The organism is Citrobacter sp. Cb041 (assembly GCF_030336655.1).
Lineage (GTDB): Bacteria > Pseudomonadota > Gammaproteobacteria > Enterobacterales > Enterobacteriaceae > Citrobacter > Citrobacter braakii.
Map to the genome: position 1 here is coordinate 1 of NZ_JAOWDD010000036.1, position 115,343 is coordinate 115,343.

At 51.6% G+C, this 115,343-nt stretch carries 106 protein-coding genes, 1 rRNA gene, 3 pseudogenes and 1 other annotated feature (1 of these 111 running past the window's edge); of the genes and pseudogenes, 66 read left to right on the top strand and 44 right to left on the bottom strand.

The window, feature by feature from the left end:
• Positions 1 to 10: 10 nt before the first annotated feature.
• A 16S ribosomal RNA gene (locus OGV52_RS08745) occupies positions 11 to 1,552 on the bottom strand.
• A 454-nt stretch (positions 1,553 to 2,006) separates the two neighbouring features.
• On the opposite strand from OGV52_RS08745, the gene OGV52_RS08750 reads away from it, so the two are divergent.
• Complete coding sequence (locus OGV52_RS08750) at positions 2,007 to 2,711, top strand: FadR/GntR family transcriptional regulator (protein WP_016157828.1); 705 nt, start codon at positions 2,007 to 2,009, stop codon at positions 2,709 to 2,711.
• 1 nt (position 2,712) lies between these two features.
• Complete coding sequence (mdtD, locus tag OGV52_RS08755) at positions 2,713 to 4,140, top strand: multidrug transporter subunit MdtD (RefSeq protein WP_287108383.1); 1,428 nt, start codon at positions 2,713 to 2,715, stop codon at positions 4,138 to 4,140.
• Here the strand turns inward: mdtD and rbsR are convergent.
• From rbsR to kup, 7 genes are all read right to left on the bottom strand, one after another.
• The gene (gene rbsR / locus OGV52_RS08760; RefSeq protein WP_016155093.1) at positions 4,106 to 5,098 is read right to left on the bottom strand and encodes a ribose operon transcriptional repressor RbsR; all 993 of its coding nucleotides are present in this window, start codon (positions 5,096 to 5,098) and stop codon (positions 4,106 to 4,108) included. The genes mdtD and rbsR overlap by 35 nt on opposite strands.
• Positions 5,099 to 5,101: 3 nt before the next feature.
• Positions 5,102 to 6,031: a ribokinase gene (rbsK, locus tag OGV52_RS08765; protein ID WP_287108384.1), complete on the bottom strand. Its 930-nt coding sequence runs from the start codon at positions 6,029 to 6,031 to the stop codon at positions 5,102 to 5,104.
• A 141-nt stretch (positions 6,032 to 6,172) separates the two neighbouring features.
• Positions 6,173 to 7,063 carry a ribose ABC transporter substrate-binding protein RbsB gene (rbsB, locus tag OGV52_RS08770; protein ID WP_016155091.1) on the bottom strand — a complete coding sequence of 297 codons (891 nt, stop codon included), beginning with the start codon at positions 7,061 to 7,063 and terminating at the stop codon, positions 6,173 to 6,175.
• Positions 7,064 to 7,087: 24 nt separating this feature from the next.
• The gene (gene rbsC, locus OGV52_RS08775) at positions 7,088 to 8,053 is read right to left on the bottom strand and encodes a ribose ABC transporter permease (protein WP_003023762.1); all 966 of its coding nucleotides are present in this window, start codon (positions 8,051 to 8,053) and stop codon (positions 7,088 to 7,090) included.
• A gap of 5 nt (positions 8,054 to 8,058) precedes the next feature.
• Complete coding sequence (rbsA, locus tag OGV52_RS08780) at positions 8,059 to 9,564, bottom strand: ribose ABC transporter ATP-binding protein RbsA (RefSeq protein WP_181221009.1); 1,506 nt, start codon at positions 9,562 to 9,564, stop codon at positions 8,059 to 8,061.
• A gap of 7 nt (positions 9,565 to 9,571) precedes the next feature.
• Complete coding sequence (rbsD, locus tag OGV52_RS08785; RefSeq protein WP_016155090.1) at positions 9,572 to 9,991, bottom strand: D-ribose pyranase; 420 nt, start codon at positions 9,989 to 9,991, stop codon at positions 9,572 to 9,574.
• A gap of 192 nt (positions 9,992 to 10,183) precedes the next feature.
• Entirely contained in the window at positions 10,184 to 12,052 is a 1,869-nt protein-coding gene (gene kup, locus OGV52_RS08790; RefSeq protein ID WP_003023768.1) for a low affinity potassium transporter Kup, read from the bottom strand.
• A 330-nt stretch (positions 12,053 to 12,382) separates the two neighbouring features.
• On the opposite strand from kup, the gene ravA reads away from it, so the two are divergent.
• Both ravA and viaA read left to right on the top strand, forming a co-directional pair.
• Positions 12,383 to 13,879, top strand: coding sequence for an ATPase RavA (gene ravA, locus OGV52_RS08795; RefSeq protein ID WP_104651924.1), 1,497 nt, complete (start codon positions 12,383 to 12,385; stop codon positions 13,877 to 13,879).
• Positions 13,873 to 15,324, top strand: coding sequence for an ATPase RavA stimulator ViaA (viaA, locus tag OGV52_RS08800; RefSeq protein ID WP_287108385.1), 1,452 nt, complete (start codon positions 13,873 to 13,875; stop codon positions 15,322 to 15,324). Before ravA ends, viaA begins: the two co-directional genes overlap by 7 nt.
• Before the next feature lie 3 nt (positions 15,325 to 15,327).
• Here viaA and asnA read toward each other — a convergent pair whose 3' ends face one another.
• A complete protein-coding gene (gene asnA, locus OGV52_RS08805) occupies positions 15,328 to 16,320 on the bottom strand; it encodes an aspartate--ammonia ligase (protein WP_016155087.1) in 993 nt (330 codons plus the stop codon).
• A 151-nt stretch (positions 16,321 to 16,471) separates the two neighbouring features.
• Here asnA and asnC point away from each other — a divergent pair, with 151 nt between their 5' ends.
• From asnC to OGV52_RS08925, 24 genes and pseudogenes are all read left to right on the top strand, one after another.
• Positions 16,472 to 16,930, top strand: coding sequence for a transcriptional regulator AsnC (asnC, locus tag OGV52_RS08810; RefSeq protein WP_003023780.1), 459 nt, complete (start codon positions 16,472 to 16,474; stop codon positions 16,928 to 16,930).
• A gap of 88 nt (positions 16,931 to 17,018) precedes the next feature.
• Positions 17,019 to 17,468 (top strand): FMN-binding protein MioC, encoded by a 450-nt coding sequence (gene mioC / locus OGV52_RS08815; protein ID WP_016155086.1) that lies wholly within the window; start codon positions 17,019 to 17,021, stop codon positions 17,466 to 17,468.
• Between the two features lie 372 nt (positions 17,469 to 17,840).
• Positions 17,841 to 19,730: a tRNA uridine-5-carboxymethylaminomethyl(34) synthesis enzyme MnmG gene (gene mnmG, locus OGV52_RS08820; protein ID WP_016155085.1), complete on the top strand. Its 1,890-nt coding sequence runs from the start codon at positions 17,841 to 17,843 to the stop codon at positions 19,728 to 19,730.
• 103 nt (positions 19,731 to 19,833) lie between these two features.
• Positions 19,834 to 20,457: a 16S rRNA (guanine(527)-N(7))-methyltransferase RsmG gene (rsmG, locus tag OGV52_RS08825; protein WP_016155084.1), complete on the top strand. Its 624-nt coding sequence runs from the start codon at positions 19,834 to 19,836 to the stop codon at positions 20,455 to 20,457.
• Between the two features lie 614 nt (positions 20,458 to 21,071).
• Entirely contained in the window at positions 21,072 to 21,452 is a 381-nt protein-coding gene (atpI, locus tag OGV52_RS08830) for a F0F1 ATP synthase subunit I (protein WP_049282856.1), read from the top strand.
• Positions 21,453 to 21,459: 7 nt separating this feature from the next.
• A complete protein-coding gene (atpB, locus tag OGV52_RS08835; RefSeq protein ID WP_003023792.1) occupies positions 21,460 to 22,275 on the top strand; it encodes a F0F1 ATP synthase subunit A in 816 nt (271 codons plus the stop codon).
• 46 nt (positions 22,276 to 22,321) lie between these two features.
• Positions 22,322 to 22,561, top strand: a complete 240-nt coding sequence (atpE, locus tag OGV52_RS08840; RefSeq protein WP_003023794.1) for a F0F1 ATP synthase subunit C — start codon at positions 22,322 to 22,324, stop codon at positions 22,559 to 22,561.
• Between the two features lie 59 nt (positions 22,562 to 22,620).
• On the top strand, positions 22,621 to 23,091 hold the full coding sequence (atpF, locus tag OGV52_RS08845; protein ID WP_003827022.1) for a F0F1 ATP synthase subunit B: 471 nt from the start codon (positions 22,621 to 22,623) through the stop codon (positions 23,089 to 23,091).
• Between the two features lie 14 nt (positions 23,092 to 23,105).
• The gene (gene atpH / locus OGV52_RS08850) at positions 23,106 to 23,639 is read left to right on the top strand and encodes a F0F1 ATP synthase subunit delta (RefSeq protein ID WP_006687767.1); all 534 of its coding nucleotides are present in this window, start codon (positions 23,106 to 23,108) and stop codon (positions 23,637 to 23,639) included.
• 12 nt (positions 23,640 to 23,651) lie between these two features.
• Positions 23,652 to 25,193 (top strand): F0F1 ATP synthase subunit alpha, encoded by a 1,542-nt coding sequence (atpA, locus tag OGV52_RS08855; RefSeq protein ID WP_003023802.1) that lies wholly within the window; start codon positions 23,652 to 23,654, stop codon positions 25,191 to 25,193.
• A gap of 50 nt (positions 25,194 to 25,243) precedes the next feature.
• Entirely contained in the window at positions 25,244 to 26,107 is an 864-nt protein-coding gene (gene atpG / locus OGV52_RS08860) for a F0F1 ATP synthase subunit gamma (protein ID WP_016155083.1), read from the top strand.
• Between the two features lie 26 nt (positions 26,108 to 26,133).
• Positions 26,134 to 27,516, top strand: coding sequence for a F0F1 ATP synthase subunit beta (gene atpD / locus OGV52_RS08865; RefSeq protein WP_003023806.1), 1,383 nt, complete (start codon positions 26,134 to 26,136; stop codon positions 27,514 to 27,516).
• A 20-nt stretch (positions 27,517 to 27,536) separates the two neighbouring features.
• Positions 27,537 to 27,956, top strand: coding sequence for a F0F1 ATP synthase subunit epsilon (locus tag OGV52_RS08870; RefSeq protein ID WP_003023809.1), 420 nt, complete (start codon positions 27,537 to 27,539; stop codon positions 27,954 to 27,956).
• Between the two features lie 673 nt (positions 27,957 to 28,629).
• On the top strand, positions 28,630 to 30,000 hold the full coding sequence (glmU, locus tag OGV52_RS08875; protein WP_019077996.1) for a bifunctional UDP-N-acetylglucosamine diphosphorylase/glucosamine-1-phosphate N-acetyltransferase GlmU: 1,371 nt from the start codon (positions 28,630 to 28,632) through the stop codon (positions 29,998 to 30,000).
• 235 nt (positions 30,001 to 30,235) lie between these two features.
• Positions 30,236 to 32,065 carry a glutamine--fructose-6-phosphate transaminase (isomerizing) gene (glmS, locus tag OGV52_RS08880; protein ID WP_049282853.1) on the top strand — a complete coding sequence of 610 codons (1,830 nt, stop codon included), beginning with the start codon at positions 30,236 to 30,238 and terminating at the stop codon, positions 32,063 to 32,065.
• A 333-nt stretch (positions 32,066 to 32,398) separates the two neighbouring features.
• Positions 32,399 to 33,439, top strand: coding sequence for a phosphate ABC transporter substrate-binding protein PstS (pstS, locus tag OGV52_RS08885; RefSeq protein ID WP_016155079.1), 1,041 nt, complete (start codon positions 32,399 to 32,401; stop codon positions 33,437 to 33,439).
• 192 nt (positions 33,440 to 33,631) lie between these two features.
• A complete protein-coding gene (gene pstC, locus OGV52_RS08890; RefSeq protein WP_016155078.1) occupies positions 33,632 to 34,591 on the top strand; it encodes a phosphate ABC transporter permease PstC in 960 nt (319 codons plus the stop codon).
• Positions 34,591 to 35,481 (top strand): phosphate ABC transporter permease PstA, encoded by an 891-nt coding sequence (pstA, locus tag OGV52_RS08895; protein WP_016155077.1) that lies wholly within the window; start codon positions 34,591 to 34,593, stop codon positions 35,479 to 35,481. The genes pstC and pstA overlap by 1 nt, the downstream gene beginning before the upstream one ends.
• Before the next feature lie 106 nt (positions 35,482 to 35,587).
• Positions 35,588 to 36,361, top strand: a complete 774-nt coding sequence (gene pstB / locus OGV52_RS08900; RefSeq protein WP_003023821.1) for a phosphate ABC transporter ATP-binding protein PstB — start codon at positions 35,588 to 35,590, stop codon at positions 36,359 to 36,361.
• A 14-nt stretch (positions 36,362 to 36,375) separates the two neighbouring features.
• Positions 36,376 to 37,101, top strand: coding sequence for a phosphate signaling complex protein PhoU (gene phoU / locus OGV52_RS08905; protein WP_047498806.1), 726 nt, complete (start codon positions 36,376 to 36,378; stop codon positions 37,099 to 37,101).
• A gap of 63 nt (positions 37,102 to 37,164) precedes the next feature.
• Positions 37,165 to 37,298, top strand: a pseudogene (locus OGV52_RS08910) (VRR-NUC domain-containing protein); the annotation flags it as partial.
• 44 nt (positions 37,299 to 37,342) lie between these two features.
• Positions 37,343 to 37,565, top strand: a pseudogene (locus OGV52_RS08915) (AraC family transcriptional regulator); the annotation flags it as partial.
• Positions 37,566 to 37,709: 144 nt separating this feature from the next.
• A complete protein-coding gene (locus OGV52_RS08920) occupies positions 37,710 to 38,327 on the top strand; it encodes an oligogalacturonate-specific porin KdgM family protein (RefSeq protein ID WP_249415043.1) in 618 nt (205 codons plus the stop codon).
• A gap of 113 nt (positions 38,328 to 38,440) precedes the next feature.
• Positions 38,441 to 40,525: a metallophosphoesterase family protein gene (locus OGV52_RS08925; protein ID WP_287108388.1), complete on the top strand. Its 2,085-nt coding sequence runs from the start codon at positions 38,441 to 38,443 to the stop codon at positions 40,523 to 40,525.
• Here OGV52_RS08925 and OGV52_RS08930 read toward each other — a convergent pair.
• Positions 40,522 to 40,830, bottom strand: a pseudogene (locus OGV52_RS08930) (hypothetical protein); the annotation flags it as partial. The gene OGV52_RS08925 and the pseudogene OGV52_RS08930 sit on opposite strands and share 4 nt — an antisense overlap.
• A 221-nt stretch (positions 40,831 to 41,051) precedes the next feature.
• Between OGV52_RS08930 and OGV52_RS08935 the strand changes: the two are divergent.
• Positions 41,052 to 41,960 carry a chitinase gene (locus OGV52_RS08935; protein ID WP_049040614.1) on the top strand — a complete coding sequence of 303 codons (909 nt, stop codon included), beginning with the start codon at positions 41,052 to 41,054 and terminating at the stop codon, positions 41,958 to 41,960.
• Between the two features lie 87 nt (positions 41,961 to 42,047).
• Here OGV52_RS08935 and yieH read toward each other — a convergent pair whose 3' ends face one another.
• On the bottom strand, positions 42,048 to 42,713 hold the full coding sequence (gene yieH / locus OGV52_RS08940) for a 6-phosphogluconate phosphatase (RefSeq protein WP_016155076.1): 666 nt from the start codon (positions 42,711 to 42,713) through the stop codon (positions 42,048 to 42,050).
• A gap of 167 nt (positions 42,714 to 42,880) precedes the next feature.
• Here yieH and adeP point away from each other — a divergent pair, with 167 nt between their 5' ends.
• A complete protein-coding gene (adeP, locus tag OGV52_RS08945; protein ID WP_016155075.1) occupies positions 42,881 to 44,218 on the top strand; it encodes an adenine permease AdeP in 1,338 nt (445 codons plus the stop codon).
• 115 nt (positions 44,219 to 44,333) lie between these two features.
• Here adeP and OGV52_RS08950 read toward each other — a convergent pair whose 3' ends face one another.
• The 10 genes from OGV52_RS08950 to OGV52_RS23550 all read right to left on the bottom strand — a co-directional run bounded on the left by OGV52_RS08950 (position 44,334) and on the right by OGV52_RS23550 (position 52,406).
• Positions 44,334 to 44,900 carry an NADPH-dependent FMN reductase gene (locus OGV52_RS08950; RefSeq protein WP_003827046.1) on the bottom strand — a complete coding sequence of 189 codons (567 nt, stop codon included), beginning with the start codon at positions 44,898 to 44,900 and terminating at the stop codon, positions 44,334 to 44,336.
• 30 nt (positions 44,901 to 44,930) lie between these two features.
• Positions 44,931 to 45,677, bottom strand: coding sequence for a 4'-phosphopantetheinyl transferase family protein (locus OGV52_RS08955; protein ID WP_016157819.1), 747 nt, complete (start codon positions 45,675 to 45,677; stop codon positions 44,931 to 44,933).
• A 166-nt stretch (positions 45,678 to 45,843) separates the two neighbouring features.
• Positions 45,844 to 46,803, bottom strand: coding sequence for an HTH-type transcriptional regulator YidZ (gene yidZ, locus OGV52_RS08960; protein WP_016155073.1), 960 nt, complete (start codon positions 46,801 to 46,803; stop codon positions 45,844 to 45,846).
• The gene (locus OGV52_RS08965) at positions 46,772 to 47,953 is read right to left on the bottom strand and encodes an MFS transporter (RefSeq protein ID WP_019078000.1); all 1,182 of its coding nucleotides are present in this window, start codon (positions 47,951 to 47,953) and stop codon (positions 46,772 to 46,774) included. The genes yidZ and OGV52_RS08965 overlap by 32 nt, the downstream gene beginning before the upstream one ends.
• A gap of 180 nt (positions 47,954 to 48,133) precedes the next feature.
• Complete coding sequence (gene mnmE / locus OGV52_RS08970) at positions 48,134 to 49,498, bottom strand: tRNA uridine-5-carboxymethylaminomethyl(34) synthesis GTPase MnmE (protein ID WP_016155071.1); 1,365 nt, start codon at positions 49,496 to 49,498, stop codon at positions 48,134 to 48,136.
• A 136-nt stretch (positions 49,499 to 49,634) separates the two neighbouring features.
• A complete protein-coding gene (yidC, locus tag OGV52_RS08975; RefSeq protein WP_003023844.1) occupies positions 49,635 to 51,281 on the bottom strand; it encodes a membrane protein insertase YidC in 1,647 nt (548 codons plus the stop codon).
• Between the two features lie 2 nt (positions 51,282 to 51,283).
• Positions 51,284 to 51,541 carry a membrane protein insertion efficiency factor YidD gene (yidD, locus tag OGV52_RS08980; RefSeq protein WP_003023846.1) on the bottom strand — a complete coding sequence of 86 codons (258 nt, stop codon included), beginning with the start codon at positions 51,539 to 51,541 and terminating at the stop codon, positions 51,284 to 51,286.
• The gene (rnpA, locus tag OGV52_RS08985; RefSeq protein ID WP_003844432.1) at positions 51,505 to 51,864 is read right to left on the bottom strand and encodes a ribonuclease P protein component; all 360 of its coding nucleotides are present in this window, start codon (positions 51,862 to 51,864) and stop codon (positions 51,505 to 51,507) included. Before rnpA ends, yidD begins: the two co-directional genes overlap by 37 nt.
• A gap of 17 nt (positions 51,865 to 51,881) precedes the next feature.
• Positions 51,882 to 52,022, bottom strand: coding sequence for a 50S ribosomal protein L34 (rpmH, locus tag OGV52_RS08990; protein WP_003023858.1), 141 nt, complete (start codon positions 52,020 to 52,022; stop codon positions 51,882 to 51,884).
• A gap of 228 nt (positions 52,023 to 52,250) precedes the next feature.
• A complete protein-coding gene (locus OGV52_RS23550) occupies positions 52,251 to 52,406 on the bottom strand; it encodes a hypothetical protein (RefSeq protein WP_418135004.1) in 156 nt (51 codons plus the stop codon).
• 222 nt (positions 52,407 to 52,628) lie between these two features.
• Between OGV52_RS23550 and dnaA the strand changes: the two genes are divergently transcribed.
• The 5 genes from dnaA (at position 52,629) to yidA (ending at position 59,596) form a co-directional block, all read left to right on the top strand.
• Positions 52,629 to 54,032, top strand: coding sequence for a chromosomal replication initiator protein DnaA (dnaA, locus tag OGV52_RS08995; protein WP_047498800.1), 1,404 nt, complete (start codon positions 52,629 to 52,631; stop codon positions 54,030 to 54,032).
• A 4-nt stretch (positions 54,033 to 54,036) separates the two neighbouring features.
• Positions 54,037 to 55,137 (top strand): DNA polymerase III subunit beta, encoded by a 1,101-nt coding sequence (gene dnaN / locus OGV52_RS09000; protein ID WP_016155068.1) that lies wholly within the window; start codon positions 54,037 to 54,039, stop codon positions 55,135 to 55,137.
• Positions 55,137 to 56,210, top strand: coding sequence for a DNA replication/repair protein RecF (recF, locus tag OGV52_RS09005; protein WP_016155067.1), 1,074 nt, complete (start codon positions 55,137 to 55,139; stop codon positions 56,208 to 56,210). Before dnaN ends, recF begins: the two co-directional genes overlap by 1 nt.
• A 28-nt stretch (positions 56,211 to 56,238) precedes the next feature.
• The gene (gene gyrB, locus OGV52_RS09010; RefSeq protein WP_047498797.1) at positions 56,239 to 58,653 is read left to right on the top strand and encodes a DNA topoisomerase (ATP-hydrolyzing) subunit B; all 2,415 of its coding nucleotides are present in this window, start codon (positions 56,239 to 56,241) and stop codon (positions 58,651 to 58,653) included.
• Between the two features lie 130 nt (positions 58,654 to 58,783).
• A complete protein-coding gene (gene yidA / locus OGV52_RS09015) occupies positions 58,784 to 59,596 on the top strand; it encodes a sugar-phosphatase (RefSeq protein ID WP_016155065.1) in 813 nt (270 codons plus the stop codon).
• 4 nt (positions 59,597 to 59,600) lie between these two features.
• On the opposite strand, the gene cbrA is transcribed toward yidA, so the two are convergent.
• Entirely contained in the window at positions 59,601 to 60,719 is a 1,119-nt protein-coding gene (gene cbrA, locus OGV52_RS09020; RefSeq protein ID WP_259688946.1) for a colicin M resistance lipid reductase CbrA, read from the bottom strand.
• 99 nt (positions 60,720 to 60,818) lie between these two features.
• Here cbrA and OGV52_RS09025 point away from each other — a divergent pair, with 99 nt between their 5' ends.
• Entirely contained in the window at positions 60,819 to 62,045 is a 1,227-nt protein-coding gene (locus OGV52_RS09025; protein ID WP_095715322.1) for a YidR family protein, read from the top strand.
• Position 62,046: 1 nt separating this feature from the next.
• On the opposite strand, the gene OGV52_RS09030 is transcribed toward OGV52_RS09025, so the two are convergent.
• Entirely contained in the window at positions 62,047 to 62,379 is a 333-nt protein-coding gene (locus OGV52_RS09030; protein WP_162489540.1) for a YceK/YidQ family lipoprotein, read from the bottom strand.
• A gap of 240 nt (positions 62,380 to 62,619) precedes the next feature.
• Positions 62,620 to 62,692, top strand: a sequence feature (ROSE (Repression Of Heat Shock gene Expression) occurs in the 5'-region of heat shock genes and acts as an RNA thermometer to modulate expression.).
• On the opposite strand from OGV52_RS09030, the gene ibpA reads away from it, so the two are divergent.
• The gene (gene ibpA, locus OGV52_RS09035) at positions 62,686 to 63,099 is read left to right on the top strand and encodes a small heat shock chaperone IbpA (RefSeq protein WP_003023882.1); all 414 of its coding nucleotides are present in this window, start codon (positions 62,686 to 62,688) and stop codon (positions 63,097 to 63,099) included. Its footprint overlaps the feature before it by 7 nt.
• A 92-nt stretch (positions 63,100 to 63,191) precedes the next feature.
• Complete coding sequence (gene ibpB, locus OGV52_RS09040; RefSeq protein WP_003827096.1) at positions 63,192 to 63,620, top strand: small heat shock chaperone IbpB; 429 nt, start codon at positions 63,192 to 63,194, stop codon at positions 63,618 to 63,620.
• Here ibpB and OGV52_RS09045 read toward each other — a convergent pair.
• Entirely contained in the window at positions 63,609 to 63,860 is a 252-nt protein-coding gene (locus OGV52_RS09045) for a hypothetical protein (RefSeq protein WP_131382568.1), read from the bottom strand. The genes ibpB and OGV52_RS09045 overlap by 12 nt on opposite strands.
• Before the next feature lie 41 nt (positions 63,861 to 63,901).
• On the opposite strand from OGV52_RS09045, the gene OGV52_RS09050 reads away from it, so the two are divergent.
• A complete protein-coding gene (locus OGV52_RS09050) occupies positions 63,902 to 65,563 on the top strand; it encodes a putative transporter (protein ID WP_046276202.1) in 1,662 nt (553 codons plus the stop codon).
• Here OGV52_RS09050 and OGV52_RS09055 read toward each other — a convergent pair whose 3' ends face one another.
• Positions 65,564 to 66,280 (bottom strand): GntR family transcriptional regulator, encoded by a 717-nt coding sequence (locus tag OGV52_RS09055; protein ID WP_153689869.1) that lies wholly within the window; start codon positions 66,278 to 66,280, stop codon positions 65,564 to 65,566.
• A gap of 223 nt (positions 66,281 to 66,503) precedes the next feature.
• On the opposite strand from OGV52_RS09055, the gene OGV52_RS09060 reads away from it, so the two are divergent.
• Both OGV52_RS09060 and OGV52_RS09065 read left to right on the top strand, forming a co-directional pair.
• Positions 66,504 to 68,123 (top strand): alpha-glucoside-specific PTS transporter subunit IIBC, encoded by a 1,620-nt coding sequence (locus OGV52_RS09060; protein ID WP_259688944.1) that lies wholly within the window; start codon positions 66,504 to 66,506, stop codon positions 68,121 to 68,123.
• A complete protein-coding gene (locus OGV52_RS09065) occupies positions 68,120 to 69,442 on the top strand; it encodes a 6-phospho-alpha-glucosidase (protein WP_019078008.1) in 1,323 nt (440 codons plus the stop codon). Before OGV52_RS09060 ends, OGV52_RS09065 begins: the two co-directional genes overlap by 4 nt.
• Here OGV52_RS09065 and OGV52_RS09070 read toward each other — a convergent pair.
• Positions 69,439 to 70,332, bottom strand: a complete 894-nt coding sequence (locus OGV52_RS09070; RefSeq protein ID WP_047498785.1) for an AraC family transcriptional regulator — start codon at positions 70,330 to 70,332, stop codon at positions 69,439 to 69,441. The two genes, OGV52_RS09065 and OGV52_RS09070, sit on opposite strands and share 4 nt — an antisense overlap.
• Before the next feature lie 167 nt (positions 70,333 to 70,499).
• Between OGV52_RS09070 and OGV52_RS09075 the strand changes: the two genes are divergently transcribed.
• The 5 genes from OGV52_RS09075 to OGV52_RS09095 all read left to right on the top strand — a co-directional run bounded on the left by OGV52_RS09075 (position 70,500) and on the right by OGV52_RS09095 (position 75,612).
• A complete protein-coding gene (locus OGV52_RS09075) occupies positions 70,500 to 72,215 on the top strand; it encodes a solute:sodium symporter family transporter (protein WP_287108391.1) in 1,716 nt (571 codons plus the stop codon).
• Positions 72,212 to 73,705 carry a sulfatase-like hydrolase/transferase gene (locus OGV52_RS09080; protein ID WP_287108392.1) on the top strand — a complete coding sequence of 498 codons (1,494 nt, stop codon included), beginning with the start codon at positions 72,212 to 72,214 and terminating at the stop codon, positions 73,703 to 73,705. Before OGV52_RS09075 ends, OGV52_RS09080 begins: the two co-directional genes overlap by 4 nt.
• A gap of 98 nt (positions 73,706 to 73,803) precedes the next feature.
• Complete coding sequence (locus OGV52_RS09085; protein ID WP_016157812.1) at positions 73,804 to 74,151, top strand: YidH family protein; 348 nt, start codon at positions 73,804 to 73,806, stop codon at positions 74,149 to 74,151.
• Positions 74,141 to 74,503 (top strand): DUF202 domain-containing protein, encoded by a 363-nt coding sequence (locus tag OGV52_RS09090; RefSeq protein WP_016155058.1) that lies wholly within the window; start codon positions 74,141 to 74,143, stop codon positions 74,501 to 74,503. The genes OGV52_RS09085 and OGV52_RS09090 overlap by 11 nt, the downstream gene beginning before the upstream one ends.
• Positions 74,500 to 75,612 (top strand): anaerobic sulfatase maturase, encoded by a 1,113-nt coding sequence (locus OGV52_RS09095; RefSeq protein WP_287108393.1) that lies wholly within the window; start codon positions 74,500 to 74,502, stop codon positions 75,610 to 75,612. The genes OGV52_RS09090 and OGV52_RS09095 overlap by 4 nt, the downstream gene beginning before the upstream one ends.
• Positions 75,613 to 75,624: 12 nt before the next feature.
• Here OGV52_RS09095 and dsdA read toward each other — a convergent pair whose 3' ends face one another.
• Together dsdA and dsdX are read right to left on the bottom strand one after the other, a co-directional pair.
• Positions 75,625 to 76,947 carry a D-serine ammonia-lyase gene (dsdA, locus tag OGV52_RS09100; RefSeq protein WP_049282843.1) on the bottom strand — a complete coding sequence of 441 codons (1,323 nt, stop codon included), beginning with the start codon at positions 76,945 to 76,947 and terminating at the stop codon, positions 75,625 to 75,627.
• A gap of 17 nt (positions 76,948 to 76,964) precedes the next feature.
• Positions 76,965 to 78,302, bottom strand: coding sequence for a D-serine transporter DsdX (dsdX, locus tag OGV52_RS09105; protein WP_016157809.1), 1,338 nt, complete (start codon positions 78,300 to 78,302; stop codon positions 76,965 to 76,967).
• A 229-nt stretch (positions 78,303 to 78,531) separates the two neighbouring features.
• On the opposite strand from dsdX, the gene dsdC reads away from it, so the two are divergent.
• Both dsdC and OGV52_RS09115 read left to right on the top strand, forming a co-directional pair.
• Complete coding sequence (dsdC, locus tag OGV52_RS09110; protein ID WP_016155054.1) at positions 78,532 to 79,458, top strand: DNA-binding transcriptional regulator DsdC; 927 nt, start codon at positions 78,532 to 78,534, stop codon at positions 79,456 to 79,458.
• 78 nt (positions 79,459 to 79,536) lie between these two features.
• Positions 79,537 to 80,619 carry a cellulase family glycosylhydrolase gene (locus OGV52_RS09115; protein WP_279263665.1) on the top strand — a complete coding sequence of 361 codons (1,083 nt, stop codon included), beginning with the start codon at positions 79,537 to 79,539 and terminating at the stop codon, positions 80,617 to 80,619.
• Here OGV52_RS09115 and emrD read toward each other — a convergent pair.
• The 3 genes from emrD to tisB form a co-directional block, all read right to left on the bottom strand.
• On the bottom strand, positions 80,546 to 81,730 hold the full coding sequence (gene emrD / locus OGV52_RS09120; RefSeq protein ID WP_047498775.1) for a multidrug efflux MFS transporter EmrD: 1,185 nt from the start codon (positions 81,728 to 81,730) through the stop codon (positions 80,546 to 80,548). The genes OGV52_RS09115 and emrD overlap by 74 nt on opposite strands.
• Positions 81,731 to 81,923: 193 nt before the next feature.
• Positions 81,924 to 82,757 (bottom strand): EamA family transporter, encoded by an 834-nt coding sequence (locus OGV52_RS09125; RefSeq protein WP_016157806.1) that lies wholly within the window; start codon positions 82,755 to 82,757, stop codon positions 81,924 to 81,926.
• Between the two features lie 123 nt (positions 82,758 to 82,880).
• Complete coding sequence (tisB, locus tag OGV52_RS09130; RefSeq protein WP_003023909.1) at positions 82,881 to 82,970, bottom strand: type I toxin-antitoxin system toxin TisB; 90 nt, start codon at positions 82,968 to 82,970, stop codon at positions 82,881 to 82,883.
• A 522-nt stretch (positions 82,971 to 83,492) separates the two neighbouring features.
• On the opposite strand from tisB, the gene ivbL reads away from it, so the two are divergent.
• The 3 genes from ivbL to ilvN all read left to right on the top strand — a co-directional run bounded on the left by ivbL (position 83,493) and on the right by ilvN (position 85,681).
• The gene (gene ivbL, locus OGV52_RS09135; RefSeq protein WP_003827118.1) at positions 83,493 to 83,591 is read left to right on the top strand and encodes an ilvB operon leader peptide IvbL; all 99 of its coding nucleotides are present in this window, start codon (positions 83,493 to 83,495) and stop codon (positions 83,589 to 83,591) included.
• A gap of 107 nt (positions 83,592 to 83,698) precedes the next feature.
• A complete protein-coding gene (ilvB, locus tag OGV52_RS09140; protein ID WP_016155049.1) occupies positions 83,699 to 85,387 on the top strand; it encodes an acetolactate synthase large subunit in 1,689 nt (562 codons plus the stop codon).
• A gap of 3 nt (positions 85,388 to 85,390) precedes the next feature.
• On the top strand, positions 85,391 to 85,681 hold the full coding sequence (gene ilvN / locus OGV52_RS09145; RefSeq protein WP_287108395.1) for an acetolactate synthase small subunit: 291 nt from the start codon (positions 85,391 to 85,393) through the stop codon (positions 85,679 to 85,681).
• Position 85,682: 1 nt separating this feature from the next.
• Here ilvN and OGV52_RS09150 read toward each other — a convergent pair whose 3' ends face one another.
• Positions 85,683 to 86,468 carry a DeoR family transcriptional regulator gene (locus tag OGV52_RS09150; protein WP_047415709.1) on the bottom strand — a complete coding sequence of 262 codons (786 nt, stop codon included), beginning with the start codon at positions 86,466 to 86,468 and terminating at the stop codon, positions 85,683 to 85,685.
• 325 nt (positions 86,469 to 86,793) lie between these two features.
• Here OGV52_RS09150 and rbsK (OGV52_RS09155) point away from each other — a divergent pair, with 325 nt between their 5' ends.
• The 9 genes from rbsK (OGV52_RS09155) to nepI all read left to right on the top strand — a co-directional run bounded on the left by rbsK (OGV52_RS09155) (position 86,794) and on the right by nepI (position 97,197).
• A complete protein-coding gene (gene rbsK, locus OGV52_RS09155; protein ID WP_003827124.1) occupies positions 86,794 to 87,714 on the top strand; it encodes a ribokinase in 921 nt (306 codons plus the stop codon).
• Between the two features lie 27 nt (positions 87,715 to 87,741).
• A complete protein-coding gene (fucP, locus tag OGV52_RS09160; protein ID WP_003023919.1) occupies positions 87,742 to 89,058 on the top strand; it encodes an L-fucose:H+ symporter permease in 1,317 nt (438 codons plus the stop codon).
• 11 nt (positions 89,059 to 89,069) lie between these two features.
• Positions 89,070 to 90,083 carry an aldose 1-epimerase family protein gene (locus tag OGV52_RS09165; RefSeq protein ID WP_016157804.1) on the top strand — a complete coding sequence of 338 codons (1,014 nt, stop codon included), beginning with the start codon at positions 89,070 to 89,072 and terminating at the stop codon, positions 90,081 to 90,083.
• 195 nt (positions 90,084 to 90,278) lie between these two features.
• Positions 90,279 to 90,872: a response regulator transcription factor UhpA gene (gene uhpA / locus OGV52_RS09170; RefSeq protein ID WP_016155044.1), complete on the top strand. Its 594-nt coding sequence runs from the start codon at positions 90,279 to 90,281 to the stop codon at positions 90,870 to 90,872.
• Positions 90,869 to 92,371 (top strand): signal transduction histidine-protein kinase/phosphatase UhpB, encoded by a 1,503-nt coding sequence (gene uhpB / locus OGV52_RS09175; RefSeq protein ID WP_287108396.1) that lies wholly within the window; start codon positions 90,869 to 90,871, stop codon positions 92,369 to 92,371. The genes uhpA and uhpB overlap by 4 nt, the downstream gene beginning before the upstream one ends.
• A gap of 9 nt (positions 92,372 to 92,380) precedes the next feature.
• On the top strand, positions 92,381 to 93,709 hold the full coding sequence (locus OGV52_RS09180; RefSeq protein ID WP_181221022.1) for an MFS transporter: 1,329 nt from the start codon (positions 92,381 to 92,383) through the stop codon (positions 93,707 to 93,709).
• A 142-nt stretch (positions 93,710 to 93,851) separates the two neighbouring features.
• Complete coding sequence (uhpT, locus tag OGV52_RS09185) at positions 93,852 to 95,243, top strand: hexose-6-phosphate:phosphate antiporter UhpT (RefSeq protein ID WP_003023929.1); 1,392 nt, start codon at positions 93,852 to 93,854, stop codon at positions 95,241 to 95,243.
• Positions 95,244 to 95,391: 148 nt separating this feature from the next.
• On the top strand, positions 95,392 to 95,844 hold the full coding sequence (locus OGV52_RS09190; protein WP_016157801.1) for a DUF1198 family protein: 453 nt from the start codon (positions 95,392 to 95,394) through the stop codon (positions 95,842 to 95,844).
• A 168-nt stretch (positions 95,845 to 96,012) separates the two neighbouring features.
• Positions 96,013 to 97,197 carry a purine ribonucleoside efflux pump NepI gene (nepI, locus tag OGV52_RS09195; RefSeq protein WP_016155040.1) on the top strand — a complete coding sequence of 395 codons (1,185 nt, stop codon included), beginning with the start codon at positions 96,013 to 96,015 and terminating at the stop codon, positions 97,195 to 97,197.
• A 55-nt stretch (positions 97,198 to 97,252) separates the two neighbouring features.
• Here the strand turns inward: nepI and gmuD are convergent, their stop codons facing one another.
• Both gmuD and OGV52_RS09205 read right to left on the bottom strand, forming a co-directional pair.
• On the bottom strand, positions 97,253 to 98,635 hold the full coding sequence (gmuD, locus tag OGV52_RS09200; protein ID WP_200080324.1) for a 6-phospho-beta-glucosidase GmuD: 1,383 nt from the start codon (positions 98,633 to 98,635) through the stop codon (positions 97,253 to 97,255).
• 92 nt (positions 98,636 to 98,727) lie between these two features.
• Complete coding sequence (locus OGV52_RS09205; protein ID WP_019078023.1) at positions 98,728 to 99,021, bottom strand: YicS family protein; 294 nt, start codon at positions 99,019 to 99,021, stop codon at positions 98,728 to 98,730.
• A gap of 130 nt (positions 99,022 to 99,151) precedes the next feature.
• Between OGV52_RS09205 and OGV52_RS09210 the strand changes: the two genes are divergently transcribed.
• Together OGV52_RS09210 and nlpA are read left to right on the top strand one after the other, a co-directional pair.
• On the top strand, positions 99,152 to 99,568 hold the full coding sequence (locus OGV52_RS09210; RefSeq protein ID WP_016155037.1) for a GNAT family N-acetyltransferase: 417 nt from the start codon (positions 99,152 to 99,154) through the stop codon (positions 99,566 to 99,568).
• 171 nt (positions 99,569 to 99,739) lie between these two features.
• Positions 99,740 to 100,558 (top strand): lipoprotein NlpA, encoded by an 819-nt coding sequence (nlpA, locus tag OGV52_RS09215; protein ID WP_016157795.1) that lies wholly within the window; start codon positions 99,740 to 99,742, stop codon positions 100,556 to 100,558.
• Positions 100,559 to 100,586: 28 nt separating this feature from the next.
• Here nlpA and OGV52_RS09220 read toward each other — a convergent pair whose 3' ends face one another.
• From OGV52_RS09220 to OGV52_RS09230, 3 genes are all read right to left on the bottom strand, one after another.
• The gene (locus tag OGV52_RS09220; protein ID WP_153689879.1) at positions 100,587 to 101,489 is read right to left on the bottom strand and encodes a carboxylate/amino acid/amine transporter; all 903 of its coding nucleotides are present in this window, start codon (positions 101,487 to 101,489) and stop codon (positions 100,587 to 100,589) included.
• Between the two features lie 119 nt (positions 101,490 to 101,608).
• Positions 101,609 to 101,914 carry a putative quinol monooxygenase gene (locus OGV52_RS09225; RefSeq protein ID WP_047415729.1) on the bottom strand — a complete coding sequence of 102 codons (306 nt, stop codon included), beginning with the start codon at positions 101,912 to 101,914 and terminating at the stop codon, positions 101,609 to 101,611.
• 1 nt (position 101,915) lies between these two features.
• Positions 101,916 to 102,923 carry a zinc-binding alcohol dehydrogenase family protein gene (locus OGV52_RS09230; protein ID WP_016155033.1) on the bottom strand — a complete coding sequence of 336 codons (1,008 nt, stop codon included), beginning with the start codon at positions 102,921 to 102,923 and terminating at the stop codon, positions 101,916 to 101,918.
• Positions 102,924 to 103,033: 110 nt separating this feature from the next.
• Here OGV52_RS09230 and OGV52_RS09235 point away from each other — a divergent pair, with 110 nt between their 5' ends.
• Positions 103,034 to 103,939 (top strand): LysR family transcriptional regulator, encoded by a 906-nt coding sequence (locus OGV52_RS09235; protein ID WP_287108400.1) that lies wholly within the window; start codon positions 103,034 to 103,036, stop codon positions 103,937 to 103,939.
• A 355-nt stretch (positions 103,940 to 104,294) separates the two neighbouring features.
• Positions 104,295 to 105,131: a helix-turn-helix domain-containing protein gene (locus OGV52_RS09240; RefSeq protein WP_046275320.1), complete on the top strand. Its 837-nt coding sequence runs from the start codon at positions 104,295 to 104,297 to the stop codon at positions 105,129 to 105,131.
• Positions 105,132 to 105,191: 60 nt separating this feature from the next.
• Here OGV52_RS09240 and OGV52_RS09245 read toward each other — a convergent pair whose 3' ends face one another.
• The 4 genes from OGV52_RS09245 to OGV52_RS09260 are packed head-to-tail and all read right to left on the bottom strand — an operon-like array spanning position 105,192 to position 109,950.
• Positions 105,192 to 106,139 (bottom strand): fimbrial protein, encoded by a 948-nt coding sequence (locus OGV52_RS09245; protein ID WP_287108401.1) that lies wholly within the window; start codon positions 106,137 to 106,139, stop codon positions 105,192 to 105,194.
• A complete protein-coding gene (locus OGV52_RS09250) occupies positions 106,130 to 108,592 on the bottom strand; it encodes a fimbria/pilus outer membrane usher protein (RefSeq protein ID WP_287108402.1) in 2,463 nt (820 codons plus the stop codon). The genes OGV52_RS09245 and OGV52_RS09250 overlap by 10 nt, the downstream gene beginning before the upstream one ends.
• 20 nt (positions 108,593 to 108,612) lie before the next feature.
• Positions 108,613 to 109,320, bottom strand: a complete 708-nt coding sequence (locus tag OGV52_RS09255; protein WP_131347215.1) for a fimbrial biogenesis chaperone — start codon at positions 109,318 to 109,320, stop codon at positions 108,613 to 108,615.
• A gap of 51 nt (positions 109,321 to 109,371) precedes the next feature.
• Positions 109,372 to 109,950 carry a fimbrial protein gene (locus tag OGV52_RS09260; RefSeq protein ID WP_131347214.1) on the bottom strand — a complete coding sequence of 193 codons (579 nt, stop codon included), beginning with the start codon at positions 109,948 to 109,950 and terminating at the stop codon, positions 109,372 to 109,374.
• A gap of 481 nt (positions 109,951 to 110,431) precedes the next feature.
• On the opposite strand from OGV52_RS09260, the gene OGV52_RS09265 reads away from it, so the two are divergent.
• Positions 110,432 to 111,094 carry a LuxR C-terminal-related transcriptional regulator gene (locus OGV52_RS09265; RefSeq protein ID WP_047498727.1) on the top strand — a complete coding sequence of 221 codons (663 nt, stop codon included), beginning with the start codon at positions 110,432 to 110,434 and terminating at the stop codon, positions 111,092 to 111,094.
• Positions 111,095 to 111,156: 62 nt separating this feature from the next.
• On the opposite strand, the gene OGV52_RS09270 is transcribed toward OGV52_RS09265, so the two are convergent.
• From OGV52_RS09270 to OGV52_RS09280, 3 genes are all read right to left on the bottom strand, one after another.
• The gene (locus OGV52_RS09270; protein WP_047498724.1) at positions 111,157 to 112,653 is read right to left on the bottom strand and encodes a C69 family dipeptidase; all 1,497 of its coding nucleotides are present in this window, start codon (positions 112,651 to 112,653) and stop codon (positions 111,157 to 111,159) included.
• A 343-nt stretch (positions 112,654 to 112,996) separates the two neighbouring features.
• The gene (locus tag OGV52_RS09275; RefSeq protein ID WP_016155024.1) at positions 112,997 to 113,461 is read right to left on the bottom strand and encodes a hypothetical protein; all 465 of its coding nucleotides are present in this window, start codon (positions 113,459 to 113,461) and stop codon (positions 112,997 to 112,999) included.
• A complete protein-coding gene (locus tag OGV52_RS09280; protein ID WP_287108404.1) occupies positions 113,458 to 114,231 on the bottom strand; it encodes a winged helix-turn-helix domain-containing protein in 774 nt (257 codons plus the stop codon). Before OGV52_RS09280 ends, OGV52_RS09275 begins: the two co-directional genes overlap by 4 nt.
• A gap of 577 nt (positions 114,232 to 114,808) precedes the next feature.
• On the opposite strand from OGV52_RS09280, the gene OGV52_RS09285 reads away from it, so the two are divergent.
• Positions 114,809 to 115,343 carry the 5' portion of a helix-turn-helix transcriptional regulator gene (locus OGV52_RS09285; protein WP_016155022.1) on the top strand. Its footprint extends 83 nt past the window's final position, so 535 of the gene's 618 nt are visible here — the first part of the coding sequence; its start codon is at positions 114,809 to 114,811; the stop codon falls past the right edge of the window.

Consider the following 115,343-nt stretch of genomic DNA (forward strand, 5'->3'; position numbering starts at 1 on the left):
TTCTTTAAGGTAAGGAGGTGATCCAACCGCAGGTTCCCCTACGGTTACCTTGTTACGACTTCACCCCAGTCATGAATCACAAAGTGGTAAGCGCCCTCCCGAAGGTTAAGCTACCTACTTCTTTTGCAACCCACTCCCATGGTGTGACGGGCGGTGTGTACAAGGCCCGGGAACGTATTCACCGTGGCATTCTGATCCACGATTACTAGCGATTCCGACTTCATGGAGTCGAGTTGCAGACTCCAATCCGGACTACGACATACTTTATGAGGTCCGCTTGCTCTCGCGAGGTCGCTTCTCTTTGTATATGCCATTGTAGCACGTGTGTAGCCCTACTCGTAAGGGCCATGATGACTTGACGTCATCCCCACCTTCCTCCAGTTTATCACTGGCAGTCTCCTTTGAGTTCCCGGCCGAACCGCTGGCAACAAAGGATAAGGGTTGCGCTCGTTGCGGGACTTAACCCAACATTTCACAACACGAGCTGACGACAGCCATGCAGCACCTGTCTCAGAGTTCCCGAAGGCACGTTCGCATCTCTGCAAACTTCTCTGGATGTCAAGAGTAGGTAAGGTTCTTCGCGTTGCATCGAATTAAACCACATGCTCCACCGCTTGTGCGGGCCCCCGTCAATTCATTTGAGTTTTAACCTTGCGGCCGTACTCCCCAGGCGGTCGACTTAACGCGTTAGCTCCGGAAGCCACGCCTCAAGGGCACAACCTCCAAGTCGACATCGTTTACGGCGTGGACTACCAGGGTATCTAATCCTGTTTGCTCCCCACGCTTTCGCACCTGAGCGTCAGTCTTTGTCCAGGGGGCCGCCTTCGCCACCGGTATTCCTCCAGATCTCTACGCATTTCACCGCTACACCTGGAATTCTACCCCCCTCTACAAGACTCTAGCCTGCCAGTTTCGGATGCAGTTCCCAGGTTGAGCCCGGGGATTTCACATCCGACTTGACAGACCGCCTGCGTGCGCTTTACGCCCAGTAATTCCGATTAACGCTTGCACCCTCCGTATTACCGCGGCTGCTGGCACGGAGTTAGCCGGTGCTTCTTCTGCGAGTAACGTCAATCACTGCGGTTATTAACCACAATGCCTTCCTCCTCGCTGAAAGTACTTTACAACCCGAAGGCCTTCTTCATACACGCGGCATGGCTGCATCAGGCTTGCGCCCATTGTGCAATATTCCCCACTGCTGCCTCCCGTAGGAGTCTGGACCGTGTCTCAGTTCCAGTGTGGCTGGTCATCCTCTCAGACCAGCTAGGGATCGTCGCCTAGGTGAGCCGTTACCCCACCTACTAGCTAATCCCATCTGGGCACATCCGATGGCAAGAGGCCCGAAGGTCCCCCTCTTTGGTCTTGCGACGTTATGCGGTATTAGCTACCGTTTCCAGTAGTTATCCCCCTCCATCGGGCAGTTTCCCAGACATTACTCACCCGTCCGCCACTCGTCACCCAAGGAGCAAGCTCCTCTGTGCTACCGTTCGACTTGCATGTGTTAGGCCTGCCGCCAGCGTTCAATCTGAGCCATGATCAAACTCTTCAATTTAAGTTTGATGCTCGTGAATTAAACTTCGTAATGAATTACGTGTTCACTCAGAGACTTGGTATTCATTTTTCGTCTTGCGACGTTAAGAATCCGTATCTTCGAGTGCCCACACAGATTGTCTGATAAATTGTTAAAGAGCAGTGCCGCTTCGCTTTTTCTCAGCGGCGCGGGGTGTGCATATTACGCCATCCCGCTACAGAGTCAAGCGTTTATTTTCGCTCTTCTCCGCTGACCCGGCGGTTTGTAATCCGTTGTTCCGTGTCAGTGGAGGCGCATTATAGGGAGTTATTTCAGGCTGACAAGGGGAAATTTAAAATAACTTTCCGAGTGCGTGTTTTTTCAGCAAAACCACCATTAACATGCCATAAAATAAGCAAATTGCCGTTTTTGCAGCCGCAATAACACTTCCAGGTGGCATACTAATGAATAAGAAATAAAGTAAGGAAAACCATTCATGCCGTTAAATGCCCAACAGCTAGCCGCACAGAAAAACCTGTCCTACGTTCTGGCCGAAAAGCTGGCTCAGCGAATATTAAAAGGTGAATACGCACCGGGCGCTATATTGCCTGGCGAAATAGAGCTGGGCGATCAGTTTGGCGTGAGTCGTACCGCGGTAAGAGAAGCGGTAAAGACGTTAACGGCAAAAGGTATGGTATTACCGCGCCCGCGTATTGGTACACGCGTCATGCCGCAGGCAAACTGGAACTTCCTCGACCAGGAGCTGCTCACCTGGTGGATGACAGAAGATAATTTCTCTCAGGTCATTAAACATTTTCTGGTGATGCGTATCAGCCTGGAGCCTCAGGCGTGTTTACTGGCGGCGACTATAGGTACGGCAGAACAGAAAGCGCATCTCAACACGCTGATGGAAGAAATGGTCGAGCTGAAAAGAAACTTCAGACGCGAGCGTTGGATTGAGGTTGATATCGCCTGGCATGAACACATCTATGAAATGAGTGCGAACCCGTTCCTTATCTCCTTCGCATCACTCTTCCATTCCGTTTACCAGACCTACTTTACCTCTATTACCTATAACGACGTGGTCAAGCTGGATTTACACCAGGCCATTGTCGACGCGATAGATGAGAGCGATGGCGATCGCGCCTTCGCTGCCTGTCAGGCATTGCTGATAGCACCGAACGTGCTACCGGATAAATAATATGTCAGAAAAGAAATCACGCAGTATGGCCGGGCTACCGTGGATAGCAGCCATGGCCTTTTTTATGCAGGCACTAGACGCCACGATCCTCAATACCGCCTTACCCGCAATAGCACACAGCCTTAACCGCTCTCCGCTCGCCATGCAGTCGGCCATTATCAGCTACACCCTAACGGTCGCGATGCTGATCCCGGTGAGTGGATGGCTGGCAGACAGGTTCGGTACCCGGCGCGTCTTTATGATAGCTGTTAGCCTGTTTACGCTGGGTTCGCTGGCCTGTGCGCTGTCCAGCTCCCTAAGCGAACTGGTGATTTTCCGCGTCATTCAGGGCATTGGCGGCGCCATGATGATGCCCGTTGCCCGTCTGGCATTATTACGTGCTTACCCCCGCAGCGAACTGCTTCCCGTGCTTAACTTCGTAACCATGCCTGGACTTGTGGGGCCGATTTTAGGTCCAGTATTGGGCGGTGTACTGGTCACGTGGGCCAGTTGGCACTGGATCTTCCTGATTAATATTCCAATTGGGGTTGCCGGTATCTTCTATGCCCGCAAATATATGCCGAACTTCACCACGCCGCGCCGCGGTTTTGATATGACCGGTTTCTTTCTGTTTGGTTTGAGCCTGGTGTTGTTTTCCTGCGGGGTAGAGCTGTTCGGTGAGAAGCTTGTCGAGACCTGGATAGCGCTCAGCATTATTCTTGCCAGTATTCTGTTACTGCTCGCCTACATTCGCCACGCGCGTCGTCACCCAACGCCGCTAATATCGCTTCCTATATTTAAGACCCGAACTTTTTCCGTCGGGATCGCCGGAAACCTTGCCACTCGTCTGGGTACAGGGTGCGTGCCCTTCTTAATGCCGCTGATGTTGCAGGTAGGCTTTGGATACCCGGCGCTGATAGCTGGTTGCATGATGGCGCCAACGGCGCTGGGATCAATACTGGCGAAATCAATGGTGACGCAGGTGCTGCGCCGGCTCGGCTACAGAACCACACTGGTGGGTGTTACGGTATTTATCGGCCTGATGATTGCGCAGTTCGCATTGCAATCTCCCGCCATGCCGGTCTGGATGTTGATCCTGCCGTTGTTCATTTTGGGTATGGCGATGTCCACCCAGTTTACCTCCATGAATACCATCACTCTGGCGGACCTGACCGATGAAAACGCCAGCAGCGGCAACAGTGTGCTGGCCGTTACTCAGCAGTTATCAATCAGTTTAGGGGTCGCCATCAGCGCTGCCGTTCTGCGTATCTATGAAGGTATGGAAGGAACCAATACGGTCGAGCAGTTCCACTACACCTTTATGACGATGGGCGCTATCACGGTAGTGTCTGCGCTGATGTTCATGCTGCTAAAAGCAAAAGATGGACGTAACCTGATTAAAGAGCGACATAATCCTAAACCGACCCCCGCTCCATCAAAACAGGAGTAAGTTGCAGGCGCTGTTGCTGTAATGCGGGCTGCGCCATCCGGTGGATTAATACATCGATGGCTAGTTCGCCCAGTTCATCTTTTGGTTGATGGATGGTCGTCAGCGGCGGCGTCATATAGCGCGCCAGCTCGATATCATCATAACCCACCACCGCCATATCCTGCGGAATGCGCAATCCCGATTGGTACAGAGCCTGATACGCGCCAACCGCCATGGCATCATTGCCGGTAAAAACGGCCTGCGGTCGCTGTTTATGCGACAGCAACGTTTGCATAGCTTCAAAGCCGCCGCCGAACTCAAAGTCACCGGTAATCTCGTAACCTTCCGGGACCGGCAACCCCGCCCGCTTCATTGCCGCCCGATATCCTTCCAGACGTAAACGCGCCGGAGTTTTATCCAGCGGCCCGGTGATGCAGGCAATGCGCGTAAAACCTTTTTCGATAAGATGTTGAGTGGCTAAATCCCCGCCCAACAGGGAGTTATCCTGGATCAGATCGCTTTCACCATCAAAAGGCGACCAGTCCATCATGACGGTCGGTATAGAAGGATAGCGTTGCATGATCTCCCTGGAAGGTTGATGTGTTTCCGTGCAGAGCAGCAGCAAGCCGTCCACCCGTTTTTGCATTAACGTTTCCAGATTACGGTTCATGCGCTGTTCATCACCTTCAGTGTTGCACAGCACCAGGCTGTAGCCGCGTTCAAAACAACTACGTTCAACGCCGCGCACCAGCTCAGAATAAAAGGGGTTGGTACTGGCAGTGATTAACATGCCAATAGTGTGGGTCTGGTTTAACTTGAGACTACGCGCCAGCGCTGAGGGCGCGTAGTTAAGCTCTTTAATCGCCGCTTCAACTTTGTCAGTGACAGACTCACTGACAAAGCGATCTTTATTAATGACGTGAGAAACCGTCGACGTGGAAACCCCCGCCAGGCGGGCGACGTCCTTCATTGTAGCCAAGCGTTACCTCTGTTGACTTAAAAACGCTTCTATTTCTTCGCGCCATGGAACGGAAGGCTGTGCACCCTTACGGGTGACCGCAATCGCCGCAGCGGCATGTGCAAATCGGATAGCTTCAGGCAGCGGAGTCTCTTCCAGTAACGCTGTAATTAACGCGCCGTTAAAGGTATCCCCAGCGGCGATGGTATCAACAGCGTCCACTTTAAACCCAGGCACACGCTGACCTTCACCATTTACGCTGGCCCACACCCCGCGACTGCCTAAGGTAATCAGTACAGTATGGATCCCCTTCGCGTGCAATGCCTGCGCAGCTTTGGCCGCGTCTTCATCGTTTTCAACCCGGATCCCCGTGAGCTTTTCAGCCTCGGTTTCATTCGGGGTAATAATATCCACCAGCGCCAGCAGTTCGTCAGAAAGTTCACGTGCCGGGGCCGGGTTAAGGGCTACCGTGGTCTTATTTTGATGTGCAATCTTTGCCGCAGCCAGTACGCTTTCGATCGGCGACTCTAACTGCATCAGTAAGGCAGACGCCTTGGCAATACGCTCATGCTGAGCTTCCACCAGCGCAGGCGAAAGTGCCGCGTTCGCACCAGCATGAATGCCGATGACGTTCTCACCTTCACCATTCACAAAAATCAACGCCACACCGGTCGATTCCCCAGAAATTACGCTAATCGGCGCAATATCGATATTATCTTTGGCTAACTGTTTACGAACACTTTCGCCAATATCATCATCACCCGTACAGGCAATAAATGCGATATTCGCGCCACTACGCCCCGCAGCAACAGCCTGATTCGCGCCTTTACCACCAAATGCGACCTGATAATGGTTACCGGTTACGGTTTCACCAGGTGTCGGGAAAGCGTTAAGGTTGAGGATGTGATCGGCATTGATACTGCCAAGAACAACGAGGTTGCCTGCGGTTTTCATATTTGGTGTTCCAAGTCAAAGTGCGCCACCGGATTAGGGTGGCGCGTGCCCTGCTTTTCTTTTTACGCCTTCATCCCCAAAACCCGATACGGGGATGGCGTCTTTATGTCTCCATCAGGCCGCGAGCGACCTGAATCGGTATTACTGCTTGATGACCAGCTTCAGGTCAACCGGATATTTAGCCTGAACCTTCTCGCCTTTCAGGACTTTATCCGCAGTCTCAACGCCTTTCGCGCCGATCTGATCCGGCAGCTGAGCAATGGTCGCAGCCAGTTTGCCATCATTTACTGCTTTTTCGCCATCTGGAGTACCGTCAAATCCAACCACCATCACATCAGATTTACCCGCAGTTTGCAGTGCGCGCAGCGCACCCAACGCCATTTCATCGTTCTGGGCAAATACGGCCTGCACGTCAGGATGCGCGGTAAGCAGGTTCTGCATGACGTTCAGACCTTTGGTGCGGTCGAAGTCGGCCGGCTGGCTGGCCAGTACGTTAAATTTGTGTGCCGCAACAGCCTGCTGGAAACCTTCGCCACGCTCACGCGCCGCTGAAGTACCGGCAATACCCTGCAGTTCGATAACTTTCGCGCCTTCACCCGCTTTCTTCGCGATGTAATCGCCCGCAATCTTACCGCCCAGCACGTTATCAGATGCAATATGGCTTACTACTTCGCCTTTGGACGCAACGCGGTCAAGGGTGATAACCGGAATTTTCGCCTGGTTAGCCATCTTCACAGCGTTACCAACAGCATCGGAGTCCGTCGGGTTAATCAGCAGAATTTTAGTTCCACGAACTGTTAAATCCTGAACGTTAGCCAGCTCTTTCGCCGGGTTGTTCTGTGAGTCCAGAATCACCAGGTTGTAGCCCAGCTTATCGGCCTCTTTTTGCGCCCCATCCTTCAAAGAAACAAAGAACGGGTTGTTGAGGGTGGAGACCACCAGCGCAATGGTATCTTTCGCCATCGCATTCGCGCTCACGGTGGCGCTCAGCGCAACAGCAGAAATCAGGGTAGCCAGTTTTTTCATGTTCATATTTAAGATGTCCTGTAATCGTTGTTACTGCTTTTTGTTGTCTACCAGTACCGCCAGCAAAATCACCACCGCTTTGACGATCATCTGGTAATAGGAGGATACACCTAACAAATTCAAACCATTATTGAGGAAACCAAGAATCAATGCGCCGATCAGCGTCCCAACAATACGTCCTTTACCGCCCGCCAGGCTGGTACCACCTAACACCACCGCGGCGATAGCATCCAGCTCATAGCCAGTACCTGCCGTCGGTTGCGCAGAGGAGAGGCGCGCTACTTCAATGATGCCCGCCAGCGATGCCAGCAGACCACACAGGGAGTAAACGATAATTTTGATTTTACTTACGCTGATACCGGACAGGCGCGTTGCCGCTTCGTTACCGCCCAGCGCATAGATATAACGACCCAGACGAGTGTGGTGCAGCATGTACCACGCCGCGAGGAAGACAATCCCCATAATCCACACAGGCGTAGGGACGCCTAACGGACGACCAATACCAAACCAGCCAAACAGATCGGCATTGTCAGTAAACCCGGTATTAACCGGACTGCCGTTGGTGTATACCATGGTCACACCACGCAGCAGCAGCATCATCACCAGGGTCGCGATAAACGCCTGTACCCGGCCTTTCGCGACAATCACCCCGGTTACCGCGCCAATAGCAGCACCGAGCGCCAGGGCCGCAGCGACAGCCACCAGCGCATTGACTTCAATCCCTACAATGGAAGCCGCAACCGCACCGGTAAGCGCCAGCAAAGAACCGACAGACAGATCGATCCCCGACGTCAGGATAACCAGCGTCATGCCAACGGCCATGATGGCGTTCACCGACGTTTGCTGGAGGATGTTGAACAGGTTATTAACGGTAAAAAAGTTAGGGCTCATGGTGGAAACAATCGCGATCAGCACTAACAGAGCGATGAGCGACTTTTGCTCCAGAAGCCATGCTTTAGTGAAATAACGGCGACCAGAAACAGCCTGGGTAGTCATCTTTTTTACTCCTGATTCACGCGATTAAGCTTGCCCACAGCGGCAGCCATTAATACTTCCTGAGTGGCCTGCTCGCGAGTGAACTCACCGCCGAGATGCCCTTCATGCATAACGATAATTCGATCGCTCATGCCCAATACTTCTGGCATCTCAGAGGAGACCAGAATGATGCTCAGCCCATCGGCCTTAAACTGGTTGATAAGCTGATAGATTTCTTTTTTAGCCCCAACGTCAACGCCGCGCGTTGGTTCATCGAGGATCAGGACTTTTGGTCGGGTCATCAGACCGCGCGCAATCGCCACTTTCTGCTGATTACCGCCAGAAAGCAGACCGATAGCCTGTTCCATCGATGGCGTTTTAACATTGAACAGACGAATAAAATCACCTACCGCCTGCTGCTCGTCTTTATGTTTAAGGCTTCCACCAGCGCGACTGAAATAACGCAGCGCGGTTAGTGACATGTTCTCTTTCACCGACATGCCCAGCACTAAACCATCGCGTTTACGGTCTTCAGAAATATAGACGATGCCGTTAGCCAACCCATCCTGCGGCGAACGGGTGACCACTTCATGGCCATCAAGCGTGACGTAACCGCTGGTGCGCGGCAATGCGCCGTACAACACTTTCATCAGCTCGGTACGTCCGGCCCCCATCAGCCCCGATACGCCAAGGATCTCGCCTTTACGTAGCGTGAATGAAACATCGTTTACGCCAGGGCCGCACAGGTTATCGACCTTCAGGCGAATATCACCCGGCGCTTTTTCCAGGCGCGGGTATTGTTCTTCCAGCTTACGTCCCACCATCATTTCAATCAGCGAGTCTTCGGTCAGCGAGGCGACTTCACGCTCGGCAATAAACTGCCCGTCGCGAAAAACGGTCACGTCGTCACAAATCTCGAAGATCTCTTTCATGCGGTGAGAAATATAGACAATGCCGCGTCCCTGGGATTTCAGTTCGCGAATAACGCGGAACAGGGATTCGGTTTCGGTATCGGTGAGCGCATCCGTCGGTTCATCCATAATGATGACCTTCGATTCAAAGCTCAGCACTTTGGCAATTTCAACCATCTGCTGATCGCCAATCGACAGTTCACCGACCAGTCTGTCGCTTTTAAAGCGCAGATTCAGTTTGGCAAGCAGCAGATCGGCTTCGGCGTACATCTTCTTCCAGTCAATTTTGCCAAAGCGATTAACGAACTCACGGCCAAGAAAAATGTTCTCGGCGATAGTGAGTTGCGGGATCAAATTCAGCTCCTGGTGGATGATACCGATTCCGGCTTCCTGGGAGGATTTAGGGCCGTTAAAGGTGGTCTCTTTTCCCAACCACAATAAAGAACCGGCATCACGGGTATAGATCCCGGTCAGCACTTTCATCATGGTGGATTTGCCCGCGCCGTTTTCGCCCACCAGCGCCATTACGCGGCCTGGGTAGACATTCAGCGCGGCGCCGGATAGCGCTTTTACGCCCGGGAACGCTTTATCGATCCCTTTGAGTTGCAGTAATGCGTTCATGATGGCCTCAGAACGTGACGCCAGCACAGAGAATGATATTCGCATACGGAGAACACTCTCCGCTGCGAATTACCGCCTGACTGTCTGCGGTTTGTTTTTTGAATTGTTCATGCGTGGTGTAACGAATTTCTATGGTGTTTCCCTGGTGTTGTTGCAGTTGCTCAATGTGGCTGAGCAACGTTTCGTGGAGTTGCGGATTATGTTGTTTAATTTCCGTCGCGAGAATGGCCGCCTCGACCTGCATTTCACGTGTCACCACATCCAGTACCTGCATAAAAGAAGGTACGCCCTGGGTTAATGCCATATCGATACGCGTTGTGCTATTCGGGATGGGTAAACCTGCATCACACACCACCAGCGTATCGGTATGCCCCAGACGGGAGATCACCGATGAAATTTCAGAGTTGAGTACCGTGCCTTTCTTCATTTTCTTTCCCCACTAGCGAAACGTTTCGCTGAAGATAAGTGTAGAGCGAAGAGTGGAGATAAAACCACCGCGAAGTTACGAAAATGTGATCGCCATCGAAACGTTTCGCAAGGATTATCATTCGATGAAATGAAAACTGGGAGGGACAAAACAAAACGCCCCCTTTCGCGATGAAAGAGGGCGTCGATGAGATTAAATCTCGACCTGAGTACCGAGCTCAATAACCCGGTTAGGTGGGATTTCAAACTGGTCCGGGGCGCGCAGCGCATTGCGTTGTAGTAGCAGATACAGCTTGCCGCGCAGACGCAGATACCATGGTCGTTTGCCAACAATCAACGACTCATGCGACATGAAGAACGAGGTTTCCATCATCCGACAGCTTAAGCCTTCCAGACCGCAGCGATGGAACACTTCTTCAACGTTCGGCGTTTCGCGCCAACCGTAGCTGGCCACCACGCGCCAGAAGGTGGGCGATAACTGCTCAATCTGCACCCTACGCACATTGTGAACATATGGCGCATCTTCCGTGCGCAGCGTCAGCAGAATAACGCGTTCATGCAGGACCTTGTTATGTTTGAGGTTATGCAGTAGCGCAAACGGGATGACGTTCAATGCACGAGACATGTACACCGCCGTTCCCGGCACGCGTACCGGTGGTGATTTCTCCAGAGAGGCAATCATCGCCTCCAGAGAGTTGCCGTGCTCATGCATGCGACGCAGCAGACGGAAACGCTCGCTTTTCCAGGTAGTCATGATGGTGAACATCACCAGACCCAGCGTCAGAGGCAGCCAACCGCCGGAAATCAGTTTATCGAGGTTCGCGGAGAACAGCGGAACATCGACGCACAAGAACGCCACCAGGATCAGGAAGACGAAGTATTTATTCCAGTGCCAGTTTTTGCGCGCCACGGTGGTCGACAGAATTGAGGTCAGCACCATTGTCCCCGTCACCGCAATCCCGTACGCCGCAGCCAGATTGCTGGAGTGTTCAAAGCTCACAATCACAATAACCACTGCAAAATAGAGCATCCAGTTAACGAAAGGAATGTAGATCTGGCCCGACTCCATTTCCGAGGTATGGATGATACGCATCGGCGATAAATACCCCAGACGCACGGCCTGACGCGTCAGTGAGAAGACGCCGGAGATAACCGCCTGTGAAGCGATAACCGTTGCCAGCGCGGCGAGGATCAGGAGCGGTATCAACGCCCAGTCCGGCGCCAGCAGGAAGAACGGGTTTTTAATCGCTTCAGGATGCTTTAACAGCAACGCCCCCTGACCAAAATAGTTCAGTACCAGCGAAGGCAATACCACGGAGAACCATGCCAGGCGAATCGGCAACTTACCGAAGTGGCCCATATCCGCATACAGCGCTTCAACACCGGTAATCGACAACACCACCGCACCCAGCGCAATAAAGGACAACGTTTTGAATTCGAGGAAGAAATGCACCGCCCAATACGGATTGAGCGCCTGCAGCACTTCCGGATTGCCAATAATACTGCGCACGCCTAACACTGCCAGCGTCAGGAACCACAACAGCATAATCGGCGCAAACAGCTTACCGACCATGCCGGTACCGTGTTTTTGAATCAAAAACAGCAGGGTCAGTACGATTATCGAGAGCGGAACAATCCAGGTATCCAGTTGCGGGGCAATGATCTCCAGACCTTCAATCGCCGACATCACCGAGATAGCAGGCGTTATCACCACTTCTCCATAGAAGAAGCTGCCGCCAATCAACCCCATAATCACCAGCATGGAGGTTGTTCGTGCTGAAGTATTACGCCCGGCCAATGACATCAGCGTCAGGATCCCGCCTTCTCCGGCGTTATCCGCGCGCATGACAAACGTCAGGTATTTAATGGAGACAACAAAGATCAGCAGCCAGAAAATCAGCGAGAGAAAGCCAAATACGGCGTCACGTTCAACGCCAAAACCAAACTGGCCGGACAAACATTCACGAAGCGTATAAAGTGGGCTGGTACCAATATCACCGTAGACAACCCCAATGGCCGCAAGGGTAATCGCAGACAATGATTGTTTATTATCAGTGCTCATAGACTCGTCTTTCGTTTATACACATCATCTTTCAAGCCACCTCCGCGTGGGCTGCATTCGTTATTCCCCCCATCCCAGAAGAAAACTCCATTGCCGCCTTGGTGCAGCTTGATTGATTTGGTGTATATATAAGAAATGTGTGCGTCGTCCCTTGGCCCACAAAAAGGCGCACAGTATGCACGATTAATCGCAAAATCGTACCCCTAAATGAGACCAGATTAATCTGGCTCAAAGAAAAATAAGCGCACCTTCAGTCTATTACTGCACTGGTGTGAAGCATCTATACTCGCTGTTTATGCAGTACATTTGGCGAAAGGACGCCACTTCATTATGGCTCACCCACATTTATTAGCGGAAAGAATTTCCCGTCTGAGCAATGCGCTGGAAAAGGGACTTTATGAACGTAGCCACGCCATTCGTCTGTGTCTGCTGGCTGCGCTTAGCGGCGAGAGCGTTTTCTTATTAGGTCCTCCCGGGATCGCGAAAAGCTTAATTGCCCGCAGACTGAAATTTGCCTTTCAAAATGCTCGCGCCTTCGAATATCTGATGACGCGCTTCTCTACGCCGGAAGAGGTTTTCGGCCCGCTGTCCATTCAGGCGTTAAAAGACGAAGGTCGCTATGAACGCTTAACGGCAGGCTATCTCCCTGAAGCTGAAATCGTCTTTCTCGATGAAATCTGGAAGGCGGGACCGGCGATTCTTAACACCCTGCTGACTGCCATCAACGAACGCCACTTCCGCAACGGCGCGCATGAAGAGAAAATCCCGATGCGCCTGCTGGTGGCAGCCTCCAACGAACTGCCTGAAGCAGACAGCAGCCTGGAAGCGCTGTACGACCGTATGCTGATTCGTCTGTGGCTGGATAAAGTCCAGGACAAGGCCAACTTCCGCTCGATGCTGTTAAGTCAGCAGGATGAAAGCGACAATCCGGTCCCGGTATCGTTACAGGTAACGGATGAAGAGTATTACCAGTGGCAAAAGGACATTGGCGCCATCACGCTTCCCGATCGCGTGTTTGAGCTTATTTTCATGCTGCGCCAGCAGTTGGACACGCTACCGAATGCCCCCTACGTGTCCGATCGTCGCTGGAAAAAAGCCATTCGCTTGCTCCAGGCCAGCGCCTTCTTTAGCGGACGTGATGCGGTAGTTCCCATCGACCTGATCCTGCTGAAAGATTGCCTGTGGTACGACGCACAAAGTCTGAATCTGATGCAGCAGCAGCTGGAAATATTGATGACCGGACACGCATGGCAACAGCAAGCCATGCTGACCCGTCTGGGCAGTATTGTGCAGCGCCGCATTCAGCTCCAGCAGCAGCAAAGCGATAAAACAGCATTCACCGTGATCCGTCAGGGCGGCATGTTCAGCCGTCGTCCTCATTATGATTTACCGCCGGAGGCCACGTCTTCCGTCGTGACATTACTACTGCAAAAACCCTTAAAGCTGCATGATATGGAAGTAATCCATATTGCTTTCGAACGTAGCGCGCTGGAACTGTGGTTAACCAAAGGCGGTGAGATCCGCGGAAAATTAAACGGCATCGGTTTTGCCCAGACGCTGAACATGGAAGTGGATAGCGCGCAGCACCTGGTTGTACGCGACGTCAGCTTACAAGGCTCTCGCCTGGCATTGCCCGGAACATCACAAGAGAGTATGCCCGCTGAAATAAAACAGGAGCTTGAAGCGCTCGATAACGAGTGGCATCAGCAGCACAGCGCATTTAGCGAGCAACAAAAATGTCTGTTTATTCATAGCGACTGGTTAGGCCGCATTGAGGCCAGTCTGCAGGATGTCGGGGCACAAATCCGCCAGGCGCAACAATGCTGACCCTTGATACACTCAACATCATGCTGGCAGTCAGTGAAGAAGCGATGATCGAAGAGATGATCGTCGCCCTACTGGCTTCTCCGAAGATGGTGGTATTTTTTAACAAATTCCCTCGCCTTAAAAAAGCGATCACTGACGATATTCCCCGCTGGCGTGAATCTTTGCGTAGCCGCCTCAAAGATACCCATGTACCGCCGGAGTTAGCGGAAGAAGTCATATGCTATCAACAAAGCCAGCTCCTCTCTCATGCGCAGTTTATCGTCCAGCTACCGCAAATATTGTCGCTATTGCACCACCTCCATTCGCCATGGGCCGGACAAGCGCAGCAGTTGGTCAATGACAACAGCGCGTTTACGCCTGCCCTACATACGCTTTTTCTCCAGCGCTGGCGCCTGAGCCTGGTGGTGCAAACCACAACGCTGAATCAGCAACTGCTGGAAGAAGAGCGCGAGCATTTGCTCAGTGAAGTACAGGAACGGATGACCCTCAGCGGGCAACTGGAACCCGTACTGGCAGAAAATGACAACGCCGCAGGCCGGTTGTGGGATATGAGCACAGGTCAAATCAAGCGCGGTGATTATCAGTTGATGGTGAAATATGGCGAATTCCTGACGCAACAACCTGAACTCCAGCGTCTGGCTGAGCAGTTAGGCCGTTCCAGAGAAGCGAAATCCGTACCGCGAAAAGATGCGCCAATGGAAACTTTCCGTACCCTGGTGCGCGAACCGGCAACCGTCCCGGAGCAAGTAGATGGCATCCAGCAAAGCGACGATATCCTGCGCCTGCTGCCGCCGGAACTGGCCACGCTGGGCATTACCGAACTGGAATACGAGTTCTACCGACGACTGGTGGAAAAGCAGCTGTTGACCTATCGCCTGCACGGCGAAGCATGGCGTGAGAAAGTCACGGAACGCCCTGTGGTGCATCAGGATTTTGACGAGCAACCGCGCGGACCGTTTATCGTCTGCGTTGATACTTCGGGATCGATGGGCGGCTTTAATGAGCAGTGTGCGAAAGCCTTTTGCCTGGCGCTAATGCGCGTCGCCCTTGCCGATAACCGACGCTGTTTCATCATGCTGTTTTCAACAGAAGTAGTGCGCTATGAGCTATCCGGCCCGGAGGGCATCGAACAGGCGATCCGTTTTTTAAGTCAGCGCTTTCGCGGTGGTACCGATATTGCCAGCTGTTTTCGCGCCATTACTGAGCGCATGCAGGGTCGGGAATGGTTTGATGCTGATGCGGTGGTGATCTCAGATTTTATCGCTCAGCGATTACCCGATGAGGTTGTCAGCAAAGTGGGGGAATTACAGCGGGTGCACCAGCACCGTTTTCACGCGGTGGCGATGTCAGCACATGGTAAACCCGGTATCATGCGCATTTTCGATCATATCTGGCGCTTTGATACCGGGATGCGAAGCCGCCTGCTCAGACGCTGGCGGCGTTAATTCTTACAACAGAGAGGCGACGCTTTCACGTACCTGTGCCGGCCATACGCCACACTGAACCTGACCAATGTGTGGTAATTGCAGCAACAGCATGGTCAGACGCGACTGCCCAATTCCTCCACCAATCGTCTGTGGCATTTCACCGCGCAGCAGCGCCTGGTGCCATTCCAGACTCAGACGATCTTCATCTCCGGTCAGAGACAGCTGATGTTTCAGAGCGTCAGCATCCACACGGATCCCCATAGAAGACAGCTCAAACGCATCCTCCAGTACCGGGTTCCAGACCAAAATATCACCGTTCAGACCGGCGTGACCCAGCTCGGATGCTGAACTCCAGTCATCATAATCCGGCGCACGTACATCATGGCGGTGACCGTCGCTGAGCTTGCCGCCGATCCCCACCAGGAATACCGCGCCCAGCTCTTTAGCGATCGCACGTTCACGACCTTTTGCGTCAAGACCAGGATAACGAGATAACAGTTCCTGGCTATGAACAAAGTGGATCTGCTCTGGCAGGAACGGTGCCAGACCAAACTCTTTGCTCACCGCAGCTTCGGTAGCCTTAATTCCCGCCCAGATAGCCTCTACCGTGCTTTTCAGAGTGGAGAATTGACGCTCGCCATCGCCCATCACGCGCTCCCAGTCCCACTGGTCAACATACACTGAGTGCAGCGGGGAAAGGCGATCTTCATCAGGACGCAGGGCCTTCATATGCGTGTACAGCCCTTCGCCTGCGCTAAAGTCGTGTTGTCCTAATGTTTGACGCTTCCACTTCGCCAGTGAATGAACCACTTCGAATTGAGCGTCTGGCAATGCTTTAACCTTCACCTGCACCGCTTTTTCACAGCCCGACAAGTTATCTTGCGTGCCATCTCCTACGCGGCTGAGGATCGGAGCCTGAACTTCGATCAGACCTAAACGCTCTTCCAGCTGACGAGAAAAATGAGATTTTACGAAGCTAATTTGACGTTGTTTGGCAATGTAAGCGGTTTTCATTATGTGTACTCCTGTGTCCTGTTGCCTATGATTAAGCAACAGAATGTAGGTAATATTCAATAATCAACAAACAAAAAGCCGTCTTCGATTTTGATTCGTTAAAATTAACGTCTAAAATAGAGGGAATCATTAATCTACATAAGAAAAACCTATGGAAAATTATCAGATCGACAATCTGGACCGCGGCATTCTTGACGCCCTGATGGAAAATGCCCGAACGGCCTATGCCGAATTGGCCAAACAGTTCGGCGTTAGCCCGGGGACAATTCACGTTCGCGTAGAGAAGATGAAGCAGGCCGGGATTATTACCGGCGCGCGGATTGATGTTAGTCCCAAACAGTTAGGCTATGACGTCGGTTGCTTTATCGGCATCATCCTGAAAAGTGCGAAAGACTATCCGTCAGCGTTGGCCAGACTGGAAAGCCTCGATGAGGTGACCGAAGCGTATTACACCACCGGGCACTACAGCATCTTTATAAAGGTGATGTGCAAGTCGATCGACGCGTTACAGCAGGTACTTATCAACAAGATCCAAACAATTGATGAAATTCAGTCCACGGAGACCCTGATCGTCCTGCAAAACCCGATCATGCGTACCATCAAGCCATGATCGCTTTTTTTAATCCCCTATTTTTCCACAGGTAGATCCCAGCTCGCTCACAGCGTACAATACGCCCTCTTTATAAAGGTGGGCGATCATGGCAGAAATCACTCTTATCAGCGGCAGCACGCTTGGCAGTGCGGAATATGTAGCAGAGCATCTGGCTGAAAAACTGGACGACGCGGGTTTTTCCAGCGAAATACTGCATGGGCCAATGCTTGAAGAGGTCCCGACTGATGGGATCTGGCTGATTATTAGCTCCACGCACGGTGCGGGAGACATTCCTGACAACCTGCAGCCTTTATATGATGCCTTATGCGAGCAAAAACCGGACCTTTCACAAGTGCACTTTGGTGCAATCGGGATCGGCAGTCGTGAATATGACACCTTTTGCGGCGCAATCGACAAGCTGGAAGCCGAACTGAAAGCCTGCGGGGCAAAACAGATCGGCGAAACGCTCAGGATCAACGTACTGGAACATGAAATTCCGGAAGATCCGGCTGAAATTTGGCTGGGATCCTGGCATCCATTGCTCAGAGATTTGTAAAGATCGTACTTTTTTATGTGGATAACTCTGGTTAAAAGCTTGGATCAACCGGTAGTTATCCCAAGAACAACCGTTGTTCAGTTTTTGAGTTGTGTATAACCCTTCATTCTGCTCCCAGCTTATACGGGCCAGGATCACCGATCATTCACAGCTAATGATCCTCAACAACCTGTTGATCTTATTCAAAGGATCGCCCTTATCCACAGAAAGTTGCGATCCTAATAAGAGATCACAATAAAACAGATCTCTAAATAAAAAGATCTTCTTTTTAATACCCAGGATCCCAGGGCTTTCTCGATCGACTAAAGTTGAGTAGAATCCACGGCCCGGGCTTCAATCCACTTTCACACCGCGTTATGCGAGGCAATTACCATGTTTTATCAGGATCCTTTTGACGTCATCATCATTGGCGGGGGTCATGCAGGCACCGAGGCCGCAATGGCCGCGGCGCGAATGGGTCAACAGACTCTGCTTTTGACACACAATATCGACACTCTGGGACAGATGAGCTGCAACCCGGCGATCGGCGGTATTGGGAAGGGACACCTGGTAAAAGAAGTGGATGCGCTTGGTGGGTTGATGGCAAAAGCGATCGACCATGCAGGTATCCAGTTTAGGATACTAAACGCCAGCAAAGGGCCAGCCGTTCGTGCTACCCGAGCTCAGGCCGACCGTGTGCTCTATCGCCAGGCTGTACGCACCGCACTCGAGAATCAACCCAATCTGATGATCTTCCAACAGGCGGTTGAAGATCTGATTGTTGAAAACGATCGTGTTGTGGGTGCAGTGACCCAAATGGGACTGAAGTTCCGTGCCAAAGCGGTTGTGTTAACCGTAGGGACTTTTCTTGACGGCAAAATTCATATTGGTCTGGACAACTACAGCGGCGGCCGTGCTGGCGATCCGCCGTCTATCCCGCTGTCACGCCGTCTGCGTGAACTGCCGTTACGCGTCAGCCGCCTGAAAACCGGTACGCCGCCGCGTATCGATGCACGCACTATTGATTTCAGCGTGCTCGGCCAGCAAAACAGCGATAACCCGATGCCGGTCTTCTCATTCCTGGGCGATGCTTCTCAACATCCGCGTCAGATGCCGTGTTACATCACGCATACCAATGAGAGAACCCATGACGTGATCCGCAATAACCTCGATCGTAGCCCGATGTATGCAGGCGTGATCGAAGGTATCGGTCCGCGCTACTGCCCGTCGATCGAAGACAAAGTGATGCGCTTTGCCGATCGTAATCAGCATCAGATCTTCCTCGAACCGGAAGGACTCACGTCTAACGAAATTTATCCGAATGGTATCTCCACCAGCTTGCCGTTCGATGTGCAGATGCAAATTGTCCGCTCCATGCAGGGAATGGAAAATGCCAGAATCGTCCGTCCTGGCTACGCGATTGAGTATGATTTCTTCGATCCGCGCGACCTGAAACCCACTCTGGAAAGCAAATTCATCCAGGGTCTGTTCTTTGCGGGCCAGATTAACGGTACTACCGGTTACGAAGAAGCTGCCGCGCAAGGGATGCTGGCGGGTCTGAACGCCGCACGCTTGTCTGCTGAGAAAGACGGCTGGGCTCCGCGTCGCGATCAGGCTTATCTTGGTGTACTGGTGGACGATCTGTGTACGCTTGGCACCAAAGAACCGTACCGTATGTTCACCTCACGCGCAGAATACCGTTTGATGCTGCGCGAAGATAACGCCGACCTGCGTCTGACCGAAATTGGTCGTGAACTGGGTCTGGTGGACGACGAGCGCTGGGCTCGTTTCAACGAGAAGCTGGAGCGTATCGAACAGGAACGTCAGCGTCTTAAATCAACCTGGGTAAATCCGTTAGCGGAATCTGCAGCAGAAGTGAATGCTCACCTGGCTACGCCTTTGTCACGTGAAGCCAGCGGTGAAGATCTTCTGCGCCGCCCGGATATGACCTATGCTCAGTTGACCTCTTTATCTGCGTTCGCACCAGCGCTCGACGATGCTCAGGCCGCGGAACAGGTTGAGATTCAGGTGAAATACGAAGGGTATATCGCCCGTCAGCAGGAAGAAATCGAAAGACAACAGCGTAATGAGAACACCCTGTTGCCTGCAACGCTGGATTATCGTCAGGTCTCAGGCTTGTCGAATGAAGTTATCGCCAAGCTGAACGATCACAAACCGGTATCAATCGGCCAGGCATCGCGTATTTCTGGCGTAACGCCTGCCGCCATTTCCATTCTGCTGGTATGGCTGAAGAAACAAGGTATGCTGCGCCGCAGCGCTTGATAACACTATTTTGGCGGCGGGCGCTTCGCCTGCCCGCCCTACAAATTTGTAGTCCCGATAAGCTATAGCGCATCGGGAAATTGATTATGAACAGGTAACGACCGTGCTCAACAAACTCTCTCGTCTGCTGGCTGATGCTGGTATTTCTCTTACCGATCACCAGAAAAATCAGCTGATTGCGTATGTCGATATGCTGCACAAATGGAACAAAGCGTACAACTTGACGTCGGTACGGGATCCCAACGAAATGCTGGTGCGCCATATTCTGGACAGTATTGTCGTCGCGCCGTATCTGAAGGGGGAGCGTTTTATCGACGTGGGTACGGGACCGGGCCTGCCGGGTATTCCTCTCTCTATCGTGCGCCCAGAAGCGCATTTCACACTGCTGGATAGTCTGGGAAAACGCGTCCGTTTCTTGCGTCAGGTGCAGCATGAGCTTGCGCTTACTAACATCACTCCTGTGCAAAGTCGCGTTGAAGAATTCCCTTCAGAGCCGCCGTTCGATGGGGTCATTAGCCGTGCGTTCGCGTCACTTACTGATATGGTGAGTTGGTGCCATCATTTGCCTGGCCTGGATGGGCGTTTTTATGCGCTAAAAGGGCAGTTGCCAGAAGACGAAATTGCCTCGTTGCCTGCAGAATTCAGCGTCGAGTCGGTCGAAAAATTACGCGTTCCGCAACTGGATGGTGAACGTCATCTGGTGGTTATTAAGCCAAACAAAATTTAATTTTTATCAAAAAAAATAGAAAAAAAACGGCTATTCAGGTGTTAAAAGTCATAGGGAATAGTGTGGTTAAATGTCGTTACAATTCACTAGCGCCTTACGGTTTTGCATCATAACTATAACGTACCGTTTTTTGTTAAAAGCGAAACAAGTCAACTGTGAAAATATCAGTCTGCTAAAAATAGAACGTAAGAACCACCCGTTATGTTAATTTTTTATTATAAATGTCAATGCGTGGTTTTTTTGTTGTTAGCTGTTGTTTTTGAAATAGTGGCTATTTTTACGCTTAAATATCAAAAAGATGAAAAGGCATCATTTGCCACGTAAATAAATTATGCGAAGGTGAATATGTTCAATATGTGATCTGGTGCACGCTTTGCCGCCAGTATTTACGCGGCATTTGCAGTTTTGCATGATCGTTCACAGTTTGCTTAAAAGTGATAAATGTGGGGTAGCGAAAAATATTTAAACATTTATTCACTTTTTAGCTACTTATTGTTTGAAATCACGAATGCGCACCGTATAATTTGACCGCTTTTTGATGCTTGACTCTAAGCCATAAAGAACGTTTTATACGACACGCGGCATACCTCGAAGGGAGCAGGAGTAAAAACGTGATGTCTATGTCGCTCTTGAGTCGAAACGTTGCTCGTAAGCTTTTGCTCACACAGTTTCTGGCGGTAATAGCAAGTGGATTGCTGTTTAGCCTCAAAGACCCTTTCTGGGGCATCTCCGCATTGTGCGGTGGATTGGCAGTGTTACTGCCTAATATGTTGTTTATGATATTTGCCTGGCGTCACCAGGCGCATACACCAGCTAAAGGCCGAGTAGCCTGGACGTTCGCCTTCGGCGAAGCCTTCAAGGTGTTAGCTATGCTGGTTTTGCTGGTGGTGGCGTTGGCTGTTTTGAAAGCGGTATTCATGCCGCTGATCGTTACGTGGGTTTTGGTGCTGGTGGTTCAGATACTGGCGCCGGCTGTAATTAACAACAAAGGGTAAAGGCATCATGGCTTCAGAAAATATGACGCCGCAGGATTACATAGGACACCATCTGAATAACCTTCAGTTGGACCTACGTACATTCTCGCTGGTGGATCCGCACAACCCCCCAGCCACCTTCTGGACGCTCAATATTGACTCCATTTTCTTCTCGGTGGTTCTGGGTCTGTTGTTCCTGCTTATGTTCCGTAGCGTAGCTAAAAAGGCGACCAGCGGCGTACCAGGTAAATTTCAGACCGCGATTGAGCTGGTAATCGGCTTTGTGCATGGTAGCGTGAAAGACATGTACCATGGCAAAAGCAAGCTGATTGCTCCGCTGGCCCTGACGATTTTCGTCTGGGTATTCCTGATGAACTTGATGGATTTGCTGCCTATCGACCTGCTGCCGTACATCGGTGAGCATATCTTTGGCCTGCCGGCTCTGCGTGTAGTTCCGTCTGCTGACGTGAACATCACCCTGTCGATGGCGCTGGGCGTATTTATCCTCATTCTGTTCTACAGCATCAAAATGAAAGGCATCGGCGGCTTCGCGAAAGAGTTGACGCTGCAGCCGTTCAATCACTGGGCGTTCATCCCTGTCAACTTAATCCTTGAAGGGGTAAGCCTGCTGTCCAAACCAATTTCTCTTGGTCTGCGACTGTTCGGCAACATGTATGCCGGTGAGCTGATTTTCATTCTGATTGCTGGTCTGTTGCCGTGGTGGTCACAGTGGATCCTGAATGTGCCATGGGCCATTTTCCACATACTGATTATCACGCTGCAAGCCTTCATATTTATGGTTCTGACGATTGTCTATCTGTCGATGGCATCTGAAGAGCATTAATTTACCAACACTACTACGTTTTAACTGAAACAAACTGGAGACTGTCATGGAAAACCTGAATATGGATCTGCTGTACATTGCTGCCGCTGTGATGATGGGTCTGGCGGCAATCGGTGCTGCGATCGGTATCGGCATCCTCGGGGGTAAATTCCTGGAAGGCGCAGCGCGTCAACCGGATCTGATTCCTCTGCTGCGTACTCAGTTCTTTATCGTTATGGGTCTGGTGGATGCAATCCCAATGATCGCTGTAGGTCTGGGTCTGTACGTGATGTTTGCTGTCGCGTAGTAAGCGTTGCTTGAATTAAGAGCAATATCAGAACGTTAACTAGATAGAGGCATTGTGCTGTGAATCTTAACGCAACAATCCTCGGCCAGGCCATCGCGTTTGTCCTGTTCGTTCTGTTCTGCATGAAGTACGTATGGCCGCCTTTAATGGCTGCCATCGAAAAACGTCAAAAAGAAATTGCTGACGGCCTTGCTTCTGCAGAACGAGCACATAAGGATCTTGACCTTGCAAAGGCCAGCGCGACCGACCAGCTGAAAAAAGCGAAGGCGGAAGCTCAGGTAATCATCGAGCAGGCGAACAAACGCCGTGCTCAGATCCTGGACGAAGCTAAAACTGAAGCAGAGCAGGAACGTACTAAAATCGTGGCACAGGCGCAGGCGGAAATTGACGCCGAGCGTAAACGTGCTCGCGAAGAACTGCGTAAGCAAGTTGCTATCCTGGCTGTTGCTGGCGCCGAGAAGATCATCGAACGTTCCGTGGATGAAGCTGCTAATAGCGACATCGTGGACAAACTTGTCGCTGAACTGTAAGGAGGGAGGGGCTGATGTCTGAATTTATTACGGTAGCTCGCCCCTACGCCAAAGCAGCTTTTGACTTTGCCGTTGAGCACCAAAGCGTTGACCGTTGGCAGGATATGCTGACGTTTGCCGCTGAGGTGACGAAAAACGAACAAATGGCAGAGCTTCTCTCTGGCGCGCTGGCGCCGGAAACGCTCGCTGAGTCGTTTATCGCCGTGTGCGGTGAGCAGTTGGACGAAAGCGGCCAAAACCTGATTAGGGTAATGGCTGAAAATAACCGTCTGAATGCGCTCCCGGATGTTCTTGAGCAGTTTATTCATCTGCGTGCAGCCAGTGAGGCTATCTCTGAGGTAGAAGTCACTTCTGCCAATGCACTGAGTGATGAACAGCTTACGAAGATTAGTGCAGCGATGGAAAAACGTCTGTCACGCAAAGTTAAGCTGAATTGCAAAATCGATAAGTCTGTAATGGCAGGCGTAATCATCCGAGCGGGTGATATGGTCATTGATGGCAGCGTACGCGGCCGTCTTGAGCGCCTTGCAGACGTCTTGCAGTCTTAAGGGGACTGGAGCATGCAACTGAATTCCACCGAAATCAGCGAACTGATCAAGCAGCGCATTGCTCAGTTCAATGTTGTGAGCGAAGCTCACAACGAAGGTACTATTGTTTCTGTAAGTGACGGTGTTATCCGCATTCACGGCCTGGCCGATTGTATGCAGGGTGAGATGATTTCCCTGCCGGGTAACCGTTACGCTATCGCACTGAACCTGGAGCGCGACTCCGTAGGTGCCGTTGTGATGGGTCCATACGCTGACCTCGCCGAAGGCATGAAGGTTAAGTGTACGGGTCGTATTCTGGAAGTTCCGGTTGGCCGTGGCCTGCTGGGTCGTGTGGTGAACACTCTGGGTTCCCCAATTGACGGTAAAGGTCCGGTTGATAACGATGGCTTCTCGCCAATCGAAGTTATCGCACCAGGCGTAATCGAACGTCAGTCCGTCGACCAGCCAGTACAGACAGGTTATAAATCTGTTGATGCCATGATCCCAATCGGTCGTGGCCAGCGTGAGCTGATCATCGGTGACCGTCAGACAGGTAAAACTGCGATGGCAATCGATGCCATCATCAACCAGCGTGATTCCGGTATCAAATGTGTGTACGTGGCTATCGGCCAGAAAGCGTCCACCATTTCTAACGTGGTTCGTAAACTGGAAGAACACGGCGCACTGTCCAACACCATCGTTGTTGTGGCGACCGCGTCTGAATCTGCTGCTCTGCAATACCTGGCACCATATGCTGGTTGCGCAATGGGCGAATACTTCCGTGACCGCGGTGAAGACGCGCTGATCGTTTACGATGACCTGTCTAAACAGGCTGTTGCTTACCGTCAGGTTTCCCTGCTGCTCCGTCGTCCACCAGGACGTGAAGCATTCCCGGGCGACGTATTTTACCTCCACTCCCGTCTGCTGGAGCGCGCATCCCGCGTAAACGCGGAATACGTTGAGAAGTTCACCAATGGTGAAGTTAAAGGTAAAACCGGCTCCCTGACCGCTCTGCCGATTATCGAAACCCAGGCGGGTGACGTTTCTGCGTTCGTTCCGACCAACGTAATTTCCATTACAGATGGTCAGATCTTCCTGGAAACCAACCTGTTCAACTCCGGTATTCGTCCGGCAGTTAACCCGGGTATCTCCGTATCTCGTGTAGGTGGCGCAGCGCAGACCAAGATCATCAAGAAACTGTCCGGTGGTATTCGTACCGCACTGGCGCAGTATCGTGAACTGGCAGCGTTTTCTCAGTTCGCTTCCGACCTGGATGAAGCTACTCGTAAGCAGCTGAGCCACGGTCAGAAAGTAACTGAACTGCTGAAGCAGAAACAGTATGCCCCAATGTCTGTAGCACAGCAGGGTGTGGTGCTGTTTGCGGCTGAACGCGGTTACCTCGAAGATGTGGAACTGGCGAAAATCGGTAGCTTTGAAGCCGCTCTGCTGGCTTACGTTGACCGTGACCACGCTCCGCTGATGCAAGAGATCAACCAGTCCGGTGGCTATAACGATGAAATCGAAGGCAAGCTGAAAGCTATCCTCGATTCCTTCAAGGCAACCCAGTCCTGGTAACGTCTGGCGGTCTGCTTTAGGGCGGACCGCAAGGCATTGAGGAGAAGCTCATGGCCGGCGCAAAAGAGATACGTAGTAAGATCGCAAGCGTCCAGAACACGCAGAAGATCACTAAAGCGATGGAGATGGTCGCCGCTTCCAAAATGCGTAAATCGCAGGATCGCATGGCGGCCAGCCGTCCTTATGCAGAGACCATGCGCAAAGTGATTGGTCACCTTGCGAATGGTAATCTGGAATATAAGCACCCTTACCTGGAAGAACGCGACGTTAAGCGCGTGGGCTACCTGGTGGTGTCGACCGACCGTGGTCTGTGCGGTGGCTTGAACATTAACCTGTTCAAAAAGCTGCTGGCGGATATGAAAGCATGGTCCGATAAAGGCGTTCAGTGCGATATCGCAATGATCGGCTCTAAGGGCGTGTCTTTCTTTAACTCCGTTGGCGGTAATGTGATTGCTCAGGTAACCGGTATGGGGGATAACCCTTCCCTGTCCGAACTGATCGGTCCGGTTAAAGTGATGCTGCAGGCCTACGATGAAGGTCGTCTGGACAGACTGTACGTTGTCAGCAACAAATTTATTAACACCATGTCTCAGACGCCAACCATCACCCAACTGCTGCCTCTGCCGGCATCAGATGATGATGAATTGAAGCGTAAATCCTGGGATTACCTGTATGAGCCAGACCCGAAAGCGCTGCTGGATACCCTGCTGCGTCGTTATGTCGAGTCTCAGGTTTATCAGGGCGTGGTAGAAAACCTGGCCAGCGAGCAGGCCGCACGTATGGTGGCGATGAAAGCCGCGACCGACAATGGCGGCAGCCTGATTAAAGAGCTGCAGTTGGTATACAACAAAGCTCGTCAGGCCAGCATTACTCAGGAACTCACCGAAATCGTCGGTGGTGCATCCGCGGTATAACCAGGTTAATTCGTAGAGGATTCAAGATGGCTACTGGAAAAATTGTCCAGGTAATCGGCGCCGTGGTTGACGTCGAATTCCCTCAGGATGCCGTACCGCGCGTGTACGATGCTCTTGAGGTTATGAATGGTAAAGAGAGCCTGGTGCTGGAAGTTCAGCAGCAGCTCGGCGGCGGTATCGTACGTACCATCGCCATGGGTTCTTCCGACGGTCTGCGTCGTGGTCTGGAAGTTAAAGATCTCGAGCACCCGATCGAAGTCCCGGTAGGTAAAGCAACTCTGGGTCGTATCATGAACGTCCTGGGTCACCCGATCGACATGAAAGGCGATATCGGTGAAGAAGAGCGTTGGGCTATCCACCGCGCGGCACCTTCCTATGAAGAGCTGTCCAGCTCTCAGGAACTGCTGGAAACCGGCATTAAAGTTATCGACCTGATGTGTCCGTTCGCTAAGGGCGGTAAAGTTGGTCTGTTCGGTGGTGCGGGTGTAGGTAAAACCGTAAACATGATGGAGCTGATCCGTAACATCGCGATCGAACACTCCGGTTACTCCGTGTTTGCGGGCGTGGGTGAACGTACTCGTGAGGGTAACGACTTCTACCACGAAATGACCGACTCCAACGTTCTGGACAAAGTATCCCTGGTATATGGCCAGATGAACGAGCCGCCGGGAAACCGTCTGCGCGTTGCTCTGACCGGTCTGACCATGGCTGAGAAGTTCCGTGACGAAGGTCGTGACGTTCTGCTGTTCGTTGATAACATCTATCGTTACACCCTGGCCGGTACAGAAGTATCCGCACTGCTGGGTCGTATGCCATCAGCGGTAGGCTACCAGCCGACCCTGGCGGAAGAGATGGGTGTTCTTCAGGAACGTATCACCTCTACCAAAACCGGTTCTATCACCTCCGTTCAGGCGGTATACGTACCTGCGGATGACTTGACTGACCCATCCCCAGCAACCACCTTTGCTCACTTAGATGCAACCGTGGTACTGAGCCGTCAGATCGCATCTCTGGGTATCTACCCGGCAGTTGACCCGCTGGACTCCACCAGCCGTCAGCTGGATCCGCTGGTTGTTGGTCAGGAACACTACGACACCGCGCGTGGCGTACAGTCTCTGCTGCAGCGTTATCAGGAACTGAAAGACATCATCGCCATCCTGGGTATGGATGAACTGTCTGAAGAAGACAAACTGGTGGTAGCACGCGCACGTAAAATTCAGCGCTTCCTGTCCCAGCCGTTCTTCGTTGCGGAAGTATTCACCGGTTCTCCGGGTAAATACGTATCCCTGAAAGACACCATCCGTGGCTTTAAAGGCATCATGGAAGGCGAATACGACCACCTGCCAGAGCAGGCGTTCTACATGGTTGGTTCTATCGACGAAGCCGTGGAAAAAGCCAAAAAACTTTAACGCCTTAATCGGAGGGTGATATGGCAATGACTTACCACCTGGACGTCGTCAGCGCAGAGCAGCAAATGTTCTCTGGTCTGGTCGAAAAAATCCAGGTAACGGGTAGTGAAGGTGAACTGGGTATTTTCCCGGGTCACGCACCGCTGCTCACCGCCATTAAGCCTGGTATGATCCGCATCGTTAAACAGTTCGGTCATGAAGAGTTTATCTATCTGTCTGGCGGCATTCTCGAAGTGCAGCCTGGCAGCGTGACCGTTCTGGCTGATACCGCGATTCGCGGACAGGATCTCGATGAAGCGAGAGCCCTGGAAGCGAAGCGTAAGGCTGAAGAGCACATTAAGAGCTCTCATGGTGACGTGGATTACGCTCAGGCATCTGCGGAACTGGCCAAAGCGATCGCGAAACTGCGCGTTATCGAGTTGACCAAAAAAGCGATGTAACACCGGCTTGAAAAGCACAAAAGCCAGTCTGGTTGCCAGGCTGGCTTTTTTTATGGTTTTGTTTCAGTGAAAGTGGAACTAAAAAGCTGTTTTATTATTTTGTGATTTGTGTCACAAAAATATTGATCGGTTAAAAAATGAGGCGTAGACTCTTTTTTGTGTGATGTGTGTCACATAATTAACTCAGATAAAAACAGGATACCAACATGAAACTGATTAATAAAATCATCGCCCTTTTCAGCAGCATGGAAGTTTAGTCTTCCCAACCTGCTCTGTGGCGCGATGCTTCATACGGTTATCAGCACGCGCCAGCTGTTATTAAATCCCCCTCCTCCGCTTTATCGTTTGTCCTCTTCCCTTTTAAAACTCTATTTTCCCTGTCTGTTTTTTCTGCTTCTCGCTGAATCACATTAATAAAATTATACTTTTCTTTTGTAACTCTTTATTCATGCAGTAAAAAAATAGCAAAAACATTAACCTAAGGCTTTAATAAGAGCAGCCTCCTGGTTTTTGGGAGACAAAAGACGCCGAAATAGACGAAAATAGAGAGTTATCAGAGGGGAAATTTCCCCGATTGAACGTTTTATCTTCGGTCCATTTCACGATGAAAAAAATGTAGTATTTTCAATGTGAAACGGTATAAATTCGTTCTCAAATTACAGTCAGGACGTGTATGTTGAATAATGCTATGAGCGTCGTGATCCTTGCCGCAGGCAAAGGCACGCGTATGTATTCCGATCTCCCTAAAGTGCTGCATACCCTCGCAGGAAAGCCGATGGTTCAGCATGTCATTGATGCCGCTAATGAATTAGGTGCGACTCACGTACATCTGGTCTACGGGCACGGTGGTGATTTGCTTAAGCAGACGCTGAAAGATGGCAATCTAAACTGGATTCTGCAGGCAGAGCAGTTGGGGACCGGCCATGCAATGCAGCAGGCAGCGCCATTCTTTGGTGATGACGAAGACATTTTAATGCTCTATGGCGATGTGCCGCTGATCTCTACCGATACCTTACGTAGCCTGCGTGATGCTAAACCGCAGGGCGGCATCGGCCTGTTAACGGTAAAACTGGATGATCCATCCGGCTATGGGCGTATTACGCGTGAGAACGGTAACGTCACCGGTATCGTCGAGCATAAAGATGCAACTGACGAGCAGCGCCAAATCCAGGAAATCAACACCGGTATTCTGATTGCCAATGGCGCTGATATGAAGCGCTGGCTGTCCAAACTCACCAATAACAATGCGCAGGGTGAATACTACATCACCGATATCATTGCTATGGCGTATCAGGAAGGACGCGAAATTGCTGCGGTACATCCGGCACGTATTAGCGAAACGGAAGGGGTGAATAACCGTCTTCAGTTATCCCGTCTGGAGCGTGTTTATCAGTCTGAGCAAGCAGAGAAACTGTTGCTGGCGGGCGTGATGCTGCGCGATCCTGCACGTTTTGATCTTCGCGGTACGCTTATTCACGGGCGCGATGTTGAAATTGATACTAACGTTATCATTGAAGGTAACGTAACCGTTGGTGATCGCGTCAAGATTGGTGCTGGCTGTATCATCAAAAACAGCGTGATTGGTGAAGGTTGTGAGCTTAGCCCATACAGTGTGGTGGAAGATGCCCATCTGGAAGCCGCTTGCACCATCGGCCCATTCGCGCGTCTGCGCCCGGGTGCTGAGCTGCAGGAAGGCGCGCACGTGGGTAACTTCGTCGAAATGAAAAAAGCGCGTCTGGGTAAAGGTTCTAAAGCTGGTCATCTGACCTATCTGGGCGATGCGGAAATTGGCGATAACGTGAATATCGGCGCGGGTACGATTACCTGCAACTACGATGGTGCCAATAAGTTTAAAACCATTATTGGTGATGATGTGTTTGTGGGTTCTGATACCCAGTTGGTGGCGCCTGTCACCGTGGGTAAAGGTGCCACCATCGCTGCTGGCACTACCGTAACGCGTAATGTCGCCGATAACGAACTGGTATTAAGCCGTGTACCTCAGGTCCATAAACAGGGCTGGCAGCGTCCGGTGAAGAAGAAGTAATTTTTTGCCGGATGGCGGCTTTGCCTTATCCGTCCTACGTGCGGTGACGTTCTGTAGGCCTGATAAGCGTAAGCGCCATCAGGCAGACAAGAGATGAGGGGATAACATAATCCTCCGCTCAACAAGCAGTACCATAAAAATAACCCCACTCTCTACAAGGCTCGGGGCGCCCGGAAAGGGCAAATACAGGTCAGCGACAACGACAGGCAAATGCCTAAATTTGGAATCAAAAAATATGTGTGGAATTGTTGGCGCTATCGCGCAGCGTGATGTAGCTGAAATCCTTCTCGAAGGTTTACGTCGTCTGGAATATCGTGGTTATGACTCTGCTGGTCTGGCCGTTGTCGATGCTGAAGGCAACATGACCCGTCTGCGTCGTCTGGGTAAAGTGCAGATGCTGACTGCTGCTGCGGAAGAACATCCGCTGCATGGTGGTACAGGTATCGCTCATACCCGTTGGGCGACACACGGTGAACCTTCAGAAGCGAACGCGCATCCCCATGTTTCTGAACACATTATTGTGGTGCATAACGGCATCATTGAAAACCATGAACCTCTGCGTGAACTACTGAAAACCCGTGGTTACACCTTTGTTTCTGAAACCGACACCGAAGTGATTGCTCACCTGGTGCATTGGGAACTGGAACAGGGTGGTACGCTGCGTGAAGCCGTACTGCGTACTATTCCACAGTTGCGCGGTGCCTATGGCACGGTGATCATGGATACCCGTAACCCGGAAACGCTGCTGGCGGCCCGTTCAGGTAGCCCGCTGGTGATTGGTCTGGGGATGGGGGAAAACTTTATCGCTTCCGATCAGCTGGCGCTGTTGCCGGTAACCCGTCGCTTTATCTTCCTGGAAGAAGGTGACATCGCGGAGGTGACCCGTCGTTCAGTCTCTATTTTTGACAAGTCTGGCGCACAAGTGAAGCGTCAGGATATCGAATCGAATCTGCAGTATGACGCGGGCGAAAAAGGTATTTATCGCCACTACATGCAGAAAGAGATCTACGAACAGCCGAACGCAATTAAAAATACGCTGACCGGGCGCATTAGTCACGGTGAAGTGGATTTAAGCGAGCTGGGTTCACGTGCCAACGAGTTGCTGTCTCAGGTTGAGCATATCCAGATTATCGCCTGCGGTACGTCCTACAACTCCGGCATGGTGTCCCGCTACTGGTTTGAATCGCTGGCTGGTATTCCTTGTGATGTCGAAATCGCTTCCGAGTTCCGCTATCGCAAATCCGCCGTGCGTCGTAACAGTCTGATGATTACCCTTTCCCAGTCCGGTGAAACGGCGGATACCCTGGCGGGTCTGCGCTTATCTAAAGAGCTGGGCTATCTGGGCTCGCTGGCTATTTGTAACGTACCGGGATCTTCTCTGGTGCGCGAATCCGACCTGGCGATGATGACCAATGCCGGTACCGAAATCGGTGTGGCCTCGACGAAAGCATTTACTACCCAACTGACCGTTCTGCTGATGCTGGTGGCGAAACTGTCTCGTCTGAAAGGCCTGGATGCGTCTATCGAGCAGGAGATCGTTCACGGTCTGCAGGCACTGCCGAGCCGTATTGAGCAGATGCTGTCTCAGGACAAACGCATTGCCGCTCTGGCGGAAGGTTTCTCAGACAAACACCATGCGCTGTTCCTGGGCCGTGGCGATCAGTACCCGATTGCGCTGGAAGGCGCGCTGAAGCTGAAAGAGATCTCTTATATTCACGCTGAAGCTTATGCTGCAGGCGAACTGAAACACGGTCCGCTGGCGCTGATTGATGCCGATATGCCGGTTATCGTAGTTGCACCGAACAACGAACTGTTGGAAAAACTGAAATCCAACATTGAAGAAGTTCGCGCCCGTGGCGGTCAGTTGTACGTCTTTGCGGACCAGGATGCTGGCTTTACCAGCAGCGAAAACATGCACATCATTGAGATGCCGCATGTGGAAGAGGTGATTGCACCGATCTTCTACACCGTTCCGCTGCAGTTGCTGGCGTATCACGTGGCGCTGATTAAAGGCACCGACGTGGACCAGCCGCGTAACCTGGCAAAGTCGGTTACCGTAGAGTAATCCGCACTTAACTGAACTGAAAATGCCCTGCTGTAAGTGGGGCATTTTTTTAGCTTGTTCTGTTTTTAATCAATTATCCCGCCTGTTTTATGTGACAAACCGTCATCTTCAACTACTGTTTTCAGTGTCATAAAAAGAAAATTTCAGCGAAATGTTATTGTCATGATGGTAATTAACATCCTGTTTTAAATGTATTTTTAGATAAAAAACTTCCCGAGTTTTTCATTGTCATAAAACTGTCATATTTCGTACATTTAACTGTCACCTGTTTGTCCTATTTTGCTCACAGTAGCAACTCAAACAACGATTTACGAAAACCGTGCAGGAGACATTATGAAAGTTATGCGTACCACTGTCGCAACTGTTGTCGCCGCGACCTTATCCATGAGCGCGTTTTCTGCGTTTGCAGCAGCGAGCCTGACAGGTGCAGGTGCAACCTTCCCTGCGCCAGTGTATGCCAAATGGGCAGATACCTATCAGAAAGAGACCGGTAGCAAAGTAAACTACCAGGGTATCGGCTCCTCCGGTGGTGTAAAACAAATTACGGCCAATACCGTTGATTTCGGCGCCTCTGACGCACCGTTGTCTGACGAGAAACTGGCGCAAGAAGGCCTGTTCCAGTTCCCGACTGTTATTGGTGGTGTGGTGCTGGCGGTGAACATCCCTGGCCTGAAATCCGGCGAACTGGTGCTGGACGGTAAAACGCTGGGCGACATCTACCTCGGTAAAATTAAGAAGTGGGATGATGAAGCCATCACCAAACTGAACCCGGGTCTGAAGCTGCCTTCTCAGAATATCGCCGTTGTGCGTCGTGCTGACGGTTCCGGTACTTCCTTCGTTTTCACCAGCTACCTGGCGAAAGTGAACGAAGAGTGGAAATCTAAAATTGGTTCCGGCTCTACCGTTAACTGGCCGACCGGTCTGGGCGGTAAAGGTAACGACGGTATCGCTGCGTTCGTACAGCGTCTGCCGGGTTCTATCGGCTACGTTGAGTACGCTTACGCTAAGCAGAACAACCTGGCGTACACCAAGCTGGTCTCTGCTGATGGCAAACCGGTAAGTCCGACCGAAGAAAACTTTGCCAACGCTGCAAAAGGCGCTGACTGGAGCAAAACCTTCGCCCAGGATCTGACTAACCAGAAAGGTGACGATGCGTGGCCGATCACTTCCACCACCTTCATCCTGGTGCATAAAGAGCAGAAGAAACCTGAGCAGGGTGCTGAAGTGCTGAAGTTCTTCGATTGGGCGTACAAAAATGGTGGCAAACAGGCTAATGACCTGGACTACGCCAGCCTGCCGGACAGCGTGGTTGAGCAGATTCGTGCTGCATGGAAGACCAACGTGAAGGACAGCAGCGGTAAAGCGCTGTACTAAATACCCGTCATACTTCGAGCCGCAGCTGTGTTGGCTGTGCTTGTTCACCCCAGTCACATAGTGAATCTATGCTCCTGGGTATTCACAAGCTTGCCGCCTTGCTGCAACTCGAATTATTTAGGGTATGGCATTACGTTAGCCGGGAAGCACGATAAAATGCGTGCTTCCTGGCCCAAACTTAAAGAGTGATTTATGGCTGCAACCAAGCCTGCTTTGAACCCACCGGGTAAAAAAGGTGACATGATATTCAGCGCGCTGGTAAAACTGGCTGCGCTGATTGTGCTATTGATGTTGGGTGGCATTATTGTCTCTCTGGTTATCTCCTCCTGGCCAAGCATTCAGAAATTTGGCTTCTCCTTTCTGTGGACTAAAGAATGGGATGCGCCAAACGATATCTACGGTGCATTAGTACCGATTTACGGTACGCTGGTCACCTCGCTTATCGCACTGCTGATCGCCGTTCCGGTGAGTTTTGGCATAGCCTTATTCCTGACTGAACTTGCTCCTGGCTGGCTGCGTCGCCCGCTGGGTATCGCTATTGAATTGCTGGCGGCAATTCCGAGTATCGTGTACGGCATGTGGGGCCTATTTATCTTTGCCCCGCTGTTTGCGACTTACTTCCAGGAGCCGGTCGGGAACATCCTTTCCAACATTCCGTTTGTTGGCGCGCTGTTTGCGGGTCCGGCGTTTGGTATCGGTATTCTGGCCGCTGGCGTGATCCTCGCCATCATGATCATCCCGTACATTGCGGCGGTTATGCGCGATGTGTTCGAACAAACGCCGGTGCTGATGAAAGAGTCAGCCTACGGCATCGGTTGTACTACCTGGGAAGTTATCTGGCGCATCGTCCTGCCGTTCACCAAAAACGGCGTGATCGGCGGCGTGATGCTCGGTCTGGGCCGCGCGCTGGGTGAAACCATGGCGGTGACGTTTATCATCGGTAACACCTACCAGCTCGATAGTGCCTCGCTGTACATGCCGGGCAACAGTATTACTTCTGCGCTGGCGAATGAATTTGCCGAAGCGGAATCAGGACTGCACGTTGCCGCGTTGATGGAACTGGGCCTGATTCTGTTTGTGATTACCTTCATCGTGCTGGCGGCGTCTAAGTTCATGATCATGCGCCTTGCGAAGAACGAGGGGGCACGCTAATGGCTACGCTTGAAATGCAAAACACCGCTGCGCTTGCGGAATCCCGCCGTAAAATGCAGGCGCGTCGTCGTCTGAAGAACCGCATCGCGCTGACGCTCTCTATGGCGACCATGGCATTCGGTCTGTTCTGGCTTATCTGGATCCTGATGTCCACGATCACCCGCGGTATTGACGGTATGTCACTGGCGCTGTTCACCGAAATGACACCTCCGCCGAATACGGCTGGTGGTGGTCTGGCGAATGCCCTGGCCGGTAGCGGACTGTTAATTCTGTGGGCGACCGTGTTTGGTACACCGCTTGGTATTATGGCGGGCATCTACCTGGCAGAGTACGGACGTAAGTCCTGGCTGGCTGAGGTGATCCGCTTTATCAACGACATCCTGCTTTCTGCGCCATCAATCGTGGTCGGTCTGTTCGTTTACACCATCGTGGTAGCAAAAATGGAGCACTTCTCCGGCTGGGCGGGCGTTATCGCGCTGGCGCTGTTGCAGGTGCCCATTGTTATTCGTACCACGGAGAACATGCTCAAGCTGGTACCGGATAGCCTGCGTGAAGCCGCCTATGCGCTGGGTACGCCGAAATGGAAGATGATTTCTGCAATCACCCTGAAGGCGTCTGTCTCAGGCATCATTACAGGCGTTTTACTGGCTATTGCACGTATCGCAGGTGAAACGGCTCCGCTGCTGTTTACGTCGCTCTCCAATCAGTTCTGGAGCACCGACATGATGCAGCCTATCGCCAACCTGCCGGTCACTATCTTTAAGTTTGCGATGAGCCCGTTTGCTGAGTGGCAGCAACTGGCCTGGGCCGGGGTACTGATTATTACCCTGTGCGTACTGCTGCTGAACATTCTGGCGCGCGTCATTTTCGCGAAGAAGAAACACGGTTAAGACGAAGTGCCGGATGGCGGCGTAAACGCCTTATCCGGCCTACGATTGAAGACATTTGTAGGCCTGAAAGCTGCGCGCCATCAGGCATGATGAGGAAAAGATTGAAATGAGTATGGTTGATACTGCCCCGGGTAAGATTCAGGTTCGTGATTTGAACTTCTACTATGGCAAGTTCCATGCCCTGAAGAACATCAACCTGGATATTGCCAAAAACCAGGTAACGGCGTTTATCGGGCCGTCAGGCTGTGGTAAATCGACGTTGCTGCGTACGTTCAATAAAATGTTTGAACTGTACCCGGAACAGCGTGCGGAAGGCGAAATCCTGCTGGATGGCGACAATATTCTCACCAACACTCAGGATATCGCTTTGCTGCGTGCCAAAGTGGGCATGGTATTCCAGAAGCCGACGCCGTTCCCGATGTCCATCTACGACAACATCGCTTTTGGCGTGCGTCTGTTTGAGAAACTCTCTCGTGCGGATATGGACGAGCGTGTGCAGTGGGCATTGACCAAGGCCGCGCTGTGGAACGAAACCAAAGATAAATTACACCAGAGCGGGTACTCTCTCTCCGGTGGTCAGCAGCAGCGTCTGTGTATTGCGCGTGGGATCGCCATTCGCCCGGAAGTGCTTCTGCTTGATGAGCCGTGTTCAGCGCTCGACCCTATTTCTACCGGGCGTATCGAAGAGCTGATCACTGAGCTGAAAGAGGATTACACCGTCGTTATCGTTACCCACAACATGCAGCAGGCTGCGCGTTGTTCCGATCACACGGCATTTATGTACCTGGGCGAGTTGATTGAGTTCAGTAACACGGACGATCTGTTCACCAAGCCCGCGAAGAAACAAACTGAAGACTACATCACCGGTCGTTACGGCTGATTCAGGAGCTTGTTGTGGATAATCTTAACCTTAATAAACATATTTCCGGCCAGTTCAATGCAGAGCTGGAAAGCATCCGTACCCAGGTGATGACCATGGGCGGCATGGTCGAGCAGCAGCTTTCTGATGCGATTACCGCCATGCACAATCAGGACAGTGAGCTGGCGAAGCGCGTCATTGAGGGCGATAAGAACGTCAATATGATGGAAGTGGCGATCGACGAGGCCTGCGTGCGTATCATTGCCAAGCGTCAGCCGACCGCCAGTGACTTGCGTCTGGTGATGGCGATTATCAAAACGATCGCTGAGCTGGAACGTATTGGCGACGTTGCGGATAAAATTTGCCGCACCGCGCTGGAGAAATTTTCTCAACAGCATCAGCCGTTGCTGGTAAGCCTGGAATCACTGGGTCGCCACACCGTACAAATGCTGCATGACGTGCTGGATGCGTTTGCGCGTATGGATCTTGACGAAGCGGTACGTATTTATCGCGAAGATAAGAAAGTCGACCAGGAGTATGAAGGTATCGTGCGTCAGCTGATGACCTACATGATGGAAGACCCGCGTACCATTCCAAGCGTGCTGACCGCGCTGCTCTGCGCGCGCTCCATCGAGCGTATCGGTGACCGTTGCCAGAATATCTGCGAATACATCTTCTACTTCGTGAAGGGACAAGACTTCCGTCACGTGGGCGGTGATGAGCTGGATAAGCTGCTGGCGGGCAAAGATCCGAAAGAGTGAGAAAGATACTCGTCATCCGTCACGTTGCTGGTGTGTTGGCTTTGTTACTCGGCGCACCCCGCCCTCAGTGAGGGCGGGGTGCGTAGCGTAGCCGAAGGCTGGAACGCACTGTCAAAAGAGACGCAACAGATCCTGAACTCAGCCGCTGGCTTAACGACGAAGAGGAATGGGTTTACCTGCAGGGAAGCGGGGTCTGGGGTCGGTTCAGTCGTAATCGTCCTTTTTTTCTGGCTCGGTTTAGCGAGCGCTACGCAAGCAGTTTCATCAGCATATAGGTATGACCATCAACAATTACCTGTGACAGCTGTACCTCTGCCACGCACAATACTTGCAACATACCGAACGGCTGATTGGCGATGCAGTATGGGTTTGAAGGCAGTTACGACTTTTCGTTGATGTCTAACCGTGAGATTGGCATGACGCCGGAACAGCGACAGTCGCGCGGTCATATAGCAGTAGAATAGATTATATTTTCTTATTTAATATCTGAATTTTTTGTTCTGATTTTTGATGAAAAATAAAATAAACATTTAATGCTCTGTGCAATAAGTCACAGTTATTGCCATTTTTTTTTGCGCTACACTCGCTTTATTATTTCGTGGGAGCTTATGTTAATGTCATTCATATTGCGATTATTAAAAAGCATGACTTTAATTTTGCTCTCCATCGACAGCAAAATTAAAGTCATACTTGCTGATTCATGCTGGTTTAATTCCGTCAACGATTTGGTTGAAATTGATATTACTCCTACCTCTTGTGCCGAAAACCTGATAACCCAGAAATGGTCCTTGCTTTGGGATTGTGCAGGTCAGGCTCTCTGTTCTGGTTTTAGACAGTCGTGCGAAATGAAAAGATATGCTCATCGTCAGTTTCCGCAGGTGTTGCTGTGCTCGCGTAAGCGCGATGAGCTAACTTTCAGCTTCCGTATTTCCAGCCTGCATCAGCTCGTGGTTTGTCGCCACGCCAGTGGTGCCGATAGCGACGGCGTAGTGAATAACCAAATCTGCCTTTCTCAAAGCACAATGCGCGCTCTCGCTATTGTGCTTTTTTTATTGCCTGAATCGACCAGAAGGATGCGCTATGTACATTGTTTGTGTTGCTGCTTGCCCAACGGTCTTAGCCCTGACTACCCGGCATTGCGCGGTAAAGAAAAAGATTGTGTGCATAATATGACTGTGGCCTGGAGAGGAAATAAAACCTGGGTGCCTTACGTCGAATTGGGATGATGGTTCATATGTGAAAGATGGCAAAACTTATCGTGATGCCTGGGAGATGCGTTATCGCGTAGGTATTACCTACAAACTCTAATTATTTTTTTTGATAAAAATAAGGATATTCAATGAGAGTAATTTCCATAGCCGGAATAACGGCGTTTTTACTCTGTAGCCATGCTGCTGCTACTGAAAATTATCAATATCGCGTCGCATTTATGCCGGATATCCATTTTCATGATGTGTACGGCGAATTTCAGGATGGCGCATTTAGCGGGCTAAAGAATCGCAAAAGTGGGCAGCGTGCGATGATTCGCACCATGTATGCTCAGCTCACGTCAACGCGATTATTTAATGAAAACTACTTTGCCCTGCGTGCAGCACTGGATGACGCCGGGAAAAAGGGGATCAAACTGATCGCGCTTCCCGGTGATTTTAGCGATGACGGGCAGTCTGTGCATATTCGCGGGTTAGTAACCCTGCTGAAGGAGTATGAGCAAAAGTATGCAATGCGATTCTTTGCAACGCCGGGTAATCATGACCCAAACCGACCCTTTGATTTACCCGATGGGGAAGAGGATTTCTTAGGTCAGGGAGGGAAAACTCAACGTATTTTTAGTTTTGGCGCCAAAGAGTGTACGGGTTATCAGGGAAAAACTGCGCTTATCTCAACAGGTGCGGAATTGCCGACCATCTGTAGCGAAGAGATGGTAAGCCGTGGTTATGAGTACATCATGAAAATGATGTCCCCATTCGGTATCGATCCGCAGCCTGAAGATATTTACTGGGAAACGCCTTATTCATCCTATGGGCAGCAGGATTATACGTTTGCCAAAGCAAAGCAAGCCAGCGACTTCCGCCAGCGGCAGTATGAAATCTGTGCTCAGGGAACAGGCGGTTCATATCGACAACCAGATTATGGCCCCTGTTTTACCGTCGCTGACAGCAGCTATCTCGTTGAGCCGATACCAGGCCTATGGCTGCTGGCCGTTGATGCGAATGTTTACGTGCCGCGCGAGGATGCGGACCTGACGAATCCGCAGTCTGCTAAAAACTTCGCGGGTTCAGGTGACGCAGGCTACAACAAAATGCTCACTCACAAGCAGCAGGTCGTGGCGTGGATGACGTCCGTTGCCATGCGAGCAAAAGAGCAGAAAAAGACGCTGATTACCTTTAGCCATTTCCCTATGGTGGAGTTTGATAACGGTGCTGCCAGCGATCTGGAATCCATCTTTGGCAAAGGTAAATTTCAGTTGAAGCGGGCTCCGAAGGAGGATACCAGCCATGCGTTAGCGAAAACAGGTATTGGCGTACACGTTGGCGGACATATGCACTTTAACGATACCGGCGTGCGTAAATATCCTGACGGCAGCCTGCTATTTAATATTCAGGCACCTTCCATGGCGGCCTACGTCCCAGCGTATAAAATCCTCAATTTCGCTAACCGTAGCGAAATCGATGTTCAGACCGTTACCCTGGACGGCGTCCCGCGCTTTAATGAGCTTTTTGAACATTATCAGCAAGAGTGGGAGCATCTGAAAGCGACGGGCTCTGCGCATTTATGGAACAAGGCGGTGCTGAGTGCGAAGGATTATTATGACTTTACTAACTGGCATATTACCGAGCTCACCCGGCTGCGCTTTATTCCCGAAGAGTGGCCGTGTGAAATTCGGCAGATGCTTTTTAGCCTGAATGGTGCGGAAATGCTGACGCTGAGTCAGTTGAGCAGTCATAACTCTTGGCAAGATGTTCTGACTGTACCTATGAGCAGCGATCGTGCCGTGTGCGCTAAAGGAGACGTGCCTCCTGTCAGGTCTATCGGGCAAATTTACCTGCAAAAAAATGCTGGAGCATGGCAGTTGGCGCGGCAAAAAGCGCTAACTTTAGCTCGGGATGCCGGAATGACGCTGGAGCAGTTTGCATCCTGGAACGGCTTTGATTTGGCGGTGGATTTTTATCGTCTGCGCAATGCCGATGAGCTGGCGCTGCGCGATATTTCCGCGCAACGCTTACGCGAATATCATTTGCTAACCCGCACGTTGGCGCATTCCTTACCAGATGAGGCTTCTGCGGTGATGGCGGATAGCGATTTCGAGACTATTTTCCGCCTGCGTTTTGGCAGTATTTTTAGCGTTATCGATAAATACCTGCGGGGCGGCCCTTCACGAAATTTCCACCTGAATAGCGAAACGGGGGAAATCTCCGCGCGTTAAAACCTCGCCCCTGCCACATCGGCAGGGGCGAGAATTAGCACGCCATTCCCAGACCGACGATATGGGCACGGCGATAAGCACCACACATGGCGAAGGCTGGCGATTTTATGTACCGGGCCACGCATACAGACTTAAAATCAAACCTAAAGGTAATCTGTAACTGCTCACCAGGCATATTGATGTCAACCCGATCACCAACCCGACCTAAACGGCGCATTGCGCTGGCAGTCGCGCAACTGCTGCTCCCGGATGCCAATCCTCAGCGTATGGAGATCGACAACTTCCACGAATTGCCCATTGACCCTCAAACCTCTTATATGGCATCTGCTTCTGACCAGATTTATCAGATAATCATCATTGCTATGATAATATCTATCATTAAATATTTGTTTTTATCATGAACCATTTGGGTGTGACTATCGTCATAAATTATCCGTTTCTGAAAATATAGCATCACCTCAGCCAGAGACCAGATAAATAGTTTTCTGGCATTATTGATTAATATGAAAAAATAATGAGGTGAAATATGAAGACGCTTTATACCCCGTTTATAGATGTCACCGTAAATGCAGAATGGTCTGACTGGCAAGATTATCCCAATGGCCGTCCAAATCCGCTTTATTCTCAGGAAGCTAAAGCGTGGGAGGTAGACGGTCTGGTATTTGGTTTTATTACTTTATCAGCGAACAAAAAAGCCTGCTGGGCTGCCCAGGACACCATGCCGATGGACTGGGCATTGCCGTTAGCAAACGATCTCAATGCGGCCGGTAAAAAGGTTATTATTTCTTTTGGCGGCGCGGTGAATAGCGATATATCAACCTATTTTAGCACTTCCGAATTGGTTGAAATTTACCAGTCTTTTATTGATGATTATTCTGCATATGGCCTGGATTTTGATCTGGAAAATGGTCAGTATAATATCAGTAATATTTGTGAAGCGCTGAAAGTGGTAACTAAAAATAATCCAGAAGTCGCTATTTCCTTTACTTTGCCCACCATGCCAACCGGTTTAACTAGTACTGGGGTGAATATTGTAAAACAAGCGCATAATACCGGATTAACGTTTGTGGTAAACGGTATGGCAATGGATTATTACAGCGCGCAGTATCGTGCTGATATGGGTAAATCTGCGGTTGACGCAGCCCGCAGCATCGCCAGTCAGTTAGCCTCTCTGTCAGTGAGCGGCGGCTACTCGGCGGTGGCGGTTACACCGATGATAGGTATGAATGACGATGGTAGCATGTTTAAACTTCATGATGCCGATACGCTGGCCACCTTTGCCAAACAGAATGGCATGAATTTTATCGGTATCTGGGATTTTAACCGCGACAATCCTTCGTCTTACACCTATGTTGACCTGACAACCAGCAGCAACCCGGAACAGCGTGTGGCCGGGGAATATTGCAGCCATTTTGTTAATGGCCTCACCAAATAAGCGCTGACTTGAAAAAGAACGATAACCCCGCTGTTTTCGGTGGGGTTATCTTTTCCCGCGAACGCAGATTGTGTGATGGTTGCTTATTTAACGCGTAATATTCCAACCCCGCGCTTTCCACAATGCTGGCAACTGCGCCAGATCGGTAAACGTCGTCACTTTTGGATGATCGATTGGTTTGTTATGCGGATCGGCGCAGAAGTAAAATACTTCCATCCCTGCAGCAATCCCCGCCTGCGCGCCTGCGCTGGAGTCATCAACCAGAATGCAGTTCTCAACGTTAACGTCCATCGCTTTCGCCGCATGGAACATCAGGGCCGGATCGGGTTTCCAGCGTTGAATATCGTAGCCGCTGAACAGCAAATCAGGGAAATGGTGCAACATACCCAGCTTACCCAGCGAGTGCTGCATCTTGCTGACCGGACCGTTAGATACCACGCTCATAGGGACGGTCATGCTGTCCAGCAGCGCATTGGCTCCGGCAATCACCTCCAGTTCCGTATCGAACAGACGTGCGACCTCTGCGCGGTAAACCGGTTCTAATTCGGCTTTTGCCAGTTCGACACCGTGCTCTTCGTTGATAATGTCGATGATCTCGTACAGCTTTACCCCCTTGAAGCGTTTAAAAGTTTCTTCAAGATCGAGCGTAATGCCGAACGCCTGGAACATGCTGACATACGCGCGAGAACAAATCACTTCACTGTCGACAAGGGTACCGTCACAGTCAAAAAATACGGCTTCTATCTGGGACATGTCATTTCCGTTTTAACAAGTTTAACGTTTTCGTAATGCATTATTGGGCGACGCAATCGTTGCCGTATAAGCAAAATCAATGAAAAAAGTTGCTCATAACCCAACCCTATTGTCGCATTTTGGTATAGGATAGCGACGAATTTTCCCTCCTTGTTCGGAAATTGATAATGAGTCAACAACACACAACCCAGGCTTCTGGCCAGGGGATGCTGGAACGCGTGTTCAAACTGCGCGAACATGGCACGACGGCACGGACCGAAGTGATCGCCGGTTTAACCACCTTCCTGACGATGGTGTATATCGTTTTTGTTAACCCGCAAATTCTTGGCGTGGCTGGCATGGATACCAGCGCCGTCTTTGTGACCACCTGCCTGATTGCTGCATTTGGTAGCATCCTGATGGGCCTGTTTGCCAACCTGCCGGTCGCACTTGCGCCTGCTATGGGTCTGAATGCGTTCTTCGCCTTCGTGGTCGTTGGCGCGATGGGCCTGTCATGGCAGATCGGTATGGGCGCAATCTTCTGGGGCGCGGTAGGTCTGCTGCTACTGACGATTTTCCGCGTACGTTACTGGATGATTGCCAACATCCCGGTTAGTTTGCGCGTGGGGATCACCAGCGGTATTGGTCTGTTCATCGGCATGATGGGGCTGAAAAACGCTGGTGTTATCGTCGCCAACCAAGACACCCTGGTGTCTATTGGCAACCTGACGTCCCACAGCGTACTGCTCGGTATTCTGGGCTTCTTTATCATCGCGATTCTGGCTTCACGTAACATCCATGCGGCGGTGTTAATCTCTATCATTGTGACCACGCTGCTGGGTTGGATGCTGGGCGATGTCCATTACAACGGGATCGTCTCCGCGCCGCCGAGCGTAATGTCCGTTATCGGGCATGTTGATCTGGCTGGTTCGTTTAACATTGGTCTTGCGGGCGTAATTTTCTCGTTCATGCTGGTCAACCTGTTCGACTCCTCCGGTACGCTGATTGGCGTCACGGATAAAGCCGGTCTGGCGGATGCGAAGGGTAAGTTTCCGCGTATGAAGCAGGCGCTGTATGTGGATAGCGTGTCATCAGTTGCTGGTGCGTTTATCGGTACTTCTTCCGTTACCGCGTATATCGAGTCTTCTTCCGGGGTTTCTGTCGGTGGACGTACTGGCCTGACCGCGGTAGTTGTCGGCCTGTTGTTCCTGTTGGTTATCTTCCTGTCGCCGCTGGCGGGAATGGTACCGGGATATGCGGCCGCGGGTGCGCTGATTTACGTTGGCGTCCTGATGACATCAAGCCTGTCACGCGTTAAGTGGGATGACCTGACTGAAGCCGTTCCGGCGTTTATTACCGCCGTGATGATGCCGTTTAGCTTCTCGATTACCGAAGGTATCGCGCTGGGCTTTATTTCCTACTGTGTGATGAAAATCGGTACCGGACGTTTCCGCGATCTCAGCCCATGCGTCATCGTTGTCGCACTGCTGTTTGTGTTGAAGATTGTGTTTATCGACGCGCATTAATTGCCGCTGAGACGGTGCTGCGCGAGGCGTGTAGACCTGATAAGCGCAGCGCCATCAGGCAAATTTGATAACCGGATACGGCCCGCCAGGCATTGCAGCCAGCGGGCTTTTTCTTTTAGGCTTTCACACGCTGGATGTAGTCGCCAAATGCGGTCAACTGGCCGGTTAGATGGTCCAGCGTACTTTGGTCGATCACTTCACCTGTTTGCGGGTCCACTTTGTTCTGAATCACGCCGCCCATAAATTCCGGCTTATTCATTACCATGGCGTCGAGGAACACCAGGATCTGACGCAGATGATACTGGCAGCGCGCGCCGCCAATGGCGCCCATGGAGCTGGTCTGGATCAGCACCGGCTTACCCGATAATGGCTGATCCGGCAGGCGGGACAGCCAGTCGATGGCGTTCTTCAGTCCGCCAGGCACGGAATAGTTATATTCCGGTGTCACGATGACGACACCGTCAGCCTTCCTGATTTGCTCTGCCAGCGCTTCTACGCTTGCCGGAAAACCTTCTTCCTGCTGGAGGTCGGCATCGTACAGTGGGATATCACCAATTGATGGCAACGCGTTGACTTCCATTCCTGCTGGAGCAATCTTGGGCAGCGTACGGGCAACCATTCCATTAAACGAACCTTTGCGTAGACTTCCCAGTAACGTAACAACATTCAATGTTTCTGACATGGTGACTCCTGTTTCATCATAAAGGTTAAATCAAAGCGTATGGCTCTTCGCTGCGCATAATTGAGAGAACCGGATCAGACGACCCGTAGGCTCATTGGCGCGGGTCTGGATATCAGGCAAACTTTTCCAGTCCTGTTTACCATCAAACTCCCAAACCTTGAGTTTTTCAATGGTTGGCGTAACCGCAACCGACCACACCAGAACATCTTCCGCATCGCAAATGGCTTCAACCTGCGCAACATGGGCACATTTCAGACGTCCTGCGCCGGGTAAAAGCTGGAGTTCGTGTGGATCATCATTGCTTACATCGCCGGTGAGTTTGAGTACGCTCTGGCGCAACGTAATGAGCTGCGCGCGTGCTTCGTTGGGGTCGTTTTGGTTATTGATCCACAGATTTTCGTTGCTGGAGAAGCGCCATGTTTCCGTTGAATGCGGATGGTGAAAGCTGCGGGTAGCTCGCTGCAGTTCCATATCCAGCCCGCACGTTCCTTCAGTTGTTAGCGCAACGCCAACGATATTCCCGGCATAGGAAATCGAAAATCCCGGCAGGTTCTTATCGCGAAAAACGGGCTTACCTTTGGCCTGAGTAACAATCTCGGGCAGCGTACTGGTGCCGTAAAGCATAAACATCAGTTCAGCGAGTAAACTTCGGGAAGCCAGGAAACGTGTTCGGCGATGAGCGGGGAGATCTCTTGCTTCGATATGACATGGAGAAGGGAGGCGAGCTGAAACCAGGTGTCCCTCCGTAAGAATCCCTCTGGCAAAATGTGTCGCCATTTTTCGCTCCGTGATTAATGGTCCGTGATAATTACCAGAGTAACATTTACGCGGCATCCAGGCAGGCTTTGCTGCCCAAAAAGTAAGCTGAAATAGAATACATTACGCGATATTTACATTTCTGTTGCCAGAATAGTCGATTTAGCAACAAAGCGGCGGTGCAACGTCAGGACATATCGCGATAAAGCGCCTTGATGGTGTCTTTCAACCAGACGATCTTAGGATTATGACTGTTACGTTTGTGCCAAAGAAGGGTGAACGGTACGCGCATTTTTTCCAGCTGCGCGGCATCAAAAGGCATAGGACGCGCCACGAGCGGAAGCTGGTGGAGTTGGTTATAACGCTGGCAATAAACCGGAGCTGTGGCTATCAGCGCGTGATCCGGCTGGGCGGCCATAAACAGCGACTGCTCAAAACCGGGCAGACATAACGCAATATTGCGCGCACGCCCCATCTCTTGCAGGACTTCATCCAGCGCCCAGGTATCGCTTTGCTCCCAGCTAATGCTGATGTGCGGATAGCGTAGAAATGTGTCCAGATTCCACTCTTCCTGCAATGCCGGATGATCTTCACGTAGCCAGACACAGGGGAGATCGGAAAACAGCACTTCATGGTCGATCGACAACGGCAGCAAACTCAACAGTTCACGCGAACGCGGATGGCTTTCCCGGCCAGTAAAGCCGATATCCACTTCGCCGCGAATAATTGCATCCAGCGAATCATAGTCCCAGTTGCGTATTTTGATAGTAGCCTGGGGATAACGCTGATAGATCTGTCGGGAGAGCGCGTTAAACATGATCATCACCAGCGGTGTTTCGGCCACCAGATCAAACTTCAGCCCGCGCGGCGCTTCATGGTGCGGCTTATCCAGCAACTGGTTGCTCATCTGCATCCACTCTGCCAGATTCTGTTCCATGCTGACCATCAACGGTGTTGGCGTTAGCCCCAGCGGGGTGTTTACAAACAGTGGATCGTCAAACCAGGCCCGCAGTTTAGACAGCGACTTGCTGACCGCCGACGGCGTGACGTTCATCCGTTTGGCTGTTTTGGTAACACTGCGTTCCTGCATCAACAGCTGCAGGCAGAGCAATAAATTAAGATCGAGACTGCTGAGGGATTTCTTCATGAGTTGGCGTGGACCGGTTAGGTGCAACAGTGATAATCAGCATGATACTCACTATGCTACAGCCAATCAGAATCCCGATCAGCATATTCAGCGCATCAAGACCGAGCACCGCCGCCAGCCATATCCACAGCGAGGAACCGCAAACCTGCGCAATACCTAACGCCGAGCTGGCAACGCCCGCACGCAGCGAGAAAGGTCCCAGCGCCTGGCTCATCGCGACACCGAAGCCGACCGAGAACCCGGCACAGATTAAGGTCAGCCCAAACAGCGTCACCATGTGCGTACTGGCAAGGGTTAACACCACACCAGCAGACAGAAACAGCACTTGTGAGGTCAGCATCAGAACGCGAGGTTTAAACACGCTCAGGGCGAATGGCGTAGAGAACGAGACCGCCATACTGATGCCTGCGGTCATGGCCATCGTGGTGGCGTACTCACCACGGTCAAAGCCCATCACTTCCATCAACAGCACCGGCGAAGTATTCACGAAGGTCAGGATCACCGACACGCTGAGAGTGGTGATGGCCAGACGGCTTAAGAAAAAACGGTTCACCAGCGATTCAGATAGGTGGTTCTTCTCTGCAGATGCCGGGAGCGTCGCTGGGCGCGATTCTCGCAGGATAAACACTGACAGCAGGCAAACGGCCACACCCATACCGATCATCGTGTAGAACAGGCTCTGCCACGGATATTTGAGCATAATCAGATGCCCCATCACCGGCGCCAGTACCGGCACGATACAGGTGATACCGTTCAACAGCGACAGTACCTTCGCCCGGCGGCGATCGTCGAGCGTATCGCGCAGGATGGCGAAAGCCACCACATAGCAGCAGCCTGCGCCTACGCCCTGAATAAAGCGGCCTGTGAGAAACGGCGTACCGCTTTCGGCGAATGAACACAGCGCAGAGGCGAAAATAAAGATGAGGGCGCCGACAATAGCGACGGGTTTGCGTCCTGACTGGTCGGCAATTTTCCCGGCAAACAGCATCGCCGTCGCCATTCCCGCCAGATAAACCGAAAACGCGATATGCAGTTGCGCCTCGCTGGCCTGTAAATCGGCAGCAATACGGGGCAGCCCCACCAGATACATATCAATACCCGCGGGATAAAGTAACACCAGGGCGAAACTGCAGATTAGAAAGCGTGTCATAGCGACCTCATGAGGAATGTGGCGCTAAGCATACGGGCAGAGAGTCAACTGCACGAGTTGCCATTTGGACAACAGTGATTTCCATATGGGAAATTACTTGTAGCCGGATAGCCGCTTTGCTTTATCCGACTTACGGGTACTGTAGGCCCGGTAGGCATCGCACCACCGGGCAACACAACGTTACTTGCCAATACAGAAGCTGGAGAAAATCCTTCCCAGCAGATCGTCGGAGGTAAATTCCCCGGTGATCTCACTGAGGTTCTGCTGCGCCAGACGTAGTTCCTCTGCCAGCAATTCTCCGGCCCATGCTCCGAGCAGTTGGGCTTTACCCTGCTCGAGATGCTCCGCCGCTTCTGCCAGCGCCTGCAGGTGACGACGGCGCGCCAGGAAGCCGCCTTCCATATTGGTTTCAAAGCCCATGCTCTGTTTGAGATGGTTACGCAGCACGTCAACGCCTTCACCGGTACGTGCGGATAGGCGAACCAGTGAGTGGCCATTTACTTCGCTAAGGCCCAGCGTCTCACCGGTAATATCCGCTTTGTTACGCACCACGGTAATCGGCAGTTTGGCTGGCAGACGGGCAATAAAGTCTGGCCAGATGTCAGCCGGGTCCACGGCGTCGGTGGTGGTGCCATCAACCATAAACAGAACGCGGTCGGCCTGTTCAATTTCCTGCCACGCGCGTTCGATACCAATGCGTTCAACTTCATCGCTGGCATCGCGCAGACCGGCAGTGTCGATGATGTGCAGCGGCATACCGTCGATATGAATATGCTCACGCAGTACGTCGCGAGTCGTACCCGCAATGTCGGTCACAATGGCCGCCTCACGACCTGCCAGCGCGTTCAGTAGGCTTGATTTCCCGGCATTTGGGCGACCGGCAATGACTACCTTCATCCCTTCGCGCAGCAGGCTGCCCTGACGCGCTTCGGCACGAACGGCATCGAGATCGCTGATAACGTTGTTGAGCTGCGCTTCAATCTTGCCATCAGACAGGAAGTCGATTTCTTCATCCGGAAAGTCGATCGCCGCTTCCACGTAGATGCGCAGGTGAGTGAGCGCTTCCACAAGATGATTTACCCGTGCAGAAAATGCGCCCTGCAACGAGTTCAGCGCCGAGCGAGCGGCTTGCTCTGAGCTGGCATCGATCAGGTCGGCAATTGCCTCTGCCTGGGCCAGATCAAGCTTATCATTGAGAAACGCACGCTCGGAGAATTCACCCGGTCTGGCAATGCGCAGCCCGGGAATGGTCAGAATACGTTTGAGCAGCAGATCGAGAATCACCGGACCGCCGTGGCCCTGAAGCTCTAAAACATCTTCACCGGTAAAGGAGTTCGGGCCGGGGAACCACAGGGCAATTCCCTGATCCAGCGTGCTGCCATCCGCGTCTTTAAACGGCAGATAGTCGGCATAGCGCGGTTTTGGTAGTTTCCCCAGTACGGTTTCTGCAACCTCGCGCGCCTTCAGGCCGGAGATGCGCAGGATACCCACGCCACCACGTCCCGGTGGGGTGGCCTGAGCGACGATGGTGTCGTTATGGTTCATGATAGCTCTCTTGTAAATGTAAAAAAGGCGGTCTAATGACCGCCTTCTCTGGCATTAACTTTACCGTGAATACTCGAAATAATTCAAGTTGCAGGAAGGCGGCAAGCAAATGCAGCCAACGCACCTGCGACTAATATCAGGAGTTTTTCTTCTCGCGGCTATGCAGGCCACGTTTTTCCAGACCACGGTAAATCAGCTGCTGCTGAATAATGGTTACCAGGTTGCTGACGATATAGTACAGCACCAGACCTGACGGGAACCACAGGAAGAACACGGTGAAGATGACCGGCATAAAGGTCATGATCTTCTGCTGCATCGGGTCGGTCACGGTGGTCGGAGACATCTTCTGAATGAAGAACATCGTCACGCCCATCAGGATCGGCAGGATGTAGTACGGGTCCTGTGCAGACAGGTCATGGATCCACAGAGCGAACGGCGCATGACGCAGTTCAATGGAGCCCATCAGCATGTAGTACAACGCCAGGAAGATTGGCATCTGGATGATCAGCGGGAAGCAGCCGCCCAGCGGGTTAACCTTCTCAGCTTTGTACAGGGCCATCATTTCCTGGCTCTGACGCTGTTTGTCATCGCCCAGACGCTCACGCATAGCCTGAATCTTCGGCTGCAGCATACGCATCTTCGCCATGGAGGTGTACTGCGCTTTGGTCAGCGGGTACATGATGCCACGAACGATAAAGGTGATAACGATGATGGAGAAGCCCCAGTTACCCAGGAAGCTATGGATCCACTTCAGCAGTTTGAACAGCGGCTGAGAGATGAACCACAACCAGCCGTAATCCACGGTCAGATCCAGGTGCGGTGCAACTGCCGCCATTTTATCCTGAATTTCCGGGCCGACCCACAGGGTGCTGGTCATCGCGCCAGTCTGGCCAGGCTGAACCAGCACCGGCTGTGATTTATAGCCGATAGCGGCAATGCCGTTACCCAGGTTAGCGGTATAGAAGTTGTTGGTGCCGTCGTTACGCGGAACCCATGCCGTTGCGAAATACTGTTGCAGCATTGCGACCCAGCCGTCTTTAGCATTGACGTTCAGGTTTTCGTTTTCAGCAATGGTGTCGAATTTGTATTTCTCATACTTCTCATCCGGCGTGGAGTACGCCGCGCCACGGAAGGTGTGCAGTGCAAAGTTGCTGCTACCGGTGTCGCGATGAGATGGCAGATTGATGGATTGCTTCAGCTGACCAAAGGTGGAGACTTCCAGCGGTTTTTCGCCGGCGTTCTGCACGCTGTAGTTAACGTTGACAGCATATTCACCGCGCTTGAGTACAAACGTTTTAGTGAATGTGTTACCCGCTGCGTCAGTATAGGTCATCGGGATCTGCAGTTCGTTCTGACCGTCAGCCAGTACAAACGCGTCTTTTTCGACGTTGTACAGCGGACGCGGGCCGTTAGCCGGGTTATCCGGGCCGTCACGACCTGTCAGGCCACTCTGTGCCTGGTAGATGAACTGTGGCGTGGTTTCCAGTAACTGGAACGGTTCGGTAGAACCGAGTTCTTTCGGGTAAGCTGGCAGTGAAGCCTGTTCCACATCACCACCACGGGTGTTGATGGTCAGATCAAGCACGTCAGTTTTAACCGTAATCAGTTTCCCCTGGCCACTGGCCGGTACGCCCTGGTCTGCGGCGCTACCCGCTGCGGTGGTCGTTGTCTGCGTGGTCTGTTGGGCCTGAGGTTGCGGATTTTTATCCTGCTCCCAGGCTTGCCAGATCATGAAAGACACGAACAGCAAAGCGATGACTAAAAGATTGCGTTGCGAATCCATCGTTAGTGTTCTCTGGTATCAAATGGTCCGGGCGGGACGGGATCGTCACCACCAGGGTGTAAAGGGTGGCATTTTAATACGCGTTTCACCGTCAACCAACTGCCTTTTATCACTCCAAACCTGCGCAATGCCTCAATTCCGTAGCTCGAACAGGTTGGAGTGAAACGGCAATGCGGCCCAAGCAGCGGACTGATCAGGCGTTGATAGACCCGAATAAGGGCTATCAGGACCCGCGAGCCAGGCGACAATGGCGACGCCATAATTTTTCCAACGCTTCCGAGAGAGCACGGTTATCGAGGTCAGCAACCCCTTTTTTCGCCACCACCACGAAATCCATTGCTGGAAGTTCGTGCTGACGTAAACGAAAGCTTTCACGTGTCAGACGTTTAATCCGATTGCGTTCATGCGCGCGTTTAACGTTTTTCTTGGCGACGGTAAGACCGATACGGGGATGCCCCAGCGAATTCAGGCGGCCGAGGATGGTGATTTGCGGCGTGCCAGCCCGTTGTGGCTGCTGGAAGACGAATGTGAAATGAGTGGGAGTTAACAAACGTAACTCCCTGGGAAATGCGAGCTTAACCACTCAGGGGCTAGCTTTTATTACTTAGAAACGGTCAGACGAGAACGGCCTTTAGCACGACGACGTGCCAGAACCTGACGACCATTTTTATTAGCCATACGAGCACGGAAGCCGTGAGAACGGTTGCGCTTCAGTACAGACGGTTGAAAAGTGCGTTTCATGGCGATTTCTACCTAAACTTGAATAAATTCACTGACTTTTGCGTATACCCGAACGAATTTCGAACGACTTACGCCACAGTGTGGGTGATTAAAGAGGCCGGATTGTAATAATTGTACACTCCGGAGTCAATTCTCTTTCCTTATTTCCCGCTTTTTTCCGCATGGTTTCGCGTATAAAACAGGCAGCGTTGACGCCGTAAGGCGACCGTTACTCGCTGGGGGTAAGAATTATACGGGCTGGCGGATAAAGCGCAAGGATCGCTCGGGATCTTTATTAGATCGTTTAAGCAGTAAAGCATCTTTACTCATTAATTTTTTCAATATGCGCGCTAAAACCTGCAGCACTTCTCCAGGATCGTTTACACTTAGCCGATTCTGGATCATCCTGTGGATAAATCGGGAAGAATCTGTGAGAAACAGAAGATCTCTTTCTCAGTTTACGCTATGATCCGCGGTCCTGATCGTTTCAATGGATCCTGATCGGGTAAAAATTGCAGATAGCAATTCGCACGTCACCCTTTGCATAGGGTCTTGTCGATGTGCGTCAACAATCATGAATGTTTCAGCCTTTGTCATTTATCGACTTTTGTTCGAGTGGAGTCCGCCGTGTCACTTTCGCTTTGGCAGCAGTGTCTTGCCCGATTGCAGGATGAGTTACCAGCCACAGAGTTCAGTATGTGGATACGCCCGTTGCAGGCGGAACTGAGCGATAACACGCTGGCTTTGTATGCGCCAAACCGTTTCGTGCTTGATTGGGTAAGGGATAAATACCTTAATAATATTAATGGATTACTCAATAACTTCTGTGGAGCGGATGCCCCACAGCTGCGCTTTGAAGTCGGTACTAAACCCGTCACGCAAACGCTGAAAACGCCGGTAAACAACGTTGTTGCGCCCGCCTACGTGGCTCAGCAAGTGCAACCGCAACGTGCCGCTCCGTCGGCGCGCTCAGGCTGGGATAACGTCCCGGCACCGGCAGAACCTACCTATCGTTCTAACGTCAACGTCAAACACACGTTTGATAACTTCGTTGAAGGTAAATCTAACCAACTGGCGCGCGCGGCGGCACGGCAGGTGGCGGACAATCCTGGCGGCGCCTACAATCCGTTATTCCTTTATGGCGGTACGGGTCTGGGTAAAACCCACCTTCTGCACGCTGTCGGTAACGGTATTATGGCGCGTAAGCCAAACGCGAAAGTGGTGTATATGCACTCCGAACGTTTTGTGCAGGACATGGTTAAGGCCCTGCAAAACAACGCGATCGAAGAGTTTAAACGCTACTACCGTTCCGTGGATGCGCTGCTGATTGACGATATCCAATTCTTCGCGAATAAAGAACGATCGCAGGAAGAGTTTTTCCACACCTTTAACGCCCTGCTGGAAGGCAATCAGCAGATCATCCTGACTTCGGATCGCTATCCGAAGGAGATCAACGGCGTTGAAGATCGTCTGAAATCCCGCTTCGGCTGGGGACTGACTGTTGCGATCGAGCCGCCTGAGCTGGAAACGCGCGTTGCGATCCTGATGAAAAAAGCCGACGAAAACGACATTCGTCTGCCGGGTGAAGTGGCGTTCTTTATTGCCAAGCGTCTACGCTCTAACGTACGTGAGCTGGAAGGCGCACTGAACCGCGTGATCGCCAACGCTAATTTTACCGGCCGGGCGATTACCATCGATTTCGTGCGCGAAGCGTTGCGCGATCTGCTGGCTTTGCAGGAAAAGCTGGTCACCATCGACAATATTCAGAAGACGGTGGCGGAGTATTACAAAATCAAAATTGCGGATCTGCTTTCTAAGCGTCGATCTCGCTCGGTAGCTCGTCCGCGCCAGATGGCGATGGCGCTGGCAAAAGAGCTCACTAACCACAGTCTGCCGGAAATTGGCGACGCGTTTGGTGGGCGTGATCATACTACCGTACTTCATGCCTGTCGCAAGATTGAGCAGTTGCGTGAAGAAAGCCATGATATTAAAGAAGATTTCTCCAATTTAATCAGAACATTATCTTCGTGACGCTATGAAATTTACCGTTGAACGTGAACATTTATTAAAACCGCTTCAGCAGGTCAGCGGCCCGCTGGGTGGACGTCCTACACTGCCTATTCTCGGAAATCTGCTGCTGCAGGTTGCTGACGGTGCGCTTTCTCTGACCGGTACCGATCTCGAAATGGAGATGGTGGCGCGCGTGGCGCTGATCCAGCCTCATGAACCTGGTGCGACCACCGTTCCGGCGCGTAAATTCTTCGATATTTGCCGTGGGTTGCCGGAAGGCGCGGAAATTGCCGTTCAACTGGAAGGCGATCGCATGCTGGTGCGTTCTGGCCGCAGCCGTTTCTCGCTGTCTACGCTGCCTGCCGCCGACTTCCCGAATCTGGACGACTGGCAGAGCGAAGTCGAATTCACGCTGCCGCAGGCCACGATGAAGCGCCTGATTGAAGCCACGCAGTTTTCGATGGCGCATCAGGACGTGCGTTACTACTTAAACGGCATGCTGTTTGAAACCGAAGGGGAAGAGCTGCGTACCGTGGCGACCGACGGTCACCGCCTGGCGGTCTGTTCAATGCCTGTCGGTCAGCAGTTACCCAGCCATTCGGTGATCGTTCCGCGTAAAGGCGTGATTGAACTGATGCGTATGCTCGACGGCGGCGACAACCCGCTGCGCGTGCAGATTGGCAGCAACAACATTCGTGCGCACGTGGGTGACTTCATCTTTACCTCCAAGCTGGTTGATGGCCGTTTCCCGGATTATCGCCGCGTATTGCCGAAGAATCCGGACAAACATCTGGAAGCCGGTTGCGATATCCTCAAACAGGCATTTGCTCGTGCGGCGATCCTCTCTAACGAGAAATTCCGCGGCGTGCGTCTGTATGTCAGTGAAAACCAGCTGAAAATCACCGCCAACAACCCGGAGCAGGAAGAAGCGGAAGAAATTCTGGATGTCTCCTATCCTGGTACCGAACTGGAAATCGGTTTTAACGTTAGCTACGTACTGGACGTACTGAACGCGCTGAAGTGCGAGAACGTTCGTATTCTGCTGACCGATTCCGTATCGAGCGTACAGATTGAAGATGCTGCCAGCCAGAGCGCGGCTTATGTTGTTATGCCAATGAGACTGTAATGTCGCTCACCCGTCTGTTGATCCGCGACTTTCGCAATATCGAAAGCGCGGATCTCGCTTTATCCCCTGGCTTTAACTTCCTGGTTGGCGCGAACGGCAGCGGCAAAACCAGCGTGCTGGAAGCCATCTATACGCTCGGCCACGGCCGGGCGTTTCGCAGTTTGCAGATTGGCCGCGTAATTCGCCACGAGCAGGAGTCGTTTGTTTTACACGGGCGTTTGCAGGGGGAAGAGCGTGAGACATCGATTGGCCTGACGAAAGACAAACTGGGCGACAGCAAAGTGCGCATTGACGGCACTGACGGGCACAAGGTTGCGGAACTGGCGCACCTGATGCCAATGCAGCTGATCACGCCAGAGGGGTTTACTTTACTCAATGGCGGCCCCAAATACAGAAGAGCATTCCTTGACTGGGGATGCTTTCACAATGAAGCCGGATTTTTCACCGCCTGGAGCAATCTGAAGCGACTGCTCAAGCAGCGCAACGCAGCCCTGCGCCAGGTGAGTCGTTATGAGCAACTGCGCCCGTGGGATAAAGAACTGATCCCACTGGCGGAACAAATCAGCACCTGGCGCGCGGAGTACAGCGCCGGTATCGCACAGGATATGGCGGATACCTGTCAGCAGTTTCTACCCGAGTTTTCTCTCTCCTTCTCATTCCAGCGTGGCTGGGAGAAAGAGACCGATTATGCCGAAGTGCTGGAACGCAGTTTTGAACGCGATCGCATGTTGACCTACACCGCGCACGGTCCGCACAAAGCGGATTTTCGCATTCGCGCTGACGGTGCGCCGGTGGAAGACACGTTGTCGCGTGGGCAGCTAAAGCTGCTGATGTGCGCCTTACGTCTGGCGCAAGGGGAGTTCCTCACCCGCGAAAGTGGGCGGCGGTGTCTCTACCTGATAGATGATTTTGCCTCTGAACTTGATGATGCCCGTCGTGGGCTGTTAGCCAGCCGCTTAAAAGCGACGCAATCTCAGGTCTTTGTCAGCGCAATCAGCGCTGAACACGTTCTGGACATGTCGGACAAAAATTCGAAGATGTTCACCGTGGAAAAGGGTAAAATAACGGATTAACCCAAGTTTAAATGAGCGAGAAACGTTGATGTCGAATTCTTATGACTCCTCCAGTATCAAAGTCCTGAAAGGACTGGATGCGGTGCGTAAGCGCCCGGGTATGTATATCGGCGACACGGATGACGGCACCGGTCTGCACCACATGGTATTCGAGGTGGTAGATAACGCTATCGACGAAGCGCTCGCGGGTCACTGTAAAGATATCGTTGTAACGATTCACGCGGACAACTCCGTGTCCGTTACCGATGATGGCCGTGGTATCCCAACCGGTATTCACCCGGAAGAGGGCGTTTCGGCGGCGGAAGTTATCATGACCGTTCTGCACGCAGGCGGTAAATTCGATGATAACTCCTATAAAGTTTCCGGTGGTCTGCACGGCGTAGGTGTGTCCGTAGTAAACGCCCTGTCACAGAAACTGGAGCTGGTGATTCGCCGCGAAGGTAAAGTGCATCAGCAAACTTACGTGCACGGTGTGCCGCAGGCGCCGCTGGCGGTAACCGGCGAAACAGAAGCGACGGGTACTCAGGTACGTTTCTGGCCAAGCCACGAAACCTTTACCAACGTCGTTGAGTTTGAATACGAGATTCTGGCTAAGCGTCTGCGCGAGCTGTCGTTCCTGAACTCCGGCGTCTCTATTCGTCTGCGCGACAAGCGCGATGGTAAAGAAGACCATTTCCACTACGAAGGCGGCATCAAGGCGTTTGTTGAATACCTCAACAAAAACAAAACGCCGATCCACCCAAATATCTTCTACTTCTCCACCGAAAAAGACGGTATCGGCGTTGAAGTTGCGCTGCAGTGGAACGATGGTTTCCAGGAAAACATCTACTGCTTCACCAACAACATTCCGCAGCGTGACGGCGGTACTCACCTTGCAGGCTTCCGTGCGGCGATGACCCGTACCCTGAACGCCTACATGGACAAAGAAGGCTACAGCAAAAAAGCCAAAGTCAGCGCCACCGGTGATGATGCCCGTGAAGGCTTGATTGCCGTTGTTTCCGTGAAAGTACCGGATCCGAAGTTCTCCTCACAGACCAAAGACAAGCTGGTCTCCTCTGAGGTGAAATCGGCGGTAGAACAGCAGATGAACGAACTGCTGAGCGAATACCTGCTGGAAAACCCGTCTGACGCGAAAATCGTCGTTGGCAAAATTATTGATGCTGCACGTGCCCGTGAAGCGGCACGTCGCGCGCGTGAAATGACCCGTCGTAAAGGCGCGCTGGACTTAGCGGGCCTGCCGGGCAAGCTGGCGGACTGTCAGGAACGCGACCCGGCGCTGTCCGAACTGTACCTTGTGGAAGGGGACTCCGCGGGCGGTTCTGCGAAGCAGGGCCGTAACCGTAAAAACCAGGCAATTCTGCCGCTGAAGGGTAAAATCCTCAACGTCGAGAAAGCGCGCTTTGATAAAATGCTCTCTTCTCAGGAAGTGGCAACGCTGATCACCGCACTCGGCTGTGGCATCGGTCGTGACGAGTACAACCCGGACAAACTGCGTTATCACAGCATCATCATCATGACCGATGCGGACGTCGACGGCTCGCATATTCGTACGCTGCTGTTGACCTTCTTCTATCGTCAGATGCCGGAAATTGTGGAACGCGGCCACGTTTACATTGCACAGCCACCGCTGTACAAAGTGAAAAAAGGTAAGCAGGAACAGTATATTAAAGATGACGAAGCGATGGATCAGTACCAAATTTCTATCGCTCTGGATGGTGCAACGCTGCACACTAATGCCAGCGCACCTGCTCTTTCAGGTGAGTCGTTAGAAAAACTGGTTTCTGAATACAACGCGACGCAGAAAATGATTGGCCGTATGGAACGTCGTTTCCCGAAAGCGTTGCTGAAAGAACTGGTTTATCAACCGACGCTGCCGGAAGCTGATTTGGCGAACGAGCAGACCGTTACCCGCTGGGTTAATACGTTGATTACCGAGCTGAACGAAAAAGAACAGCACGGCAGCCTGTGGAAGTTTGATATCCACCACAACGCAGAGCAGAACCTGTTTGAGCCGATTGTGCGCGTCCGTACTCACGGTGTGGATACCGACTATATTCTGGACCACGAGTTTGTGACCGGTGGCGAATACCGTCGTATTTGTACGCTCGGTGAGAAGCTGCGCGGGCTGATCGAAGACGATGCGTTTATCGAACGTGGCGAGCGCCGCCAGCCGGTTGCCAGCTTTGAGCAGGCACTGGAATGGCTGCAGAAAGAGTCACGTCGCGGCCTCGCTATCCAGCGTTATAAAGGTCTGGGCGAGATGAACCCGGATCAGTTGTGGGAAACCACCATGGATCCGGAAAGCCGTCGTATGCTGCGCGTTACCGTGAAGGATGCGATTGCCGCCGACCAGCTCTTCACTACGCTGATGGGCGATGCCGTTGAACCGCGTCGCGCGTTTATCGAAGAAAACGCCCTGAAAGCGGCGAACATCGATATCTAACTTGCACCCAGGTCTACAACCGTCCTGCAAAAGGGGAATCTCGATTCCCCTTTCTATCCCCCTTTTCGTAGCTGTTTTTTGAGCGGAATCGCGTTAGCATGAGGACGGACTCATTTAATCCGGGGAACTCATGGCTATCAAACTTATTGCTATCGACATGGATGGCACACTTCTGCTGCCCGATCACACCATTTCACCCGCGGTCAAAACGGCGATTGCCGCAGCGCGCGCGCGTGGCGTAAATGTGGTGCTGACCACGGGGCGCCCGTATGCCGGCGTCCACAGCTATCTGAAAGAATTGCATATGGAAGAACCCGGTGACTACTGCATTACCTACAATGGCGCGCTAGTGCAGAAAGCAGGGGATGGCAGTACTGTCGCGCAAACCGCGTTGAGCTATGATGATTATCGTTATCTGGAGCAGCTCTCCCGGGACGTTGGCTCGCATTTCCACGCACTCGATCGCAACACGCTGTATACCGCGAACCGTGATATCAGCTACTACACGGTGCATGAATCGTTTGTTGCGACGATTCCGCTGGTGTTCTGTGAAGCCGAGAAAATGGATCCCGCAACCCAGTTCCTGAAAGTGATGATGATTGACGAGCCGGAGATCCTCGATAAAGCTATCTCGCGCATACCTGCGGAAGTAAAAGAGAAGTACACCGTGCTGAAAAGTGCGCCGTATTTCCTCGAAATCCTCGATAAACGCGTCAATAAAGGGACTGGCGTGAAATCGCTGGCCGATGCGTTGGGTATAAAAGCCGAAGAGGTGATGGCGATTGGCGATCAGGAAAACGACATCGCGATGATTGAATACGCAGGTGTGGGCGTTGCCATGGACAACGCTATTGGGTCAGTCAAAGAAATCGCCAACTTTGTGACGAAATCTAACCTTGAAGATGGCGTCGCATATGCCATTGAGAAGTTTGCGCTGAAATAAGATGTTATGGGCAAATGCCTTGGCGCATTTGCCCTGTTTCAGCAATTATTTGTGATACTGAGTGGTCACCTTGAGGAATATGCGCCACGCCGCTGCGCATTATCCATTTGCGGGAAAACGCCGACGTCAGGGCCCGACTTTTCAGGATTTTGCCAAACAGTTTGAGACGTAACTTGCGGGTGGCTTTGCGGTAAGCGTGATTCATATCTGGTGCATCCCGCAACAATACAGATTTGAGTGCCTCCGCGCTGTCCAGCGCATAGCTAATCCCCTCCAGTGAGCTGGCGCTGATAAAACCGGCCGCTTCGCCAATCAAAAATGCGTTGTCCTTGCCACAGACGAAGTCTTTCCAGCGTGAAGGAAACAGCACCGTACATTTTTCACTTTTCACCGGTTTGCCGAACTGAAATTGGAACGCTTCCATCTTCGCTTTCAGCGCGTCAAAGCGCGCCTGGCCGTCCTTCATCGGGTAGGCACCGCCAAAGATAAAATAGCCATCTTTGCTGATACTCCAGGAATAACAGTCGGTTGCGTCGTTATCAAAAATGCAGGAATAGAACGGGACGGGATGCTTTTCCGCAAACCATTGTTGAATAGCAACATATTTACGGATCTGGTGCCGGGGATAGAGATGACGGCGTACCAGTGAGTTCGCGCCGTCGGCTCCCACCAGATAACGCGCGGTGATCTGCTGCTCCCAACCGTCGGCGCGGAAGATGACATGCCATTTATCGCCCTCGTGCCAGATTTTCCGACACAGGCTGTCGTGGTACACCTGTACATCATCAGGAATGAGAGATTTAAGCCATAAATCAAAAGCATGGCGGTTGATATTAATGTAGCTGCGCTGGTAGTTACGCGTCAAAGAGGCTGCAACATCAACCGTTTTAACGCTAAATATCTGTGGGTTAGCGATGACATCAACGGGTAAGGTTATCCCGTCGCGGATAAACGAACGCTGGGCATCCGGGGCCAACAGACCGCCGCAGGGTTTGGTGAAACCTTCGTTGCCGCACTGGTGTTTTTTATCCAACGCGATCACGTGCATTTTTCCACTCAACTGCCGCGCCAGAGCTGCGCCTGCCGGGCCTAACCCGATAATGGCTACGTCAAAATGTTCCATCTTTCTGTCCGCAAAAATGAAGATGGCGATACGCTAAAGCCTGAAAGTGAAGTGCTTGTGAAGTATGATTGCTGAAATCGTCTTGTATCAGGGCATTCCATGAAGCAAATCACCTTTACGCCGCGTAATCATCAGCTTACCAATATCAATACCTGGACACCGGACAGCCAGTGGCTGGTCTTTGATGTGCGCCCTTCCGGTGCCTCTTTTACCGGCGACACAATTGAGCGCGTCAATATTCATACTGGCGAGCTGGAGGTGATTTATCGGGCCATGCAGGGATCGCACGTTGGCGTGGTGACCGTTCATCCAAAGTTGGAAAAATATGTGTTTATTCATGGGCCTGAAAATCCTGATGAAACATGGCATTACGACTTCCATCATCGGCGTGGGGTGATAGCTACGCAGGCAAAAGTGGAGAATCTGGATGCGATGGATATTACCGCCCCATATACGCCGGGCGCGCTGCGTGGCGGTAGCCATGTGCATGTATTTAGCCCGAGCGGCGAGTTTGTCAGTTTCACCTATAACGACCATGTGCTGCATGAGCGCTCACCGGCGCTGGATTTACGCAATGTCGGTGTGGCTGCGCCCTATGGTCCGGTGACGGTCTCCGCGCAGCATCCCCGTGAGTACAGCGGGAGCCATTGGTGCGTGCTGGTAACCCAGACGACACCCACGCCTAAACCGGGTAGCGATGAGATTAACCGCGCCTATGAAGAGGGCTGGGTAGGGGAAAACAGACTGGCGTTTATCGGTGATACGTTATCAGTCACGGGCGAGAAAGTGCCGGAGTTATTTATTGTTGATTTACCACAGGATGAAAGCGGCTGGAAACAGCCGGGTGACGCTCCGCTGGAGGGCACTGAGGCAACAATGCCTGCGCCGCCATTCGGTATTAATCAACGCCGCCTGACGTTTACTCATGCGCGCGCCTTTCCCGGTCTGGTAAATCAGCCGCGCCATTGGGTGCGCAGTAATCCAAAGGCATCTGAGATTGCGTTTTTAATGCGTGATGACGTCGGCATTGTGCAACTGTGGCTGATTTCCCCACAAGGAGGGGAACCGCGTCAGCTTACCCGCTGCGCCACGGATATTCAGTCAGCATTCAACTGGCATCCGTCAGGGAAATGGCTGGGGTTTGTACTGGATAACAAAATTGCTTGTTGTGATGCTCAGACGGGAGAGGTTGATTTTCTAACGGACCGTCACGGCAACCCACCATCGGGCGATGCGATCATCTTCTCTCCTGATGGTCGACAGGTTGCGTGGATGGAAGACGTCGAGGGTTTCCGCCAGCTGTGGGTAACAGAGACTGGGCGTTAACTTAAGGAGCAGGCATTTCAGCCGGAGGGATAACGGCGTTCGCGGCCTGCGTTCTCTCCTCGCTTTTTTCTACACGGGATCTCACCGAGCTATCTTTGCGAAAGAGATCCCACGGAAGTAATACTGTATCCAGTACTGCGGTAAACGGCATATCCAGAATCGCCAGTGACTTGGTTCCCCAGTTTGTATCACTTTCGCTAATCATTGTGGCGCTGGCGCGCGTGCCAGGATACGTCCCTTCTTTGCCCCCGGTATGCGACATAATGCTGGAACAGCCGCTCACAAACGCCATCCCGCTGCACATTGTCAGTGTTACCAACATTTTTTTTATCATCATTTTTTTTCATCTGTATTTATTGTGTTTGCATGGTGAGTTAAAGCGATCCGTTGCGAAAATAACATCACCATTTCGTCACACTGTGGCGGCTATCGCGATTTAACGATAACAACTGCTCCCACCAGTGTATGCAATAGACAACAAACTGCAAAAAAAGTCAGATGAATACGCTTGAAAAGTTTGTATTAAGACCCATTTTTAGAGTGTAGACAAATGAAGGGCATGCCTGATGGGTGTCCTGGCTACCTGACCTGTCCATGATGGAAGGTCTATTATTCTCGCTGATTTCAGGAGCTATTGATTATGCGTAACTTTGATTTATCCCCGCTGTACCGTTCTGCTATTGGTTTTGATCGCCTGTTTAACCTGCTGGAAAACAATCAGGGCCAGAGCAATGGCGGCTACCCTCCGTATAACGTTGAGCTGGTAGACGAAAACCATTACCGAATTGCGATTGCCGTTGCTGGTTTTGCTGAAAGCGAACTGGAAATTACTGCCCAGGACAATCTGCTGGTGGTGAAAGGCGCCCATGCGGACGATCAAAAAGAACGTACTTACCTGTATCAGGGGATTGCCGAGCGCAACTTCGAACGTAAGTTCCAGTTAGCGGAGAACATTCATGTTCGCGGCGCGAACCTGGTGAATGGTCTGCTGTATATCGATCTCGAACGCGTGATTCCCGAGGCGAATAAGCCGCGCCGCATCGAAATCAACTAATTCTGTGGGCCGCTTCAGGCGGCCCTGCTAAGCAATCGGCTTGCCGTCAGGGAGCCAAAAGGTACTTACTCGCTTCTTAGAAGGAGATTATTATGCGTAACTACGATTTATCCCCACTGCTGCGTCAATGGATCGGTTTTGACAAACTGGCCAATGCCTTGCAAAACACTGGCGAAAGCCAGAGCTTCCCGCCTTATAACATCGAAAAGAGCGATGATAACCACTACCGCATTACCCTTGCGTTAGCCGGTTTCCGCCAGGAAGATCTGGATATTCAACTGGAAGGCACGCGCCTGACCGTGAAAGGTACGCCGCAGCAGCCGGAAAAAGAGACCAAATGGTTGCATCAGGGGCTGGTCACTCAGCCGTTCAGCCTGAGCTTTACGCTGGCTGAAAATATGGAAGTCTCCGGCGCAAGCTTCACTAACGGCTTGCTGCATATCGATTTGACCCGGAATGAACCTGAAACCATTGCTCCACAACGTATCGCCATCAGCGAACGTCCCGCATTAGACAGTTAAATAGCTCCATGCCTTTGCCCCGCCAGAAATGACGGGGCTTTTTTGTGCGTCAGCCCACATGAAACTATGATCTGGGAGGGCAGGATGCCGGAAGCGCTGCCATTGCCAGAAAAAAGCATTCAGCAATTTCAAATCGACGTGAAGAAAAACAGTAAAGAACGCTCTTCTTAAGCGCTCCTGGGCGCTCTGTAGCATGATAATGTGCGCCACTCTGCATTCATGCCTGAACGGTTCAGTCATAATCCTCGTTAAATAAAATGTTATTCACAGGGAACAGGAAAATGAGTGATATAGCATTGACGGTCAGCGTTCTGGCAATGGTGGCAGTTGTCGGATTATGGATCGGCAACATAAAAATACGTGGTGTTGGTTTTGGCATCGGAGGCGTGCTGTTCGGCGGTATTATTGTCGGGCATTTTGTCGATCAGGCAGGGATGACCCTGAGCGGTGACATGCTGCATTTTATTCAGGAATTTGGCCTGATTCTTTTCGTCTACACCATCGGTATTCAGGTGGGGCCGGGCTTTTTTGCGTCACTGCGCGTTTCGGGCCTACGGCTGAATCTGTTTGCCGTGCTGATTGTTATCATGGGTGGCCTGGTCACCGCGATCCTGCATAAGATTTTTGCCATTCCCCTTCCCGTGGTGCTGGGCATTTTTTCCGGTGCGGTCACCAATACTCCGGCGTTAGGCGCGGGGCAGCAGATTCTGCGCGATCTGGGTACTCCTGTTGATGTGGTGGATCAGATGGGGATGAGCTATGCCATGGCTTATCCTTTTGGTATCTGCGGTATTTTGCTCACTATGTGGCTGATGCGCCTTATTTTTCGCGTCAACGTCGATGCCGAAGCCCATCAGCATGAATCCACGCTGACCAACGGGCACGCGCTGATTCAGACGATGAATATCCGTGTGGAAAACCCGAACCTCAACAATATGGCGATTCAGGATGTCCCAATCCTGAACAGCGACAAAATCATCTGCTCACGTTTGAAACGTGAAGAAACATTGATGGTGCCGTCGCCGGGGACAATTATCCAGATGGGCGACCTGCTACACCTGGTTGGTCAGCCTGCTGATCTGCACAACGCGCAGGTGGTGATTGGGCAGGAGGTGGACACATCGCTGTCGACGCGAGGCACCGATTTACGCGTTGAGCGCGTGGTGGTGACCAACGAACAGGTGCTGGGGAAACGAATTCGCGACCTGCATTTTAAAGAGCGTTACGACGTGGTTATCTCCCGTCTGAACCGTGCGGGGGTTGAGCTGGTAGCCAGCAGCGACGCCAGCCTGCAGTTTGGCGACATCCTCAATCTGGTTGGCCGACCTTCCTCGATTGATACTGTTGCCAATGTGGTGGGTAACGCCCAGCAAAAACTGCAGCAGGTGCAGATGCTGCCGGTATTTATCGGGATCGGGCTGGGTGTTCTGCTGGGTTCAATCCCGCTATTCATTCCGGGGTTCCCGGTGGCGCTAAAACTGGGGCTGGCCGGTGGGCCGCTGATTATGGCGTTGATCCTGGGGCGTATTGGCAGCATCGGTAAGTTGTATTGGTTTATGCCCCCCAGCGCTAACCTGGCGCTGCGAGAGTTGGGTATCGTGCTGTTTCTCGCAGTGGTTGGTCTGAAGTCAGGCGGTGATTTTGTTCATACTCTGACGCAGGGGGATGGCCTGAGCTGGGTGGGCTACGGTATTTTCATCACCGCGATTCCGCTGATTACTGTGGGGCTGCTGGCGAGGATTTTCGTCAAAATGAACTACCTCACGCTGTGCGGCATGCTGGCTGGCTCAATGACCGATCCGCCTGCACTGGCATTTGCTAACAACCTGCATGCCACCAGCGGGGCAGCGGCGCTGTCGTATGCGACCGTTTATCCGCTGGTGATGTTCCTGCGAATTATCACGCCGCAACTGCTGGCGGTGATTTTTTGGGGGATGGGTTAGTCAGGTTGAGTCTGGGTGGACGCGCCGTAAGTGGTAGTCCACCTGGTACTCGCTGGCGTTTCTGAACATCACCGAATAATTCAAAAACTCCCCGCTATCGCTGTAGGACAGTGAGGTAATCCGCAGCAATGGCGTCTGTTCAGGTACGTTCATCTGCGCGGAAAGCTGCTTATCGGCAAGAATGGGAGTCAGACTTTCATAGTTGCCGCTGATAGTTATTCCGCACTCTTTCTCGATGTAATCGAATTTTGACCCTTCCAGATGCGCCAGCGATAAATTACGGAATAATTTTACCGGCATGTAGCTGTCTTCAAGCATCAGCGGCTTGCCGTCCACATAGCGAACGCGACGTGAGAAGTAGATGCGTTCATTAATCTGGATACGCAGTTGGCTGGCAATTGCTGGTGGTGCGGGCATCACTTCAAATACCAGTACTTCACTGGTGACCTCTTTCCCTTGTCGCTTCAGTACTTCCGCCAGTCCGGTCAGGTTTGTGGTTTCATGATGGACATCTTTGCGCGCCACATAAGTTCCACTCCCATGACGGCGTACGACCAATCCCCAGCCAATCAACATATCAATTGCTTTACGGATCGTCATTCGTGAAACCGCGAACTCTTGGGCAAGCTTTTTTTCACCCGGCAACGGGCTACCGATGTTGTAATCAGACGAATTCAGGCGAATTCGTAGTCGTTCCGCAATTGATTTGTAGATCACTACCAGACCTCTTTTTTCTTTTAATTACCGCACCATAAACCTTTTGATGTCTAACTTTTACGTAAAAAGTAGACCTCATTGCCGAAATTAAAACCATGAAAGCGATCACGAATCGCAGCGGCATGCCATGTCTGAAGGATCGCAACTTTCTATTCTCGTATCAGGCCAGCAATCACTACAAAAAAGGCCTCTCCCCTACTGGTTGTTATATGAGGATGTGAAAATGCTCAGTCAAATACAACGCTTTGGCGGCGCGATGTTCACCCCGGTGCTGCTGTTTCCCTTTGCCGGTATCGTCGTCGGTATCGCTATTATGCTGCGCAACCCGCTGTTTGTGGGTGAAGCGCTTACCGATCCCAACAGTTTGTTCGCACAAATCGTTCATATCATCGAAGAAGGTGGCTGGACGGTATTTCGCAATATGCCGCTGATTTTCGCCGTTGGTCTGCCGATCGGTCTGGCGAAACAGGCTCAGGGGCGCGCTTGTCTGGCGGTACTGGTCAGCTTTCTTACGTGGAATTACTTCATCAATGCCATGGGCATGACCTGGGGAGATTTCTTCGGCGTGGATTTTAGCGCAGACCCGACAGCAGGTAGCGGCTTAACGATGATGGCCGGGATTAAAACACTTGATACCAGCATCATCGGCGCCATTGTCATTTCCGGTATTGTTACCGCTCTGCACAATCGTTATTTCGATAAACCGTTGCCGGTATTTCTTGGTATTTTCCAGGGGACATCGTTTGTGGTGATCATTGCTTTCCTGGTGATGATCCCCTGTGCCTGGCTGACGCTGCTGGGCTGGCCAAAGGTGCAGATGGGGATTGAATCCCTGCAAGCCTTTCTGCGTTCTGCGGGGGCGCTGGGGGTATGGGTGTATACCTTCCTTGAGCGTATTTTGATCCCGACTGGGCTGCATCACTTCGTCTATGGTCCATTTATCTTCGGCCCTGCGGCGGTGGAAGGCGGCATCCAGGTCTACTGGGCGCAGCATTTGCAGGAATTCAGCCAAAGCACAGAGTCGCTGAAAACGCTGTTCCCGGAAGGGGGTTTTGCTCTGCACGGCAATTCGAAAATCTTTGGTTCATTAGGTATTGCTCTGGCGCTTTACTTCACTGCCTCTCCGGAAAACCGGGTGAAGGTGGCGGGATTATTGATCCCCGCTACGCTAACGGCTGTGTTGGTTGGGATTACCGAACCGCTGGAGTTCACCTTCCTGTTTATCTCACCCTTGCTGTTTGCGGTACACGCCGTGCTGGCGGCCTCCATGGCGACGGTAATGTATCTCTGCGGCGTGGTAGGCAATATGGGTGGCGGCCTGCTTGACCAGTTCTTACCGCAAAACTGGATCCCAATGTTCCACAACCATGCCGGAATGATGTTCACCCAGATAGCGATTGGCCTGGCCTTTACCGCGATCTATTTCACCATCTTCCGCGCGCTGATCCTGCGCTTCAACCTGAAAACGCCGGGCCGGGAAGATAGCGAAATCAAACTCTACACCAAAGCTGACTATAAAGCCGCGCGTGGGCAAACCACCGCTGCTGCGCCAGACACCAACCTGGGGCAGGCGGCCGGTTTTCTGCAAGCGTTAGGCGGCGCAGGCAATATCGAAAGTATTAATAACTGCGCCACTCGCCTGCGGATTGCGCTTCACGACATGGCGAAAACGCAAAGCGATGACGTCTTCAAAGCGCTGGGTGCACACGGTGTTGTGCGTCGCGGCAATGGTATTCAGGTCATTGTTGGTTTACACGTCCCTCAGGTACGCGACCAGCTCGAAACGCTAATGAAATCTACTTTATCAAACGAACAGATCCCCATGACGGAGGCAGTATCATGAAAAAATTCTCAGTGGTTATCGCAGGTGGTGGTAGTACCTTTACGCCGGGCATCGTGCTGATGTTGCTGGCAAATCAGGACCGTTTCCCGCTTCGTGCGCTGAAATTTTATGACAACGATGGCGCGCGTCAGGAGGTGATTGCCGAGGCGTGTAAAATCATCCTCAAAGAGCAGGCGCCGGAGATAGAGTTTAGTTACACCACCGATCCCAAAACTGCGTTTACCGATGTTGATTTCGTGATGGCACATATCCGCGTGGGTAAATACCCAATGCGTGAACAAGACGAGAAAATCCCATTACGTCACGGGGTGTTAGGCCAGGAAACCTGTGGGCCGGGCGGGATTGCCTACGGCATGCGATCTATTGGCGGTGTGCTGGAACTGGTGGATTATATGGAAAAATATTCACCAAACGCCTGGATGCTTAACTACTCTAACCCGGCGGCAATTGTGGCTGAAGCCACGCGTAGACTGCGTCCAAATGCGAAAATCCTCAATATTTGCGATATGCCCATCGGTATTGAAGGACGGATGGCGCAGATTGTCGGCCTTAAAGATCGTAAACAGATGCGCGTGCGCTACTACGGGCTGAACCACTTTGGCTGGTGGACATCAATTGAAGATCTCCAGGGTAACGATTTGATGCCGAAGCTGCGTGAATACGTGGCGAAGCATGGTTATGTGCCGCCATCGAACGACCCGCATACGGAGGCGAGCTGGAACGATACCTTCGCTAAGGCGAAGGATGTGCAGGCGCTGGATCCGGACACCATGCCAAATACCTACCTGAAATACTATCTGTTCCCGGATTACGTGGTCCAGCACTCCAATCCGCAGCGTACCCGTGCCAACGAGGTTATGGATCACCGCGAAAAACAGGTGTTCGGTTCCTGCCGGGCCATTATTGAGGCGGGCCATTCTGCGGCCGGTGAACTGGAGATTGACGAACATGCTTCCTACATTGTCGATCTGGCGGCGGCCATCGCCTTTAACACTCAGGAGCGGATGCTGCTGATTGTGCCAAATAATGGTGCGATTCATAACTTTGATGATGAAGCGATGGTCGAGATCCCATGCCTGGTGGGGCATAACGGCCCGGAGCCGCTGACGGTGGGGGATATCCCGCAGTTCCAGAAAGGGTTGATGAGCCAGCAGGTGGCGGTTGAGAAGCTGGTGGTCGATGCCTGGGAACACCGCTCTTACCAGCGTTTGTGGCAGGCTATCACCCTGTCGAAAACCGTGCCGAGTGCGTCTGTAGCTAAAGCGATTCTGGATGATTTGATCGACGCTAACAAAGAGTACTGGCCGGAACTGCGCTAACCCAGTTGACCGGCATCCTCTGGGTGCCGGTCCGCATGTTTCAATACCGCCGACGGCGCATAGCCAAATTTGTGTTTAAACGCCTTGCTGAAATGAAACGAGTCAAAGAAGTTAAGTATATCAGCGACCTGCCCGACCGTATTTCCCTCCTGCTTTAGCAGCGACAGCGCCAGTTCCAGCCGCGCATCCAGATAGTATTCTTTCGGTGTTTTTCCGGTATAGCGTAAAAAAAGACGACGTAGCCAGGCTTCGCTACAGGGGATAGTGGCTGCCATATCCGCCACGCTCCACCGTTTTTGTAGACTGGCATGTAGAGTGGCAATCAGTTTTTCAATCTGTATTCGCTGTGGGTCTTTTTTACCTTCGGCGTAAATAAGACAAATCCATTGATAAATTATTTTTGTGAGAAAGGCGACTGCCAGATTATTTTTTATTGAGTCTGGGGATGTAATTAATCGCGAAACTTCGGTCAGCTCCTGATTATAAATATCACCATTATAAATAATGCTTTGTTGTCGTAGCGGAATATCCATTACGCTGGTTGGTGTGAATTCCATCCAGTATTGTTCCCATACCAATCCTTCACAGTGATAAGACTGTATATCGGTTGGTTTTAAAAAGATTATACAGTTTCCGGTAAGCGTGATTTGTTCACCGCCTTTAAGAAGGATTTTTCCACAGCCCTGGACGGTGTAGACCGCAACCCATGAATTAGCAATCAGCGGTTTTTTCTTATCACGTGGCCAAATAACCCGATAATGTTCGTCGGCATAGGTGTGCCACAGCGAGATCAATGAAATCCCGCTGGAGATCACACTTTCATGAATCAACAGGGGAATATTGTACGTAGTTTCGTTTTTTACATGCGAACTTTGCATCTTTCCATTCATTTTAATTTCCCACCGGAGAATTATGCCCACAACCTGAACTTAACAGAAAAAATCTGTTCAGGGATATGACGTTTTTATTTTAAGAAATCTGACTGCCTGACCCGGCGCACATTACCTTGCATTCCCCCTACAGCTGCCGGGACATAATGAAAAATAAGGGCTATGAGATGAATACGCTACAAATTCTGAGCTTTGTGGGCTTTACGCTGCTGGTGGCGCTAATCACCTGGTGGAAGGTACGTAAAACGGATACCGGATCGCAACAAGGGTATTTTCTTGCCGGGCGTTCATTGAAAGCGCCGGTGATTGCCGCGTCATTGATGTTAACTAATCTTTCAACCGAACAGTTGGTTGGTCTGTCTGGTCAGGCTTACAAAAGCGGAATGTCGGTTATGGGTTGGGAAGTCACCTCTGCGGTGACGCTTATCTTTCTGGCGCTGATTTTTCTACCTCGCTATCTGCAACGTGGTATCGCTACGATCCCAGATTTCCTAGAAGAGCGTTACGATAAAACCACGCGGATCATTATCGACTTTTGCTTTCTTATTGCCACTGGCGTCTGCTTCCTGCCGATTGTGCTTTATTCAGGGGCGCTGGCGCTGAATAGCCTTTTTCACATCGGTGAATCGCTGAATATTTCTCAGGGCGCAGCAATCTGGTTACTGGTTATTTTGCTGGGCCTTGCCGGGATTATTTATGCGGTGATCGGCGGTTTACGTGCGATGGCGGTGGCCGATTCTATCAATGGTATAGGGCTGGTGATTGGTGGATTGATGGTCCCCGTGTTCGGCCTGATTGCGATGGGAAAAGGCAGTTTTTTACAAGGTGTTGAGCAACTGACCACCGTACATGCGGAGAAATTAAACTCAATTGGTGGAGCGAACGATCCGCTGCCGATAGGTGCAGCCTTTACCGGTTTGATTCTGGTGAATACCTTCTACTGGTGTACTAATCAGGGCATCGTACAACGTACGCTGGCTTCCAAAAGCCTCGCCGAAGGGCAGAAAGGAGCATTGCTCACAGCGGTATTGAAAATGCTCGATCCACTGGTGCTGGTATTACCAGGTTTAATTGCTTTTCATCTATACCAGGATCTGCCAAAGGCGGATATGGCATATCCGACACTGGTAAATAACGTGCTGCCTGTCCCTTTGGTGGGTTTTTTCGGTGCCGTTTTATTCGGCGCGGTAATCAGTACATTCAATGGATTTTTAAACAGCGCCAGTACCTTATTTAGCATGGGAATATATCGGCGGATTATTAATCAACACGCCCAATCGGAACAGCTGGTTCGGGTTGGGCGTAAGTTCGGATTCTTTATCGCGGTAATTTCCGTGCTGGTAGCACCGTGGATCGCTAATGCACCGGAAGGACTCTACAGCTGGATGAAACAGCTCAACGGTATTTATAACGTGCCGTTGGTGACCATCATCATCATGGGATTCTTTTTCCCGCGCATTCCTGCGCTGGCAGCGAAAGTCGCTATGGGACTCGGTATCGTCAGCTACATCACCATTAATTATCTGGTGAAGTTCGACTTTCACTTCCTTTACGTACTGGCCTGTACCTTCTGCATCAACGTGGTGGTGATGCTGGTTATCGGCATTATCAAGCCGCGTGCGACGCCGTTTAAATTCCATGATGCTTTTGCGGTAGACATGAAGCCGTGGAAAAACGCCAAACTTGCCTCTGTCGGTATCCTGACCGCGATGCTCGGCGTCTATGCCGGACTGGCGCAGTTTGGAGGGTACAACACCCAATGGCTGACGATTATCTGCTACTCAATTACGGCGGCAGTGATGATGTATTTAATTTATAGCAGCTGGCAGACGCGTCGTTTGGCCACTGCGCTTTCTGTCTCTGACGCTAAGGATAAAGCATGACCCGCCCTAATTTTCTGTTCATTATGACTGATACCCAGGCGACCAATATGGTCGGCTGTTATAGTGGTAAGTCTCTGAATACCAATAACATTGATAGCCTGGCGGCGGAAGGTATTCGCTTCAATTCTGCTTATACCTGCTCACCGGTGTGCACCCCGGCCCGCGCTGGGCTGTTTACCGGTATTTATGCCAACCAGTCCGGCCCGTGGACCAATAACGTCGCGCCGGGGAAAAATATCTCCACCATGGGACGCTATTTTAAGGATGCGGGCTATCACACCTGCTACATCGGCAAGTGGCATCTCGACGGGCACGATTACTTTGGTACCGGTGAGTGCCCGCCCGAATGGGATGCTGACTACTGGTATGACGGGGCAAATTACCTCGCGGAACTGACGGACAAAGAGATCGGTTTGTGGCGTAACGGTCTGAACAGCGTGGAGGATTTGCTGGCTAACAATATCAATGAAACCTTTACCTGGGCGCACCGCATCAGTAACCGGGCGGTTGATTTCCTCCGCCACCCTGCACGTGATGAAGAACCCTTCCTGATGGTAGTTTCCTACGACGAGCCGCATCACCCGTTTACCTGTCCCGTGGAGTATCTGCAGAAATATCAGGATTTTTATTATGACCTGGGGATGAAGGCGCACGACTCTTTGAGTAACAAACCTGAACATCATCGTCTTTGGTCTGAAGCGCTGCCTTCACCGGTAGGTGATGATGGGCGCTATCACCATCCGCTCTATTTTGCCTGCAACGACTTTGTCGATGACCAGATTGGCCGGGTTATTAATACCTTAACGCCCGTGCAGCGGGACAACACCTGGGTCATTTACACCTCCGATCATGGCGAGATGATGGGGGCGCATAAGCTTATCAGTAAGGGGGCAGCGATGTATGACGACATCACGCGAATACCGCTGATTATGCGCTCGCCTCAGGGAGAATCAATGCAGGTAGACACGCCGGTCAGCCATATCGATCTGCTGCCGACGATGATGGCGCTGGCGGGTATTGAGAAGCCACAAATCCTGCCGGGTGAAAACATCCTTACCGTTGAAAAACCACGCGGTGTGATGGTGGAGTTCAATCGTTATGAGATTGAACATGACAGTTTTGGCGGATTTATACCGGTACGTTGCTGGGTGACGGATGACTGGAAGCTGGTGCTGAACCTGTTTACCAGTGATGAGCTTTACGACAGACGAAACGATCCCGATGAGCTACACAACCAGATAGATTCGCCGCAATTAGCCGATGTTCGCTGCCAGATGCACGACGCGCTGCTGGACTATATGGATAAAATCCGCGATCCATTCCGCACCTATCAGTGGAGTTTACGTCCCTGGCGTCCTGACGCTGTACCGCGCTGGATGGGCGCTTTTCGCCCGCGCCCGCAAGACGGCTATTCTCCCGTGGTACGCGATTACGACACCGGTTTACCAACCCTGGGCGTAAAAGTTGAGGAGAAAAAGCAGAAGTTCTGACTACAATGCCAATTGGCGCAGATACTCATATTTGCACTTACCTGTCGGCCGGATAAGGCATTAGCCGCCATCCGGCAATGACAGCCAGAGGAGTTTGAATGAAAATTTCCCGCCTTGGAGAAGCCCCGGATTACCGCTTCTCACTGGCAAATGAGCGTACCTTTCTGGCGTGGATCCGTACCGCGCTGGGGTTTCTGGCGGCGGGCGTTGGTCTCGACCAACTGGCTCCGGATTTTGCCACGCCGGTAATTCGTGAGCTTTTAGCGCTGTTGCTATGCCTGTTTGCCGGTGGTCTGGCGATTTATGGCTACCTGCGCTGGCTGCGTAATGAGAGGGCGATGCGCCTGAAAGAGGATTTGCCCTATACCCATAGCCTGTTAATCATCAGTCTGATTTTGTTTATTGTCGCGGTGATTGTCATGGGACTGGTGCTGTATGCCGGATAGCCGTAAGTCGCGACGTATCGCCGATCCGGGGTTACAACCGGAGCGAACATCGCTGGCCTGGTTTCGTACGCTTCTGGGTTATGGCGCGCTAATGGCGTTGGCGCTGAAGCACAACTGGCATCAGGCGGGCTTCCTGTTTTGGGTTTCAATTGTGGTGCTGGCGCTGGTGGCGATCGTTCTGTGGCGCTATACCCGCAGCCGTAATCTGATGGATGTTACGCATAGCGATTTTTCTGAATCTCGCGCGGTGCGTGACAAATTTATGATCTCCCTCGCGGTGTTATCCCTCGCAATACTGTTTGCTGTAACGCATGTCCGCCAACTTATTGCGTTTATCGGGAATTTAGCATGACAGGATGTCAGGTCATGGCCAAACCAGCCAGCTCTCGTTGTAACCTGGATTGTCGTTACTGTTTTTACATCGATAAACCCACTCAACCCGAAATGGATGACGCCACCTTAGAGACGTTTATTCGTCAGCATATCACCGCACAGCCGGGGGCTGACGTGATGTTCGCCTGGCAGGGCGGAGAGCCAACCCTCTGTGGCATCGACTTTTTCCGCCGCGTAGTGACGTTGCAAAAACAGTACGGGGAAGGGAAGAAAATCCATAACGCGTTCCAGACCAACGGGATTTTGCTCAACGACGAATGGTGTCAGTTTTTGCACGATAACGGCTGGCTGGTGGGGATTTCGTTGGATGGCCCCGCCGAGTTGCACGATGCTTATCGTGTTAACCGCAGCGGAAAACCGACTCACCATAAGGTGGTGGAAGCCATTGCCAGGCTCCGTAAGCATCAGGTGGAGTTCAATCTGCTGGTAGTGGTTAATTCTCTGAACAGCCAGCGACCAGGACAGATGTATCGCTACCTTCGCCAGCTTGGCACGCCTTTTTTGCAGTTCATTCCGCTGGTTGAATATGATGAAGACGGCGAGCTTACCGCCGAATCCGTCCCGCCTCAGGCGTGGGGAACCTTCCTGAATTCCGTCTTTGATATCTGGGTCATAGAAGATATTGGCCGCGTATTCGTCCAGTTATTTGATTCAACTCTGGGCGTATGGTGCGGACACCCGGCGCAGATGTGTTCGCTAAGCTCCACCTGCGGACATGCTTTTGCTCTGGAAGCGAATGGCGATTTGTATCAGTGCGATCACTATGTCCACCCAGATTTTCGCCTGGGTAATATTCATCGCACGTCGTTGAGTGAGCTCAACGCCAGCCCGTGGGCAGCGGCGTTTGGTCAGTCCAAGAGAACCACGCTGAGCGCGGAATGCCAGGCGTGTTCGCTATTACGCTTTTGCCATGGCGATTGTCCAAAGCATCGCGACAGCAGTGGAAAGAGTGCGATTTGCGGCGGATACAGCGCTTTCTTCAATCATACCGCGCCGCATATGCGCGTGATGCGTGACCTTCTGAAGCAACATCGCTCACCGATGGAACTGATGGCGATGCTGCGTTAAGTTCAGCGGCGTTTAACGTCCTTTGGCCAGATACTGCGCCATTTCGGCTTCCGGCACCATGCCGCCGCCGGTCGCCCACACCAGGTGGGTGGCGTTATTGAGCTGCTCCGCGCTGAAGCCGTGCATTTGCTGATAGTCAGCAGAAGCGCAAACGTGCTGCGGACCGGCCATCCCGGCCAGCGCCGACGGCTCAAGGCGAATGCCTTCTTCCTGCGCCAGCCAGCCCAGCATGTCGTACATAGTCTGATCGTCCAGGGTGTACAGACCGTCGAGCAGACGTTCCATTGCCCGGCCAACAAAGCCGGACGCGCGGCCCACCGCCAGCCCATCAGCCGCTGTCAGGTTATCGATACCAATGTCCTGCACAGAAATCGTATCGTGCAGCCCGGTATAAATCCCCAGCAACATGCACGGTGAATGGGTAGGTTCTGCGAAGAAGCAGTGCACGTTATCGCCGAATGCCAGCTTCAGGCCAAACGCCACCCCGCCAGGCCCACCGCCGACGCCGCACGGCAGGTAAACAAACAGCGGATGGTCGGCATCCACCACGCGCCCCTGCTGCGCGAACTGCGCCTTCAGACGCTGGCCGGCGACCGCATAACCTAAAAACAACGTGCGGGAATTTTCATCATCGATAAAGAAACAGTTCGGATCGGACTGTGCCGCCTTACGGCCCTGCTCAACCGCCACGCCATAATCTTCTTCATACTCCACGACCGTCACGCCGTGGCTGCGCAGTTTGGCTTTTTTCCATGCGCGAGCGTCGGCAGACATATGAACCGTCACCTTAAAGCCGATACGGGCGCTCATAATGCCGATCGACATCCCAAGGTTGCCGGTGGAGCCTACGGCGATGCTGTACTGACTGAAGAACTGTTTAAACTCAGGCGAAAGCAGAATGCTGTAATCGTCTTGTGTGGTCAGCAGACCAGCCTCCAGCGCCAGTTTTTCCGCGTGGGTTAGCACTTCATAAATACCGCCACGCGCTTTAATTGAGCCGGAAATCGGTAGATGGCTGTCTTTCTTCAGCAGAATTTCGCCGTTGATGCGCTGCCCATACTCTTTTTCCAGCCGCTTTTGCATCGCCGGGATCGCGGCCAGTTCGGATTCGATAATGCCGCCAGTGGCTGCGGTTTCCGGGAATGCCTGCGCCAGATACGGCGCGAAGCGCGTCAGACGAGCGTGGGCATCCTGAACATCGTGCTCTGTCAGGCCAACATACGGTAAACCTTCCGCAAGAGAGGTAGTGCCAGGGTTAAACCAGGTCGTCTCCTTGAGAGCGACCAGATCTTCCACTAAAGGATGCTGGGCGATAAGTGTTTGAATGTTTTCCATAGTCAGTCTCTTTGCGCTTAGATAATAAAGGAAAGCAGGAATGTGCAAACCAGTGCAATAACGGACGCGATAAATGTCGCGGTCGTATAATATTTGAACGTCTCATTTAGGGTGGCGCCGCAGTACTGCTTCACCAGCCAGAAGAGGGAATCGGTGACGATCGTGCAGCCAATCGCGCCGGAACCGATGGCAATGGCGATGATCTCCGGGCTAACGTTGGGGTAGAGCGGCAGCATCGGGGCCACGATTGCCGTCGCACCCATCATCGCCACCGTGGCAGAGCCCACCGCAGCATGCAGGATTAACGCCACCAGCCATGCCAGCAGAATCGGGTGCATATGCATGTTCGAGAGGATCAGCGCGAGGGTATCCGCCAGTCCGCTGCTCTTGAGGATAGCGTTGAATGCGCCGCCTGCGCCGATAATCAGCAAAATGTTAGCAATGGAGCCAAAACCGTTTTCGGTGTGGGTCAGCAGCGCACCCATGCCAATGTGCTGACGCAGGCCGAGAATGTAATAGGCCACGAAAACGGCAATAAACATCGCGGTGATCGGGTTACCAATAAACTCCAACAGCGTATAAACCGTGCTGCCTTTCGCCATGTTCAGCTCAGCGACGGTTTTTACCAGCATCAGGCCAATCGGCAGCAGTACGGTAAACAGCGTAGCGCCCAGCGATGGCAGCGTACTTTCGTCGCGCACCTTGAGGTCGGAAAACTCAGCCGGAACCGGTTTAAACGGCAGACGGTTACCGAGGAATTTCAGATACAGCGGACCGCCGATCAGCGAGGCCATTAAGCCCACCAGTAAGCCGTAGACAATCACGGTGCCAATGTCCGCGCCCAGCTTGTTCGCCACGAACAGGGCGGCTGGATGCGGCGGCACGACGCAGTGTACCGCCATCAGCGCTGTACATAACGGAATCGCCAGCTTCAGTAGCGAGGTATTGGTTTTTTTGGCAATTGAAAAGGCCAGAGGAATCAACAGCACTACGCCGACTTCAACAAACAGCGTGATCCCGCAAATCAGCCCGACCAGTACCATAATGACGTCAGCGGAAAGCCAGCGACAGCGCTGTAGCGTCAGGCCGATACGTTCGGCCGCGCCGGACACTTCCATCATTTTGCCAAGAATGGTCCCAAGGCCGATAACCGCGGCGAGGAAGCCCAGCGTACCGCCGATGCCACTCTCAATGGCATTGACCATATCCAGCGGCCCCATACCCATCATCGTACCCACGAAGAAGCTGGCTAACAGCAGCGCCAGAAACGGGTGGAATTTGAACTTCACGATGGTCAAAACGATTAACACGATGCTTATCAGCAGCGTGCTCACAACCCAGATTTGAGAGTGCATAACTCACCTTGCCCTGTGATTAATATAGGGTTATTGGACAAAAATAAGGCATGGTCTGACAAACGATATAAATCCCCTTTCACATGAGCCAGATTGCATCAAGTAGGTGATTTACGTCTAATTACGCTTTGTTTATGCGATATGGTTCACCTTGATTCATCTTTGTGCTGATTTTTGCAGCGAACTTTTTTACACTCCGGCGAATGAATCAGGAGGACAGGAGGTGAACATGGATCCCTTACGCGAGGTCAGAAATCGGCTGCTCAACGGCTGGCAGTTGTCAAAGCTGTATACCTTTGAAGTGGCGGCCCGGCACCAGTCGTTTGCGCTGGCGGCAGATGAGCTGTCACTAAGCCCCAGCGCTGTCAGCCATCGCATTAATCAGCTGGAAGATGAGCTGGGTATTCAGCTGTTTGTTCGTTCGCATCGTAAAGTGGAACTCACCCACGAGGGCAAGCGGGTGTTCTGGGCGCTGAAATCATCGCTGGATACGCTGAATCAGGAAATCCTTGATATTAAAAATCAGGAGTTGTCCGGGACCCTCACCGTGTACTCACGGCCTTCTATCGCTCAGTGCTGGCTGGTTCCGGCGCTCGGCGACTTTACCCGTCGCTATCCGTCGATTTCGCTGACCATGCTGACCGGGAACGACAACGTCAATCTGCAGCGTGCCGGGGTCGATCTGGCCATCTATTTTGACGACGCACCCTCCGCGCAGCTCACGCACCACTTCCTGATGGATGAAGAGATCCTGCCGGTATGCAGCCCGGACTACGCTCGCCGCCATGACCTTACCGGTTCGCTGGTGAATTTACCGCACTGTACGTTGCTGCATGACAGACAGGCGTGGAGTAACGACTCCGGGACCGATGAATGGCACAGTTGGGCGCAGCATTTTTCGGTGAATCTGCCGACATCGTCGGGAATTGGTTTCGATCGTTCTGATTTGGCGGTGATTGCGGCGATGAATCATATCGGCGTGGCGATGGGCCGAAAGCGGCTGGTGCAAAAACGCCTCGACAGCGGAGAGCTGGTTGCGCCTTTTGGCGATATGGCGCTGAAATGCCATCAGCACTACTACATCACCACCCTGCCAGGCAGACAGTGGCCGAAAATCGAGGCGTTTATTCGCTGGCTTCAGGAACAGGTTAAATAAGCGGGCCGCGAATATTTTTTACGCTTTCTCGCTACACGCAAAGTGAAAAAGCATGCTAAATACGTGATATCACTCCTGATGATTTGCGTAAGGACGACCGTGTTAAAGCCGATTGTTTCCCTTTTACTGTTAGCCAGCGCCACCGTGTGTGCCGCGCAACCTGTGCTGACTGCGGCGCAGTATGCGCAGCAGCTTGGCGTTGGGATGGACGTAGACTGGGCGCGCACCGATCGGGGTATCCGTGAATTCGATCCGCTGGTGGTGCGGGATTACAAGGCGAAAGGGTTAACCCACGTGCGCATTCGCGTGGCGGGAGAGCCCACGGAGGCGCGGCTTATACATCTGCGCAAGCTGGTGGAAGCCTGCGAGCAGTATGGCGTGATCCCGATAATTGCCTATCAGGCTGACGAATATAAAAAAGATCCCAGTATCGGTAACGAAAAAGAGGTGGTTAACTGGTGGGTGGCGGTGGCGCATTACTTTGGTCAAAGCTCGCCGTTGCTGGGTTTCGACCTGATATACGAACCCTCTGATAAGCTCAACCATAATCAGGTATCGCTCAATCGGGTGTATGACAAAACCATTCGTACTGTCCATGCCATCGACCCGCAGCGGATGATTTTTATCGCGCCGCGACTACGCGCCGCGCCGGAAGATTTGCCTGACCTGAAACTGCCGCCGCAAAGTCAGAATACCGTGCTGGCTCAATGGCATATTTTTCCGTGGGGGCCGCTGAAAAATAATGGTAAATATCCGTGGACCTCAGGCACAGCGGCAGAAAAGGCCGCTATTCGCGCCCGTATCAATACCGCCATTCACTGGCAGCAGAAAACGGGTCATGTCAGTTGGGTGGGAGGGTGGTCGCCAGGAGAAACCATCAGGAACGCGCCTTCTGCCTCGCAAATGGCGTTTGCCCGCTTTATGGCGTGCGAACTGAAAAAAGCGAAAATTCCCTATGCTATCAATGCGGATACGCAGTTTTATGATGGCGAGGAAGGCGCCTGGCGTCCGGCGCTGGAGCCGTTACTGACGACGATGATCGTGCCTGAATGCGAAAAGCCCGGCGATAAGCCGGGCCATCATACGCTTAAACCGCCTGCCCCTGATGCGACACGCGTGACGCCAGCGGAAGCCAGCAAACAAAAATCAACAGTCCCATAAGGGTCATCAGCAGGCCCAGACTGGCTTGCCCGGTCTGCGGCAGCATTGCAGAGAACCACGCCAGCACGCCGGAACCAATGTTCTGTAATCCCCCAACCAGCGCACCGGCAGTGCCTGCCAGGAATGGGAAAGGCTCCATTGCGCCACTGGTTGCCAGCGGAAACAGCATCCCGGCACCGAAGAAAAATAGTGCGGCGGGAACCAGCAGCGTCCAGACGTTCATCACGTCAAACAGGCCCGGGATCCACATCATTAAACCGGCTACCAGACAGCAGATAACCGACTGCCACATCAGCGTCGAGAAACGCTTATTCGGGCGACCGGCGAACCAGGCGCCGAAAAATGCCGCCGGGATGGGCAGAATAAACAGGATACTGACCACCATGCTGCTTAAACCGAGCCTTGCGCCCAACAATACCCCGGAGCAGGCCTCGAAGACCGCAACGCCCGCCAGGCCGCCGATCAGCATCAGCACGTAACAGGTGAAAGAACTGTTACCAAACAGCGTTTTATAGCTGGCGATAAGGCGTGGACGCGGTGCGCCCGCAGGACGCGTTTCCGGCATCCAGCGCGCCATGCTAAACGTGACGCCCGCACACAGAACCAGCAGGAAAATGTAACAGGCGCGCCAGTTCCACAGGGTATCCAGCATGCCGCCAATCAGCGGGGCCAGCAGCGGACTCACCAGAATCCCCATGTTTAATAAACTATTCGCGTGGCGCAACTGCGTGCCTTCGTACAGATCGCGCGGTAAGGTTCGCGCCATTACACCGCCGACGCCTGTTCCCATGCCCTGGATTGCACTGGCGATAATCAGTACCGTCAGGCTGTGGGTGGTTATCGCGACCAGCGTGGCCAGCATGAAAATAGACATTCCGGTGAGGATCACCGGACGGCGGCCAACGCGATCGGAAAGTGGGCCGTAAAACAGTTGTGACAGGCCGTAGGTCAGCAGGTAGGCGGCCATTACGCTTTGCACCGCTCCTTCGCGAACGTTCAGTTCACGCGCCATATCAGCAATCGCGGGGATATAAATGGTTTGCGCCATCTGACCTACCGCCACCAGTAATACCAACATCAACAACAAATTGACGCTTCTATGCCTTTTCATTTCGCTGATTACTTTTAAAAAAGAGAAAAAAGAAGAATAAGGTGCTGTGCTTTCCCGTAAATGCGCGTGGAATCTACCACAACAGAAAAAGAAGGCCAGATAGTGGGCTGGAATGTTTACGCGATGAACGGCAGGAAATGTAAACAAAAAGCGGCAACAAATGTTGCCGGATTGCATCGGCTTTACGGCGCGATCATGACAAGCGAAGTAAGACAGCGCCTACGGCAATACCGGCGGCCGCGACAAGGCGTATTCCGGCAACCTTTTCTTTCAGCAGCAGCCAGGCGAGCAGAGCGCCAAACAGAATGGAGGTTTCACGCAGCGCTGCGACCACCGCCAACGGAGCCTGGGTCATGGCCCACAGCGCCAGACCGTAAGAACCCATCGTGCCAATCCCGCCCAGAATACCTTTCTTCCACTGCTGTACCAGATAGCGTGACGCTTCCCGGCGCCGGGCGATCATCGCCCAGCCCAGCAGACAGGAACCGTTCAGAAAGAAGGTCCACAGCGTATAACCGAGCGCGGTTTCTGATAAGCGTACGCCGGTGCCATCAACCAGCGTGTAACCAGCGATAAAGCAGGCGTTAATGAGCGCCAGTACGATCCCGCGTTGTGAGCTGCTGCGTCCGTTAAATGCCATGCCGAGAATGGCCAGACAGATCGTAGCAATCCCCACCCAGGCAAACACAGACAGGCTATCGCCAAGGAACAAGACGCTGATAATCGCAACCAGCAGCGGTGCTGTCCCACGCATCAGAGGATAGGTCTGGCTCATATCCGAAACCTGATAGGTTTTGGCGACCAGGACCGTATACACCACTTGCAACGCGGTTGAGACGGCCAAAAACGGCAGGCTGGCGGCGGAAGGCTGAGGCGCGAAGGGTAAGCAGATCAATGCCATAATCGCCGCGGAGCCGCTGACGCCAATCGCCGAGTACAGTTTATCGTTTCCAGCTTTAACAATGGCATTCCAACTGGCATGCAGCAGCGCGGCAAACAGCAAAATGCAGAAAACAGAAAGCGTCATGGTGGCGTTCTTCCCTGAGAATGTCATAAAAACGTAACATATTGGCGCGAGACAAGCACCAGGGAGAAGGTGAAAGGGGAGCGGAGTGTTACCCGCTCCCCTTAGGTGCGACTTGAATCCGAATTACTTAACGTATTTCAGAACGGCATCAAGTAGTTGCAGTGCTGCAACAATGAGTTTGAGGATAAGAATAGCGATATCCACGAGGCTCATACGCTCTCCTTTTGGTACAAGGAGCACGGTGCTGACGTACCTCGCCGCTGCCTGTTGCCAGCACCTTTGTTGACATAACACAGTGTGCTCACACGGGGGTTAAGGCGCTGACGGCACCACCCGTTTCAGCCAGGACTTTGATGCGCCGGTTTACGATGCGGCCCCCGCATAACACATTGCGTACCGAGACATTATAGATAAGTACTGTATAAATTAACAGTATTTTATAGACATTGTGTCATTCATGTTCCATACTCAAAACCATCAAAATTCGTGCCGAAATTGCGTGTTCTTCGCAGAACGCGTATACTTTTTCCGTTGACATAACACAGTGTGTTCGGCGGCTACCAACCGCACAGCGCTGAAAAAAACCTCGCTCCGGCGGGGTTTTTTGTTTTCCGACTCTGCACAGCGAAATGTGATCGTTGACGCATTTTTATGCAGATGAAAAATTTTCCATTGTCACGCTGAAAAACCTGTGTTTGTATAAATCCAGTTAATCAACAAACAGACAGGTCCCTAATGAACCCTTCCATGCTGACTGCGACCCTACTAAAAACTGCGCCATCTCGCGCAGCGGTCGTCGTGCGTGTGGTGGTGGTCGTCGGCAATGCGCCGTAGGGTCCGGATCAACACACGATTCCAAAACCCCGCCGGCGCAAACCGGGCGGGGTTTTTCGTTTAAGAGACCTGCCCGAAGCAAAGGCCCAGAATAAAAGGACTGGAGCATGGCAAGTTCGGGCATAACATCCAAGCGTACGCGTTTTACGGGCGCAGAATTCATCGTTCATTTCATGGAACGCCAGGGGATTCAGGTGGTCACCGGTATTCCTGGCGGATCGATTCTTCCCGTCTATGACGCTTTAAGCCAAAGCACGCAAATCCGTCATATCCTGGCGCGCCACGAGCAGGGCGCGGGGTTTATCGCGCAGGGGATGGCGAGAACCGATGGTAAACCCGCCGTCTGTATGGCCTGCAGCGGACCGGGCGCGACCAACCTGGTGACCGCCATTGCCGACGCGCGGCTGGATTCCATCCCGCTGGTGTGTATCACCGGGCAGGTTCCGGCCTCAATGATCGGGACCGACGCCTTCCAGGAAGTCGATACCTACGGCATCTCTATCCCCATCACCAAGCACAACTATCTGGTCCGCCATATCAGTGAATTACCGCAGGTCATGAGCGATGCGTTCCGCATTGCGCAGTCCGGCCGTCCGGGCCCGGTGTGGATAGACATTCCTAAGGATATTCAAACCGCCGTTTTTGAGATTGAAGAGATGCCGGAGCCCGCGCAGAAAATGGCGGCACCGGCGTTCAGCCAGGACAGCATTCGCGATGCCGCAGCCATGATTAACGCCGCACAGCGTCCGGTGCTGTATCTCGGCGGCGGCGTGATTAACGCGCCTGAGCGGGTTCGTGAACTGGCAGAAAAAGCTATGCTGCCCACCACCATGACCTTAATGGCGCTCGGTATGCTGCCGAAAGCGCATCCGCTGTCGTTAGGCATGCTGGGTATGCACGGCGCGCGCAGCACTAACTTTATTCTGCAAGAAGCGGACTTATTGATTGTTCTGGGCGCGCGTTTTGATGACCGGGCGATTGGTAAAACCGAGCAGTTCTGTCCGAACGCCAAAATCATCCATGTGGATATCGACCGTGCGGAGCTGGGTAAAATCAAACAGCCGCACGTGGCGATTCAGGCGGATGTCGATGAGGTTCTGGCGCAACTGATCCCATTAATTGACGCGCAGCCGCGAGAGTCGTGGCATCAAATGGTGGCCGATTTACAACGCGAATTCCCCTGCAGCATTCCGCAGGAAAGCGACCCGCTCAGCCACTATGGGCTGATCAACGCCGTAGCGGCCTGCGTGGATGACAATGCCATTATCACCACCGACGTAGGCCAGCATCAGATGTGGGCCGCACAGGCTTACCCGCTGAACCGTCCGCGTCAGTGGCTGACCTCCGGCGGTCTGGGAACCATGGGCTTTGGCCTGCCGGCGGCAATTGGCGCAGCGCTGGTCAACCCGGACAAAAAGGTGCTGTGCTTCTCCGGCGACGGTAGCCTGATGATGAATATTCAGGAAATGGCAACGGCCAGCGAAAATCAGCTGGATATTAAAATCATCCTGATGAATAACGAAGCGTTGGGTCTGGTGTATCAGCAGCAGAGTTTGTTCTATAAGCAGGGCGTTTTTGCGGCGACATATCCGGGGATGATTAACTTTATGCAGATAGCCGCCGGGTTTGGCCTCGAAACCTGCGATTTGAATAACGAAGCGGATCCACAGGCAGCGTTGCAGGAGATTATTAATCGCCCTGGACCTGCGCTGATCCACGTGCGCATCGATGCCGAAGAAAAAGTGTACCCGATGGTGCCGCCGGGTGCGGCAAACACAGAAATGGTGGGGGAATAAGCCATGCAACAGCAGATTCATGACAACGTAATCCTGGAACTCACCGTACGCAACCATCCGGGCGTAATGACCCACGTCTGCGGGCTGTTTGCCCGCCGCGCGTTCAACGTGGAAGGCATTCTCTGTCTACCGATTCAGGACAGCGACAAGAGCCGCATCTGGCTACTGGTCAATGACGATCAGCGTCTTGAGCAGATGATAAGCCAGATCGACAAGCTGGAAGATGTGGTGAAAGTGGCCCGCAACCAGTCCGACCCGTCGATGTTTAACAAAATCACGGTTTTCTTTGAGTGAGTTAGTCGCCGTCTGAATCCGGGGTGATGACTTTGACAGAGCCGTTCCGGCAGTGGGTTGCATAATCTGCCGGCAACGGGCGATCGCTTATCAGTACGTCAAAAGTGGAGAGCGGGCCAATGCTGGCGGGAGCAACCTCATCAAACAGGGCGTGGCGGGTCAGCAGAATTTTGCGCAATCCGCGCTCCATCGCTTTGCGTTTGGTGGCCAGATCGTCCGGATTGAACCAGCTAACGCCGAAATGCTCATGGACTCCGCTGGCAGAGATAAACACTTTTCGTGGGTTGAGCGCATCCAGCGGAGAGGGATTGCTGGTGTCGTAAAAGGCATCACTTTTCGCCCGATAGGTGCCCCCGCAAAGAATCGCCGTGGCGTTGGGTTTTTCATTTAGCGCCACGAATACCCGGTGTGAGTAGCAAATTCCGGTAAAGGTAATATCGTCCGGGATCATGCTGACGACTAATGGCATTTCTGCACCATTATCAAAAAAGACCAGATCGTTTTCACTGACCAGTCCCGCGGCCAGAATGGCAACCGGTAAATCGTCGCGATGATACTGCTTTTGCACGGGGAGCGGAGCGTTAACGAGGGTGGCGGGCTTGTTCACCATCACGATGTAACCACCGAGTAGCGTAAGCGGCAATGGTTCGTCATCCTGGCTGAGATCCCGACGGATGGTCATCACGGAAACCTCCAGCATGCGCGCCGCCTCTTTCAGATGGATTCTGTCGGTCTTCTTCAACAATTCCATCAGACGTCGAATACGTTCTTTTTGCTTGGTTTCCATGCACACTCTCCACGAATCATGTTTTTATGTTCCTTCAGTAACATTTATGTGTTTCTGGGAACATGATATTGCTGCATTACTATACGTCTGACCATTGGGAAATAAAAGCGTGTTTTTACACGTTTTATTGATTATAAGCAGCGAGTTTTCAGTCAATTGTAAGCAAGTTAATCATTTTGAGTGTGATAGAGACGCAACATTTAGCATAATAAATAAACAATAAAATGATCCTCCAATCGCGATCCTAGTCACAAATGATACGGAAGTAACATGATAATGTTATTTTAATATCATTGTTGTGTGATTGTTTCTGAGAGGTAGTAAAATGGATATCGCGGTTATTGGCTCCAACATGGTGGATCTCATCACCTACATCAACCAGATGCCCAAAGAAGGGGAAACGCTGGAAGCACCCGCCTTTAAAATTGGTTGTGGCGGTAAAGGGGCAAATCAGGCCGTTGCGGCTGCTAAGCTCAATTCCAAAGTGCTGATGCTGACGAAAGTCGGTGATGATATTTTTGCGGATAACACCATTCGTAATCTCGAATCCTGGGGGATTAATACGACCTATGTCGAAAAGGTACCCTGCACCAGCAGCGGCGTTGCACCGATCTTTGTTAATGCAAACTCCAGCAACAGCATTCTGATTATTAAAGGCGCCAACAAGTTTCTCTCCCCGGAAGATATCGATCGCGCGGCGGAAGATCTGAAAAAGTGTCAACTTATTGTCCTGCAGCTGGAAGTACAGTTGGAAACGGTTTATCACGCGATTGAATTCGGTAAAAAACACGGTATTGAAGTGTTATTAAATCCCGCCCCTGCATTACGGGAATTAGATATGTCTTATGCCTGTAAATGCGATTTCTTCGTGCCAAATGAAACCGAGCTCGAAATATTAACCGGTATGCCGGTGGATACCTATGACCATATTCGCGCCGCGGCACGTTCTTTGGTCGATAAAGGTCTGAACAATATTATCGTCACCATGGGGGAGAAAGGTGCTCTGTGGATGACGCGTGACCAGGAAGTCCATGTCCCGGCGTTTAAAGTGAACGCTGTCGATACCAGTGGCGCAGGTGACGCTTTCATCGGTTGTTTTGCCCACTATTACGTTCAAAGCGGTGATGTCGAAGCCGCCATGAAAAAAGCCGCTCTCTTCGCTGCATTCAGCGTTACCGGGAAAGGCACTCAATCATCTTATCCAAGCATCGAACAATTTAATGAGTTTCTTACCTTAAACGAATAATACTCCTGCATTGTAAAAGGTAGCACTATGAACGATAAAAACATCATTCAGATGCCCGACGGCTATCTGAATAAGACGCCTCTGTTCCAGTTTATTTTGTTATCCTGTTTATTCCCTTTATGGGGATGCGCAGCCGCATTAAATGATATTCTGATTACGCAATTCAAAAGCGTATTTTCACTCAGCAACTTTGCTTCGGCATTAGTTCAGAGTGCCTTTTATGGCGGTTATTTTTTAATTGCGATTCCGGCATCTTTGGTGATTAAAAAGACCAGTTATAAAATCGCCATCTTAATGGGACTGACCCTTTATATTGTTGGCTGTACGCTCTTTTTCCCGGCATCGCACATGGCCACCTACACCATGTTCCTCGCGGCAATTTTTGCGATTGCGATTGGCCTGAGCTTCCTGGAAACTGCAGCCAACACCTACAGCTCCATGATTGGCCCAAAAGCGTATGCCACCCTGCGCCTGAACATCAGCCAGACCTTTTACCCCATTGGTGCAGCCGCCGGTATTCTGCTGGGTAAATATCTGGTCTTCTCTGAAGGCGAGAGTCTGGAAAAACAGATGGCTGGGATGAACGCGGAGCAGATCCACAACTTTAAAGTGTTGATGCTGGAAAATACCCTTGAGCCTTACAAGTACATGATTATGGTGCTGGTTGTGGTGATGGTGTTGTTCCTGCTGACCCGCTTCCCGACCTGTAAAGTCGCGCAAACGGCGAGTCATAAACGTCCGTCAGCGATGGATACGCTGCGTTATCTGGCCAGCAATGCCCGTTTCCGCCGTGGGATTGTGGCGCAGTTCCTGTACGTGGGGATGCAGGTCGCGGTGTGGTCATTTACCATCCGTCTGGCGCTGGAATTGGGCGATATCAACGAGCGCGACGCCTCAACCTTCATGGTCTATAGCTTTGCCTGCTTCTTTATCGGCAAGTTTATCGCCAACATCTTGATGACACGCTTCAATCCGGAAAAAGTGCTGATCCTCTACTCCATCATTGGCGCACTGTTTCTGGTCTATGTTGCGCTGGCGCCAAGCTTTAGCGCCGTGTACGTTGCCGTACTGGTGAGCGTCCTGTTTGGACCCTGCTGGGCGACAATCTATGCCGGTACGCTGGATACCGTGGATAACGAACATACTGAAATGGCGGGAGCAGTCATTGTCATGGCGATTGTTGGTGCAGCGGTGGTTCCGGCAATTCAGGGCTATGTGGCCGATATGTTCCACTCGCTACAACTCTCGTTCCTGGTCTCCATGTTGTGCTTCGTGTACGTCGGTATCTACTTCTGGCGTGAAAGCAAAGTGCGCAATAACCTGGCTGAAGCGACTGTTTCCTGAGGAGAGCGATCATGACAACACGTATCACGCTGTGGCGGGAACTCTTTGCAGAGCATCCGCGAATCTTACTGAAGAATAGCGACTTCACGGTTACCGCATTTCGTTACGCCAGCGGTGTGGAAGGGCTGAAGGTAGAAAACAGTCGTGGACATCTGGTTATTCTGCCCTGGATGGGGCAGATGATCTGGGATGCTCAGTTTGACGGGCATGAACTGACTATGCGCAACATGTTTAGCCAGCCGAAACCGGCTGCGGAAGTGGTAGCGACATACGGCTGCTTTGCTTTCCACTCGGGTATATTGGCTAATGGCTGCCCTTCGCCGGAAGATTCTCACCCGTTGCATGGCGAAATGGCCTGTGCCGCGATGGATGAGGCCTGGCTGGAGCTGGAGGGAGAGAATTTGCGCGTGAGCGGACGCTACGAGTATGTGATGGGATTCGGTCATCATTATCAGGCGCATCCTGCGGTGATTATGCGCAAAGCGAGTGCGCTGTTTGATATTCAGATGGCGGTCACCAACCTCGCCTCAGTGGCAATGCCTTTACAGTATATGTGCCATATGAACTATGCCTACGTACCGGAAGCGACCTTCAGCCAGAATATCCCGGATGAAGCCATGAAGTTGCGTGAGTCGGTACCCGCGCATGTTAAACCTACCGAGCAGTGGCTGGCGTTTAATCAGCGGATCATCCAGGGCGAGGCCTCGCTGGGGCGCCTCAACGAGCCCGATTTTTACGATCCGGAAATCGTTTTCTTCGCTGACCAACTGGACCGATACACGGATAAGCCTGAATTTCGCATGATCGCACCTGATGGCACCACGTTCGTGACACGTTTCTCCAGCGCGGAGCTGAATTATGTCACCCGTTGGATCCTCTATAACGGCGATCAGCAGGTGGCAGCCTTCGCCCTACCTGCGACCTGTCGCCCAGAAGGCTTCCTGGCGGCACAGCGAAAAGGCACGTTGATTCAGCTAGAACCGCAGCACACCCGCACATTTACCGTCACAACTGGCATCGCCTGATCGCTCAAGGCTTAAACAGCAGCGCGTCGGAACACAAAATCCTTCAAGCTGCATAAGGCGGCAAGTCTGCTCACCTCAGAAGCTTACTCAAGTCAGTGACTGGGGTGAGCAGACCAAGCCAACGCAGAGGCTGCTTGAAGGATAAAGTGTATATCGTTAAGGTAAGCACGTTTTTTATCCCCCAGGACAGAACCCATGATCACCGTTGCCCTTATCGACGACCACACTATCGTCCGCTCCGGCTTTGCCCAGTTGCTGGGGCTGGAACCTGATTTGCAGGTTGTGGCTGAGTTCGGCTCAGGCAGTGAGGCGCTGGCGGGATTACCGGGACGTGGCGTGCAGGTATGTATCTGTGATATCTCGATGCCTGATATCTCCGGTCTTGAACTGTTAAGCCAGTTGCCAAAAGGGATGGCGATTATCATGCTCTCCGTCCACGACAGCCCGGCGCTGGTGGAGCAGGCGCTCAACGCGGGCGCGCGTGGTTTCCTTTCTAAACGCTGTAGCCCTGATGAGCTGATCGCGGCGGTGCATACCGTGGCGACCGGCGGTTGCTATTTGACGCCGGATATCGCCGTCAAACTGGCGGCTGGTCGTCAGGATCCGCTGACCAAACGCGAACGTCAGGTGGCGGAGAAACTGGCGCAAGGCATGGCGGTAAAAGAGATTGCCGCCGAACTGGGCCTGTCGCCGAAAACGGTGCACGTGCATCGCGCTAACCTGATGGAAAAACTGGGCGTTAGCAACGATGTCGAACTGGCCCGCCGGATGTTTGACGGCTGGCAATGAACACGCTCTGTTCCCGGTTCATCACCGTTGTTGCCTGCTTCTTTATCTTCTCTGCCGCGTGGTTCTGCTTGTGGAGTATCAGCCTGCACCTGGTTGAGCGCCCGGAGTTGGCGGTACTGCTGTTTCCGTTTGGCCTGCGTCTGGGGCTGATGCTGCAATGTCCACGCGGCTACTGGCCGGTGCTGCTGGGTGCGGAATGGCTGCTTCTTTTCTGGCTGGCGCAGGAAGTGGCGCTGGCTCACTTGCTACTTTTGATGATCGGGAGCTTCCTCACGTTACTCCCGGTGATGCTGATTTCGCGCTACCGCCATCAGCGCGACTGGCGCACGCTGCTGTTGCAGGGCGCGGCGCTGACGGCGGCGGCGTTGCTGCAATCGCTGCCCTGGCTTGGGCAAGGCGAAGAGGCGTGGAATGCCCTACTGCTGACGCTCACTGGTGGATTAACGCTGGCTCCGATCTGTCTGGTTTTCTGGCACTATCTTACCAGCACCACCTGGTTGCCGCTGGGCCCGGCGGTGGTGTCTCAGCCGGTGAACTGGCGCGGGCGGCATCTGGTCTGGTATCTGCTGCTGTTTAGCGTCAGCCTGTGGTTGCAGCTTGGCCTGCCCGATGAACTGTCGCGCTTCACGCCGTTTTGCCTCGCGCTGCCGATCATTGCGCTCGCCTGGCACTACGGCTGGCAGGGGGCGCTGATTGCCACGTTAATGAACGCCATTGCGCTGATTGCCAGCCAGACCTGGCACGATCATCCCGTCGACCTGTTGCTCTCCCTGCTGGTGCAAAGCCTGACCGGGCTGCTGCTCGGCGCGGGGATCCAGCGTCTGCGCGAGCTTAACCAGTCGCTGCAAAACGAATTAGCGCGCAACCACCGTCTGGCTGAACGCCTGCTGGAGACCGAAGAGAGCGTGCGCCGGGATGTGGCGCGCGAACTGCACGATGATATCGGTCAGACCATCACCGCCATTCGCACCCAGGCGGGCATTGTCCAGCGGCTGGCGCCGGAAAACGCAGGGGTGAAGCGCAGCGGGGTGCATATCGAACAACTTTCTCTTGGCGTATACGATTCTGTGCGTCGTCTGTTGGGTCGTCTGCGTCCGCGCCAGTTGGATGATCTCACGCTGGAACAAGCGATCCGCTCATTGATGCGTGAAATGGAGCTGGAAAGCCGCGGCATCGTCAGCCACCTTGACTGGCGAATTGACGAATCTGCACTCAGCGAAAGTCAGCGGGTGACGCTGTTTCGCGTTTGTCAGGAAGGGCTGAACAACATCGTTAAGCACGCCAACGCCAGCGCGGTGACGCTTCAGGGCTGGCAGCAGGATGAACGGCTGATGCTGGTGATTGAGGACGACGGCAGCGGCCTGCCGCCGGGGTCGAATCAGCAGGGATTTGGCCTCACCGGGATGCGTGAACGTATTACCGCCCTCGGGGGATCGCTCTCGATTTCCTGTACGCACGGCACGCGGGTCAGCGTGTCGTTACCCCAGCGTTATGTGTAAGGAGCGATCATGTTTTCGTTTTTAAAAGCCCCAGTCAGCGCGCCGCTCATCACCGATAAGCGTGAAGTGGATGCCCTCTACCGCTACTGGCGGCGACATATTCTGACCACTATCTGGCTCGGCTACGCGCTGTTCTATTTCACACGCAAGAGCTTCAACGCCGCCGTACCGGATATCCTCACCAGCGGCGTGCTGACCCGCAGCGACATTGGTCTGCTGGCGACGCTGTTTTACATCACCTACGGCCTGTCGAAGTTTGTTTCCGGTATCGTCAGTGACCGTTCCAACGCCCGCTATTTTATGGGGTTTGGGCTTATCGCCACCGGCGTGGTGAACATTCTGTTTGGCTTCTCCACCTCGCTCTGGGCTTTTGCGGTGCTCTGGGCGCTGAACGCCTTTTTCCAGGGCTGGGGGTCGCCGGTCTGCGCGCGTTTATTGACCGCGTGGTATTCGCGTACCGAACGCGGCGGCTGGTGGGCGCTGTGGAATACTGCGCACAATGTTGGCGGGGCGCTGATCCCTATCGTGATGGCGGCGACGGCGCTGCTCTACGGCTGGCGTGCCGGGATGATGATCGCCGGGCTGCTGGCGATTGTAGTGGGGATTTTTCTCTGCTGGCGGCTGCGCGACAGGCCGCAGGCGATTGGTCTGCCGCCGATTGGCGACTGGCGCCATGATGAGCTGGAAATCGCCCAGCAGCAGGAAGGCGCAGGGCTGAGCCGTAAAGAGATCCTCACTCGCTATGTGTTGCTGAACCCCTATATCTGGCTGCTGTCGCTGTGTTACGTGCTGGTGTACGTCGTCCGCGCCGCCATCAACGACTGGGGCAATCTGTATATGTCGGAGACGCTCGGCGTGGATCTGGTGACCGCCAATACCGCCGTGACCATGTTCGAATTGGGCGGATTTATCGGCGCGCTGGTCGCAGGCTGGGGCTCGGACAAACTGTTTAACGGCAACCGCGGTCCAATGAACCTGATTTTTGCTGCCGGAATTTTGCTCTCCGTGGGCTCGTTGTGGCTGATGCCGTTCGCCAGTTACGTGATGCAGGCGGCGTGCTTCTTCACCACCGGATTCTTCGTCTTCGGCCCGCAAATGCTGATCGGCATGGCGGCGGCGGAGTGCTCGCACAAAGAGGCAGCGGGCGCGGCAACCGGATTTGTCGGGCTGTTTGCCTATCTGGGGGCATCGCTTTCCGGCTGGCCGCTGGCGAAGGTGATGGAGGTCTGGCACTGGACCGGATTCTTTGTGGTGATCGCCATTGCGGCGGGGATTTCCGCGCTGCTGCTGCTGCCGTTTTTGAACGCCCAGGCTCCACGCGAACTCAACGAAGCGTGATGCACCTCACCTTTTTGCCCTGAGTAGGGCAAAACTAAGAAATTTTCCCGGTTTCACCTGGACGCTGTCTCAGGCGTGTCCCCCGGCTGATTTTTACAATGCCTGCCATTCGCAGGTATAAAAATTAGCTCGGGAGTGTTAAATGCTGGCCTTTCTAAACCAGGTACGCAAGCCGACCCTGGATCTGCCGCTCGATGTGCGGCGCAAAATGTGGTTCAAACCGTTCATGCAGTCCTATCTGGTGGTCTTTATTGGCTACCTGACCATGTATCTGATCCGCAAAAACTTCAACATCGCGCAGAACGACATGATCTCCACCTACGGGCTGAGCATGACGCAGCTGGGAATGATTGGCCTGGGCTTCTCCATCACCTACGGCGTGGGTAAAACGCTGGTTTCCTACTACGCCGACGGCAAAAATACCAAGCAGTTCCTGCCGTTTATGCTGATCCTCTCCGCCATCTGTATGCTCGGCTTCAGCGCCAGCATGGGGGCGGGTTCAACCAGCCTGTTCCTGATGATCGCCTTCTACGCGCTGAGCGGTTTTTTCCAGAGTACCGGTGGCTCGTGTAGCTATTCCACCATCACCAAATGGACGCCGCGTCGCAAGCGGGGTTCTTACCTCGGCATGTGGAATATCTCCCATAACCTCGGTGGTGCGGGTGCGGCTGGCGTGGCGCTGTTTGGCGCCAACTATCTGTTCGACGGTCACGTCATTGGTATGTTTATCTTCCCGTCAATTATCGCCCTGATTGTCGGCTTTATCGGCCTGCGCTACGGCAGCGACTCCCCGGAGTCTTATGGCCTCGGTAAAGCTGAAGAGCTGTTCGGCGAGGAGATAAGCGAAGAGGACAAAGAGACTGAAGAAAATGAGATGACCAAATGGCAGATCTTTGTTGAGTACGTGCTGAAAAACAAAGTGATCTGGCTGCTGTGCTTCTCCAACATTTTCCTGTACGTGGTGCGCATCGGTATCGACCAGTGGTCCACTGTCTACGCTTTCCAGGAGCTGAAGCTCTCCAAAGAAGTGGCGATTCAGGGTTTTACCCTGTTTGAAGTGGGCGCGTTGGTCGGCACGCTATTGTGGGGTTGGCTCTCTGACCTGGCTAACGGTCGTCGTGCGCTGGTAGCCTGCGTGGCGCTGGCGTTGATTATCGCAACTCTGGGCGTTTATCAGCACGCCAGCAACCAGTATGTCTATCTGGCTTCGCTGTTTGCGCTGGGCTTCCTGGTGTTCGGTCCTCAGCTGTTAATCGGCGTTGCAGCCGTCGGATTCGTACCGAAAAAAGCGATCGGCGCAGCCGATGGGATTAAAGGCACCTTCGCATATCTGATTGGTGACAGCTTCGCCAAGCTGGGTCTGGGGATGATTGCCGACGGCACGCCGATTTTTGGTCTGACCGGCTGGGCGGGCACGTTCGCCGCGCTGGATACCGCCGCCATCGGTTGTATCTGCCTGATGGCCATCGTGGCCGTGTTTGAAGAACGTAAAATTCGCCGCGAGAAAAAAATTCAACAATTGAAAGTCGCTTAAGTTAAGTGTGCATTGGTAACTTTTGCCCGCCTGAATGGCGGGCTTTTTTATGTCGCGGATCCATCCTGAATCGTGTTGATACGTTCAGTCGTCGACAGAGAGGAATTTGCCGTTATGATGGGCATCCTGTCTGGTAATGGATGTGCGCATGATTTGGATAATGCTGGCCACATTGGTCGTTGTTTTTGTAGTGGGTTTTCGGGTGTTGACGTCCGGATCTCGACGGGCAATTCGCCGTCTGAGCGAGCGACTGAATATTGATGTTGTGCCGGTAGAGTCGATGATCGATCAGATGGGAAAAGTACAGGGTGAGGCTTTTTTACAGTACCTCCACCGCCCAGATGAATCGCATCTGCAAAATGCTGCCCAGGTGTTGTTGATCTGGCAAATCGTTATTGTCGACGGCAGTGAGTCGAATCTGCTGCAATGGCACCGTTGGCTGCAAAAAGCCCGATTGGCCACGCCGATTACTGACGCACAGGTGCGTCTGGCGCTCGGTTTTCTGCGCGAAATAGAGCCGGATATGCAGGAGTTTAATGCGTTTCAGATGCGCTATAACGCCTTTTTCCAGCCCGAAGATGGCGTGCACTGGCTACACTGACAGTCATGCCTGTTGGCGTTACGTGACTCAGGCCGACAAAGGGACCCTGCCGCTGGTCGAATAAGACACGTCGACATTCAGCGGTAAAGTTGCCAAAACGTTAAATGCGTCACAAATTTAATGTTACACTGCGTAACTTTTCTGCAATAACCCCACGCAGGTAACAAAATGAGTGAAGCTGTTGAACAAAAATCCCGCGCTGAGGCAAATGCCCGACCGAACTGGTCGGCGGTATTCGCCGTGGCGTTCTGCGTTGCCTGCCTGATAACCGTTGAGTTTCTGCCCGTTAGCCTGTTAACGCCGATGGCGCAGGATCTGGGGATTTCTGAAGGTGTTGCCGGACAATCGGTGACTGTGACGGCATTTGTTGCCATGTTCGCCAGCCTGTTTGTGACGCAAATTATCCAGGCGACCGATCGTCGCTACGTGGTGATCGTGTTTTCGGTGCTGCTGACGCTCTCCTGCCTGCTGGTTTCCTTTGCCAACTCTTTTTCACTGCTGCTCATTGGCCGCGCCTGCCTCGGTCTGGCGCTTGGCGGATTCTGGGCGATGTCGGCGTCGCTGACCATGCGTCTGGTTCCCGCCCGTACGGTACCGAAAGCGCTGTCGGTGATTTTTGGCGCGGTCTCTGTCGCGCTGGTGATTGCCGCGCCGCTGGGGAGTTTTTTGGGCGGTATTATCGGCTGGCGCAACGTGTTTAATGCGGCGGCGGTAATGGGCGTGCTGTGCACGATTTGGGTGGTGAGAGCGCTGCCGTCGTTGCCAGGTGAACCTTCGCATCAGAAACAAAATATGTTCAGCCTGCTGCAGCGCCCGGGGGTGATGGCCGGGATGATTGCCATCTTTATGTCCTTTGCCGGACAGTTCGCCTTCTTTACCTATATTCGCCCGATCTATATGAATCTGGCAGGCTTTGAAGTTGATGGCCTGACGTTGGTGCTGCTGAGTTTTGGTATCGCCAGCTTTGTCGGGACGTCGCTCTCCTCGGTGGTTCTGAAGCGCTCGGTCAAACTGGCCTTAGCCGGTGCGCCGCTGGTACTGGCGCTTAGCGCGCTGGTCCTGATCCTGTGGGGTAGCGACAAAGTTGTGGCGGCAGGTATTGCGATTATCTGGGGCCTGGCGTTTGCGTTAGTTCCGGTCGGCTGGTCGACGTGGATCACCCGATCGCTTGCCGATCAGGCAGAAAAAGCTGGATCCGTCCAGGTCGCCGTGATCCAGCTTGCCAATACCTGCGGGGCAGCGGTGGGAGGCTATGCGCTCGATAACCTCGGACTGCTTTCGCCTCTGATGCTTTCCGGCAGCCTGATGCTGCTGACGGCGCTTCTGGTCACGATGAAGGTCAGAATACAGTGAGATTGTTGCCTGATGGCGCGCAGCTTTCAGGCAACACCGCTATCTGACGGCTGACTCAATCAAAACCCTTGTTTTCGGCGGTATGGGCAAACCATTCGCCGCTTTTCTTCACCGTACGTTTTTGCGTATCTAAATCTAACTGGACAAAACCGTAGCGGTTTTTATATCCGTTGAGCCAGGACCAGTTATCAATAAAGGTCCACATATGGTAGCCAAGACAATTACACCCTTCGCTAACGCCTTTATGTAGCCATTTAAGATGCGCGGAAACAAATTCAATACGGTAGCTGTCGTTGATTTGGTCCTGCTGAATAAAACGTTGCTCATTTTCGACTCCCATGCCGTTTTCAGAAATAAAACAGCGCGGGTTGCCGTAGTTATCACGCAGATTAGTAATAATATCGTAAATACCTGGCTCGTAAATTTCCCAGCCACGGTAAGGGTTCATTTTACGCCCCGGCATTTCGTAATAATCAAACAGCCACTCCGGCATAAACGGTGCGTCAGGATTGACGGCAGTATCACGACATTTCACGCGGCGCGGCTGATAATAATTAATACCGAGCAGGTCGATTTTGCCATCGGCGATGAGCTGACTGTCGCCTGGCTGACATGCTGGGAGTTGATCGTACTCTTTTAGCAGCTCTATCAGATCCGCCGGATATTCACCTTTTAGCACCGGGTCAAGGAAGCTGCGGTTAAACAGCAGATCCGCATGGTGCGCAGCTTTTACATCCGCCGGGTGTTGTGAGCGCGGATAAGAGGGCGTTAAATTCAGGATCACACCGATTTCACCGTCATAACTTCCGGCGTGGTACGCGCGCACCGCCGTGGAATGCGCCAGTACGGTGTGATACGCCACGGTGGCCGCGCGTTTGAAATCCACCACATTAGGGTAATGGAAGTCATACAGATAGCCGCCTTCTACCGGGACAATCGGTTCGTTAAAGGTGAACCAGTGCTTCACCCGATTGCCGAACAAGGTAAAACAGGTTTGTGCGTAGCGACCAAACGCCTCAACCACATCACGGTTTTCCCAGCCACCTTTCTCCTGCATCACCATCGGCATATCGAAGTGGAACAGGGTGATAAATGGCGTAATGCCTTGCGCCAGCAGCTCATCGATGACGTTGTTATAGAAATCAACTGCCTGCGGATTGACGTCGCCAGTACCGTCCGGGATCAGTCGTGACCAACTGATTGAAGTGCGGAAGCTGTTGTGCTTCAGCTGTTTGAGCAGTGCGATGTCCTGTTTCCAGTGCTGATAAAAGGTCGAGGTGTTCGCCGGGCCAATCCCCTGATGGAAACGCCCAGGCTGGCGGTCGAACCACACGTCCCATGTCGTCTGGCTTTTGCCGCCGTTCAGACTATCCCCTTCGGTTTGCAGCGCCGAGCAGGCACTGCCCCACCAAAAGTTTTCGGGAAAACGGTATCGCATTATCTTGCTCCTTGATGTGTTTCATTTCCCTACACAATAGGCGATTTTGCAAAACAGAAACCGGTTACAGCACTCGTTTTTCAATGCGATAGTTACAAATCCGGGCATTCAACTTTGCCCAGCGCTTCCCAGTAGTTGTTCTGATTGTTTCTTTGTATTGCCAGAATGGCTTCGCGGATGTGTTGCTGATTACGCGTATCAGCCATAATCGTTTTTTCCCACACCTCATCCGATGGCGACCCCTGCGGGGTACAAATCTTGCGTAAATCCTTCAATACGGTGTTTTTTTCATGAACGGACTGTAGAGAGCCATAAGCCGAATCGGCCTGCGCCAAACCCGGCAGCATGAAAAGAATGGCAATAAGCGGTAAAACGGCTTGTTTCATGATAATAATCCTTGTTGTCGATGCGCATCATCTCAAGAGTAAGTGTAGACGGCATGCGCCTCACTCATCAGCCTGTGTTAATTTCTAAAAAGAAAATCAGCCAGAAGTTTTAGTTTTTCAGGAGGATAGGATGCAAATACAGATTACAGATACCATTACTGAAGACGATCAAAATGCTCTGCTTGTTGGATTGCGCGCCTACAATCGCCAGTTCCTGAGGACCACCAATTTTGGCGACCTGGCGGTGTACTGGCGCGATGAGCACAATGAAATACTGGGCGGGCTGATCGGTAAAATCAAAGGCGAATGGCTGTGCATTGATTTCCTGTGGATGCATGACTCGCTGCGTAAAGGCGGTTACGGCACAAAGTTGATGCAGGCCGCTGAACAGACGGCGCGTGAGAGAGGATGCCTGCATGCGCTGGTGGACACGATGAGTTTCCAGGCGCTGCCGTTTTATCAGAAAAATGGCTATCAGTTGCAAATGACCCTCGATAACTTTCCAGAAACCGGTTCCGCGCGCCATTATTTGTCGAAAACGTTTTGATGACCGGAAGGACTGCAAAAGGGATGACCTAACGGCACATTCCGATTAATTTTCCTTTTCGCATTATGCTTTTTTCTTCTTGCTGATGCTTTTTCGTTTTTTAAACCGCAGCGGCCTTCCCGCTATAGTCATTTCATTACTCATCAGGCGGTTATTGCAAAAGGATAAAACGTGAAACTGAAGATACCTTATTTTGGGGCTGGGGCGGCGTTATTACTGGCGGGATTATTGCTGGCAGGATGCGATCAGCAGAACAATGATGCAAAGCATATTAAAGTGGGCGTGATTAACGGCGCAGAGCAGGATGTGGCGGAAGTCGCGAAGAAAGTCGCTAAAGAAAAATATGGCCTGGAGGTGGAGTTGGTGGGGTTTAGCGGTTCTCTGCTGCCCAACGATGCCACTAATCATGGTGAGCTGGATGCCAACGTCTTCCAGCATCGTCCGTTCCTTGAACAAGATAATAAAGCGCACGGCTATAAGCTGGTAGCGGTGGGCAATACCTTTGTGTTCCCGATGGCGGGTTATTCGAAGAAAATCAAAACCGTTGCTGAACTAAAAGACGGTGCGACGATTGCGATACCTAACGATCCAACCAACCTTGGGCGGGCGCTGTTGCTGCTACAAAAAGAGAAGTTAATCACGCTGAAAGCGGATACCGGCCTGCTGCCAACGGCGCTGGATATTACGGATAATCCGCGGCATCTGAAAATTATGGAACTGGAAGGGGCACAGCTACCGCGTGTGCTGGACGATCAAAAAGTGGATGTGGCGATTATCAGTACCACCTACATCCAGCAAACCGGGCTTTCTCCGGTACATGACAGCGTATTTATCGAAGACAAAAATTCACCGTACGTGAACATCCTGGTGGCGCGAGAAGACAATAAAGATGCCGAGAATGTGAAAGAATTCCTGCAATCTTATCAGTCACCGGAAGTGGCGAAGGCGGCAGAAACTATCTTTAACGGCGGCGCAGTTCCGGGCTGGTAATCGTCACCCGTTGCCGCGCCAGTTGGGGTTAAACCGCTCTGGCGCGGCGACGTGAGTCCATTGAGATAAGCACGACCGATGAGAGGATCAAAAGCGTACCCAGCCAGTCTGGCAGGGTAAAGGTGATGCCTAACAGCAGCAGGGACAGCAACGCACTGCTCAACGGTTCCGCGCAGCTTAAAATGCTCGCTTTCGGTCCGCCAATCATCTGCGCGCCTTTCAGGTACAGGCTAAACGTGAGTGACGTGCCGATGACCACCAGATAGAAAAACGCCAGAACCAAACTGCCATTCACCACGAAATGAGTTCCCTGCCCGGCATAGAACGGCAGTAGGATCATTCCACCGATTAACATACTCCAGCCGACGACCGGCAACGTGCCGTAGCGCGCGATGAGCGTTGAGGGGTAGGTGGTATAGAACGCGGCGGCAAACGCCGAGGCTATTCCCCAAAACAGCGCGGCAGCTGAGATAGATAACGACGTCGGATTACCGTGGGTGACCAGTAAGAAGGTACCGATGAGTGAGGTGAAGATCGCCGTCAGCACTAAAATCCCCGGCCGCGCTTTGCGCACCACGGAGAACCACGCCACGATAATGGTCGGTGACAAAAATTGCAGCACCGTCGCGGTGGCGGCGTTGGATTTTTCGATGGTCAGCAGGAAGGTTAGCTGTACGGTGAGTGCCCCGACCACGGAAAAAATCAGCAGGCTGATGGCGTCCTTGCGGTTTTTGATAATGGAGAATACGTTGTCGCCGTGAACGAAAGAGAGCATCAGCAGAATGAGCCCCGCGAAAATCAGGCGCGTCATGGTCAGAAACTGCGACGACATCTGGCTTTGCTCCATGATGTACTGCGCGCAAACGCCTGAACTTCCCCATAATACGGCGGCAATCAGGACGTTCATCATCCCTCTTCTGGTGGAACTCATCTTTCCCTCTGCATGTTGTTTTGTTTTATTTGTGTGCAGGCATCATAGCAGAGATAGCGAAGCGAGTGAGACATGACGGGCACAGCCCCCCACACCGCAGGGGGGCTTCGGCAGTCATCTTACGGCGCAATGGGCGTCAGATAATCCAGTCGTAGCGGTTCGGCCAGCAGCTCGTTCATTTGCAGAATAAACGTCTGGAAATGGGGCAGGGCGATATGCTCGTCCAGACCGGCCTGACCGCGCCAGGATTCACGAACGTAGAAGACATCCGGTGTGTCGCGCAACTGGAACAGGGCATACTCAATATTGCCCGGCTCCTGGCGCGTGGGCAGCAGCAGAGCCTGCAGCGCCTGTTTCAGCGCGTCGATTTTCCCCGGTCTGGCTTTCAGTACCGCAATAATTGAAATCACCTCTGAATCAGACATGTTAAAACCCCTCCAGCACAATCTTGCCGACTGAACGACCGGTTTCAATTTGCGCGTGCGCTTTTTGCAGATTCGCCGCGTTGATTGCGCCAAAATGCTCGCCCAGCGTGGTGCGAATGGTGTTGTCATCGATCAACTGTGCCACGCGGGTTAATAGCTGATGCTGCGCAATGATGTCGTGGGTGGTAAACATCGAACGGGTAAACATAAATTCCCAGTGCAGCGAAATGCTTTTGGCCTTCAGTGGACGTGCATCGAGGGTTTGCGGATCGTCAATCAGCGCCAGTTTGCCCTGCGGCGCCAGGGCGGCAATAATTTGCGGGTAGTGCTGCTCGGTATTGTTCAGGCTGGCAACGTGCGTCACCTCTTTAATGCCTATCCGAGCCAGCTCTTCCATCAGCGGCTTGCTATGGTCAATCACGTGATGAGCGCCTGCTTCACGTACCCATTTCTGGCTCTGTGGACGTGAAGCGGTACCGATGACTGTCATTTTGGTCAGCTTACTGGCCAGTTGCGTCAGGATAGAACCGACGCCGCCAGCAGCGCCAACAATCAATAACACATCATTTTCATTGCCATTTTCCTCAACGCCCAGACGGTCGAACAGCATTTCCCAGGCGGTGATGGCGGTCAGCGGCAGTGCCGCAGCAGAAGCGTTGTCCAGAGATTGCGGCTTCAGCGCGGTAATACGTTCATCAACCAGCTGAAATTCACTGTTACTGCCAGCGCGACCCAGCGCACCGGCGTACCAGACTTCATCGCCAGGAGCGAACAGAGTGACTGCTTCACCCACGGACTTCACTACGCCAACGGCGTCCCAACCCAGCACGCGGGGCACATCAGCGTTAAAACCTTCGCGGACCTTGGTGTCAACGGGATTGACGGAAATGGCCTTCACTTCAACCAGCAGATCGTGCCCGGAGGCGACGGGCATGGGCAGGTCAATCTCTTGTAAAAATTCAATGTTACTGCCGTCGGTTGCGGCGCGGGTAATAGCGATGGCTTTCATAATCTCTCCGGTTAATAAACCTTCTATCTGTTGAATAATTCGATGGTAAACCGGTAGCAGAACGGGAAAAATAGCCCTTCGGCGACAGGACTTATACTCGGGGAGTGAAAATGTTCCGGCTTGAAGATCTCACGTTGTTTGTCCGCGCCGCGGCGCTGAATAGTTTTAGCGATGCCGCACGCGAAGTCGGCGTTCAGCCTGCTCAGGTCAGTTCTGCTATTAAGCGCCTGGAGTCTACGCTGGCTATCCGCTTGTTCGCCCGCTCCACGCGCAGTCTGCGCCTGACGCCGGAAGGTGAGGTCTGGCTACCCTATGCCCGCCAGATGCTGGACGTGATGCATGCCGGACTGCAAAAAATTCAGACCCCGGATGATGAAGTTTCAGGCACGCTGCAAATCGCCGTACCTTCCGATCTCGGTCGGAACCTACTGCTGCCGGTCTTTCAGTCGTTTCGACGCCGCTATCCCGCGCTGCGCCTGCGGATTTTTTTCTCCGACCAGGTGACGGATGTCTTTAAAGACCCCGTCGATGTAGCGTTTCGCTATGGCAACACCGAAGACGCATCTTACATTGCGCTGCCTGTCGCATCGGGTAACCGACGCGTGCTGGTGGCATCACCGGAATGGGTTGTGCAAAACGGCGCGCCGCAAACTCCGGATGATTTAACACAGCTCAACGCCATGACCTTCGTCTTACGCGGACGCCTGCACGATCGCTGGACGTTTACGCATAACGGCGAGGTTAGCAGTGTGCAGGTTAACGGCACCATTATGAGCGACGATGCTGAAGTAATCCGACGGCTGGCGATTGCCGGAGAAGGCATCGCGTACAAGTCGTGGCTGGATGTCAGCGAGGATGTGCGTGATGGACGATTGCAGCTACTGATGCCTGATTACCTGGGCGAGAAAGCCCCGCTGAATATGATTTGCCCACATCGTAAGCAGCTTTCAACGGCTGTCCGTCTGCTGCATGACGCCGTGAAGGCGCGGTGTGACACGTTGGGCATTTCCCCGTGAGGTGTTCAATCGCAGGAATATTATTCGATAGCCATACGCATAAATAATAGCTAATCTCTGTTGCTGGCATTAATCTGATCGGAACGCCGATCAGTTAGTGATAATTGTTTCATTGAGTATAGTTTCTTCGATAAATATTATTTCTTAAACTAATGCAGTGTTTATAATATTTATGTTAAGGGTTTTTTGGTCGATGATTTAATGACTTGTATATTTATTAAAAGGTATTTGACGAGATGCCTTTCGCTACGGTATAAAACATAATAGCCCCGATACATGCCTATTTTTTTACCTGATTGTTAAACGCATTGATGCTTTTTGTTATTACGTTATTTATTGGGGTAGGAGAGGGCCATTGAAGTCAAAGACTATAAATGATGTATTGTATTATATAGAAGATAATTTTGTTTCAGGCATTGGTATTGATGACATTTCACAGTTTTCCGGATACAGTCGCAGACATATACAGAATATTTTAAAGCAGCGAATAAATATGCCTGTGGGGCTTTATATTCGTAGGCGACGGATAACCAAAGCAGCAAGCTTGTTACGCCTTACTCATATGGATATTATCGATATTTCAGTGCGGGTAGGATTCGATTCTCAGCAATCTTTCTGCCGTGAATTTAAAAAACTAACCGGTTATACCCCCACAGAATACCGTAAAAATCCCAGTTGGGATCTTTCGCCGTTAATGTCGTTTGTACTGCGCAGTGATATTGTTGTCGGCGAATTGCAACTACGTACCTTACCTGCTGATACCGTGCATGGATTTCAGTACAATTATGACACACCAATCCCGCCTGCCAGTGACTCACATCTGCATCGATTAAATCTAATATTTGAGCAACTTACCAGTTCAAAACAAAATGTGTGGGCATTAACTGATTTCTCGTCTAATCCAAACTCAATGATGCGGTTGAAAGTTAAAAGCATCATTGGTAATAAAAGTCATCATTCGCCCAATGCCTATAATCGTTATGAGTGTCCTTCGGGAACGTATGCCTGTTTTTCATTCAGATTCAAGAAAGAGGACTATCCACTCTATTCAAGATATATTTATTTTAAGATGTTGCCGGAGAGTAAATTAAAAAGAAAGGCAGGCTATGATATTGAAATATTCCATTATAACCAAGAGGATCTTAAAAATAAAATAATCACCTGTGAACATTACATTCCGATAGATGTGTAATGTAAAAAAGCTCCACTTGCGTGGAGCAAAGACCTCGCAGTACGCCTAAATTAGGATTAATTATTGGTACTCAGCATTGAAATACAAAACTGAACGTACAATGCCGGGACTGACATTGTTAGCTGTTTGATAATACTGAGCATAAAACGGGATGGAATGATTACCTTTATCTTGAGGCGCTAAATTGATATATGAAGGTGTATTGAATTTAACAGGCTGTTGTTGTTGATCTAACACCTGAATGCCGATGCCAGCAGCGCCTTTGGGGTGGATATTCTTTAGTACACCGATAATACTGCGGTGACCATTATCTGTGTCGCTCCAGCTTAGAATAACCCGGGAAGGCGTCGTAAAATCACTTTTACAGAGAAGGTCGATAGTAAATGGTTTTCTTCCCGCAGTGCTTCCATAGCCTCTGAATTGCTCAAGTGCTATATCGGGCAGTTTGACGTTGATCGAGCGGTTACCTTTGATTGCGCATGAACGGTTGAGCATCGTGATATATTTTGCCGGCACAATGATATCCACCACGGGCAACGATTGAGCCTCACTTCTGATTTGCAGGTTGATGGAACCCGCAGCGGCTCCTGCCGCAAGCTGATCATCCAGTTTGATCAGCTCAATCTTTATTTTGCTGTTCCTGAATTCATCTGCCTTCGCTCTGAAAGTTGATGGCCACTGGATCGTTTGTCCGGTTGAGGTTTCCAGGGTGACTTTAATGCCAATCCCACTCACATTGCTGCGTATAATACCGGGTTGTTTCATTGCGGACCGATCGCCAATAATCTGTGCGAAAAAAGGCTGGTTGTTAGTACAGCCTGACGCCTGAATATTCTGTAGCGAAAGCGTGCGCGTCTGAATAACTCCCCCTGACTGGATTGATTGCTTATCGTTAACGATTTCCGGCGACAAAATAAACTTTTGTGTGGTCAGGGTACATGCAGCACTGGCTGTCTGATGAATGCCCAAGGCACAGCCCAGAATTAAAGCGGTACGTATTACCGACATGTGGCCTCCTGGTTTTTTAACACGATCGTGCATTTCCCTGTTTCCAGTGAAACGAACACTTCTGGTGAGGTGGTTTCATCAATATAAAGCGCACCGCCTTGTCCGACGTAGCCGACATGATTATTGGCATTGTCGCGGATGATGGCACCGAATGGCATTCTCTGCTGACCCTGCAGGCGGGGATAAATAATGTTCTGTTTTCTGAGCGTCGTTTCAAAGGTGACTGGAATGACATTACCTTCGTAAGGCGCAATCTTGGCCTGGGTTTTAGTAAAGTTCAGACCTTCAGTTGAACCTTTTGGATCGATAGTAACGTCATTCACGCGCCACGGACGAAGCCAGGGCAGAATGGCGTAGCCATTTTTATCGAAGCGGGTTCCAGGTACGCCTTCAAGATGAGCGCCATGCGCATCAGGCGCATAGACCAGCGCGACGGTATCTGAGCGCTCTGGCGAGAAGGTTATTCCCCCCGCGTGCCCAACCAGCATGCCACTCATTCCACCGCTTACCTGGTGCCATGAGTTACTCTGACTCCACGTCCCGTTCAGCGAGGTATAAGGCGTACGCACCATGCCGTTTGCTCCCCATTCCACACTACCGCCGCGGAGATAGCCGGTATTGACCCCCCAAACGATATTGTTTTCCTCATCAGTCGAGGTCGTGAAGCCGAGGCGTGTATTGCTGGCTTTGCCGTTATTGCTGTAGCTATCAGAGGAGATCTGCGTAAAACCGGCGTTATCCCAGGGCAGGAAATAGCTGAATGAGAGCATGATTTGGTCATCTTTGGTGACCGAACCCTGTTGATCCTCATTCCAGAAACGCTGGGCGGATATACTCCAGGTCAGGTTGCCCCAGGCATTGGTGTATCCCACGGCATACTGGCGATAATTATCCTGCTGATCCCAGAACTTCTTAAGAGAGCCGGATAAATAGAATGATCCCCAGGTATCGGATAACGGCTGATTAATACTGGCGCTAAACGACTGCTTCTCGCGTGACGAGAAATATTGGCTGACGAATGCCTGTGCATCCAGGGCATCCAGCGCATCGCGTTGACCGTAAAAGTGATGTGAACTGTATTTTGCTTCCAGCCAGAGCGCGGTTGCCGACCAGGGTAGGGTGCTATTCCATGTCAGACGATACTGTTGTCCTTGTTGACGATTGTCCTCAAGCTTCAGGCGCGATTGGGTGATATCAAGGGCGAATGCGCCGAGTTGGGTGTTCAGACCGCTACCGATGAGGGCTGACTGATAGCGCTCGAATCCAGAGGCCCCGGTATACAACGTTAAATAGTTGTTCAGGCCATACTGCCAGTAGGCCTGGGCTAAAAACGGATCTTCATCATAATTATCTTCATCGACGGTGCCGAGAGTGATGCCATAGCGCGAAATGCCGGGTTTTAGTAGCTGTGGTACCGAAGAGTATGGAACGGTAAAGCGGCGGATACGCCCGTCTGATTCCTGAATCGTGACCAGCAACTCGCCGCCAGTATTCGCGGGCAACACGGAATCAATCGAGAAGGGCCCAGCCGGAACCGAGGACTGATGAATGGTTTGTCCATCCTGGGTGACGGTGATGCGGGCGTTGGTCTCAGCTACGCCGCGAATAATCGGCGCCCAGTTCAGCGTGCTATCCGGGCGCATTAAATCCTCAGAAGCCAATCCCACTCCGAGAATAGCCATACTGTCGAACATCTGGCTGTCAGTATAGAACTTGCCAGCGCTTAACATGGATTTCCAACGAGTGATGGGCCGTTTTAGCGTCGTGCGATTATTGGCGTAATGGCTACCTATTTTGCTGTCCCAATTTTGGCTACCAAAATGTTCAATTAGCCACCCTCCAGCAGAGCTTCGGATATCCATTCCCACCCAGGCGCTGTCCGTACTTGAACGATCGTTACCACGTTGCTGGGTGCTGTAATAATCGGCGTTATAGCTGAAATTAATCGCCGGCGCCCCTGGTTGCCAGAGTTCAGGTTGGACATAATTGTTTTCGATATTATCAACATAAGCCTGCGGGATGGTGATGCGCAGCTCAAGCTGGCTGGTGTTGAGTCTCTCCGTTGCTTTCCCGCTGGTGTCCCAATCGGCAATGCTGCCGCAGCGTGAAGGGTGAGCGGCCAGCGTTTGATTCATTTTTTCTGGGTTAATGCCCACGCCTTTGAGAAATGCTTCTGAATAACAGCTAACTAAATCGCCGTGATTATCTTTTTTGAATAAGAGTTCACGACGTCCACGCCAGTTATCATTAATATAAATATCTACGATATATGTCCCGGGCAATAATCCTGCGGCATTAAAGGACTGCAAATCGTTAAGTGAAGCATTGCCCATTAAGATGGCATTATCAAATTCATATCGGCTAGTGCTGTCTGCATGAAGCATGGCTGAAAATAACGAACCATATAAAATTACGCAGCCGGGTATGGTTAAGATCCTTTTACGTAAGCCCATTGTGTATTCCTTTTTTATTTCTATTTATTAATGGCTGTTTTGAATTCCACGACGCTGCCGTAATCGTTCACTGCTTGTAAAACTACAGCTTCTCCAGGTTTGATTTTTTGTTTTGAATTGACCTTAGTTTTACTTTTAGGCGCAACCATGATGCTTTCTTTCAATAACCCGTTTCCTGAGGCGCTAACAACATCTACAACTGTGATAAAAAAGGGCGTCGGGTTGACCAACGTAATGCCGTCAGAGGTGGCAATAAATTCCATCTTACTTTCGGCATTTTGCCGATCTCCTAAACCGATCGGCCGCCAGAAAAATTTAAACCGAGAACGAATGGCTAAATTGAGAATGGCTGTGTTTTCCGTAGCCTGGCTTTTATCTACGGAGGGAATGTCCAGAATATTTAACCACCATAATGATTCTCTATCGTTCGCGGCAATGCGTTTATCAATAGCTTTTTTTATTCTTATTGATTGTCCATTTTTTGCATCAATACGAGCAATCGGTGGTGAGATAATAAATGGAGTGGAAATGTCTTCGGGTAATTTTCCTGCGTCACCATTATCCAGCCATACCTGAGCCAGTGAAGGTGAGTCTCCTGAATTGGACATTTGTATGGTAATTTCGGTAGTTTCTTCAGAGTAAATGAATCGAGTACCATTCACGATAATGTTATTAGCATGTGCAATAGAAATAGAAAAAAAAACAAACAGAGCAAGGATGATTTTCATATGACCTCTGGCAAAAAATGCCATAGCAGCAAGTGCTACGGCATCATGTATTTAGAGATAGGTAATGCTGTAGTTTGCCTGGGCAGTTACCGGACCTGTAGTAACCTGATCCCAAAAATGAGTATTACGCGGTTTGATGTAACCGACACTGAAGGTGTATGTTAATGGAGAATCATTATGACCGATGGATTGATAATTTTCTGGCTCAAAACGATTAGATTTATCGTTTAAGTCAATGGTCCTCCCGTTTTTATCTTTCAACACTAATGCAACGTTTTTGGCACCATTAGCATCATTATTTTGGAGATAACCTTCATTCGTCAAATTGCCGTTATTAACCCATGCTAATTTAGGGATTAATTTTTCATGTATATAACAATCTTTAACCTTAATATGGAATATCTGATCCTGCTCAGAACTGAATTTATTAACTTTATGGCTCAATACCGGTTTTAATTTCACATTTTTATTACTATCATCATTTACAATTTTACAGGAACTGGAATAAACATGACCAGTAAAATTAACTTTGCCTTGAGGATCGTGGGTATTGCTGCCTAAACCTATTGCCATCGCTGAAGGAATTGATACTGCATATGTTATTAAAATCGCAGTGAATAATTTATTCATAATGTACTCCTCATTTAGAGATAGATCGTCCCTATTATCAGTAACATTGTCTGGGCTCCTTTTTTCTTGCGCCCTGTAAGGCTGTCGCCCGCTATCAATTATGTTAGATAAATTATTGTTGTACATCGTAGATTGGACGTATTTCACTCATCCTATAATATTAATAATGATCATTAACTATGAGTATTAATGAATTATTATTATCTATAAGCAGATTGTGATTGAGATAGTCCTCAACTCTAAGGTGAAATAAAAACACTTGGAATACAATATGTTATGTTTGTATTGTGATACTTCTTTAAATGCTATAAAGAAAAATCGAATCCTGCGCTCGGAAAAAGCGAATGATCGAATTGCACAATTAGCTAAATTCTTATAATTCAATCAGATTATCTTTAATCTTAAGTAGTGACTTGTTATTGGCTTGGCATGCAATAACGATAAGGAATATTGTCAATCATCATTTGAATGAAGGCTAGATATGCTTAACATGGACAGTAAGATAATACTCATTAGCAACCAATCAATACAGACGCAACTCTTGCTGGATTATCTCAATAAGCAAAACGATATCTTGGTTGATTTTGTTAACATTAGCAGACCAGACATGTCATTTATCGTTGAGGGAAGTATCATCCTCTATGATATACAGGCATCAAGCCGTAAATTAAAAAATGTCTGGTCAAAATTACTCAATGACAGCGCATATAGTTTGCGCGTTTATATTATTAACTGCCTGCGGTCGCTCCCACTCTATGAGAGCATGCTATGGCCAAATTTTGAGTCGATCGTACCAAATAATTGCTCTACAGAATATTTGTTAGAACTCCTTAAAGAGGGGCTTAAAACCTCCCGTCCACCACGCTCACTGTCACCGCCGCCAGAGTATGTAAACCTCACGCCATCAGATAGTGACTACGGAATTTTAACCGAAAGAGAATATGAAATTTTAACTGAGTTGTCGAAAGGTGCGTCTAATGTAGAAATTGCTAACGCATTTTTTATTAGTGAAAATACAGTGAGAACGCATATTTATAATATCTTTAAAAAGATATCAGTGAATAACCGAACACAGGCAGCCTGCTGGGCCAATTTGCATCTAAGAAGCCTGGCTGTCGATCAACTGCCGCGGAAGGAAATGTAAGCCTTACTACTGGCGCAAAGTTTTGAAGCTTACTTTGCGCCAGCATGTCATCGTGCCGTTACTCAGTCTTTTTTCGCAGCGTTTGCAAAGAAGATATCAGACTGAATGTCTTTAGTGCGGATGGTAAAGAGCTGATTAGTCAGATCTTCCGTCAGCTTCTCGGCATCGGCCATGATGCGCAAGTTGAAGTCATTGAGCATCTTATCTGCGGCAGGTTTATCGGTTTTTGCCATCTTCAGATATTTTGCTTCGACCTCTTTTTGCTCCTTCGCCACTTTATCTTCCCATGCTTTGTAGGCTTTTTTGACGATTGGCGCGAGCTTCGGATAATCGGTCATCGTCAGCGTCTGTAACTTACGGTATTTCCAGTAAATGGACTGATCGTCCGCTTTATCGGTGCCCATCGTATAGTTTGCCGGATACGCTTTCAGGCCGCTGTAGTACGGAACAAACGCGGTGAGGTCGGCCATACCCAGACCAATGTAGGTCGTTTCACCAATCTCTTTTGGCAACCACGGACGGACCTGCATCACGTGCGCTTCATAGGTGCGGAAGACGCTAACCGGACGCCATGGCTCTTTGCCGTTCAGACCGTTGGTGTACGGGTCATGGCTGGTGCCTTCGTAATGGTTACGCAGCACGGCCTTCACATCATCCAGCGTCATCTTCTTCTCTGGCGTCATGAACACCGGGAATTCGCGCCCTTTGGCCATATCCTGATTTACGGAAGGATTGAACTCTTTCTGGATGGTCCATACGCGAGGATCGTTATACGTGCGGTCACGCTCATCATCACGGGTATAGGCTTTGGAGAAGTTGAATTTGCCATCTTTTGCCGGCTCGTACAGACCTTTTTCGGTCGCAAATTGAATCAGGTTTTTTGACGCCATCATGTCCGGGTTTTTAGGGTCGTAATCCTGTAAGCGGCCCTGATTACCGGTGGCAAAATACTGGTTATTCGGCAGGCGCTGCGCCATCCACTGGTGACCGCTGCCGGTTTCCAGGTACCAGATTTCGTTATCGTCGACGACGGCCACGCCAAAACCTTCCCCAGCGCCGACGGTCTCAACGATATGACCCAGTAACGCCACGGCTTCACGCGCAGTTTTGCTCTGGGACAACAGAATATCCGGGATATCATCTTCGGTGATCCCTTTATCTTCAACGTAGGGGTCGGCAGCCAGCGCTTTTGCTGAGGCAAAAATAGATTCTGTACCGCTCACGCCAACGCCCAATTCGTTAAATCCGGTCGCGCCGTGCAGTTGGGTTTTCCAGTTTGGAACGGTGGTATAACGCAGAGAGTTTTTGGGTAGCGGCCAGGTAAAGTCATTCGCGCCATTATGTGCTTTGGTGCTGTATATCCCGGTCTGATTCTGCTTGGCCGGATGAATGACAAAATGCTGCGCTTTCAGGGCATCGCTGTCAGCGCTACGGGCTACCAGCATGGAGCCGTCCGCTGATGCTTCATTACCGACCAATAGGGTCGTACAAGCAAAACCTGATGAAACAACGGCCAAATTTATAGAAAGTGCAATCAGGCACTTTTTAAAAGTAAACATTACGTATCCCTCATATGTACGCCAAAAATACACCGGAAACACACCGTTTCCTGAAATGCGATAACGCCTGAACGCTCAGACATTGCTCGCGAGAGAGATAAACGCCCCTGTCCACGTCTTCTCCAAATATCCATCCGTAGGTTGAAGTCTTCTGGGCAAAATAAAACGCCCATTTCGCTTAATTATTGCGCAATGGATATCGTGGTATTCAGGATGTTTCCTGATTCGGGATGAAGAATAGCAATGGGATATGAGTGGATTCAGTGACCCATGTCGCGTAAGTCGATGATGGCAAATATGAATTCTATTGAAGGGGGCGTGCTTTTTGTATCCGGATATGACGTTACCTTTTGCGGCAATACAGCGAGGGGACATTTGAGCTGGCAAAAATCCATGCGCCCTTATACTCCTCCATGACCAGGCTCAGGTTTCGTCCGCTTTGACGGTAAAATCCGGGTAATGTGTTGTTAATATCAGCTTCATCGGCGCTGTCAGCGAAGGTTTTGACCACCTGCATTGCCTGTAGCACTCGGGCTTCGTGCTGCCGGGTATAACTGAAATAGATGTTCCTGCTAATGTCTGAGGTATTACGTCCGTACAGTTTTCCGGTAATGGTCGCTAGCCCTGCATCTTTGTACATCCGAAATGAAACCGTACCAGCAAAGCGGTTGCTGCCAATATTCCATTCGACATTTCCAACGCAATTTAGCTGCTTTTCGGCATAGCGTGAATGCCATAGCCATCCGCCTGAGCCGAGCAATGTCGCCACGCCGATTACGATTAAAATAAGGTGGTGTATTTTTTTCATTGCCCGCGCATCCAGTAATAATGGGTAGTACAAAACGCGTACGCATCTACCCGTGCATCTTTATCACAAACAAATGCCACGATCCTCTCCGCTTTACGGTAGCCAGAAAGGAAAACATGCTTGTTGTTTTCACAGAGAGAAGGGTGCAGTTGTATCAGATTGAAATAATTTTCCTGATCGTGATCATTCAGTGAGTAATAAATTTTACAGTTTTGCCGAGATGGGACCTGCATAGAAACAGAAATGAATTTACTAAACGGCATAACAGGACGTGTCTGATACCACACCAGCCAGATAATCAAAGTGGCAATAACGATGCCAGCGCTAAATATAATATTCCACCAGGGGACCCGCGTCGTTTGTTGTGCCGCGGGAGGAATTATCTTTGGGGGCGCGTATTCCTCTATTAGCGGTTGCTGGAAAACTTCACTCTGAGGATGCGTTATCGCCTCTACCTGCGTATTTCCATTTAATCTGAGTCCGCGTCGTGAAATAGTTTTCACCGTATCACGTGGCAGACCCACATCCGCCAGCGCATTACGTAGCGTCAGAATAGCCTGGTAAAATGTGTTGGTTGTGGTCACATTATTTCTCTCACCCCAACCCACTTTTATCAATGTGTTCTGCGAAACAATGTCACTTGCGTGAGTAATTAAATAGAGAAAGCAAAGCGAAGCTGGGAGCTGAAGTTGTATTGACCGCCCGGTCTGACGATTGACCAGACTTTTGCTGTCAGGATTAAATTCGACCAACTGATTGATAAGGTACAATTGCCCAGCCCTCAGTAACTATAACGTATCACCGCGTGTGCCTACTCATACCTTAAATTTTACATCCAAATCGTGAATATGCCTCACTCTTTGTACGTGATCGAAGATAAGAATTTCACTTAAGGGTTAAAAATACTTTAAATACAATGTGTTACGTGTGTAAATTCTTAGGTGAGTATTAACTAATGTTAAATAATGAGAATTCATTACAGTTTTATCTGAATTCTCATTATATTTATCAACAGCACTTCAAGAGGGATTGAGTTATCAGGATTGTGTAATTAATAAAAGCCCCTTTCATTGGTTAATTTTTAGCAAATAGTGCTTTTTTAATTTTTATTCTGGGATTTGGATTTATGCATAAAATTCCTAATGCCCAGACTGTTATTCTGAGATAAAGCAGAAAAAAGCTTAGCGCAATCGCATTACTTATAGCCTATACATAATAACATATCAGGAGTTTATTACATTTTTTAGGTGTCACTGTTATTAACTGACAAGGAATGTCACACGTGTCGGATTGACACATTTATTTACCAATGAAATATTTATGGAAAAATAACAGGAGTCATTTTTGATGAAGAGATCACCATCACAGAGTGTTCGTTGCATAAGCTGTGAATTATCCTGTCAATTATTTCCGGATACTGTGGTACGCGCCAACTACTGTCACCGAGCCACTTTTGCGATCTGGCCAGAGGGAAATAGTTTTCTGCAAAAAGGAATTATTGAAAAACTTCTCCTTAATAATCAAAATCATTTGTCGCGTGGGTTTATTTTTGTGGACTTTTCCTTCCCAAACCTGCGCCTGTTCGCCGATCCGCAATGGGTTGACCGGCTGGCCTACAGCGGTATGTATATTGTGTTGATAGCGGACAGGAATCTCGCGCCGTTAGCCAACTACTGGCTGTCGAAAAGCAATAAAATACAAGGGATTATATATTCCGATGATGATGATGAAGTTCAGCATCAGAAAATTCGCCGATTATTTACCGGCCACCTTGCGAACAGTAAACGCGGACGCTCACTCAACTATACAGAAATGATATTACTGAAGCGATTTGTGTCAGGGAAAAGTATTCAGCAAATTACCAAAATAGATAATATAGATA

What these genes read in the sequence shown, in the direction of transcription:
- OGV52_RS09165 (WP_016157804.1), top strand. Translation starts at nt 89,070, where the DNA reads ATGACAACACGTATCACGCTGTGGCGGGAACTCTTTGCAGAGCATCCG.
- OGV52_RS09205 (WP_019078023.1), bottom strand. Translation starts at nt 99,021, where the DNA reads ATGAAACAAGCCGTTTTACCGCTTATTGCCATTCTTTTCATGCTGCCG.
- uhpT (WP_003023929.1), top strand. Translation starts at nt 93,852, where the DNA reads ATGCTGGCCTTTCTAAACCAGGTACGCAAGCCGACCCTGGATCTGCCG.
- glmU (WP_019077996.1), top strand. Translation starts at nt 28,630, where the DNA reads ATGTTGAATAATGCTATGAGCGTCGTGATCCTTGCCGCAGGCAAAGGC.
- dsdA (WP_049282843.1), bottom strand. Translation starts at nt 76,947, where the DNA reads ATGGAAAACATTCAAACACTTATCGCCCAGCATCCTTTAGTGGAAGAT.
- rbsA (WP_181221009.1), bottom strand. Translation starts at nt 9,564, where the DNA reads ATGAACGCATTACTGCAACTCAAAGGGATCGATAAAGCGTTCCCGGGC.
- OGV52_RS09080 (WP_287108392.1), top strand. Translation starts at nt 72,212, where the DNA reads ATGACCCGCCCTAATTTTCTGTTCATTATGACTGATACCCAGGCGACC.
- OGV52_RS09150 (WP_047415709.1), bottom strand. Translation starts at nt 86,468, where the DNA reads ATGGAAACCAAGCAAAAAGAACGTATTCGACGTCTGATGGAATTGTTG.
- OGV52_RS09060 (WP_259688944.1), top strand. Translation starts at nt 66,504, where the DNA reads ATGCTCAGTCAAATACAACGCTTTGGCGGCGCGATGTTCACCCCGGTG.
- OGV52_RS09085 (WP_016157812.1), top strand. Translation starts at nt 73,804, where the DNA reads ATGAAAATTTCCCGCCTTGGAGAAGCCCCGGATTACCGCTTCTCACTG.
- OGV52_RS09125 (WP_016157806.1), bottom strand. Translation starts at nt 82,757, where the DNA reads ATGACGCTTTCTGTTTTCTGCATTTTGCTGTTTGCCGCGCTGCTGCAT.
- glmS (WP_049282853.1), top strand. Translation starts at nt 30,236, where the DNA reads ATGTGTGGAATTGTTGGCGCTATCGCGCAGCGTGATGTAGCTGAAATC.
- asnA (WP_016155087.1), bottom strand. Translation starts at nt 16,320, where the DNA reads ATGAAAACCGCTTACATTGCCAAACAACGTCAAATTAGCTTCGTAAAA.
- asnC (WP_003023780.1), top strand. Translation starts at nt 16,472, where the DNA reads ATGGAAAATTATCAGATCGACAATCTGGACCGCGGCATTCTTGACGCC.
- atpB (WP_003023792.1), top strand. Translation starts at nt 21,460, where the DNA reads ATGGCTTCAGAAAATATGACGCCGCAGGATTACATAGGACACCATCTG.
- OGV52_RS09245 (WP_287108401.1), bottom strand. Translation starts at nt 106,139, where the DNA reads ATGTCGGTAATACGTACCGCTTTAATTCTGGGCTGTGCCTTGGGCATT.
- mdtD (WP_287108383.1), top strand. Translation starts at nt 2,713, where the DNA reads ATGTCAGAAAAGAAATCACGCAGTATGGCCGGGCTACCGTGGATAGCA.
- OGV52_RS09250 (WP_287108402.1), bottom strand. Translation starts at nt 108,592, where the DNA reads ATGGGCTTACGTAAAAGGATCTTAACCATACCCGGCTGCGTAATTTTA.
- ibpB (WP_003827096.1), top strand. Translation starts at nt 63,192, where the DNA reads ATGCGTAACTACGATTTATCCCCACTGCTGCGTCAATGGATCGGTTTT.
- ilvB (WP_016155049.1), top strand. Translation starts at nt 83,699, where the DNA reads ATGGCAAGTTCGGGCATAACATCCAAGCGTACGCGTTTTACGGGCGCA.
- gmuD (WP_200080324.1), bottom strand. Translation starts at nt 98,635, where the DNA reads ATGCGATACCGTTTTCCCGAAAACTTTTGGTGGGGCAGTGCCTGCTCG.
- fucP (WP_003023919.1), top strand. Translation starts at nt 87,742, where the DNA reads ATGAACGATAAAAACATCATTCAGATGCCCGACGGCTATCTGAATAAG.
- ravA (WP_104651924.1), top strand. Translation starts at nt 12,383, where the DNA reads ATGGCTCACCCACATTTATTAGCGGAAAGAATTTCCCGTCTGAGCAAT.
- OGV52_RS09235 (WP_287108400.1), top strand. Translation starts at nt 103,034, where the DNA reads ATGTTCCGGCTTGAAGATCTCACGTTGTTTGTCCGCGCCGCGGCGCTG.
- dsdX (WP_016157809.1), bottom strand. Translation starts at nt 78,302, where the DNA reads ATGCACTCTCAAATCTGGGTTGTGAGCACGCTGCTGATAAGCATCGTG.
- OGV52_RS09045 (WP_131382568.1), bottom strand. Translation starts at nt 63,860, where the DNA reads ATGACTGAACCGTTCAGGCATGAATGCAGAGTGGCGCACATTATCATG.
- cbrA (WP_259688946.1), bottom strand. Translation starts at nt 60,719, where the DNA reads ATGGAACATTTTGACGTAGCCATTATCGGGTTAGGCCCGGCAGGCGCA.
- rbsK (WP_003827124.1), top strand. Translation starts at nt 86,794, where the DNA reads ATGGATATCGCGGTTATTGGCTCCAACATGGTGGATCTCATCACCTAC.
- OGV52_RS09260 (WP_131347214.1), bottom strand. Translation starts at nt 109,950, where the DNA reads ATGAATAAATTATTCACTGCGATTTTAATAACATATGCAGTATCAATT.
- mioC (WP_016155086.1), top strand. Translation starts at nt 17,019, where the DNA reads ATGGCAGAAATCACTCTTATCAGCGGCAGCACGCTTGGCAGTGCGGAA.
- adeP (WP_016155075.1), top strand. Translation starts at nt 42,881, where the DNA reads ATGAGTCAACAACACACAACCCAGGCTTCTGGCCAGGGGATGCTGGAA.
- OGV52_RS09065 (WP_019078008.1), top strand. Translation starts at nt 68,120, where the DNA reads ATGAAAAAATTCTCAGTGGTTATCGCAGGTGGTGGTAGTACCTTTACG.
- OGV52_RS09190 (WP_016157801.1), top strand. Translation starts at nt 95,392, where the DNA reads ATGATTTGGATAATGCTGGCCACATTGGTCGTTGTTTTTGTAGTGGGT.
- OGV52_RS08750 (WP_016157828.1), top strand. Translation starts at nt 2,007, where the DNA reads ATGCCGTTAAATGCCCAACAGCTAGCCGCACAGAAAAACCTGTCCTAC.
- gyrB (WP_047498797.1), top strand. Translation starts at nt 56,239, where the DNA reads ATGTCGAATTCTTATGACTCCTCCAGTATCAAAGTCCTGAAAGGACTG.
- OGV52_RS08955 (WP_016157819.1), bottom strand. Translation starts at nt 45,677, where the DNA reads ATGGCGACACATTTTGCCAGAGGGATTCTTACGGAGGGACACCTGGTT.
- OGV52_RS09210 (WP_016155037.1), top strand. Translation starts at nt 99,152, where the DNA reads ATGCAAATACAGATTACAGATACCATTACTGAAGACGATCAAAATGCT.
- OGV52_RS08935 (WP_049040614.1), top strand. Translation starts at nt 41,052, where the DNA reads ATGAAGACGCTTTATACCCCGTTTATAGATGTCACCGTAAATGCAGAA.
- OGV52_RS08920 (WP_249415043.1), top strand. Translation starts at nt 37,710, where the DNA reads ATGTTAATGTCATTCATATTGCGATTATTAAAAAGCATGACTTTAATT.
- pstA (WP_016155077.1), top strand. Translation starts at nt 34,591, where the DNA reads ATGGCTACGCTTGAAATGCAAAACACCGCTGCGCTTGCGGAATCCCGC.
- OGV52_RS08965 (WP_019078000.1), bottom strand. Translation starts at nt 47,953, where the DNA reads ATGACACGCTTTCTAATCTGCAGTTTCGCCCTGGTGTTACTTTATCCC.
- rbsK (WP_287108384.1), bottom strand. Translation starts at nt 6,031, where the DNA reads ATGAAAACCGCAGGCAACCTCGTTGTTCTTGGCAGTATCAATGCCGAT.
- pstB (WP_003023821.1), top strand. Translation starts at nt 35,588, where the DNA reads ATGAGTATGGTTGATACTGCCCCGGGTAAGATTCAGGTTCGTGATTTG.
- OGV52_RS08925 (WP_287108388.1), top strand. Translation starts at nt 38,441, where the DNA reads ATGAGAGTAATTTCCATAGCCGGAATAACGGCGTTTTTACTCTGTAGC.
- mnmE (WP_016155071.1), bottom strand. Translation starts at nt 49,498, where the DNA reads ATGAACCATAACGACACCATCGTCGCTCAGGCCACCCCACCGGGACGT.
- kup (WP_003023768.1), bottom strand. Translation starts at nt 12,052, where the DNA reads ATGAGCACTGATAATAAACAATCATTGTCTGCGATTACCCTTGCGGCC.
- OGV52_RS09095 (WP_287108393.1), top strand. Translation starts at nt 74,500, where the DNA reads ATGACAGGATGTCAGGTCATGGCCAAACCAGCCAGCTCTCGTTGTAAC.
- rbsC (WP_003023762.1), bottom strand. Translation starts at nt 8,053, where the DNA reads ATGACTACCCAGGCTGTTTCTGGTCGCCGTTATTTCACTAAAGCATGG.
- OGV52_RS09265 (WP_047498727.1), top strand. Translation starts at nt 110,432, where the DNA reads ATGCTTAACATGGACAGTAAGATAATACTCATTAGCAACCAATCAATA.
- OGV52_RS09220 (WP_153689879.1), bottom strand. Translation starts at nt 101,489, where the DNA reads ATGAGTTCCACCAGAAGAGGGATGATGAACGTCCTGATTGCCGCCGTA.
- ivbL (WP_003827118.1), top strand. Translation starts at nt 83,493, where the DNA reads ATGAACCCTTCCATGCTGACTGCGACCCTACTAAAAACTGCGCCATCT.
- OGV52_RS09255 (WP_131347215.1), bottom strand. Translation starts at nt 109,320, where the DNA reads ATGAAAATCATCCTTGCTCTGTTTGTTTTTTTTTCTATTTCTATTGCA.
- OGV52_RS09275 (WP_016155024.1), bottom strand. Translation starts at nt 113,461, where the DNA reads ATGAAAAAAATACACCACCTTATTTTAATCGTAATCGGCGTGGCGACA.
- atpE (WP_003023794.1), top strand. Translation starts at nt 22,322, where the DNA reads ATGGAAAACCTGAATATGGATCTGCTGTACATTGCTGCCGCTGTGATG.
- OGV52_RS08950 (WP_003827046.1), bottom strand. Translation starts at nt 44,900, where the DNA reads ATGTCAGAAACATTGAATGTTGTTACGTTACTGGGAAGTCTACGCAAA.
- rbsD (WP_016155090.1), bottom strand. Translation starts at nt 9,991, where the DNA reads ATGAAGAAAGGCACGGTACTCAACTCTGAAATTTCATCGGTGATCTCC.
- atpD (WP_003023806.1), top strand. Translation starts at nt 26,134, where the DNA reads ATGGCTACTGGAAAAATTGTCCAGGTAATCGGCGCCGTGGTTGACGTC.
- dsdC (WP_016155054.1), top strand. Translation starts at nt 78,532, where the DNA reads ATGGATCCCTTACGCGAGGTCAGAAATCGGCTGCTCAACGGCTGGCAG.
- OGV52_RS09180 (WP_181221022.1), top strand. Translation starts at nt 92,381, where the DNA reads ATGTTTTCGTTTTTAAAAGCCCCAGTCAGCGCGCCGCTCATCACCGAT.
- recF (WP_016155067.1), top strand. Translation starts at nt 55,137, where the DNA reads ATGTCGCTCACCCGTCTGTTGATCCGCGACTTTCGCAATATCGAAAGC.
- dnaN (WP_016155068.1), top strand. Translation starts at nt 54,037, where the DNA reads ATGAAATTTACCGTTGAACGTGAACATTTATTAAAACCGCTTCAGCAG.
- OGV52_RS08870 (WP_003023809.1), top strand. Translation starts at nt 27,537, where the DNA reads ATGGCAATGACTTACCACCTGGACGTCGTCAGCGCAGAGCAGCAAATG.
- mnmG (WP_016155085.1), top strand. Translation starts at nt 17,841, where the DNA reads ATGTTTTATCAGGATCCTTTTGACGTCATCATCATTGGCGGGGGTCAT.
- OGV52_RS09025 (WP_095715322.1), top strand. Translation starts at nt 60,819, where the DNA reads ATGAAGCAAATCACCTTTACGCCGCGTAATCATCAGCTTACCAATATC.
- yieH (WP_016155076.1), bottom strand. Translation starts at nt 42,713, where the DNA reads ATGTCCCAGATAGAAGCCGTATTTTTTGACTGTGACGGTACCCTTGTC.
- viaA (WP_287108385.1), top strand. Translation starts at nt 13,873, where the DNA reads ATGCTGACCCTTGATACACTCAACATCATGCTGGCAGTCAGTGAAGAA.
- pstS (WP_016155079.1), top strand. Translation starts at nt 32,399, where the DNA reads ATGAAAGTTATGCGTACCACTGTCGCAACTGTTGTCGCCGCGACCTTA.
- ilvN (WP_287108395.1), top strand. Translation starts at nt 85,391, where the DNA reads ATGCAACAGCAGATTCATGACAACGTAATCCTGGAACTCACCGTACGC.
- yidA (WP_016155065.1), top strand. Translation starts at nt 58,784, where the DNA reads ATGGCTATCAAACTTATTGCTATCGACATGGATGGCACACTTCTGCTG.
- atpI (WP_049282856.1), top strand. Translation starts at nt 21,072, where the DNA reads ATGTCTATGTCGCTCTTGAGTCGAAACGTTGCTCGTAAGCTTTTGCTC.
- OGV52_RS09050 (WP_046276202.1), top strand. Translation starts at nt 63,902, where the DNA reads ATGAGTGATATAGCATTGACGGTCAGCGTTCTGGCAATGGTGGCAGTT.
- ibpA (WP_003023882.1), top strand. Translation starts at nt 62,686, where the DNA reads ATGCGTAACTTTGATTTATCCCCGCTGTACCGTTCTGCTATTGGTTTT.
- rbsB (WP_016155091.1), bottom strand. Translation starts at nt 7,063, where the DNA reads ATGAACATGAAAAAACTGGCTACCCTGATTTCTGCTGTTGCGCTGAGC.
- yidD (WP_003023846.1), bottom strand. Translation starts at nt 51,541, where the DNA reads ATGGCGTCGCCATTGTCGCCTGGCTCGCGGGTCCTGATAGCCCTTATT.
- OGV52_RS09225 (WP_047415729.1), bottom strand. Translation starts at nt 101,914, where the DNA reads ATGTCTGATTCAGAGGTGATTTCAATTATTGCGGTACTGAAAGCCAGA.
- yidZ (WP_016155073.1), bottom strand. Translation starts at nt 46,803, where the DNA reads ATGAAGAAATCCCTCAGCAGTCTCGATCTTAATTTATTGCTCTGCCTG.
- tisB (WP_003023909.1), bottom strand. Translation starts at nt 82,970, where the DNA reads ATGAGCCTCGTGGATATCGCTATTCTTATCCTCAAACTCATTGTTGCA.
- OGV52_RS09090 (WP_016155058.1), top strand. Translation starts at nt 74,141, where the DNA reads ATGCCGGATAGCCGTAAGTCGCGACGTATCGCCGATCCGGGGTTACAA.
- rpmH (WP_003023858.1), bottom strand. Translation starts at nt 52,022, where the DNA reads ATGAAACGCACTTTTCAACCGTCTGTACTGAAGCGCAACCGTTCTCAC.
- emrD (WP_047498775.1), bottom strand. Translation starts at nt 81,730, where the DNA reads ATGAAAAGGCATAGAAGCGTCAATTTGTTGTTGATGTTGGTATTACTG.
- OGV52_RS23550 (WP_418135004.1), bottom strand. Translation starts at nt 52,406, where the DNA reads ATGATCCAGAATCGGCTAAGTGTAAACGATCCTGGAGAAGTGCTGCAG.
- atpA (WP_003023802.1), top strand. Translation starts at nt 23,652, where the DNA reads ATGCAACTGAATTCCACCGAAATCAGCGAACTGATCAAGCAGCGCATT.
- uhpA (WP_016155044.1), top strand. Translation starts at nt 90,279, where the DNA reads ATGATCACCGTTGCCCTTATCGACGACCACACTATCGTCCGCTCCGGC.
- OGV52_RS09075 (WP_287108391.1), top strand. Translation starts at nt 70,500, where the DNA reads ATGAATACGCTACAAATTCTGAGCTTTGTGGGCTTTACGCTGCTGGTG.
- pstC (WP_016155078.1), top strand. Translation starts at nt 33,632, where the DNA reads ATGGCTGCAACCAAGCCTGCTTTGAACCCACCGGGTAAAAAAGGTGAC.
- nepI (WP_016155040.1), top strand. Translation starts at nt 96,013, where the DNA reads ATGAGTGAAGCTGTTGAACAAAAATCCCGCGCTGAGGCAAATGCCCGA.
- atpG (WP_016155083.1), top strand. Translation starts at nt 25,244, where the DNA reads ATGGCCGGCGCAAAAGAGATACGTAGTAAGATCGCAAGCGTCCAGAAC.
- OGV52_RS09270 (WP_047498724.1), bottom strand. Translation starts at nt 112,653, where the DNA reads ATGTTTACTTTTAAAAAGTGCCTGATTGCACTTTCTATAAATTTGGCC.
- uhpB (WP_287108396.1), top strand. Translation starts at nt 90,869, where the DNA reads ATGAACACGCTCTGTTCCCGGTTCATCACCGTTGTTGCCTGCTTCTTT.
- atpH (WP_006687767.1), top strand. Translation starts at nt 23,106, where the DNA reads ATGTCTGAATTTATTACGGTAGCTCGCCCCTACGCCAAAGCAGCTTTT.
- yidC (WP_003023844.1), bottom strand. Translation starts at nt 51,281, where the DNA reads ATGGATTCGCAACGCAATCTTTTAGTCATCGCTTTGCTGTTCGTGTCT.
- OGV52_RS09115 (WP_279263665.1), top strand. Translation starts at nt 79,537, where the DNA reads ATGATTTGCGTAAGGACGACCGTGTTAAAGCCGATTGTTTCCCTTTTA.
- OGV52_RS09030 (WP_162489540.1), bottom strand. Translation starts at nt 62,379, where the DNA reads ATGATAAAAAAAATGTTGGTAACACTGACAATGTGCAGCGGGATGGCG.
- OGV52_RS09070 (WP_047498785.1), bottom strand. Translation starts at nt 70,332, where the DNA reads ATGAATGGAAAGATGCAAAGTTCGCATGTAAAAAACGAAACTACGTAC.
- OGV52_RS09230 (WP_016155033.1), bottom strand. Translation starts at nt 102,923, where the DNA reads ATGAAAGCCATCGCTATTACCCGCGCCGCAACCGACGGCAGTAACATT.